The following is a 114,933-nucleotide window of genomic DNA, read 5'->3' on the forward strand; positions in this document are numbered from 1 at the left end:
AAACCGGCAGAGACCCAATGGTCGATGCCTCGTGGTCTGATCGTCATTCTCGGGCTGGCCGCGCTCGTCGTCACCGTGGCGGGGATCCAGGTGGCTGCGTCGATTGTCGGCCCCATCTTCCTCGCTCTCATGCTGACTGTCGCAGTGCACCCGCTGCCCGAATGGCTCTACAGGAAGGGTGTCCCGGGTTGGCTCGCGACAATCGCGGCGATCGTGGTGGTCAACAGCATTCTTCTCGTCCTCGTGCTGTCGTTGGCCTTGTCTGTCGCGCAACTCGCCACGCTCCTACCGGAATACGCGGACGACTTCACCGGCCTGATCGATGACGCCCAGAGTTTCCTGAACAGCAACGGAGTGAACTCCACCGACGCCCAGACGCTGCTCTCCCAGGTGGATTACGGCAAGGTCTTCGGACTGGTCGAGGGAATTCTGCAGGCAATGCTGGGTGTCTTCTCGAACCTGCTGTTCGTCCTCGCACTCCTGCTGTTCATGGCCGTCGACGGCAGCTCCTACGGTTCGCGGATGTCCATCGTCACGCAGATGCGCCCCGACATCGCCACCGCCCTCACCGCCTTCTCGGCCGGTACGCGCAAGTACCTGATCGTGTCCACTGTGTTCGGACTGATCGTCGCGGTCATCGACACCGCGGCTCTGTGGGCGTTGGGAATTCCGCTGCCGATCCTGTGGGGACTGCTGTCGTTCATCACCAACTACGTCCCGAACGTCGGCTTCGTCCTCGGGCTCGTTCCACCGGCTCTGCTCGCGTTGCTCGCGGGCGGGCCGGGACTGATGCTGACGGTCATCGTCGTGTACAGCGTCATCAATGTCATCATCCAGTCGGTGATCCAACCGAAGTTCGTCGGCGACGCGGTCGGCCTGTCCGTAACCTTCACCTTCCTGTCGCTGGTTTTCTGGACGTGGATACTCGGTCCCCTCGGCGCGATTCTCGCGATTCCGCTGACACTGATGGCGAAGGCGCTGCTGATCGATATCGACCCGTCCACGAGGTGGGTGAACACAATTCTCAGCGACGCTCCCCCGCCCCCAGAACCGGCTGCATCCCCGGACCCACCGCGCCACGAGAAGAAATAGGCCCTTCGGGCTCGTGCGCCTCTCTGGTGGCCGGGACAACCAAGAAGGCGCACGGGGCGCGGAGCGCCCTGCCGTTCACCCACACCAACAGCGGTTTCTCGCTAAAATCACGGCACCGGCCCACGGCGTCGGAGATTGGCGTTGGTCGAAGATCGTTTCTCGGTGCAGCGAGAATTGGGGGTCGGCGTGACGGCAGTACATTTCGGCGAGTTTCATTCGAGCATCCGAATACCTTCGGGTGCGGTGGGCCGAACGGTCACCCGCACCAGATTGCACAACCTCCTTACAGATGCCCTGACCAGTGAAGATCACCCCTATCCCGTCGTCCTCGTGTGTGCGCCCGCCGGGTCGGGCAAGACCCGACTGGCCGCCGACTGGGCATCCGAAGTTCTGGCAGGCGCGGATTCACCGATCATCGCGTGGATCACGATCGAAGAACGCTACAACGACATCGGCGTCATCCACCGCGCCATTCTCCGGGCACTGAACGAAACCGGAAATCCTCGGCTGCGTGCGTTGTGTGACCGCCTCGACCCCGATTCCCCCGACCTCGGTGCGCAAATGTCCGCGGATCTGGGTGAACTCGGGGAGAACCTCTGGATGGTGATCGACGACGCTCATCTGCTCCTCCACACCGAAATACTGGCCGACCTCGAGTCGTTCATGCGCTGGCAACCGCCGATGCTCCGGACGATCATCTGCGGACGATTCGAGCCGCCACTCGCGTTGCAGCGACTTCGGCTGGACGGCAAGCTCTTCACCGTCACGGCACGCGATCTCGCCTTCACCGCCGAGGAGGCTGCCGCGATGCTCACCGAGCACGATGTGCGGCTCGATCCCGGCGATCTCGACGCCCTGATGGAGCGCACCGAGGGTTGGGCAGCCGGAATTCGTTTGGCAGGAATGTCTTTGGAAGGCCATACAGATCCCAGTCGGTTGATCGCCGAGTTCTCCGGTAACCGACGAGCGGTCGCCGACTATCTCATCGAGGAAGTTCTCGCCGGCCAGACCGACGAGATGCGCGACTTTCTCCTCCGCACCTCCGTGCCCGCATCGTTCACAACCCACTTCGCGGAGATCCTCACGGGCTGCACCGACGCGCACGACAAGGTGGATTGGCTCGAACACCACAATTTCTTGATCAACCGAGTCGACGGCTCCCCGACGGAGTATCGGTACCACCCGCTGCTGCGTAGCTATCTGCGAGCGGAAATCAGCCGCGTCGGACACGTCGAGGTGGAGCATCTCGAACTCGCCGCCGCGCACTGGCACGCGGAGTTCGGGGATGCGCTGGTGGCGCTCGAACATGCGGTCAACTCGGGCGACCACGATGCGATTGTCGCGCTGCTCTCCCGGACGTCGCTGTCGTTGATCGTCGGGGGTCACGGTGAGGCGGTCGATCGTCTCCTCACGCGGGCGCCGCGCACCACCCAAGAGCATCCGTCGGCGCGGTTGATCCGCGCGGCGGCGGCGCTGGCCGCGGGCAACGTTCCCGTGGCGCGGTCTACGCTCGACGTTCTCGACCGCACACGGCCAGAGGAGGCGATCGACGAAACGGATCCGCGACGGCACATACTGCTTCGGGAGTCGCTCCGCGTGCAGACCGCCGTTCAGACCGGCGATATCGACGACGCGCTGACCCGGCTGCGGTCGGTGGGACCGGAATCGACCGGCGAATCAGAACTGGACGCCTTCGTACTTCTTCAGGAAGGCAGGGCGCTACTCTTCCTCGGCCGAACCGAGGAGTCGGAGCACGTGCTCGGGAAGGCGCTGGCTCATGCCCGCCTCGCCGATGCGTCGCTCACCGTCATGTATTGCCTCGGCTCTCTCGCGGCCCTCGCCATGTCGAGGGGTGAGGTAGTTCGTGCCGCCGCCCTCGTGAGCGAGTCGCTCAGAATCGGAGCGGAGCAGTCCGCCACGGAATCTCCGACGTTCCACCTGGTGCGATTGGTCGATTCATGGTGCCGTTACATCCGTCTCGACGACGACGCCGCGCGAATCGCCGCCGAATCGGCCGCAGTTCTGCACCGTGAGAACGCCGGGACCGCAACGTTCGCGGACGGCGCCGCGGTGCTGTTCGGACTGGACGGGTCGGACCATCGGCACAGTGCGGTGACCACACTCCATGCGCACAGCCCTGTGTCGTCGTCGATCCCCGTGCCGCCGGGTATCCGGGCGGTGTTGCTGCCGGCGATCCAGTACGCGTACCTCACCGCCGGCGAGGTCGGGTGGGCACACGAACTCGCGGCGGACGCGCGGACCCTGATCGGATCGACCGGTGACACGGCAGTCCTCGACGCCATCGTTCACGTCCACTCCCACCGTCTCGATCAGGCCCGCAAAACCCTGCAACCCGTGCTGGACGGCACAGTGGTGTGCGCGGCGGGCACCAATCTGATTGCGGCGTGGCTGGTCGACACGGCGATTGCGCTTGCCCGTAAGCATGATTCGCGGGCGCACAGTGCCCTCACCGAGGCGCTCCGCCTGGCCGAGCCCGATTCGGTGCTGCGTCCGTTCCACGACTGCGGACCGCAGATCCGAGATCTACTGATCCGGAGCACCGGGCGGTTCGGTGTGCTCGAGACTTTCGCGGAGCGGCTACGCGCGTCGTTTCCACGGTCCGGAACCGCAGCGTCCGACATGCTGACTCCCCGCGAATTGGAACTGCTCGTGGAGCTTCCGTCGTGGCGCACGGCGGAGCAGATCGCCACCGACCTGTGCGTGTCTGTGAACACCGTGAAGACGCACCTGCGCGGGATCTACCGCAAATTCGGGGTCACCTCCCGACGCGACGCCATCGCGGCGGCGCAACAGGCCGGCTTGCTCTGAGCGCGATTCACCACTTGCGGGTGAGGCGCGCCGCTGTCTTTCGAGTCACCCTGTATTCACTGGCTGACCGCCTGTCGAAGGACTGCCCATCCGCGAATGAAGGAGCCGCCGTGGAGCAATCGACCTGGCCCGACAATGTCAGGTACGCCTTCCTGATCAGCGGCACCTTGTCCGAGCGGGTCATCGCGGCATTCCCTGAATTGGACGTTTCGGGTGTGACAACCGGTGACACCACGCTGTACGGGCGGGTCGACAGCCCGACGGACCTACGGGGGATGCTGGCCCGTTTCGACGCGCTGGGATTGACCGTCATCGAGATGCGGCGGCTACCGGACTGACCAGGGGTCGGGGTTCAATGGTTGGAGGGACCCGGGAGGCGGTGAAGCCGATGTGAGTGGCGAGTTCGAACCGGGCACGGTGTTTGCCGGCTACGTGATCGAACGGGTTCTGGGACGAGGCGGCATGGGCACCGTGTACCTCGCTCAGCATCCGAACCTGCCACGCAAGGTCGCCCTCAAATTGCTGGACTCGGTGTGGGCGAGCGACGAGTACGTCCGCTCACGCTTCGAGTCGGAGGCCGACCACGCCGCGAAACTCGAGCACCCCAACATCGTGACGATCCATGACCGCGGCCGGGAGCGTGGCCGGTTGTGGATCGCGATGCAGTACGTTCCCGGCGTCGATGCGCGGAAAGCCCTCGCGTCCGGCGGACTGGAAGTCGCGCGGGCGATGCGCATCGTGTCCGAGACCGGGAACGCACTCGACCATGCACACAGGGCCGGAATTTTGCATCGCGATGTGAAGCCCGCCAACATCCTGCTTGCCGAGGGTGATCCCGAACGGGCCCTGCTGGCCGATTTCGGCACCGCGAAGGCGCTGGACGAAACACATCAGCTGACCCGGACGGGGATGCTCGTCGCGACGTTGCATTACGCCGCACCCGAGCAGATCGAGGGTGCGACACTCGATCACCGGGTCGACATCTACGCGCTGGGATGCACGTTCTTCCACCTTCTGACCAACGAACCACCGTATCCGGGCACCACGGCCTCCGCGGTGATGCACGGTCATCTGAACGGTCCGATCCCGAAGCCGAGCAGGGTGCGGCCGGATCTGCCCGCCGGATTCGACGATGTCGTCGCGCGGGCGATGGCCAAGGACCGTGACGACCGGTATTCGAGTTGCCGTGAGTTCAGCGACGCGATCGACGCCGCATCACGCAGCGCACCCGCCCTCGCCCCCGGCCCGTCCCGGCCCGTCGATCCCGCGGCAACCACCCATGTGAGCGGCGGGACGCTCACCGGGACCGTCCCGGCGCCCAGGCGCCGGCCGTGGTGGCGCAAGCCGGTGGCGGTGACCGCGGTCCTGGCCGGCGCCGTGATCCTGGCCGGTGTCGCCTTCTTCGCATGGCCGGACGAACAGCCGACGAGCCCGCAGGTAGTCCTTCCGATCACCGGCCTGGCGAGTCCTGCGGGACTCGCGGTCAGCGACGCCGGGGACCTGTACATCGCGGACAGCTCGGCCCAGCAGGTTGTGCGGGTGCACGCCGGCTCCAGACAGCAAACCGTCCTCCCGTTCACCGGACTCGCGGTGCCGCAGGGCGTCGCCGTCAGTGCTTCCGGTGACGTGTACGTCTCCGATCTGGTGACCAACACGGTGACACTGCTGCACGACGACACCGCATTGCCGCTGCCGTTCACCGGTCTGAACCAGCCGTTCGGCGTCGCGGTGGGGCCGGACGGCACCGTGTATGTCGCCGACACGCTGAACAACCGGGTGGTGTCGCTGCACGACGTCACGGCGAGCCCCGTCGACGTACCGCTGACGGTGATCGGCCCGTTCACCGTGGCCGTCGACAAGCAGGGCGACCTCTATGTGGGCACCCCGAACAAGGTTCTGGCGTGGAACGCGGCCACCCGCGCGCAGAGCTTTCTGCCCCTCACCGACCTGCAGAGTGTGGGCGGGGTGGCCGTCGACGACAACGGGACGGTGTACGCCATCGACCAGAACCACCACCGCGTGCTGCGACTTCGGGCCGGCTCGGACGAACAGGAAATTCTGCCGTTCACCGGACTCAGCGAACCCGAGGGCATCGCCGTGTCGAACCGTGGTGACGTCTATGTCGCGGATACCGACAACGGCCGGGTGCTCATGCTTCCGGCCGGCAACTGAGGCCGAAGAGCGTCAGGCGTGGCGCGCCAGATCGAGGCCGAACGATTCTGCGACGGCGTCGTCCACCCGGCCCTGGTGGTTGGCGAGGAGTTCTTCGCGTTCGTGCGCGGCGAGCCCACCCCAGATTCCATACGGTTCGCCGACCCTGAGTGCATGCTCGCGGCACTCGACCAGCACGGGACAGCCGCGGCAGGTCTGTTTGGCGCGGAAGTCACGCAGTTCGCGTGCCCGGCCGCGTTCGCGGTCGGGATGGAAGAAGTGTGACGATTCGTAGCCGCGGCAGGCGGCGTCTCGTTGCCAGTCCCACACTTCGGCGACCGGAACGGGAAGACTCAGCCGATTGGACATTGCACTCCTCCAGATACTTGTGAGCCGTCATGAGCGAGCCCGAGCAGGTGCTCGCGAGCCAGGTCGGCGGCGCCGACGATGCCGACGTTCGCGCCGAGTTCGGCCAGCCGGACTTCGGCGACAGGCCGGTGTGCGCGTCCGGTGAGGCGGTTCTCGAACGCGGCGGCGGCAGGGGCCCGAAGCAGTTCGCCCGCTTCACACACCCCTCCGCCGATGATGAAGAGGTCGGGATCGAAGAACGCGGCGATGTCCGCCATGCCGTGTCCCAGCCAGGAGCCGATCACCCGAAAACACTCGAGCGCCGCTGCGTCGCCGTGCTGTGCTGCGGCGGTCACGTGGTGTCCGGTGATAGCCTCGGCGCGTCCACCTGCGCGGGCCAGGAGTTCCGCGGCGAATTCGGGTGAGACCACCGCGAGGTCCTGCGCCTCCCGCACGAGCGCGCGTCCACTGGCGTAGCGCTCCCAGCATCCGTTGTTCCCGCAACCGCAGCGGCGGCCGTGCGGTTCGACATTGAGGTGACCGAACTCCGCAGCCACACCGAAGCGTCCGCGGTGCAGAACGCCAGCCACGATGATGCCGCCGCCGATTCCGGTTCCGACCGTGAGCACGACAACGGTGCGACCGGTGCGTCCGGCCCCGAATCGCGCCTCGCCCCAGGCGGCGGCGTTGGCGTCGTTCTCGACGATGGTCGGCAATCCGCAGGAGGCCTGGACGACTTCACCCAGAGGCTCGTTGCGCCAGGCGAGATTCGGGGCGAAGAGCACGGTGCTGAGGTCGGCGGCCACGAAACCGGCCGCGCCGATACCGACCGCCTGCACGGGATACGTGGCCGCCAGTTCACGCACGAGCTCGGCGATGGCGTTTTCGACTTCCCGCGCATCGTGGGACGGGGTGTGCCGACGCTCCATCCGGTGGATGACTCCGTCGCCGTCCACGACTCCGGCCGCGATTTTCGTGCCACCCACGTCGATGCCGATCGTCAGAGCCATGGTTCCTGTCCTCCATACGAGTGAGCGGTGTCACGCTGACAGTAGAGGAACTTACGACCGACATCAATACATACTTCCGCCTTTCTGCGAACAAAGCCGATCTGGCCCGACTTCCGCGGTCTCCTGGGAGGTGGCACCATTCATCCGTGACCTTCGCCCATCGTCTGCGTCCGCGCCTCGTCCAGGAGCGCGAGTCGGTTTCGACGCTCGAGCTGTTCTTCGACCTCGTGTTCGTGTTCGCGATCACCCGCGTCACCGATTTCATGGCGGACGACCCCACCGGGGTCAATCTGCTGCGCGGCTCGCTGGTGATCGCCGTTCTGTGGTGGAGCTGGGTGGGATACGCGTGGATCTGCAACCTCGTGCGTGCCGACGAAGGGGTCGTGCGGGTGGTGATGTTCGGTGCGATGGGTGGCGTCTTCATCACCGCGCTGACCATCCCCGAAGCATTCGACGATCTGGCCGGTGGGCTGGACGGCCCCGTCGTCTTCGCCCTCGGCTACTTCGTGGTGCGGTCCCTACATCTGCTGATGTTCTGGGTGATCAGCCGCGACGATTCCCAGCTCCGCGGACAGGTGCTCCGATTCACGCCGAGCATGCTGATCGGCACCACATGCCTCCTGATCGCCTCGCAGCTCACCGGGACCGCGCAGACAGTGATGTGGTTCCTGGCCCTCGCCGGGGACTACATCGGCACCCTCATCGGGGGAACCGGGTGGCGGCTACGATCGGTCGCCCATTTCGCGGAACGGCACGGACTCATCATCATCGTCGCTCTGGGTGAATCGATCGTGTCCATCGGCATCGGCGTCGCGGACCTCCCGATCTCCTGGGCCATCATCGTGGCGTCGCTGCTCGGCCTCGCGGTGTCGGGGCTGCTGTGGTGGTCGTATTTCGACGTGACGTCCCTGGCCGTGGAGCACGCATTCGAACGGGCGACGGGTGCCCGTCAGATCCGGATCGCCCGCAATTGCTACAGCTTCCTGCATCTTCCGATGGTGATCGGTGTCGTGATGCTGTCGCTGGGGCTGAAGAAGATCCTGTCGTATGTCGGCGACGGTAACGATCACCGGCTGACAGACCCTCTGTACGGCTGGCCGCTGATCGCACTGTTCGGTGGCGCCGCGCTCTACCTGTTCGCGCTGGTGTGGTTCAAGGCGTACGCCACCGGGTCGGTGACGGTGCCCCGGGTGGTCGCGGCGGTCATCCTGCTCGCACTGATCCCGCTCGTCTGGCACGTTCCCGCCCTCGCGACGCTGGGGATTCTCACCGCGGTCCTCCTCGCGCTGATCGGTTTCGAGATGATCCGCTACGACGAGCCCCGGGACCAGATTCGTCACGCCCACCCGTGAGCACTTGTTAACACTCCGCGGTGGATATGTACGCACGGGCTGTCACCAGTTCGTGAAGAACAGGTGATTGACGACCAGTGCGCCGAGTGCCTGTAGCGCAAGCCAGAACCGGTGACTTCGCCGCGGCAACAGCGCGGGGGCGGCGAGGAGCCACACCGCGAACGGCAGCCAGATGCGTTCGGTTTCGGCTTTGCTCAGCGCGCTGAGGTCCGCGATCACCACGGCAAACAGGGCGGCGACCACCAGCACGTTGACCGGGGACAGCTCCTTCAGCCGCGGCCATGTGAACACCCGAGGGAGGGCGGCCGGTACCGCCACTCCGACGGCGCACACGAGGGAGGCGAAGTTCGCCCATGCCCAGTACCGGAATGGCCGATCCGACGCGATGCCCTCGTAGTAGCGTTCCTGCACCAACACATAGCCGTCGAACCACCAGAAGCCGTACGCAGTGAACACTGCCGCCACCGCAAGGGCACCGACCAAGGCGCCGGCAAGCGGCCGCGCCGTGCGGGCGATCACCAGGACGGCCAACGCGGGCAGCGCCATCAGAACCAGCCCGTAACTGAGATAGATCCCGAATCCGAGCAGCACACCGCCACCGACCCCGGCTGTGGCCGGGAACCGGACCGCGCGCCGGGCGGACAGGGCGAGCAAGGCGATCCCCCACGCCACCACTCCCGCGAACAAGGCGTCCGCGGACACCGCCACCCAGATCGCGGTGGGCGCGAGCACGAGGAACGGGGCAGCGCGCCGAGCCATCGACTCGTCGCCCAGCGCCCGGATGGTGACGATCACGGCAGCGGCCGCGCTCGCCCCGACCACGACACACAACGCCGAGGCCCAGGTGCCGCCGCCGAGGCCGATCCGGTCGAGCCAGACGAACGTCAGGAGCGCACCCGGCGGATGCCCCGACACGTGGGTGGTCCACGAGTCGAGTCGGTTGTCCAGAATCCGTTCGGTGAAGCCGTCCAGCGTCGCCGGGATGTCGGTGATCCGGGGAACCTCGTGCAGATATTCGTCCTCGGACGTCAATCTGCGAACGAACCCGCGCTGCCAGCCGTCCACCATCGCCAGCGACATCGCCCATGAGGCGGAGACGAGCCACGCTCCCAGCGTGAGGTGCCGCCACGACAGCCGCGAGGCCAGGCCCGGACCCCACATCGCGACCGCCACCGCGAGCACGATCGCGACCGGGGTCCCCCAGCCGACGTGCACGTCGCGGAACCCGAACAGCGGAGCGGCGTCCGCGAAGTCCCGCACGCTCTCCGCCGACCGGTGAACAATCGCTGTCATCGTCTCGTTGCCCAGGCGCGGGACGACGAACGCCGCGGCGACGAGGATCAGCGCGATCCCGGCAGCCGTCAGATCCCGGTACGCGAAGCGCCGTTCCGCTGCTCGCTGCTCGGGTCCGATGACGTCATCTCCTTCGGCGAAAGTCGCACTCGCGCCCAGCATAACGACGGAGGATGTCACTATGACCGCAATGAGTTCCACCGAACGCCCCCGTGCGGAGGTTGCCGTCATCGGCGGGAGTGGCTTCTATTCCTTTTTCGACGAAGGAGCAGCGGAGGTCGAGCTCGTCACCCCCTATGGCAGCCCGAGCGCCCCCATCACGGTGGGCGAAGTGGACGGCAGGCGGGTTGCCTTCCTGCCGCGGCACGGTCGGCGACACGAGTTCGCTCCCCACACGATCCCGTATCGCGCCAATCTGTGGGCGCTGCGCACGCTGGGTGTGCAGCGGGTGTTCGCACCGTGCGCCGCCGGGAGCCTCGTCACCGACTGGGGCCCCGGAACGCTGGTGATCCCCGACCAGCTGGTCGACCGCACCAGTGGCCGCACCCAGACGTACTTCGATGGCGGCGCCATCCACGTGCAGTTCGCCGATCCGTACTGCGCCGACCTGCGCAAGGCGGCCCTGCGGACCGGCACGGTCGACGGTGGGGCGCTGGTGGTGGTCGAGGGCCCACGCTTCTCGACCCGGGCGGAAAGCCAGTGGTTCGCACGGCAGGGCTGGTCACTGGTGAACATGACCGGACACCCTGAGGCCGTTCTGGCCCGGGAGCTCGAGATGTGTTACGCCACCATCGCTCTGGTTACCGACCTCGATGCCGGGATCGACGCCGGGGACGGTGTGCGCGCCGTGGATGTGTTCGCGGAATTCGAACGCAACCTCGGTTCGTTGACATCACTGGTTCACAAGGCGATCGCCGCTGCGCCGGAAGGTCCGTGCGACGCCTGTCGCGTGCACGAGGGCGCGACCTTGCCGATCGAACTGCCATGACTTCTCGACGGGTACTGCTCACGGGCGCAGCAGGATTCATCGGCAGTCACGTCTCCACGGCTCTGCAGGATGCGGGACACGAGGTGGTGGCGGTGGACGCACTGTTGCCGTCCGCGCACGGCGCCGACGCGGACATTCCGGACGGTGTTCGGCACATCGATGTCCGCGACCAGGCAGCCATGATCCGACTGCTGAACGGCATCGACGTGGTGTGCCACCAGGCCGCGGTCGTGGGGGCAGGAGTGGACGCGCGCGACGCCTCTGCATACGCCAGTCACAACGACTTCGGAACGGCAGTACTCCTGGCCGCGATGTACGAGACCAAGTGCACCCGAATGGTCCTCGCGTCGTCGATGGTGGTGTACGGCGTCGGGCGCTATCGCAACCGGCGCGGCGATGATGTCGAACCGGCACCACGCCGTAGGACCGATCTCGACTCGGGAGTGTTCGACCACGTCGATCCCGACACCGGGGAGCCGCTCGAGTGGGCCCTCGTGGACGAGGATGCGCCGCTGCGTCCGCGTAGCCTCTATGCCGCCGGCAAGGTGGCCCAGGAGAATTACGCACTTGCCTGGTCGCTGGCCACGGGCGGATCCGTCACCGCGCTGCGCTACCACAACGTGTACGGCGACGGGATGCCTCGCAACACGCCGTATTCCGGTGTCGCGGCGATGTTCCGGTCGTCTCTCGACGCCGGCGACCCACCTCGGGTGTTCGAGGACGGACGGCAGACACGAGACTTCGTCCACGTCCGGGATGTCGCGGCGGCGAACATCGCGGCACTCGACGCGGAGTTACCGGAATTTGCGGCGTTCAACGTGTGTTCGGGTCAGCCGATCACGATCGGTGAGGTGGCCACGACACTGGCTCGTTCCTGCGGCGGGCCCGAGCCTGTCGTCACCGGGAAGTATCGCCCCGGGGACGTCCGGCACATCGTTGCCGATCCGCGAAGAGCCGAGCAGGTGCTGGGGTTCCGGGCCCGGATCCGGCCACACGACGGACTCACCGCCTTCGCCCACGCACCGCTGCGCAACGCCCGGTCGGTCGGTTCTCCCCATGTCTGAGGGCGACACCATCTCTCCCGCGGACGTCACCGTCGTGATTCCCTGCATGAACGAGGCGGGATCGTTGCCGGGCGTACTCGCCGCGATCCCACCGGGTTACCGAGTGCTGGTGGTGGACAACACTTCCACCGACGGAACCGCGGACGTCGCCCGGGCGCACGGTGCGTCCGTCGTGGCCGAAACCAGGCCCGGGTACGGCAGCGCCGTCCACGCGGGCGTGGAGGCCGCACGGACACCGGTGGTGTGTGTGCTCGACGGCGACGGTTCGATGGACCCACGCGAACTCCCCACACTCGTCGCGGCCGTGGAATCCGGTGCGGATCTCGCCCTCGGGCGCCGCCGCGCGGTCGAACGTGGCACCTGGCCCTTGCACAGCCGGATCGGCAACGCCGTCGTCGCCGCCCGCCTACGACGCCGCTACGGCATCCCCGTCCGCGACCTCGGTGCGATGAGAGTCGTTCGGCGGCAAGCACTTCTCGACCTCGGTGTCGGCGACCGGCGTTCGGGCTACCCACTGCAGCTCCTCATCCTCGCCGGCCGCGCGCACTGGCGGATCACCGAATGTGACATCACCTACCGACCGCGCACCGCGGGTTCGTCGAAGGTGTCGGGGTCGGTCAAGGGCACGCTGCGCGCCGTCCACGACTTCTGGAGGGTGATGCGGTGAGCATCGGCGTGGCCGTTCTCGTGGTCGCGAAGGCCCCGGTACCGGGGTTCGCGAAGACTCGCCTCGCCCGGGAGATCGGAAACTCCGCGGCCGCAGACCTGGCGGCGGCGTCACTACTGGACACTCTCGACGCGGTCACCTCGACCGAAGTGACCCATCGTGTCGTGGCCCTGACCGGTGATCTCGCACGGGCGACGCGGAGCAGAGAAATCAAGGCAGCACTGAAAGGCGTCACCGTCCTCGAACAGCGCGGCGGCAGTTTCGCGGAACGCCTGGTCAATGCCCACGCCGACACCTTCACGCTGACCAACTCACCGGTTCTGCAGATCGGGATGGACACGCCGCAGGTCACCGCGCATCTGCTCACCGACGCGGCCGCACTACTTGCCGACGAGACACCGACGTGCGTGCTCGGGCCCGCCGAGGACGGCGGCTGGTGGGCTCTGGGCGTACCCGACCCCGGGGTCGCGGAAGTGATCCTCCCGGTGCCGACGTCGAGTTCCGAAACCGGACGGAAGACCTATGAGGCGCTGATCGCCGCGGGCGCGTCGGTGCGCCTGCTACCGACCTTGCGCGACGTCGATCACGCCGCCGATCTCGGACCCGTCGCCGCGCAATGTGCACTGGGAAGCCGCTTCCGCACCTGTGAGTACTTATTAACATTCCGCGGTTAATAAGTACTCACAGGTGGGGACGAGAGGAGCGGCCTGAGGAACGGTGCGATCCGGTTCTCGATGGCCGCGTTGTAGGCGGCAGGTTGCTGGATGGGATTGGCGTGCCCGATCCCGTCGAGCTTCGCGACGAGCAGCGTGCCGTCCACGCCGCCGGACTGCTCCACGAGTATGCGTTGGGTGTAGTCGACGTCGACCACAGGATCGAAACGACCGTCCCGCGGGCGAACGAAAACGACTGCCGGCAGGGGCTTCCCATCCCGCTCCACGGCAAGCGACTTCAGATTGTCGATGGCACCGGAGGCGACGATCACCGTGAACTGGGACTCGATCAAGCCGTTGCTGGCGGCATCATCCGAGAACACCTTGTCGTGCAGGACCTCCTCGACGACGCTGCCGAACGCGGACAGGTCGACACGCGGATACCAGGAGTTGCTGTCGAGGAAGCGGTCCTTGCGGGCGGCTGTTTCGACCAGCACACGAAGGCTCCTGCTCTCCCGCGCGCCCGGCAACCAGCCGATCCACCGCAGCATGTCCTCCCCGGCGTCGCGCGCATCTCCCCGCACCGCGTGCAGGTCGACCGGTGTGCAGTCCAGAACGACCCCTGACAGCACGGTGTCGGTGTCCTCGTAGATGTGCTGAGCCACCTCCAGCGCGACCACCCCACCCATGCTGTGCCCCGACAGGATGATGTTGTCGGTTCCCGTGGCGGCGGCATGGTCGACGATCAGGTCGCTGATCACCTTGGTGTCGATACCGCTGTTGTCATATTCCACTGCCCACACCTGCCCGAGCTCGGTGTAGGCCTCGAGCGACCGTGCCGTATCCGTGGCGTCGACGTTGCCCAGCCCGACCATGTCGACCACGGCTGTTTTCTGATCGGCCGGATTCTTCGCCTCGTAGACGTCGTGGACGGCGGGCACGGTCTGGGCCAGCCGCTCCCTCTCAGGATGCACGTCCTGGACCCAATATTGCCCACCGACGATGAGCACGGGCACCATCGACAGTCCGAGCCACATCAGGATCCGGCGAGTGCGGCCGAAGCGGCGCCACGAGTGTCCCGGGCGGGATCGGCGCAACTGCATTTTCCGTCGGGCATCACTCCAGTCGCCGACGGTGGACGGGGGGCGAGGGACGTACTGTTGCATCTCTTCCGACGGTACGCGTGCCGGTTATCGACAGTGGTCACGCAGCGACGGAGACGTCCGTGCGTTCCCCTGCCCCGCGCAGCCCGGCCCGCCCTTCCCACATCCTGCACAGGACGATGGCGAGTCCGACGCAGGCCCAGCCGGCGAGCACGTCCACCACATAGTGTTCGCCGCCGTAGACGAGCGCGAACGCCATCGCCAGTGGGTACAGCACGAGTGGTATACGCAGCCACCACCTGGAGGCGAGCGGCCACAATGCGATCGCGACCAGGAAAGCGAAACCGGCGTGCAGCGAGGGCATTGCCGCCACCGGATTGCCTTGTGCCTCCAGCCACCGCGTGCTCACGTCCAGCGGAACGATGCCGAATCCGAAACCGGCGACCCGGCCTACGGGTTCATCGATCGCGCCCACCTCGGCCGCAAACCACGGCGGCGCGGCCGGCAGCAGGATGTAGGTGGTCAATCCGAGGTACGAGAGCACCAGCACCCGCCTCATGTATTTCGCCCAGATCGGCCGGGAGTATGCGTAGAAGACCGCCGCCACCAGCCACGGCACCAGGAAATGACTGGTGTAGACGATGCCGGTCAGCAGAGTCCACCACGGTGGCACACCGTGCGGCCCGAGCAGATGGTCCTGCAACCAGACCGTCGGGATCGTGCCGCCGAACAGCCAGCTCTCCGCGGTGACCAGTTCTGTGACGCGGATGGGCATTCCGAGTTCGTCGGCAACCCCCCGGCTGAGGTCGTACACCACCAGCGCGGCAATGAGCGGGAGCCAATCGGTCAGTACCTTCAGGTGTTCACGCCAGCTGCGGTCGATGGTGAAAGCGATCAGCCCGGCGATGATCCAGGCGGCCTGATAGAGACGATCGGTGGGTAGGCCGACGAACCAGACGACCAGCACCAGCGCCGACAGGTACGAGAACCACACCACCTGCCGCAGTCGGATCCTGCGCCGCGACGTTTCCTCGGCCTCGGTCGGTGCGGCCCGGAAGAACTGCTCCTTTACCCAGTCGTTCACGTGCACCCCACCTTCGAGCCCGGTTAATCGATGCTACGCACCTGTCATCGTCACCGGGCTCGGTCAGGAGCGATCCGCCTCGGGCGTGTCGAACGATCCGTGCCGCCCCGCGCCGGCGGCGAACCGCGACGCACCCTCGACTGTTCCGTTCGCCAACGAGGTTGCGCCGTGGCGTAGTTCCGCCAGGAGCGCGATCTCCTCGGAAAGGCCGTGCTGTTCGAGGACCGACAGCCGGTCTTGCCGCATGCAGACCTGCGGGAAGGCGGCGATGTCGGCGGCGAGCTGCTGCGCCGCCGAAAGCGCGTCACCGGCCGGGACCTTCCGGTTGACCAGCCCGATCAGGAGGGCTTCGTCGGCGTCGACGGAACGGCCGGTGAGAATCAGATCCATCGCGCGACTCCCACCGATGAGCCGCGGGAGGCGAACCGTTCCCCCGTCGATCAGTGGGACACCCCAACGACGGCAGTAGACCCCGAAGATCGCATTCTCGTCGGCGACCCGCATGTCGGCCCACAGTGCCAATTCGAGTCCACCGGCCACGGCATGACCCTCGACCGCGGCGACGACGGGCTTGGACAGCCTCATGCGGGACACCCCCATCGGGGCGTCACCGTCCGGGGCGACCCGGTTACCCCGGCCTGCGCTGATCGCCTTCAGGTCTGCCCCTGCGCAGAACGTCCCGCCCTCACCGTGCAGAACTGCGACGGAGGCGTCTTCGTCGCGGTCGAAGTCGCGGAAGGCGTCGGCGAGTGCCTCGGCGGTGGGCCTGTCTACCGCGTTGCGCACTTCGGGCCGGTTGAGACTGATCGTCGTGACCGGGCCGTCCCGTCGGACGAGTACCACGTCGGAAGCCATCGGGTGCGCCTTTCCTCGCTGGTCCGGCCGACGTTAGCACCCTTGACGGAAGAACGGAACGGGTGTTCACTTCTTCGATATGGCCTATCGGCGCACTCCTGCCGTCCAGGAAAGACTGGACGCCCTCCGTACCACCCTGATCGACTCCGCACTCGGGTTGATCGCCCGGCACGGCTACGCAGGGTGCTCCATCTCGGCCGTCGCAGCCGAGGCAGGAGTGGGCACCGGCACCGTCTACCGCCACTTCGCGAACAAGGGCGAATTGTTCGCCGAGGTCTTCCGAATCGTGTGCAGCCGCGAGGTGAGCGCTGCAGTCCAGGCCGGCAACTCCGCGCAATCCACCGAAGGGCGCTATGTCGCAGCCGTGTCGGCCTCTGTGCACACCTTCGCCGAACGCGCCCTGCGCGCACCGACACTCGCCTACGCACTGCTCGTCGAACCCGTCGACCCCCAGGTGGACACGGAGCGACTGCTGTTCCGCGAATCGTTCCGCGATGCGCTGGCGGTCGCCATCGCCGCCGCCGTCGAGGCCGGCGAAATCCCGGATCAGGATGCGTCGGTGACCGCAGCCTGCATCGTCGGGGCCATCGGCGAGGCCCTGATCCTGCCGCTGGCCCGCGGAGCCGGCGACTCCGCCATCATCCCCGCCCTGCTCACCTTCACCCTTCGATCTCTCGGGAGCCCGACATGACCGCCACGCACGAGGTTTTCAATCAGGTGCCACCCCTCACCGACTTCGATGCGGCCTACTACCCGCCGATACTCGAAGCGCTGCAACGGGAGGGCGCACACGACGCGCTCGAGGAACTCCACGACGTCGGGCGGTTGGCGGGCAGCGAGGAAGCGCAGCGGTGGGGCGACCTCGCCGAAGCGCACCCACCCGTGCTGCGCACGCACGATCGTTACGGTCACCGCATCGACGAGGTGGAGTACGACCCCTCGTATCACCGGCTGATGACCACCGCTGTCGAGATGGGGTTACACGGCAGTCCGTGGGCGGATCCGAATCCGCATGCTCACCTGATCAGAGCGGCGAAGATGGCGGTATGGGGACAGGTCGACGCCGGGCACGGCTGCCCGATCTCCATGACCTACGCCGTCGTTCCCGCGTTGCGTCACAACCCCGAACTCGCCGCACGATACGAACCCCTGCTCACCTCCCGCGTCTACGACCCGGCGCTGCGTCCGCCCCTCACCAAGGCCGGGCTGATCGCCGGAATGTCGATGACGGAGAAGCAGGGCGGCTCCGACGTCCGCGCGGGCACCACCCGCGCGGTGCCACAGTCCGACGGCAGCTACCTGCTGACCGGGCACAAGTGGTTCACCTCCGCGCCGATGTCGGACCTGTTCCTGGTCCTCGCTCAGGCCCCGGGCGGCCTGTCGTGTTTCCTGCTTCCCCGCGTCCTCCCGGACGGTGGCCGGAACCGAATGCACCTGCAGCGCCTCAAGGACAAGCTCGGCAACCACTCGAACGCGAGTAGTGAGGTGGAGTACGACGAGGCCGTGGCGTGGCTCGTCGGTGAGGAAGGCCGTGGTGTTCGGACCATCATCGAGATGGTCAACATGACCCGCCTCGACTGCACGATCGGGACTGCCACCGGCATGCGGGTCGGCACCGCGCAGGCAGCGCACCACGCCGTGCACCGCAGCGCGTTCGGCGCCCATCTGGTCGATCAGCCCCTGATGCGAAATGTGCTCGCCGACCTGGCGGTGGAGTCGGAGGCGTCCACCACGGTCGCACTGTGGCTGGCCGCACTCACCGACCACGCGACGGCCGGTGACGAACAGGCGACGATGCTGCGCCGGATTTCCCTGTCGGTGAGCAAATACTTCGTCTGCAAACGCGGGCCGATCCATGCGGCGGAGGCCCTGGAATGCCTCGGCGGCAACGGTTACGTCGAGGAGTCGCGGATGCCGCGGCTCTATCGGGAGGCGCCCTTGTTGTCGGTGTGGGAGGGCTCCGGCAACGTCGCCGCCCTCGACACCCTACGGGCGATGGCGAAACAACCGGAGTCGCTACAGGTGTTCTTCGACGAACTCGACTCCACTGCCGGAGTCGATTCCCGGCTCGATACCGCGGTCGCCGAGCTGAAGTCGAGTTTCGGCGACCTGGACAGCCTCGAGCACCGCGCCCGCCGGGTCGTCGGCGACATGGCACTCGCCCTGCAGGGTTCACTCCTCGTCCGCCACGGACATCCGGCGGTGGCCGACGCCTTCTGCGTCAGCAGGTTGTCGGGAGACTGGGGCACCGTGTTCGGGACACTCCCGACGGGCATCGACACCGCGGCGATCATCGACCGCGCCACCCCCAAGGTCGGGTCGTGACCGACTACGAGAACCACGCCGGCATGCGTCCCGGCGCGTGGCGGGAAGGCTGGGACGAGGGAGCCGATTCGCTGTTCGCGGACCGGGAACAGGCCGAGGACCACACCGAGTACCGCACACTCACCTACGAGGTGACCGGGCGGATTGCGCGGATCACCTTCAACCGGCCGGAGCACGGCAATGCCATCACCGCGGACACCCCGCTCGAGCTCGCCGCCACCGTCGAACGAGCGGACCTCGATCCCCGCGTCCACGTCATTCTGCTGTCGGGACGCGGGAAGGGGTTCTGCGGCGGATACGACCTCGGAGTGTTCGCTGAGAGCGGCGGCAATCCGGGAGACGGACCGGACAGGACCACCGGCACGGTGCTCGATCCGATGGTGCAGGCGCGCAATCACAATCCGTTCGGCCACTGGGATCCGATGGCGGATTACGCGATGATGAGCCGTTTCAATCGTGGGTTCGCGAGTCTGCTGCATTCGAACAAACCGACCGTCGCGAAATTGCACGGCTTCTGCGTGGCGGGCGGCACCGACATCGCCCTGTACTGCGACCAGATCATCGCGGCCGACGACACGAAGATCGGCTACCCCCCGACCAGGGTGTGGGGGGTGCCTGCCGCCGGGATGTGGGCGCACCGTCTCGGCGATCAACGGGCCAAGCGACTACTGCTGACCGGTGATTGCCTGAGCGGAAAGCAGGCAGCCGAGTGGGGGCTGGCGGTGGAGTCTGCGCCCGCCGAGGAATTGGACCAGCGCACCGAGGACCTCATCGGCCGGATCGCTCAGATGCCGATCAATCAGCTGATGATGGTCAAGCTCGCCTTGAACAGCGCTCTCCTCGCCCAGGGGGTGGCCAACTCGGGCATGATCAGCACCGTGTTCGACGGCGTGTCCCGGCACACGCGTGAGGGATACGCGTTTCAGTTGCGTTCGGCCACCGCAGGATTCCGCGAGGCCGTTCGGGAACGGGACGAACCGTTCGGTGACCACAAGCGGCGACAGTTCGATCAGCCGTAGGCGCTGTGCCCGCGCGAACAACGAACGTGAGTGCCGAAGTACGGCACTTCGGCACTCACCTGTCTCACGCGCAGTCGCGGCAGATCAGCTGGCCACCCTCGTCCGAGGCGAGTCGGGAACGATGGTGCACCAGGAAGCAGCTACTACAGGTGAACTCGTCGGCCCGTTTCGGAACGACCCGTACCGTGAGTTCCTCACCGGACAAGTCTGCGCCGGGCAGTTCGAAGGACTCCGCGGTGTCGGCCTCTTCCACGTCGACGACGGAAGATTGCGACTCGTTCCTTCTCGTCTTCAGTTCTTCGAGCGAGTCCTCCGCGAGTTCGTCGTCGACGGTAACCCGTGGTGCGTCGTAGTCGGTTGCCATGACTTCCTCCCTTCGGCTCGGGTCTCCCCTGCCGGACATTCCCGCGCTTGCGGGGCATGGTTGCTAGACAACGCACCGGCTCCCGATTTTGTTCCCCAACCACCGGTCAATGTCATGCCGCTTGTGGTATGCCCGATCGGGGTACTCCTCAATCAACCGACAGGAAAGTGATCGAGGCGATGACGAGCCACCGTGACGAGCCCCTGAACCGCGATCCGGGACCGGTGCCACCGGGGCCTGAACCTCCCGAGCCGGAACCGCAGCCGCCGATACCGCCCACTCCGACGCCGCCTCATCCGTTCCCGCCGGAGCCCGGACCGGAACGTCCGCCCGAACCCGAGCGGCCACCCGAACCCGGACCCGGACCGCAACCACCGGGACCCCAGCCACCCGGACCCCAGCCACCCGACCCGATGCCGCCGTACCCGCCGCAGATGTAAGTCTCACTCGGTCTGATCGCCGAGCCGTGTCAGCGCGACCAGCGTGCGCACACCGTGCATCATCGCGCGTTCGTCGAGCCGGAAACCGGGCTGGTGCAGTTCCTGACGTTCGCCGACGCCGTCCCAGACGCCGAGGCGGGCCATCGCACCGGGAACCTGCTCGAGGTACCACGCGAAGTCCTCCCCGCCGCTCGACTGCTCGGCTTCCGCGAGGTGATCGAACCCGACCACGGACTCGATCGCTTCCCGTAGGTCCGCCGTGCAGTCGGGGTCGTTGACCACGGGTGGCACGCCCTGCAGGTAGGAGAGCTCGTAGCGCACGTGGTAGGGGGCGAGTAGTTCCCCGATCGTGTCGGTGACCAGGGGCTCGAGGTTGGCCCAGGTTTCGTGGGACGCACTGCGGAGGGTCCCGACGAGTTCCCCCGACTCCGGCACGGAATTGCCGACCTGACCGGCGGACACCTTCCCCCAGGTGAGGACCGTCGCCGTACGGGCGTCGATGCGGCGGTCGAGCACAGAGGCCAGCCCGGTGATGAGTACCGCACCGGCGTGGATCAGATCGCCCGTCAGGTGTGGGCGCGCGGTGTGTCCGCCCTGCGACCAGAGGCGCACGGTCACCGATGCGTTCGACGAGGTGATGGGACCGCTCCGGGTGGCGAGCTTCCCGACTTCGAGGTTCGGGTCGCAGTGCAGGGCGTAGATCTTGGAGACCCCCTCCAGTGCGCCGGCGGCGATCGTGTCGACCGAACCGCCTGGCGTGGTTTCTTCCCCGGGCTGGAAGATCAATCGCACTCGGCACGTCGGTGGGTACTTGACGAGGACGGCGGCGGCGCCCATCAGCATTGCGGTGTGCGCGTCGTGGCCGCAGGCGTGCGAAACCCCGGGCACAGTGGATTGGAATTCGAGACCGGTCGCCTCGGTAATCGGCAACGCGTCCAGATCGGCGCGCAGGGCGATGCAGTGTTCCGTCTCGGGTCCGATATCGCACCACAGTCCGGTTCCACCGGGCATGAGGACGGGCTCCACACCGAGACTCGCAAGGTGATCGCGCACGACCCGAGTTGTTCGTCGCTCCTCGAACGACAGCTCGGGATGGGCGTGGAGATCTCTACGCCACGCGAGCAGCTGCTGTTCGTCGAGTTCTCCTGACCCGGTCCAGGTCAGCTCGGATTCGCTGCCCCGCCGGGCGAATCGCGCGGCCCAGTGCCTCCGCGGGCGGGTCGCCACGCTCGAGTGCGAGCGTTCCGCGTGCACGCTCGGCACCAGGGTTTCGCCCTCGGGAAGCGGTGACACCCGGTCGGCAGTCTCGGCGAGAAGCTGGTCGACGACGTCGGTCAACCGATTCCGTCGTTGGAATGCTTGACGCTGACGGGCAGCCGAGCTTCCCGTCGCGAGGGCGGCGGCAGACAGTTCGCGGACGGTGTCCCAGTCACCTGTCTCCTCGAGCTGGGGCCTCAAGGAGCGCACGAAGTCCTCAACGATGTCCGCGGCGGGACGCGAGCGCGGAACCGTGACGTCTACCAAGTCCGCTTCCAGGCCGGAACGCGCAGCCCGCCAGAGCGCCGCCCGGGTCATTGTCGGGACGATCTTCAGACCCCTGTCGCCGGCCCGCAACCCTTGGACCTCCCGTTCGACGAGGGCGCGGAAGAGGGCCGCGACAAGGATGACTGTGTCGAGTCGCGGGCAGCTGTCACACACCCGCAGTTCCAGCGTCGGAAGCTTGGCCGAGGGGCGGATGTCGAAGTACGCCATGCCGGGGTCGCTGATCACGCCGCTCGACACCAGGTCGTCGATAAGGGTGTCGTACTCCGCGGCCGAGGAGACGGGCGCCGCCGGACCGGTACTCGGCCACCGCAACCACAGCAGGGTCCGCGCGCTCGCGTAACCGGTGTCCGAACCGTCGGCCCGGAACGGGGAACTCACACTGAGCGCCAGGAAAACCGGCAGGTACGGAGCGATGCGGTTGGCCACCTGGACGGCCTCGTCCCGGTCGGGCACATCGACATGCACCTGGGTGCCGCAAATCAGTTGTTCGCGGGCGAGCATCTGATAGTCGGCCAGCATGCGCTGGTAGCGCAGCGACCCTGTCACCTGCATCTCCGTCGGAAGGGCGAGTGGCATCGCTCCGGCGGCCGCCACCCCGACACCGAGCCCCTCGGCCGCGTCGACGAGCAAGGAGCGGTGCCAGGCCAGGTCGGACCTCAGATCGGCAAGGTCGGTGAACACACCACTGTTGACCTCCACCACACACCGCTGAAGCTCGTCGACGTAGGCCTCGTCGGGCAGTCGCGCCAGCAGTTCCGGCGCACGGGTCGTCAGGCGCCGAGTCTTCAAGTCGATGAGGTGAAATTCTTCCTCGACGCCCAATTTCCTTGGGCTGCTGGCGAGCACGGTGGGGTCTCTACTGCTTCGATACGCCCTCGGTGTCATCGAAGAACGACCATTCGCCGTCGTGCTCGACTTCCATCCGCCACCCGAGTTCGCTGTTGTCGGCCCGGACATCGACGAACCACGCGTGCGCGTCGTCGGCTGCGTCGATCTCTCGGGTCTCTACCACGTCACCTTTGGGGTCGATTACTCGATAAGTCGCCATGGTGTCGGTATTCCCCGAGCGCACCGATCCGAACCAAGGTCGGAATATCCGGCAGGCTCCCACCGTTACCACACTGATTGATAGTTCAACTATCTAGAAGGAGTGCAGCCATGGAACTCGGGTTGACGACATTCGCCGAGGTCGGCCCCGGTGAGACCGAAACCGTCTCACCACGGCAGCGCCTGAAGAACCTGCTCGAGGAGGTCGTTCTCGCCGAGCAGGTCGGTCTCGACGTCTACGGCGTCGGGGAGCATCACCGAGCCGACTTCGCCGCGTCCGCGCCCGCCGTCGTGCTCGCCGCCGCAGCAGCGAAGACTTCCCACATCGCGTTGACCAGCGCGGTCACCGTGCTCAGCTCCGATGACCCGGTGCGGGTGTTCGAGGAGTTCGCCACCCTCGACCTCATCTCCGACGGTCGCGCCGAGGTGATGGCCGGTCGAGGATCCTTCACCGAATCGTTCCCCTTGTTCGGGTACGACCTCGCCGACTACGACGACCTGTTCGTCGAGAAGCTCGGGCTGCTCCTCGCACTCCGCGACTCCGAATCGGTGTCGTGGTCAGGACGATTCCGTCCGGCCTTGACCGATCAGCCGGTGTACCCGAGGCCCGAGCGTCCCCTGCCCGTGTGGGTCGGAGTCGGCGGCAACCCGGAGTCCGTGGTCCGTGCCGGGCTGCTCGGTCTCCCGATGGCGCTCGCGATCATCGGAGGCCGGCCGGCACGCTTTGCCCCGCTCGCCGACCTCCACAGGCGTGCGGTCTCGGAGGGCGGTCACGAACCGCAGCCGATCGCCGTCCACGCCCACGGTTATGTCGCCGACACGGCCGAGCAAGCCGCCGACGACTTCTATCCGTCCTATGCCGCGGCCATGACCGGACTCGGTCGCGAACGCGGGTGGGCGCCGATGGATCGGCAGTCCTTCGACGCCATGCGGGGCCCCGGCGGCTCACTGGTCCTCGGGAACCCCGAGCAGGTGGCGGAGAAGATCGTCGACATGCGGGAGACCCTCGGCATCGAGCGGTTCATGCTGCACCCCAGCGTCGGGCCGTTGCCGCACGACAAGGTGATGCGCGCCATCGAACTCCTCGGCACCAAGGTCGCGCCACTCGTCGGCCAGGCGTGATGTGCGCTAGCCGGTACCGTCGCCCATCCCGGAACTCCTCACTCCGGGCGAGAAGGAGGTCCGCGTACCGCGCGGCTCGCGAGTCGGGGCCGATCGCGACCGCCGCCCCCTCGACCTCAGCGAACCGGGCTGTGGCCCAATGCGTCGATGGCCTGTGTCACCTCGGGCACGTCGGTAGCCGTGACGTCTTCGAGGCCTGGCACGGACCGGTAGCCGGCGCGCACCACACCGCCGGTGCAGTCGTATTCGACGATGCCGAGTTGATGGAGCGGCCCGGGGAGGGATTCGCCCTCGCCGGCCACGAATCCGGTGGACGGTGCCCAGACCTCGAGTACCCCGTTGCGGACGGTCTGCCGGTAGCAGTGCAGGTGCCCACTGCCGACAGCAGCGAGTGACATCTTTCCCAGAGTCGCGAGCAACCGGGTACGGGATTCCCCGATGTCGACGGCGTGCCCGACCGGCTCGTCCAGGGCACTCCAAATCGGCTTGTGCAGGAATACGATCACCCGCTGCGAGTCGGGGACGTCCGCGGCCACGTCTTCGATCCAGGCCCACTGCCTGGTCTCCCGGTCGAGACCTGAACCGAAGAGCTCGCTGTTCAGTCCGAGCACTGTCCAGTCGTCGATGTCGTGGCGCCAGTGATCGGGACCCCACACCTCCTCGAAGGCGGCGATCCGGTCATCGGTCACGCCGATTCCTTTCCACGGCGAGGAGCCCGGCTCACCGATGTCGTGGTTGCCGGGCACGACAAGCACCGGAGCGGTAAACCGCTGCATAAGTTCGTGGGCGTGGGCGCGGTCGTGGGCATCATCGGGGTGAATGATCACGATGTCGCCGGAGTGCACGATCAGGTCGGGGCGGACCTGATTGTTCACGTAGTCGACGATGCGCTCGAAGTTCTGCTGGGTGCGCCCGCCGCGGGCGGACAGGTGCGTGTCACTGATCTGGACGATCTTCATGTAGCTCCTTCGAATTATGTTGGCCAAGCACTATTTGAGACCCGAGCGAACGAATGCGTCACGCACGTAGCGCTGGAGGAACAGGTAGATCAGGAAAATGGGTAGGCAGGCGAGGCCGGACGCCGCCATCACCGCACCCCAGTTGTTGCCTTCCGCGCCGAGGAAACCGCGAATTCCGATCTGGATAACCGCGTTAGACTGCCGCATGACCAGTGACGGCCACAGGTACTCGTTCCACGCCGAAATGAACAACATGATGCCCAGTGCCGCGAGCGCCGGCCGCATGTTGGGCAGCACTACCTTCCACAGGGTGGCCCACGAGTTCTGGCCATCGATCTGGGAGGCATCGAGCAACTCTCGCGGAAACGCTTCCATGTGCTGGCGCATCAGCAGAACACCGAACGCCGAGCACAGATTCGGGATCACGATCCCGGCAACGGTATTGAGTAGACCCATCTGTGAGATGAGAAGGTAGTTCGGAATCATGGTGACCTGGAACGGCACCAGCCACGATCCCACGAACAGCAGAAACAGCACCTGCTTTCCGAAGAAGGTCCACCGCGCGAACGCGTAGGCGGCCAGGATCGCGACCAGAAGCTGGCTGACGGACATCGCCAACGCCATGGCGAACGTGTTGACGAGCATCGATGCCATCGGAATGGTCTCCCACACGTAGCGGAAGCTGTCCAGACTGAACGGAGAGGGCACGGGGCTGACGGACAGGGAGTCCTCGGGACGACGGAACGCGGTGGCGAACATCCAGTACACCGGGAAGATACTGAACACAGTGACGGCAGCGAGAACCACGTGGCCGGCCGCCACCTGTCTGCGGGAACCGGTGGCGACCGGGGCGTCGCCGGGATCGCGGGCCGGGGCGGCGGCGGTCGATCGGGCCGGCGCATCGACGAGTGCAAATGCCATGGGGGGTCCTAGTTGTCGTAGAAGCTCAGCCGGTCCGACACACGAACGAACACGACGGCGATCAGCCCGAAGCCGAGGAAGAACAGGGTTCCCGCAGCAGCCGACAATCCTGCGTCGAAATTCTGGAATCCGAACTGGTACAGCAGGTAGTAGATGTTGGTGGAGGAACCGCTCGGGCCGCCTTGCGTGACGATGTCGATGATCGGGTACGCCCACTGCGCGCCCAGCAGGATCGTCATGAGGCCGAGGAACACGAGCGTCGGGGACAGCAGCGGCAGGGTGATCTTGCGGGTGATGGTCGCTGGCGACGCGCCGTCGAGGGCCGCGGCCGACGCGTAGTCGGGATTGATTCCGGCCAGTCCGGCGGAGATGACGAGCACACCGAAGCCGAGCATCTGCCACCCGACGATCAGCACGACACCGAGCATCGCGAGTCCGGGTTCACGAAAGACGTTGCCCAAGTCGAACCCCAGGGTCGCGGCCATCCGGGGAATCGTGCCGCCCTCGGGATTGAACAGCCATCGCCAGATCGCGCTGCCTGCCACCGGGGTGATGAGGAATGGGACGAAGATCAGGGCCTGGTAGAGCGTCTTCCATCGTCCGGCGACCCGGTTCGACAGCAGCGCGACGACCATCGGTAGCAGCAACGAGAACACCATGAACGCGAGGACGTACACAATTGTGTTCCGCAGTGCCTGATGGAGTTCGGGCAGCGACAGTACGCGAACGTAGTTGTCCATGCCCACCGGAACCTTTGGGCTGGTGGGCACCATGTTCCATTTGTAGAACGACAGTCCGATGGTCTCCCCGAGCGGCTTGTAGATCCACACGACCAGCAGAACCACGGCGGGCAGGAGATACAGGTACGGCGCGAGACCGCGCCGTACCCGACCGGCCCGAGACGGTACCGACGGTGTCTCGGCGTAGCCGGCGGAGGCTTCGGCGGGAACTTCGACGAACATCAGACGCCAGGCGCCGTGAGCTGCTCGATCGACTGCCGAATCTCCTCCGCAGTCATTTCATACACGGCGGGGGTCCCGTCGAGGGGGACCACCGTGTGCAGCACGCGGTCGCGGTAGACGTGCACCATGTTGAAACCCTGCGCACCGTCCTGACCCCGGATGCTGCCCTCGTCGACGAGTAGATCCTGCGTGTAGCAGGTCGCCGATGCCACCGACACCGGAATGCCCGCGAACGTGCACGTGGTGGAGTAGTGCAGGTGTCCGGCGAGGATTCCGCGGACGTCGGTGCCCGCGAGCACCGTCTCGAGCCGGTGCTGTTCCTTCAGCTCTACCGACTCGATGGCGTCGAGCAGGCCCGGTACCGGCGGATGGTGCAGGGCGAGCAGGGTGCCGTGCGGCGCCGGCTCGGCCAGGACGTCCGTCAGCCAGGTGAGCTGCTCGTCACTGATCAGACCGTGGTGAAAACCCGGAACCGTGCTGTCCAGCACGATGATCCGCAATCCGTTGACATCGACGACCGCGTCGACCGAGTCCTGGGTCGGTTCGGCGTCGAGCAGGCCGCTTCGGAAGGCGGGCCGCGCGTCGTGGTTGCCCATCACCCAGATCACCCTCGCGCCGAGGCGCTCCGCGGCGGGCTCGACGATCCGGCGCAGCCGCACGTACGCCTCGGGCTCGCCCCTGTCGGCGAGGTCACCGGTGAACACGATGGCCTCGGGCCGTCGGCCGGCCTTCTCGAGCCGCTCGAACAGCCGGGAGAGGTTGGCGTCGCTGTCGACGCAATCGTGGAGCAGGGCGCCGTCGGTGACGAAGTGGGTGTCGCTCACATGCAGGATGTAATGATCGGGTTCCCCGTACTGGGACATGAGGTTTCTCCTGTGGAAGTCGGTGTCAGGCGACGAGTGCGCCGCGCAGGTCGTCAAGTTCACGCTCGGTCATGCCGTGGCCGAGGAGGTAGTCGCGGACGCCGCCGTGCGCGGCTGCGATGGAGTCGAGGGTCGTGCGCATCAGCGCGGCCGGGCTGGCGCCGACCAGGTGATCGACGTCCACGTCGTCGGGAAGGCCGCGGGCGCGCATCTTCTCGGCCATGCCGATCGCCCAGTCGCCGGCCAGCAGGGTCTCGGACATCGCGTAGTCGGCGACGATGTCGCGTTGATCGACACCCACCGCCGCGAGGGTGAGAGCGACGACCAGCCCGGTGCGATCCTTCCCTGCGGTGCAGTGCACGACGGTCGGGTCGTCGCCCGAGGCGGCGATGGCGCGGACGGCTCGGGTCAAACGATGTCCGTAGTTCTCGACCATGATGTGGTAGACGACCGCGAGGTCGAAGTTCGTGCCGTCGAGGTCGATCTCGCCCTCGTACACCGGCAGGTGTTCCACCCGGTGGCCGACGCCGTCGAGTGCGCTCGGGCTATCGTCGAGCTCCTGCTGTTCGCGGAGGTCGATGACCAGCGCAAGTCTCCGTTTCCGGAGCAGGTTGCGGGCCGGCTGGTCGAGCTGGTGTAGCGCGTCCGACCGGAACAGCTTGTTCCACTTGGTGGTCCCCGTATCAGTCGGGAATCCGCCGAGGTCGCGGAAGTTGTAGGTGCCGGTCAGGTTCAGGCGTCGATGATTCGTCGACGCAGGCAGAGTGCTGGTCATGGTGTCGGTGTTTCGTCCTCTTCGGAAGTGGTTACTGGATGAGTTCCTGCACGCGCTGCTGCGCCGCCTGCATGGTGGCGGCCGGGTCCTTGCCGTAGTAGACCGCGTCCTCCACCGCCTGCCCGAGGATGTCGTCGGCCTGCACATAGCTATTGCCGGGGTAGGATTTCCAGGCCTCGAGCTTGTCGAGCTGGCCGAGATTGGGTGCCAGAAGGGGGTTGTTGTCGGCCCATCCCTTCAGCGATGCCGGCTCCTGGATGAGGGATGGGCGCAGCGGAAGATAGCCGATCTTGCTGGAGATCTGGGTGTACGCATGGTCGCTCGTCATGAATTTGATGAACTCCCACGACGCGCGCTGCTTCGCCGGATCCTGGGAGAACGTGAACAGAGCGGATCCCGAGTTGGTCGGCACGGCGGCGTGACCCTCGAAGGCGGGCATCGGTGCGGCGCGCAGGTCCCAGCCGCCGGTCGCCGCCGACTTCATGAACATCCCCTGCAGAGCCGATGTCTGTAGCTGAATCGCCACGTCCCCCTTCGCGAAACTCTCGTACTGGGTGGTCGAGTCGAGGTTGGCGAGGACGCCGTCGTCGTACATCTGCCGCAACGCGGTCACCGCCGAGACCGCGCCGGGCTCACCGAATTCGACGGTCTTGCGGTCCTGCGACAGCACATCGCCGCCTGCCGAGCGGAACAGCGCCTGCATGCACCAATTGCCGCCCTTGACCGAACACGACACGGACAGCGCCGGCTTTCCGGTCGCCGCGGTCACGGCCTTGGCGGCAGCCGCCACCTTCGGCCACGTCGACAGGTCGGCGTCGGCGGGCAGCCCGGCCTTCGTGAGCGCGGTCGCGTTGTAGAAGAGGGTCGGTGTGGAGAACACGTACGGGATGCCGTACGTTTCGCCGTCCCAGTCGCCAAGGGTCGCGGCCCGCGGATGGAACGGGTGTTCCCCGCCGAACGTCGCGTCCACGGCCTCGGTGCCGAACAGTCCGTCGAGAGACTGGGCGCCGAGTTCGTTGACGGCGAAATCAAGAGTGTCGAACGTCAATTGGGCCACATCGGGCGGAGATCCGGCAAGCAACTGCGTCTGTACGCTACTCGCGGTTCCCGCACCGGCCGTGCCACTGCCCTGCGGCGGCTGGGCCTTCACGTCGATGTTCGGGTGCTGCGCCTCGAAGTCGGCGACGAGGCCGTTGATCGTGTCCGACCAGAGCCCGGCCTGTTGAAGGTTGTACGACTCGAAGACGATGTCGACCTGCTGGTCGGGGCCCAGTTCCGGAACCGGTGCGCCGGTGCCCGAGGCGTCCGGCGCGGCCCCGCCGGTGGCACAGCCGGTCAGAGCGGCGGCCACAGCCGCCACTACGACGGCAGAGAATGTCGGTCTACGCATCACGTTGCTCCTGTTGCGGAAAGTACTTCGGAAGATTGGTCCACAGCCGTGGGGGCCGCGGAGTCGAAGTCGGTGAGTTCGGGGACGTCGACCCATTCGAGGCGGCGTCCGGTCGCGCGGTCGAAGAGGTGCACGTGGGTGAGATCCGCGGTGAGGACGGCGGATCGATCGGCGCGCAGTGCAATCGGTCGCGGTGCTCGCACGCAGACCGTGGCGCCGCCGACCTCGCAGTACGCAACCTGCTCGCTGCCGAGATTCTCGACGGATGTGACGCCGACCGACAGCCGCACCCCTGGATGATCCGCAGGCTCGACGACGCGGAGATGCTCCGGCCGGATACCCAGGACGACGTCGCGGCCGTCGGCCTGTCCACGCCACAGTCGTGCGGTCACGCCCTCGCCGGACGCGACAACAGTGCCGTCCACGGTGTGGACGCGTGCGTCGAGCAGATTCATCGCAGGACTGCCGAGAAAACCGGCGACGAACACGGACGCCGGCCGGTCGTAGACGTCCTCCGGTGTTCCGACCTGTTCGAGGGCGCCGTTGTTCAGCAGGGCGATCCGCGTCGCCATCGTCATCGCCTCGACCTGATCGTGGGTGACGTACACGAACGTGGCCCCGAGCCGGCGATGGAGTTCGGTGAGCTCGCGCCTCGTCGCGGTCCTGAGCTTCGCGTCGAGGTTGGACAGCGGCTCGTCCATCAGGAACGCTTTCGGATTGCGCACGATCGCGCGCCCGACCGCGACACGTTGCCGCTGGCCACCGGACAGTTCCTTCGGCTTGCGGCCGAGCAGATGCGCGATGTCGAGTTGCTGCGCGACGGCCTCGATGCGCTCGGCGGCCTCCGACTTGCGCATCTTCTTCACGCGCAATGGAAACGCGAGGTTCTTCGCGACGCTGAGGTGCGGGTACAGAGCGTAGCTCTGGAAGACCATCGCGACGTCCCGGCGCCGGGCGGGCGCCGTGGTGATGTCGTCATCGTCGAGCAGGATCCGTCCGCTGGTCGGCTCGAGCAGGCCCGCGAGCATCCTCAGCAGCGTGGTCTTTCCGCACCCGCTGGGCCCGAGAAGGACCAGGAAATCGCCGTCCCGGATGTCGAGGTCGATGTTGTCGACCGCGGTGAAATCTGCGAACTTCCGACTCAGATTCTCGATCCGAATCCTGCCCATTGGCCTCTCCCGATGAAATGACGTTACCCAACCTCGGTGAGATCGGGAATTTCGTTACATCGGTAGTTAGCCAGGGTCAGGTTAATGGTGGGCGAATGGCCGTCCAATCATCGGTGATGCTTCGCGCAACGGCTGGAGCAGAATGTCATCATGGATGGATCAGCGGCACAATCTGTTTGAACGTCTCGGCTGCGGCCTCGGCCGAGCCGCCCCGCGCCCGGCAGACAGCGATCTGCAGACTGATGAGGAACGCGAGCTGCACCACCGTCGCCGATGCGCCCAGTCCGCCCCATGGTCCGCTCCCGCCGCCGATGACCAGCCCGATGTCAGATTTCTCCACGAGAGTCGAACGGGCGTAGCTGGTGACGCCGATGACCGTGGCCCCGGCCGTCCGGGCGGCCTCGACCGGCCGCAGGGTGACCGAGTTCAACCCGCTGTCGCTCACCGCGAGGCACACGTCCCGGGAGGTCAGGTGTCCGGCGGTCAATTGTTGGATCACGGCGTCGGTCGGCGCTTCGGCGTGGCGGCCGTTGAGGATGAACCGCACAGCGACGGCCGCCGCCGACGGTCCCGAGGCGCCGTTGCCGACCACGAGCACCCGCTCCGCCTTTGCGAGCGCCGTCACCGCCCGCTCGAACGAGTCTTCGTCGAGCGGTGCCAGGGCGCCGGCGAGATCCGTCGCCACTTCGGCGAACACCGCCCGCACCAATCCGGTGCCGTTCTCTTCGGCGGCGGGTGTTCCCCCCGACTCGGGATCGGCCGACCCCAGATCCCTCAGCAGCAACATCCGCAAGTGCTGGAACCCCTTGAAACCCAGGTTCTGGCACGCACGGATGACGGTGGCAGTCGACGTCCCTGCGTGTTCCGCGACGTCGGCCGCCGACCACCAGGCAACATCCTGCGGGCGCTCCACGCAGACATCCGCCACCCGACGCTCACTCGGCGCCAGCTTGGGTGCAACGGCTCGGATGGCTGAGAGGGTGGCCCCCACAGGCGGATCGATCGGTGACGCTGTCATGGACCTTGAATAACACACAGTGGTGAACGAAGGACCTACGGCGGCAGCCTCGGTTGAGTGGGACACTCCAGATGATCGGGATCTGATCGGTGAGCACGTTCTCGACCCTGCGCTCCTGCCGCTGTCCGCGCTGCGGCTCGCGGGTCCGATCGTCGTTGCCCGTGGATGTCGCGGCCGGTGTCAGGGGCGGCCACTGCGGAGACCGGGTGTTCCACGGCCAGGGCAACGACGCCCGCGACGCCCTCGGTCGGCTACGTCCGTCCTGGAGCTCTGGCCATCTTCATTTGCTCCATGATCTACGGTCGATGCATAGCGACCGCACATACCGATAGCGTGCCACCGAGTCTCCGGCGGCGGTGTCACCTCCGCACAGCGGGCTTCCGATGGAGTTGTGCGATTGGGGACCGGAGACACGGGGTAGTCACGGTATACGCCTCGCGCGCACCGACGCGCCATAGTTCCACATGCTCTCGACGCCCGACGCAGTGCGTGGCGACAACACACAGCAAGTGGGAACGATCATGAAAATCATGAAAACCAAAACAAAAGTTGAGGTTGCCGCAGCGGTCGGCGCCGGCTACCTACTGGGGCGCACACACCAGTTGAAGATGGCAATGAAGATCGCTGGAGCGGGCGGACAATCCCCGATGGCGCCTGAGGATCTGCTCGCACAGGGATCCGAGTTCCTCGCCTCGTCTCCGGCGATCGCCGGACTCGGCGACTCGGTTCGCGGCGACCTACTCGACACGACGGCCGCCACGGCCGAGGCCACCAGCGAGCACGCCGATTCGTTCCGTGACCGCCTCCGGTCGCGCGGCTCGCACGTCGTGGCCGGCGGCGGGCACCTGGTCACCGGGGTGAAGAGAATCGGCCGTCGCGGGCACGCCAACCCGCGGGACGCCGAGAACTCCACCGTCGACGAGAAACCGGACCACGGAGAAGACGAGGACGCACAATTCGACGCCCCGACGAGCGCCGAACCCGTCACGCCTGCGCGGCGGGCGACCCGGGGACGCTCGAGCACGGGAACAACTTCGTCTCACTCGGTCCAAGAAGAACAACAGCCGAAGCCACGCAGACGGCGCAAACCACGGATCACGACACCCAACGACTCGGCGGAAGAGTCCCGGGACGAATCCGCACCGAAAGCACGACCAGACACAACCGCACGTAGGAAGGGAACGGCCAAGGCGCACAAGCCTCCGACGGACGTACGAGACGAGGGGAAACCGCACAACGCGACCACGGGCGAGGACGAAAACCAACCACAGCCGTCCAGGGGCTGGGCGCATCTGCGGCGGATGACACACATCCGCTCGACGATTCGTGAGCAGTCGCCGTCGACCGCAACAACGCCGAAAGGTGATCGGTAGCGGAAACGGTTTTGGCGTAGCTGCGGAAATCAACCTCATAGGGCGGCCCGTCAACGCTCACCTCCGCCCGTCGTCTGCGACGGTCGAGCTGCGCTGCGTGCCTCGGCGAGTTCGTGCGAGCGGTAGCGAGATCCGCCACCCTCCGACCGATCCGACCGATTCGTGAGGGTCAGGGTCGGACCACGGCCTGTCCGAGGAAGTGGTCGAGCAGGGGAATCATCCGGTCACTGCCACCCCACACCAGCGGCGCTGGAAGAGTGTCGAACCTCGAGAAATGTTGCTTGGCGCTGACCGTCTGCCCACGCAGTCCGACGACCGACGGGTCGATGCAAGGAACGCTGCTCTCGAAGACCTGTCCGACACGGTCCCGAGGATCGCCTCTGATCTCGTAGTGGTTGGTACAGCTCTACTATCACTGGACCGCAACCTTCCTCGTCGAACGGTACTGCGCAGCCGGATGCCATTCGGGAAGGCGGGGGCCGCTGCCGAAGAATTTCTCGCGCAAAGTCCCAGGCGCATATTCGCGCACCTCACCGCCGGCGCCGACCACGTTGCCATTCAAGTCCTCGGCGAGGCTGACCCGGTCGGCCCGTTGGCCGAAATCGTCAAGGCCGCCTTATGGCGTCGGCTCAGGCGAAGGAATCACACTGCACCGCAGTGAGTCTACTCGGGCTCAATCGCTGTGGCCGCCACCGAAGTATAGCGTGCAACATCTGAGCAGCGGATCGCTGCAAAGTAATCCACTCGAGGACTTGGCGCTCGGAGAAAACTACGTCCGGGGCGTCGGGAGGCGGTGCGTGGTTCGCGGCGCCCGCGCCTGCTGCGGGAGACCCTCGGCATCGAGCGGTTCATGCTCCACCCCAGCGTCGGGCCGTTGCCGCACGACAAGGTGATGCGCGCCATCGAACTCCTCGGCACCGAGGTCGCGCCACTCGTCGCACAGGCGTGATGTGCGCTAGCCGGTACCGTCACCCATCACTGCACCCTCGCGTCGGGGATCGGCGCCGCCGACCCACCCGGAGTCGACGCGTTGCAGTGCACTGAGCCCGCTCGACTGCGGAGCCACCGAGACCTGGTGGCCCATCGCCCGCAACTGGGCGATCATCGGGTCATCGGCGCCGTCCCGGGCAGCGTTGATGTTCGGATGTTCACCGCCCACCCCGGTCACCGGGGTGTTGGCGGCGCCGAAGTCGACTCCCGAGACGGCCTGCTGCGGGTTCATGCCCCAATCGAGCATGCCCACCAATGTTTTCACGACGAACTGGATGATGACCGAGCCACCGGGTGAGCCCGTCACGAATTCGAGGTCACCTCGCGCGCCGTCGTCACCGAGACCGAAGACCAGTGTCGGGGCCATCGAACTGCGGGGCCGCTTCCCCGGCTCGACCCGGTTGGCCAGCGGCACACCGTCCGGTCCGACGGGTTGCGCCGAGAAATCGGTGAGCTGATTGTTGAGTACGAAACCTTCGGTCATGTGGAAAGACCCGAACGCCGACTCCACCGTGGTGGTCATCGACGCGACGTTGCCGTACTTGTCCGCGATCGAAATATGACTGGTTCCGTGCTCCTTGTCCTGCGGCTGCACCCCGAGCGGCACCGGACCGAAGTCACCCGGCTTCGCGGTGCCCATGCTCTTGCCGGGATCGATGAGGTCGGCACGTTGCTTCAGGTAGTCGTCGTTCAGCAGGGTGTCCACCGAATTACCGGGCAGCGGAACGAAATCCGAGTCGGCCACGTACTTGTCCCGGTCCGCATACGCCAACCGCTCCGCCTCGGCGATGAGATGCACGGCCTCCGCGGTCGGTTTTCCACCATTGGCGTCGAGGTTCGTCGGCCCTACGGCGGACAGATCGAAGTTCTCCAGAATGCCGAGGGTCGCCGCCACCGCCGTCCCTCCGGACGACGGGTTCGGCATACCGCAGACCTCGTGGTCACGATACGGCGTACACAGGGCCGTGCGCTTCTTCGCCTGGTAGTTCGCGAGGTCGTCGAGCGTGATCTGCCCCGGGGTCCGTCCTCCCGAGGTCGTCGCCGTGGAGTCGACGATGCTCTGGGCGATCGCACCGGTGTAGAAGGCATCGGCACCGCCCGAAGCGATGGCCCCGAGCGTTTTGGCCATCGCAGGATTCGTCAGCTTGGTGCCCGCCGCTTTGGGGCTGCCGTCCGGGTTCAGGAAGTACGCCTTCGACGCGTCGTCGATTGCCAGGTCGGGAGCCGACGCGGCGATCTGTCCGGCCATGCGGGGGCTGATCTCGAAACCCTGATCCGCCAGGAAGACTGCGGGATCGAACAGTTCCCGCCACTCATTCCTGCCATGTTCACGATGTGCCAGCTCGAGCATCCGGACGACGCCGGGCACTCCGATCGACCGCCCACTCGCACGCGCGTCGGGCTTCGGTTCGGTGCGGTCCGTGTCGCTGATCCAGCGGAGATAATTCTCCGTCGCCGCCATCGGTGCGACCTCGCGTCCGTCGTACGCCTCGACACTGTTCTTCTCCGCGTCGTAGTAGAGGAGGAACGCACCACCACCGATTCCCGACGACTGCGGTTCGACGATGCCGAGCACCGTTTGCGCGACGACCAACGCGTCGGCCGCGGTGCCCCCTTCGCGCAGAACGTCGCACGCCGCCTGTGTCGAAATCGGGTTGGCGGTCGACACCGCATACGACGCGGTGTCGACGGGCACCATCCCGGAGCGGTAGACCGTCGCGATCTCCGGATTGGTCGCGAGGTTCTGAGTGGTCGGCGGCGTGCCTGCCGGCGGCGGGGCTTGCCCGGCTGGCGGCGCTGCGGCCGTCGTGCCGTTGGGAACATCGGCACAGGTGGCTGCGGGGTCGCTCGGTGGCGCCTCGTCCGACGAACACGCCGCCACCATGCCGGCGCAGAGTGCTGCCGCCAGCGTTGCCCGGATTCCGATGCCGACTCCTGTGCCACGACCCATCTCGAGACCCTAACGAAAACTCCGGCCTCGGGAGAGCAGAACGCAGCTGCGCCCCGCGAGGTCGGTCCAGCATTGTGCTGGAGCGCTCACGACCGCGTTCCGACGACAACGGTGGCACCGAGCTCGGCGGAGGACTCGACTCGCGCGCTCAACCCCGCGTCGGTGAAGGCCTGGACGGTCCGCGTTGCCTGGCTCTCACTTGTTTCGATCAGAAGGTGACCGCCGGGGGCGAGCCAGTGCTGCGCCCCGGACGCCACTCGCCGCTGAATGTGCAGGCCGTCGGCACCACCGTCGAGTGACACGCGCGGCTCGTGCAGTCGCGCCTCGGGGGGCATCAACCGAATCTCCTCAGTCGGCACATACGGGGCGTTGGCCACCAGAACTTGGACCTGTCCGCGCAACGAAGCAGGCAACGGGTCGTAAAGGTCGCCCTCGAACACGCGCTCCGCGGGCATGTTACGACGAGCGCAGCGGACCGCGGCAGGGTCGATATCGACCGCATACAACTCGGGGGAGTCGATGAGGGCGGCGAGCGCAGCCCCGACCGCTCCCGACCCACAGCACAGGTCGACCACGACAGCGCTTTCACGAATCGAAGCCGCCGCCCGGTCGACGAGGAATTCGGTACGCCGGCGAGGCACGAAAACCTCGGCGTCGACCGCTATTCGCAGCCCGCAGAACTCTGCCCAGCCGAGCACGTGTTCCAGTGGCACACCGGAAACGCGCCGCTGGACCATCGACACGAGGTTCGTCCGATCACTCGCGGCCGCGAGGATCAACCGTGCTTCATCTTCGGCGAAAACACAGCCGGCAGAGCGCAATTCATGAACGAGAGCATCTTCGATGGAAACTGACATGAGAGTGCCTTTCGGATTGCCGATGGGCGCTCTCTCGGCCACCTTAGGTCGGCACCACCGCGCGGTCGCGGGGTGAGAGCACCCGGACTGAACTGACGAACACGGGTCTCACCTCCTCGAACCACTCCAACTGGAGAGGGCAACACTACCTGCCGGGCACCCGGGCGAAAAGGCGAACGCCGCGAACACACACCGCGTGCTCTCGCCGCACGGGCGATACGATCGTCGCCGCACCAGCCTCGAAAGGACTCCGTCACCACATGCGCCGCACTCTTGCTCTAACCGCCCTCACCCTCTGTTCCGCGACATTCCTGGCCGCCTGCGGTGGGGACAGCGCCGATTCCGCGGCACCGGAGTCGAGCACGACCTCCGCCGCTGCCAGGACCACCGCCGCCTCCGCACCGGGGAAGCGCATCTTCGCAGTCGCCGACGACCCCGCCACCGCCGCCGATTACCTGACCTACCTGAGGTCGATGAACCAGAACGTCACCAACGACGAGACCGCGGTGCACCAGGCCGGCGAAATCTGCACCGCCCTCGACGCCGGCAAACCCCTCGACCGGGTGCGCGAGGAGTGGACGCCCATGCTCACCGCCGACGGCGTCTACTACTACATCATCGGCGCCATCACGCGGTACTGCCCCGACCACGAGGGCGTCCTCAACTGAGGGCGCTTCGCGCCCCGTGAGTGGTTAACGAGTCTCTGCACTCGTCAACCACTCACGGGCGGCGGAGCCGCCACTGTGGGAATACCTGCACACCGCCGGTGTTACACCTCGTAAGGTAGTTGAAGAATCAATTACACGAGTACGAGGAGACACCCGATGCCTGCCGTGACTGTCGACAACATCCTTGCCCTGCCGCGTATCGACGCCCCTGCTCCAAGCGCCGTCGACCGGCCGGTCCGCTCCCTGACCACGGCTCCGGTCGGGTACGAGGGCGAGGGCTTCCCCGTTCGCCGCGCCTTCGCCGGCATCGATCTGGCTGCGCTGGACCCCTTCATCCACATGGACCAGATGGGTGAGGTGAACTACGCGCCCGGCGAGCCCAAGGGAACCCCGTGGCACCCGCATCGTGGGTTCGAGACTGTGACCTACATGATCGACGGAATCATGGAGCACCAGGACTCCAACGGGGGCGGCGGCACCATCGGCGGCGGCGACACGCAATGGATGACGGCCGGTGGTGGCATCCTCCACATCGAGACCCCGCCCGAGCACCTGGTCATGAGTGGTGGGCTATTCCACGGCGTCCAATTGTGGGTGAACCTGCCCCGCGACAACAAGATGGCCGCACCCCGCTATCAGGACATCACCGGGCAGAAGGTGGCCCTGCTGTCCTCCGCCGACGGCGGCGCCCTGGTGCGGGTCATCGCGGGCGAGGTGGACGGACACTCCGGCCCCGGCTCGACATACACCCCGATCAGCCTGGTCCACGCGACCGTTGCCCCCGGAGCGAGCCTGACGCTGCCGTGGAATCCGGAATTCAACGCCCTTGCGTACGTCCTCGCCGGTGATGGTCTGGTCGGTTCGGAGCGCAGGCCGTTCCGGATGGGGCAGACCGCCGTCTTCGGACGCGGCGACATCCTCACCATCGCCGCGGCAGACACCCAGGACTCGCGCACCTCCTCGCTGGAGGTTTTCATCCTCGGCGGCAAGCCGATCCGCGAGCCGGTGGCCATGGCCGGACCGTTCGTGATGAACACGAAGGCCGAGGTAATGCAGGCGTTCGAGGACTTCCAGGCCGGTCGCCTGGGATCCATTCCCGCGGCGCACGAGACGCTGGGCTAGGTCCGGCCCGTCGCGGCGATCCAGGCAGGTGAACGCCGGGCTGCGGTGTTCACCACGTCTTCAGGGACGCCGGATCCTCGCGTCGATGCGGCGGATTCGGAGATCGTTCTGCGGTATGCGGAAGGTCTCGATCACCCGCACGGTCACGAGGGTTCGGCCGAACAGTCCGGCGTCCAGGAGATAATCGGCTGTGACCTCGTCCCCGGCCACCGACCACGCCACCTCACGAACGGCGCGGATCAGACGGAACTGCGGACCTCGGGACAGACTGCGGCGCAGATGGTTTCCGGAGAACGCCGTCTTGATTCCCGCCTCGTAGCGGACTGCCCGGGGATCGAGGGGCACCGCGTTCCCATCGTGACCGACCAACGCATCCAGGTACGCCTGGGCCACCTCGACCTGAGTGTTCATGTCAGTAGTCGAACATTTCGGCCGCGGCGAGCACCAGCATTTGCGCGTCTTCGCAGTCACGCGCCGTTGCCGCCACCGAGGCGGTCAGTCTGTTGCCGCGTCGGACAATTTCGCTCATCGGGCTGTGTGGAACGTTGGTGTCGACAACGTCCCCGGGATAGAAGTAGTAATGGCATTCGAGCGCGTCCTCGAAGAAGGCGAACGACTCTCCGTCGATCTCGACCACCTCCGGTCCCCCGGTCCGCGGCGGTGGGGTGGACAGGGCGAACCGCACGGACGCCTCGTCACCGCGTCCGAGGGTCAGGCGGCACTCGTACGGCCGACTGCCCGGGGCGAACGTCGCGATCTCGGGTTCGGTCACGTTTTCGACCACCCGGCACGGGTCTTGCTGCGCCAGTGGAATATTCGTGGTACCCCGCGGAGCCGCATGCAGCCTGGCCGTCACCGCCGCGAGGACGGCGCTCGCCTCCGCGCAGTCGTCACCGGCAGCCGGCCTCACCACACCGGCAGCTCCGTCGAGATAGGAGACGTGACCCCAGCGCGCCGGCGCGGCGACTCCCGGAACCGGCGGCAGCGAGAAGTAGAGCGTGCACGTACCGGGCAGCGGCGACAGCGCCGGGCGCACCTCGATGCCACTGGCGGCGGGGCCGCGGCCGACTCCCTCGGACGGTTCACGCTCCCCCACCACGACTTCGATCCAGGACGGATCGACCGGTGTACCGCCGGGCGGGATCACCTCGGCATGGCACGTCGACAGGTCGCCTGCCGGACCGTATGCGGTGATGACGCCCAACGACGCCACCCCGGCCGCGTCGAGCAATCCGCACGGTTCGACGGCTCTGGCCGCCGCAGCCACCGCGAGCTCTGCGCGGACGAAGTCGCTGACAGGCCGGCCGTAGACCGGTGCACCCACCCCGACGACACGCGGCGAGCCGTCCACGTTCACCCCGCAGGACAGGGCACACGCTGCGAAAACGATGACGAGAACCACCGGAGTGACCCGCGAGATGTGACGCACTGCACCTCCCTCGCTCGACGTGTCGAACGGCGACACATCCGGAAACGTGCCGAACCCCTACACACGGAGAATAGGCTCAGGAGTAGAGTGCTCGTTATGCATCGCGCACTTCTCCTTGGTTGCCGCGACGGGGTCTGATCCAGACTGGCTTCCCGTCGCGGGGTTCTCGTGCGCCGGTCGACACAGCCGTTGGACTCACAAAGTCCGCAACGAATCTGGAGATCAATCCCATGTCCCCCGCTGACGCTTTCACCACCGGAACGCGCACCATCACGCCGCCTTCCAAGCCTGCTCCCGCCGACCAGCCGGCGTGGAACACCCAGAAGAACTCGTCGATGCCGACGTTCCGGTATCGCTCGTTCGCCGAAGAAGTGGAACCGGTGTCGCTGCCGGACCGCACCTGGCCCGACAAGACCATCGACCGCGCCCCGCAATGGTGTGCGGTCGATCTCCGCGACGGCAACCAGGCCCTGATCGATCCCATGAGCCCCGCCCGCAAGCGGCGCATGTTCGAACTGCTCGTGCGGATGGGGTACAAGGAGATCGAGGTCGGATTCCCATCGGCCAGCCAGACGGACTTCGACTTCGTCCGCGAGATCATCGAAGACGGCGCCATCCCGGCTGACGTCACCATCCAGGTGCTCACGCAGTCGCGCCCCGAGCTGATCAAGCGCACGTTCGAGGCGTGCGAGGGCGCCGAGAAGGTGATCGTGCACTTCTACAACTCCACCTCCATCCTGCAGCGCCGAGTGGTATTCAAGGCCGAGCGCGACGTCATCAAGAAGATCGCCACCGATGCGGCCGCTCTGGCCCTGGAAGAGGCGAAGAAGTACCCCGACACGCAGTGGCGCTGGGAGTACTCGCCCGAGTCGTACACCGGTACGGAACTCGAGTACGCCAAGGAGGTGTGCGACGCCGTCACCGAGGTCTTGCAGCCCACCCCCGAGAACCCGGTCATCCTGAACCTGCCGGCCACCGTCGAGATGGCCACGCCCAACGTGTACGCCGACTCGATCGAGTGGATGCACCGCAACCTGGCCCGCCGCGACTCCGTCATCCTCTCGCTCCACCCCCACAACGACCGCGGCACGGGTGTCGCGGCCGCGGAGCTGGGCTATCAGGCGGGCGCCGACCGCATCGAGGGATGCCTGTTCGGCAACGGTGAGCGCACCGGCAACGTCTGCCTGGTCACGCTCGGCCTGAACCTGTTCACTCGCGGCGTCGACCCGCAGATCGATTTCTCGAACATCGACGAGATCCGCCGCACGGTGGAGTACTGCAACCAGCTGCCCGTCCACGAGCGCCACCCGTACGGCGGCGACCTCGTGTACACCGCCTTCTCCGGCAGCCACCAGGACGCCATCAACAAGGGCCTCGACGCCATGAAGATCGACGCCGACTCCCAGGACGCCGACGTCGACGACATCCAGTGGGCGGTTCCCTACCTGCCGATCGATCCCAAGGATGTGGGCCGCACCTACGAGGCAGTCATCCGCGTCAACTCGCAGTCGGGCAAGGGTGGCGTCGCGTACATCATGAAGGCCGACCACGGGCTGGTGCTGCCGCGCCGGCTGCAGATCGAGTTCTCCCAGGCGGTCCAGCGGATCACCGACGGCGAGGGCGGCGAGGTGTCCCCGAAGGAAATGTGGGACGTCTTCCACGAGGAGTACCTCGCTCCGATCATCCCACTGGAGCGGATGAAGCAGAAGGTCACCGCGTCCGAAGAGGACGGCGGCACCGACTCCATCACCGCAACGGTCAAGGTGAACGGCAAGGAACAGGAGATCTCGGGTTCGGGCAACGGCCCGCTCGCCGCGTTCGTCGACGCGCTCGCCACCATCGACTTCGATGTCCGGGTGCTCGACTACTCCGAGCACGCGATGTCGGCAGGTGACGACGCCCAGGCCGCTGCGTACGTCGAGTGCGCCGTTACCGCGCCCGACGGCCGGAGCACGGTGGTGTGGGGTGTCGGTATCGCCACGTCGATCACCACGGCGTCGTTGCGCGCCGTCGTCTCGGCGGTCAATCGCGCTCACTGACCGATTCGTCCGTATCGCCGCGAGTGCGCCCCGAGCGCGCTCGCGGCGTTCGCGTTTTCCGGGCCTCTGCGCCGGCGGACCGAACCGCTCGGTAACTTGACGTGAAAGTGCGCTGCCGCGTGACGTTTTCGTCGTTCGCCCCGAAACTCACGACGTGACAATGCGTTACAGGTAACTTCTTGAACACTTGACAAACCGAACGTGACCCGCGCTGAAGTTACGCGCGGGTACAAAAAATCGACGTTATGCTCCAGTTCCCGGGCATCGGGTCCTGCAGAGTGGCAGGACCCGATGATCGCATTCGGGGCACCTCTGGAGGGGACAAGTGGGTTGTGCAGGGGTGCGTGTGTCCGCGAAGGCGGCACCCAGTCCACGGCGGATATGGCCTTGGCCATCGAAACACTCTGCGGATCAATGAGTTTTACGGAAACGGAGCGCTAACTGATGTTCAAGCGAATAGCGATTGTCAATCGCGGCGAGGCTGCGGTCCGCCTGATTCGAGCCGTGCGTGAACTGAATGCCGAGCACAACTACGGCATCACGACAGTTGCACTGCACACCGAGGCGGAGCGCCGCGCGATGTTCGTGCGCCAGGCCGATGAAGGTGTGTGCTTGCGCACAGTCAAGAGCGGAACGGCCTACCTCGACCACGCCGAGCTGGCCCGCGCCCTGCGCGAGAGCAAGGCCGACGCCGTGTGGGTGGGCTGGGGCTTCGTGGCCGAGGATCCCGCTTTCGTCGAGGTGTGCGAACAGCTGGGTATCACCTTCATCGGTCCGCCCGCTGAAGCGATGCGTCTGCTCGGTGACAAGGTGGAGGCCAAGCTCCTCGCGGAGAAGGTGGAGGTCCCGGTCGCACCGTGGAGTGGTGGACCCGTCGCCACCCGCGCCGACGCACGTCGCCACGCGCAGGCGATCGGTTACCCGCTCATCATCAAGGCCCGCAGTGGTGGCGGTGGCCGCGGCATCCGCAAGGTGTGGTCCGAGGACGAACTCGAACTCGCGCTCGAGCGCACGCAGGGTGAGGCCCAGCGGTCGTTCGGCGACCCCGTCGTCTTCATCGAACGGCTGGTCACCGATGCGCGCCACGTCGAGGTACAGGTCATTGCCGACAACTTCGGCAACGTCTGGGCTCCGGGTGTGCGTGACTGCTCCATCCAGCGCAAGAACCAGAAGGTCATCGAGGAGTCCAGCTCGCCGCTCCTCACCGCAGAGCAGTCGAATCACCTCCGCACCGTGTCGAGCGAACTCGTGCGTGCAGCCGGATACCGCGGCGCGGGCACTGTGGAGTACCTCTACCAGCCGGAGCAGAAGACCTTCACCTTCCTCGAGGTGAATACCCGGTTGCAGGTGGAGCACCCCATCACCGAGGCCACCACGGGAATCGATCTGGTGAAGTTGCAGATCCTCGTGGCCAGCGGCGAACCCCTCGTGGGTGACTGCCCGCCCGAGTTCGGCCACGCCGTCGAAGCCCGGCTCAACGCCGAAGACGCCGCCAACGGATTCGCACCCGCCCCCGGCGCGGTGCAACTGCTCAAGTTCCCGCTCGGCAGCGGCCTGCGCGTCGACACCGGCATCGCGCAGGGCGACGTCATCCCGCCCGACTACGACTCCATGGTCGCCAAGGTCATCGCCTGGGGACGCGACCGCTCAGAGGCACTGGCCCGGCTGCGCACGGCGCTGCGAGAGACCACGGTCGTGCTGCGCGGCGGCACCACCACCAAGTCCTTCCTGCTCGACCTGCTCGACCGCGAAGAGGTCATCACGGCGTCCGCCGACACCGGCTGGCTGGACCGCACCGACGCGGGCACGTCCAACGTGCCGTCCCGCACCGCTGATGTCGCGTTGATCGCCGCCGCTATCGACGTCTACGACGCCGAGGAGAAGCTCGAGCGTCAGGCATTCCTCTCGTCTGCCCGCGGTGGGCGACCCCGCGCCGGCCACGCCATCGGCCGCAAGGTCGAGCTCAGCTACCAGGGTCAGGCGTACGGACTCACGGTCACCCAGGTCGGCGCCCACCGTTATCGCGTCGACGGGGACGCCCCCGAGACCGAGGTCGAGGTGGACCGGCTCAGCGAGTTCGAGAGCCGCCTGGTGATCGGCGACCGCCGCCACCACGTCGTCTCCGTCGCGGGACGCGCCCAGTACCTCGTCGAGGTCGACGGCATCAGTCACCAGATCAGCCAGGACGAGGCCGGCGTCGTACGCGCCCCCGCCCCGGCCGTCGTGGTCGCGGTGCCGGTGTCCGTCGGTGACGAGGTCGAGGTCGGCGCCACCTTGGTCGTCCTCGAGAGCATGAAGATGGAAACCGCGGTCCGTGCGCCCGTCGCCGGCCGGGTCCGGGAAGTGCTGGCCATGGTCAACTCGCAGGTTGACGCCGGAACGGCGCTGCTGCGGGTGGAGGAAAGCTCCGACGAGTCCACGGCGCAGCAGTCGCCCCGCGTCGAATTCGATCTCGGCGCCCCCGCACCCCACGGTGACCCGCGCCTCGATGCCCTTGCGCAGATCGATGCGCTCGGCGCGCTGCTCACCGGGTACGACGTCAGCGCGAAGCGGGCCGGCGTGCTGCTCGCCCAGTACGAGAAGCTGCGGGCGCAGATCGCCGGCGATCCCGACCTCGTGCAGGCCGAGCTGGCGCTGCTCACCACGTTCGCCGACATCTGCGAGATCGGCCGTAACCGTCCGACAGTGGCCGAAGAAGACGGCGACGAGCGGGTGCACAGCCCGCGCGAGCATTTCCACACCTATCTCCACACCCTGGACGTCGAGCTCGAGGGGCTTCCGGAGTCCTTCCAGACCCGGTTGTCGCGCGCTCTGCGCCACTACGACGTCACCGATCTCGAGCGCACCGCCGAGCTCGAAGAAGCGGTCTACCGCCTCTTCCTCGCGCAGCAGCGGATGGACAATCAGGTTCCCGTCATCGCCGCACTGCTCGACCGCTGGCTCAACGACGGCAACGCACCCGGCCGCGCCCCGAGCGGACTCGGTGAGGTGCTGGACCGGTTGATCGTCGCCACCCAGGTCCGCTACCCGGTGATCGGCAACGTCGCCCGCAACGTCCGCTTCCGCTTCTTCGACGAGCCGCAGATCCGCAAGGCCCGCGAACAGGTGTACGACGGTGTCCGCGGCAGCCTCGAGTACCTCGCCGAGCATCCCGGCGCCGACGACTACCAGGAACGTCTCGAAGCGCTGGTCGCCACCCCGCAGTCGCTGACCGAGCTGCTCGGACAGCGCATCGCCCGCAAGAGCGCCACCGTGGGCCCGCTGCTCGAGGTGGTCACCCGCCGCTACTACGACATCCGCACGCTAGAAGACGTCGCAGCGTTCGATCGTGGCGGACGGCACTTCGTCACCGGCAACTTCGACCTGCTCGGGGAGCGTCTGCACCTCGTGTCGGCCGTCGCCGACTACGCCGAACTGCCCGGTGCGCTCACCGAAATCGGTGACGTCGCCTCGGAGACCCCCGACAATCTCGTCCTCGACCTGTACCTGTCGTGGTCCGAGCCGCCGGCCGATCCCGACACGATGTCCGAGGACCTGCGCAAGACGCTGGCGACGCTGCCCCTGATCGCCTCCTGCCGCCGAGTCACGGTGTCCGTCTTCGGTGGCGTCGGCATCGACGTCCGCAAGTTCACCTACCGGCCGGACGCGGGTGTGCTCGCGGAAGAGGCACTGATCCGGGACATGCACCCGCTCACCGGTCAGCGCTTCGATCTGTGGCGCCTGAAGAACTTCGAAGGCACCCGCCTGCCCGCGGCGGCGGACACGTTCCTGTTCCACCTGGTGTCGCCCGAGAACCCCACCGACGAGCGCCTCATCGCACTCGCCGAAATCCGCGACATCACCCCCGTCCGCAACGAGGACGGCCAGGTGATCGGCGTTCCCGCTGCCGAGCGCGTGCTCCAGTCCTGCCTGGACGGCATCCGGCGAGCTCAGGCGGCCCGTGGCAGCAAGCGCAAGCTCGACGCCAACCGCGTCGTGCTGTACGTGTGGCCGAAGATCGACGCTCCGGTGGAAGATCTGCAGGAATTCGCGCGCGTCGCGGCCCCGCTCACCGCGGGCGCCGGACTCGAGGAGATCACCGTGATCGCCCGGCTCCAGGGCCCGGCCGGAACGGAGTCGCAGGAGAAGGCACTGCGATTCTCCTACCGCACCGGCAGCGGCGTCGTCGTCAAGGTCACCGACCCGCCGACCGAGCCGCTGCAGCCGCTCGACGCGTACACCCAGAAGGTCCGCAATTCCCGCGCCCGCGGCACCGTCTACCCGTACGAGTTGATTCCCCTGCTCACAGGTCGCGACGGAACCTTCGTCGAGCACGACCTGGACGAGTCGGGCCGACTGGTTCCGGTGGACCGTCCGCACGGACAGAACCGCGCCGGCCTCATCGTCGGTCTGGTCACCGCCCGCACCGAACGGCACCCCGAGGGCATGACCCGGGTCGCGCTCTTCGGCGATCCGACCAAGGCGCTGGGCACCGTCGCCGAAGCCGAGTGCGCGCGTCTCGTGGCGGGCGTCGACCTGGCCGAGGAGCTGGGTGTGCCGGTCGAGTGGTTCGCGTTGTCGTCCGGGGCGACGATCTCCATGGACAGCGGCACCGAGAACATGGACTGGGTGTCCCGCGGCTTGCGTCGCATCATCACGTTCACGCAGAACGGTGGCGAGGTCAACGTGATCGTGGCCGGCATCAACGTCGGCGCGCAGCCCTACTGGAACGCCGAAGCCACGATGCTGATGCACACCAAGGGCATCCTCGTGATGACGCCCGACAGCGCCATGGTGCTCACCGGTAAGAACTCGCTCGACTACTCGGGTGGTGTCTCGGCCGAGGACAACTTCGGTATCGGTGGCTACGACCGCGTCATGGGACCCAACGGCGAGGCGCAGTACTGGGCTCCCAACCTGCCCGCGGCCTGCCAGATCCTGTTCGCCCACTATGACCATGCGTATGTGGTTGCCGGGGAACGATTCCCGCGTCGGGCACACACGGCCGACCCCATCGGCCGCGACGTGCGCACCTTCCCGCACGTCCACCCGTCGAGCGACTTCACCACGGTCGGTGACATCTTCTCGGCAGAGACGAACCCGGAACGCAAGAAGCCGTTCGACATTCGCACCGTGATGCGGGCGCTCGTCGACCAGGACCACCAGGTGCTGGAGCGGTGGGCCGACATGGCGGACGCGGACACGTCCGTCGTCATGGACGCGCACCTGGGCGGTTACCCGGTGAGTGTCATCGGCATCGAGTCGCGGGCCATCGCCCGTAAGGGATGGTCGCCGGCCAACGGCCCCGACCAGTGGACCGCCGGAACATTGTTCCCGCAGTCGTCGAAGAAGACGGCGCGGGCAATCAACGCCGCCAGCGGAAGCCGTCCCCTCGTCGTGCTGGCCAACCTGTCCGGGTTCGACGGGTCCCCCGACTCGCTGCGGCACATCCAGCTCGAGTACGGCGCCGAAATCGGCCGCGCCATCGTCAATTTCGACGGCCCGATCGTGTTCTGCGTCATCTCCCGCTACCACGGCGGCGCGTTCGTCGTGTTCTCCGGGGCGCTCAACGACAACATGGAAGTCCTCGCCGTCGAGGGTTCCTTCGCGTCGGTGCTCGGTGGCGCGCCCGCCGCGGCCGTGGTGTTCACCCGCGAGGTCAACTCGCGGGTGGCCGCCGACCCGACGATCCGGGAACTCGAGGCCAACCTGGCCGGCGCCCAGACCGACGCCCAGCAGGCTCACCTGCGCGTCGAGCTGGCCGCCCAGCAGGCTGCGGTCCGCAACGAGAAACTCGGTGAAGTCGCCGCCGAGTTCGAGGCCGTGCACAACATCCAGCGCGCGCAGCAGGTCGGCTCCGTCGACGCGGTCATCCCCGCCGTCGAACTCCGCCCCTACATCATCGGTGCCGTCGAGCGCGGTATGCGACGAGCGGTGGAATCAGCGAGCTAGAACGACGCGACACGGCCGCGGCACCTACGGGTGTCGCGGCCGTTTCGTGTACTGAGCCATACCCATTTCACCTGTTTCGGATGACGCGGGCGGTGCCGGAAGCTGCGATAGTCGGCGCAGACTTCCTTCGACTGTGTGAAATGGAGCGCTGCAATGGACTCGTTCTGGGACTTCCTGTGGGTAATCATCACCACGTTCGCCTTCGTGGCTTACCTGATCCTGCTGTTCTCCATCATCACCGACCTGTTCCGCGACCATAAATCGTCGGGCTGGGCCAAGGCCATCTGGATCATCTTCCTGTTCATCGTCCCGTTCCTGACCGCGCTGGTGTACCTGATCGTCAAGAGCGACGGTATGGCGCAGCGGTCGATGGCCGCGGCTCAACAGGTCAAACAGGCGCAGGACAGCTACATTCGCGAGGTCGCGGGCAAGTCGTCGGCGGAGCAGATCGCGGACGCGAAAGCTTTGCTCGATGCCGGAACCATCAATCAACAGGAGTACGAGACGTTGAAGGCGAAGGCGTTGGGCTGACCACTGGCCCACTTCCCGAGGGGGACCCGCTTTCGAGCGGGTCCCTTTGTCGTGTCAGTCTGTGACCTCCGCCGCGACGTCCCGGAACGCCTGAAGCACCGTTGCGACGGCAGGAATGGCATTGGCCGCCGGGCGACGAGCCAGTTCGTAGATGCGGGCCGCCCGGACACCGGCGAGGGGCAACCGAACCACCGACGGGTGGGTCACGGCATGGCGGGCCAGCAGCGCGACGCCGTGCCCGCCGGCCACCAGTTCCTCGATGACCCGGAAGTCGTTGATACGCATCACCACCCGCGGCTGTACTCCAGTTGCCGCGGCCACCGACATCAGGACGTCGTCGACGGGGAATCCGCCGCGCACGCTGATCCAGCTCTCGTCGGCCAACTGTTCCGGTCGCACCGAGTTCTGCCCCGCGAAACGATGACCGGGCGGCAGGATCAGATCGATCGGCTCACGCATGAGCGGCTCGGCAGTCACCCGCGGCGACGACGTGTCGACGGCACGCTCGTCCCGGTGTGTGAGAACCACGTCGTAGTCGGCGAGCAGCGTCGGCACTGCCGACGACGGCAAATCCTCGTCGCGCGGCTGCACGTCCACGCCGCTTCCGGCGAGGACGTCGAGCAGCCGGGGCAGCAGCAACGCGGCGCCGGACGGAAACAGCGCCACCCGGACGCGGCCTCGCGGCGACCCTCGGTAGGCGTCCATCTCCGCTGCTGCCCGGTCCAGGGCGGCCAGGACGTCGTCGGCCCGCACCACGAGGGCCTGTCCGGCGTCGGTGAGCCGCAGGCGCCGGCCGTCGGGTTCGAGCAGGGTCACGCCTGCTTCCCGCCCCAGGATCTTCAATTGCTGCGATACGGCGGACGGGGTCATCGACAATGCCGCGGCAGTGGCGGCCACCGTCCCTCGGTCCGCCAGCTCACGCAGAACTCGCAAGCGGGTGGCATCCATAAAGTAAAACTACATGGACAATGCACTATAAAGTGCTTGTTCTGATGGTTCGGCAGGCTCACGATAGAGCACATGACCACCCGCGATCGGCTCCTCGGACTTACCGTCGTCGTGTTGTGGGGTCTCAACTTTCTTGCCATTCGCGCCGGTCTCGATCACTTCCCGCCGTTCTTCTTCGCGGCAGTACGCTTTCTCCTCATCGCGATCCCGGTGATCTTGTTCGTTCCGCGGCCGCAGGTCCCCACCAAATGGCTGCTGCTCTACGGCACCGGCTTCGGAGTCGGGCAATTCACGTTCCTGTTCTGGGCCATGCACGTCGGGATGCCCACCGGGCTGGCGTCACTGGTCCTGCAGTCGTCGGCGCCGTTCACCGTCGTACTGGGTGCAATCCTGCTCCGCGAGCGACTGCGGCCGGTGCAGGTGGGCGGGCTCCTCGTCGCGATGTCGGGGATGGCGCTCATCGGCTGGGACCGGTCCCAGCACGCCGCCCTCCTCCCCGTGGTTCTGACGTTGCTCGCCGGCCTGTCGTGGGCGCTGGGCAACCTCGGAAACCGGAAGGCGGCCTCCGACCAGCCGATGCGGCTGATGCTGTGGATGTGCGTCATTCCCCCGCTGCCCATGCTCGCACTCTCGTTCGCGGTCGAAGGACCCTCGTCCGGCTGGGACGCGCTGACGTCTTCGCTTCACGGCAACGGACCGCTGGCGCTCGCCGGACTCGCCTACATCGTGATCCTCGGCACCATCGCCGGCTCCGGCCTCTGGACGGCTCTGCTCAGCCGCTATCCGGCGGGCACCGTCGCGCCGTTGTCCCTCCTCGTTCCCGTTGTCGGCATCGGGGCAGCGTGGCTGGTGCTGCACGAGGAACCGAGCGTCGTGTCGCTGATCGGTGGAGCGGTGGTCATCGCCGGTGCGGCAGCCACCCAGGTGAGCGGCAAGGCACGCCAGGACCCATCTCCGCACGTCCGTCCACCGGCGCGAGTCGGCGTCTGACCGGACCCTGTGCAAAACTCGCGGAGTGAGTACTGGAACTGGGATCACGACACGCGGCAAGGTCGCCCTCCGGGCAGCAGCGGCCGCCTCCTGGGCGTCGCAGAAGGCGGGACGCGGCAAGGGCTCGATGATCGGCGGATTGATCGCCCTGAAGATCGACCCCACGCTGATGGAACAGCTCGGCCGTAGCCGCCGCACCGCGGTGATCACCGGCACCAACGGCAAGTCGACCACAACCCGGATGACGGCCGCCGCGCTCTCGACCCTCGGCGAGGTGGCCAGCCAGGCCGACGGCGCCAACATGGACGCCGGGATCGTCGCGGCCCTGAGCAACCGGGTGCACGCACCCCTCGCCGCACTCGAGGTCGACGAACTGCACGTCCCCCATGTCAGTGACGCGGTCGATCCCGAGGTCCTGGTGTTCCTCAATCTGAGCCGCGACCAGCTCGACCGCGTCGGCGAGATCAACATGATCGAGCGGAAACTCCGCGCCTGCGTCGCCGCGCATCCCGAGGCCACCGTCATCGCCAACTGCGACGACGTTCTCGTCACGTCGGTGGCCTACGACGCGAAGAACGTCGTCTGGGTGGCAGCGGGCGGCGGCTGGGCCAGCGACGCCGCCAGCTGTCCGCGCACCGGTGAACCGATCGTCTGGGAAGGACCGCACTGGCGCAGTACCGGTTCCGACTTCGCGCGCCCCACCCCCGACTGGTGGCTGGACGAGGAGAACCTCTACGGGCCGGAGGGCCTGAAGATTCCCATGACGCTGGCATTACCCGGCCGCGCGAATCGAGGCAACGCTGCCCAGGCAGTGGCCGCCGCAGTCGCGATGGGCGCGAAAGCGGAGGACGCGGTCGCCGCCGCAGCCACCGTGCAAGAAGTGGCCGGCCGCTACAGCACCGTCGAAGTCGGGCCCCATTCGGTCCACATGCTGCTCGCCAAGAACCCGGCCGGCTGGCAAGAGGCGCTGTCGATGATCGACCCCACCGTCGACGGACTGGTGATCGCCGTCAACGGTCAGGTACCCGACGGTGAAGACCTCTCGTGGTTGTGGGACGTGCGTTTCGAGCACTTCGAAGGCGTCAAGGTGGTGGCCGCCGGCGAACGCGGTACCGACCTCGCCGTGCGCCTCACCTACGCGGGCGTCGACCACACCCTCGAACCGAATCCTCTGCGCGCCATCGCTTCCTGCCCGCCGGGACGTGTCGAGGTGCTCGCCAACTACACCGCATTCCGCGACCTGAACAACGCCATCGCGAAGGAGGCGCGCAATGTCTGACTCCACGGTGCGCATCGGACTGGTACTCCCCGACGTCATGGGCACCTACGGCGACGGCGGCAATGCGCTCATCCTGCGGCAGCGACTGCGCATGCGCGGATACGACGCCGAGATCGTCGAAATCACGCTGAACGACCCGGTCCCCGAATCGCTCGACGCCTACACCCTCGGCGGCGCCGAGGACTCGGCCCAGCGGCTCGCGACCCGCCACCTCACCAAATATCCCGGACTCCAGAAGGCCGCCGAACGCGGTGCCCCCGTGCTCGCGATCTGCGCCGCCATCCAGGTACTGGGCAACTGGTACGAGACATCGAGCGGTGAACGCGTCGACGGTGTGTCGATGCTCGACGTCACCACCTCTCCGCAGGCCACCCGGTCCATCGGCGAGGTGATCACCAAGCCCCACCTCGACGGCCTGACTCTGCCGCTCACGGGTTTCGAAAATCACCGCGGCGGAACGACTCTCGGCCCCGGCGCGCGCGGCCTCGCCCGCGTGTCCCACGGCGTCGGTAACGGGGTCGGAGATGGACAAGAGGGCGTCGTCCAGGGTTCCGTGATCGGCACGTACATGCACGGACCGGCGCTGGCCCGCAATCCCGAACTCGCCGACCTCATCTTGAAGCGAGCCCTCGGAGTCGACGAACTCCCCACCCTCGACCTCCCCGAAGTCGAGCAGCTGCGCCGGGAACGCCTGCGCGTGTAATCCAGCGGGAGTAGTCCCACGCTATGCCGATCGAACCCTCTGACCCGGGACGGGTCCGAGGGCGGTTTCCTGTGCCGACAATGCCGTCCATTCGTCGTTCTGCACTGCGACGATCCCGGATCTCTCGGGCACGCTCGGGCGGCAGAAATCACACACAGCCTCTCCACAAGCTGTGGATAACCGTCAGTGATGCCACTTGATGCAACCTCAGGGTTGCAGAAGTCGAATGTGCGTGCAACCATTGAGTTGCAGAAGCCGCGCGAAGGAAGGTAATCGACATGGATTCGACGAGCATCACCCGAAGCGTTGTGATCAGCGCCCCGCGATCGACAGTCTGGGCTGCCATAACCGACGCCGACAAGGTCGCCCAGTGGTTCGGACAGCAGGCCGAGATCAACCTCGCCGTGGGCGGCAGAGCAGAGTTCACCTGGGACGGGCACGGAACGTCCCGTGCGATCGTGACCGAGGTCGACGAGCCGAACTGCTTCGGTTTCCGCTGGGCGGCCGACAGAGACACCGATCCCGTGGAAGGCAATTCGACACTGGTCCGGTTCACCCTCACCGAGCACGAGTCGGGAACCGAGCTGACGGTGACCGAGACTGGATTCGAGACCCTCGACCGCGACGCGGACGCACGGAACCAGCAGCGCGAAGGCAACATCCAGGGCTGGCACGCCGAACTCGACGAACTGGTCGCCTACCTGCATGGCGTGAAGGCATGACCGTGGGCACCTATACCGAACTCGCTTCGGTGTTCGCGGCCCTGTCCGACGAAACCCGCTGGGAGATCCTGACCGAGCTCGGACGGGCAGATCATTCCGCGTCGTCCCTCGCCACCCGACTGCCGGTGTCGAGGCAGGCGATCGCCAAGCATCTCACCGCCCTGCAGGCCTGTGGGTTGGTCGAATCGGTGAAGGTGGGTCGGGAGGTCCGCTATCGGGCGCTCGGCGCCGAACTCGGCAAGACAGCCCGGGCGCTGGAGCGAATCGGTGCCGAGTGGGACCGACGGCTGGCAGCCATCAAGAACATCGCAGAATCGATGTAAAGACCCCAGACAGGGGTTCGGCCGGGAATGCTTCTGCATTCTCGGCCGGATCTCTGCTTCACGAGTTTTCTCTGCTCACAGGTACATTTCCTCGATCCGCACCACTTACGATACCCCCGAGTGATCTACGTCACAAGAGGTTGCATCGCATTTTCTTTGCGACCTGTCATGACCTGGCAACGCGAGCGAGACGGCGAACACCAAGACGGCCAACACCGCACACACGCCGTACGCCAGCGAGAATGACCCCGAAGTGGCGGACCCGCCCACCACGCCGGCCGCGAGAACCGACGCGACCACTGCGCTGCACATGGTGGTGCCCATCGTCCGCAGCAGGACGTTCACACCATTGGCCGCGGCCATCTGCGTCGCGGGCGCGGCGCGCACGATCAGCATCGGCAGCGTGCTGTAGACCAGTGCCGTGCCGATGGCCGCGACACCCAACGCCGTGATCACCAACCACAACTCCTTACCCGGCACAGCATGTAGCGAGTAACCGGCAACGAGACACACGGCTCCGGCGAGGATCGTCACCTTCGACCCGAACCGCGCGGTCACACTCGCCCCGACCTGGGCGAAAACGATCATCGACAGACTGGTGGGCAGCTGGCACACCGCAGCCTGCAGGATCGTCAGCCCGTATCCGGCTCCACTCCGCGGCGCCTGTAGCAGCTGTGTCGTGATGAGCGCGTTGCCATAGAAGGCGAACCCGACGAGAAGTGCGGTTCCGTGCGGCAGGAGAACCGACCGACGCGCAGAGACTCGCAGGTCTATCAGCGGATTCCGGTTACGCAACTGCTGGTAGCCCCACAAGGCGAACAGAAACACCGAAGACGCGAACATGCCCAGCACCGCCGGACTCGACCAGCCCCACGAACTGCCCTGTGTGATCGATACCAGCAAGCTGACCAGTGCGGCCGTCAGCCCGACCGCGCCAACCCCGTCGAAGCGTCCGCCGGAGCGCACCGCCGATTCGCGGATGAACAACGCCGCCGACGTGGTGACCGCCAACCCGATCGCAGCGATCACCCAGAAGAGAACGTGCCAATGGGAGTACTCGGCGATGGCAGCCGCGAACGGCAGGCCCAAGGCCGTGCCGATGCCGAGGGTGGAACTCATCATCGCGATTGCGCGGTGCACCTTCTCCGGCGGCAGTTCGTCGCGGAGGATCGAAATACCGATCGGGATAACCGCGCCGCCGACACCCTGCAGTCCGCGCGCGAATATCAGCAGTCCGATGTCGGAGGTCACCGCGCACAGCACTGCGCCCAGCGTCATGATGACGAACGCCACCATCAGCATTCGCTTTTTCCCATACATGTCCGCGAGGCGCCCGAAAATGGGAGTGACCACCGCGCCGACGAGCAGAGTCGCCGTGATCAGCCAGGACACCGACGTCGTCCCGGCGCCGGTGAACGCCGGCATGCTCGGGAGCAGCGGCACCATGACCGTCTGCAGTACAGCTTGGAACACTCCGGCGAAGGCGAGAATGGGCAGAACGAATCGGGATCCAACTGGGAGGGACTGCGGCTCAGCCGCCGCTCGTGCCGACGACGCCCGCGGCATCGAAGACAACGGCCGTGGCAACGAAACCGTCACGCGTCACCCCCGCACAGTTGGTAAATGGCTGTTCACCACTTTAGGTGAACAGTCATTTACCACGCAAGCCGAACTATCAGGGGTCGAGCAGCTGCTGCACCAGGGGGGCGTAGTGCGCCACCACCTCCTCCGGCGAACCGGAGGCATACTCCTGCATCATTTTGCGGCGCATAACCGCGAGACCGGTCAGCATCGACATCACCAGTTCCGCGCGCAGCCGCGCATCCGGACCGGTCAAGCGTGTCGCCAGCGCATCGATCATCTGCGAGGAGTAGTTGGCGCGCAGCTTGCGGCCCCGCTCCTCGCTGGCCCCGCTCATGAACAGAATGTTCAACGACAGCGGTTTGTACGATTCCATCGGGCGCGCAAACATCGACACCATCCGCTCGCCCAGCCCGTCCAGTGGGCCATTGAATATCATGTCGGCGGCCCCCCGGAAATCGACGAGGGTGTCGAACAACTGCTCTTTGGACCCGAAGTATTTGATGATGAGCGGGGCGCTGACCCCCGCATCGTCGGCAATGTCCTTGAGAGTGATCTCCCGATAGGGTCTGGTGGCGAATGCCCGCCCCGCCGCATCGACGATGAGCGACCTCGACTGCTCGGCTGTGCGTTTCGCAGGTGCGGTCGCGGTGCGTTCGGGCATCGCGGTCGGCTCGGACGTCACAGTGTGCGTCTTCCGGACAACGCTCGGCCCAGGGTCAGTTCGTCGGCGAACTCCAGGTCGCCGCCCATCGGCAGCCCCGATGCGAGCCGGCTGACCGTCAGCCCCGGAAAGTCCCGAAGCATGCGCACCAGATACGTGGCGGTGGCCTCGCCCTCGGTGTTGGGATCGGTGGCGATGATGACCTCGGAGACGTCGACCCCGTCCTCCTGATTCGCGATGCGCCCCAGCAACTCTCGAATGCGAAGCTGGTCGGGGCCGATACCCGACAGCGGGTCGAGGGCACCCCCGAGCACGTGATAGCGACCCTTGAACTCACGGGTCCGCTCCACCGCCTGCACGTCCTTCGGTTCCTCCACCACACAGATCACCGTGCGGTCCCGGCGAGGGTCGGCGCAAATCCGGCAGTACTCCTTGTCGGATACGGTGCCGCACACCACGCAGAACTGAACGCCGTCACGGACCCGCTCCAAGGCGTTCTCGAGCCGCTGAATCTCGGAAGGTTCGACGCTGAGCAGGTGAAACGCGATGCGTTGGGCACTCTTCGGCCCGACACCGGGCAGCTTGCCGAGTTCGTCGATCAGGTCCTGGACCGGGCCCTCGTACACGCCGGACCTCTAGAAGCCGGGAAGACCGGGCAGGCCTCCACCCAATCCGCCCGCCAGCGGACCGAGCTTCTCCGCCGCGATCTGCTGCGCCTTGTTCGACGCGTCCTCGATGGCGCCGATCACCAGGTCCTGCAACGTTTCGACGTCGTCGGGGTCGACGACCTTGGGGTCGATCTTCAGACCGACTACTTCACCTGTGCCTTTGACAGTCGCAGTGACGAGTCCACCACCGGCCTGCCCGGTGACCTCGGCTTCGGCCATCTCCTGTTGCGCGGCCATCAGCTGCTGCTGCATCTGCTGTGCCTGCGCCAGAAGCTGCGACATGTCGGGCTGTCCACCTGGTTGCACTGACGTGGTCCTTTCTGCGGTTACCCTGCCAGCGTAGACGGTCGCCGTCGGGGTGGCCCCACGCCGACGAACCAGGCAGCACGCACCACCTCACGGGCAGTCGTGAGCGACCTCATCCCCCTGCCCGGCAGGCGCCGGGCAGGAAGGGACGGTCAGGCGAGTTCACGCTCCAGGTTGGCGAGCACCGTTGCCTGGATCTTCTTCAGGCCCAGCGGGGCGAAGGTCTTCTCGAAGAAGCCGCCGATTCCGCCCGCGCCCTTCCATTGCGTGGTGGTCGTGACGGTCGAGCCGGACCCGCTCGGTGCGACCACCCAGGTGGTGACGAGCGAAGAATTGGCATCCGTCTCCGTGATCGTGTCGCCGGCCACGGTGACGGTCGCCTTGATGTCACGCGACCGCTTCTCGGTGGCCTTCAACGTCCACTGCGCCACGGTGCCGGTGCCCTGCCCGCCTTCGAGAACGCGGTAGTCCCGGTACTGCTCCGACAGGATGCGTGGACGCACCGTCTCGTAGTCCGACAAGGCCGCGAGCACCTTCTCCGGCGTGGCTGCGACGGTAATCGAACTGCTCGCGCTGACCTGGCCCACTGTTCTGACTCCTCTAGTACGGTTCGTACGGCATCTTCCCTCACCATCCTGCCTCTCAAATGCGGACATCGGTGACGGCGCAGCAATCGATTGTGAGCTAGGTCACCGGATCGCTGTCACGACCCGCGCGTTGGTGAGACATTTGTGTGAATCTTCGGCCCGCCGCGGCGATATGCGTGGCTTCAATCCGCGGAGAGGGATAGCGTCAGGGTGTGGCTGCCTCTTCGGTTGAACTACTGAAAAGCATGCGGGAGGGTGGACGCCCCTCCCGTGCGCATCGCACATCGCCCCTGACCGGGATCGATGCTCACCGCGCCGGTGTCGAACGGTTACTCGCGTCGTATCGCGCGATCCCTTCGGACGCCGACGTACGACTCGCCAAGAAGACGTCCAATCTGTTTCGGGCTCGCGCACACACCACCGCCCCAGGACTCGACGTCTCCGGCCTCGGCGGGGTCATCTCCGTCGATCCGCAGGCGCAGACAGCAGATGTCGCCGGGATGTGCACGTACGAGGACCTCGTGGACGCCACCCTGCCGTACGGGCTGGCACCGCTGGTGGTTCCGCAGCTCAAGACAATCACACTGGGGGGCGCGGTAACCGGCCTCGGGATCGAGTCGACGTCGTTCCGCAACGGTCTGCCCCACGAGTCCGTGCTCGAGATCGATGTTCTGACCGGCAGCGGCGACATCATCACCGCCACGCCGGAGGGCCGGCACTCCGATCTGTTCTGGGGTTTCCCCAATTCGTACGGCACACTGGGATATTCGACCCGCCTGCGGATCCAGCTCGAGCCCGTCAAACGGTATGTGGCACTGCGACACCTGCGTTTCGACTCACTCGACGAGCTGCAGTCGACGATGGACCGGATCGTCGGCGACCGGACCTACGACGGAATTCCCGTCGACTACGTGGACGGCGTGGTGTTCACCGCCTCCGAAAGCTATCTGACGCTGGGCAACCAGACCGACGAGGGCGGTGCGGTCAGCGACTACACCGGTCGCAACATCTTCTACCGGTCCATTCAGCACGCTTCGGTGAACCACCCCAAAACGGACAAATTGACCACCCGAGATTACTTGTGGCGGTGGGACACCGACTGGTTCTGGTGCTCGCGTGCGTTCGGCGCGCAGAACCCGACGATCCGCAGGTTGTGGCCGAAAAAGCTTCTCCGTAGCAGCTTCTACTGGAAGCTCATCGCGCTCGACCACAAGTACGACATCGGTGACCGTCTCGAGAAGCGGAAGGGCAATCCCCCACGTGAGCGGGTCGTGCAGGACGTGGAAGTACCCATCGAGCGCACCGCCGACTTCGTTCGATGGTTTCTCGACGAGATCCCCATCGAACCGTTGTGGTTGTGCCCGTTGCGCTTGCGTGAACCTGCGCCCGCCGGAGCGTCGTCGCAGCGACCGTGGCCTCTCTATCCTCTCGAACCGAAACGCACCTATGTGAACATCGGCTTCTGGTCGTCGGTGCCCATCCGGCCCGGAGAGCCCGAGGGGGCGGCCAACCGGCTCATCGAGGACAAGGTCAGCGACTTCGACGGACACAAGTCCCTCTACTCTGATTCCTATTACTCACGAGCGGATTTCGAGCGCCTCTACTACGGCGGCGATCGATACACCGAACTGAAAAAGCACTACGATCCCGATTCCCGGTTACTGGACCTCTTCTCCAAGGCGGTGCAACGTCGATGACAACTCTGAAAGCTCCCCGCACACAAGACCGGAAGCTGACCATCGCGGAGATTCTCGAGACTCTCTCCGACGGCATGCTCCCGTTGCGGTTCACCGCATACGACGGCAGTGCCGCCGGACCCGAGGATGCGCCCTACGGCCTGCACCTCAAGTCCACCCGCGGAACCACCTACCTGGCAACCGCCCCCGGCGATCTCGGGATGGCCCGGGCCTACGTGTCCGGCGACCTCGAAGCACGCGGCGTCCACCCCGGCGACCCGTACGAAATTCTCCGGGTAATGGGTGACGAACTGCATTTCCGTCGTCCGTCGGCGCTGACGCTCGCGGCCATCACCCGTTCGCTCGGGTGGGACCTCCTACGGCCCATCGCCCCTCCCCCGCAGGAGCATCTCCCGCGGTGGCGTCGCGTCGCCGAAGGCCTGCGGCACTCCAAGGCGCGCGACGCCGAAGTGATCCACCACCACTACGACGTCTCGAACACCTTTTACGAGTACGTCCTCGGTCCCTCCATGACGTACACATGCGCGTGCTACGAGAACACCGAGCAGACCCTGGAAGAAGCGCAGGAAAACAAGTACCGGCTGGTGTTCGAGAAGCTCGGCCTCCAGCCGGGTGACCGGCTGCTCGACATCGGGTGCGGCTGGGGTTCGATGGTTCGATACGCGGCCCGGCGCGGCGTCAAGGTCATCGGCGCCACCCTGTCGCGCGAGCAAGCCGAGTGGGCGCAGAAGGCCATCGCCGAAGAGGGCCTGTCCGACCTCGCCGAAGTCCGGTTCTCCGACTACCGCGACGTGCCCGAAACCGGCTTCGACGCCATCTCGTCGATCGGTCTCACCGAGCACATCGGCGTCGGCAACTACCCCGCCTACTTCACCCTGCTGAAAGACAAACTGCGGGAAGGCGGGCGACTGCTGAACCACTGCATCACCCGCCCCGACAATCGCAGTCAGGCGCGCGCCGGTGGCTTCATCGACCGGTACGTCTTTCCCGACGGCGAACTCACGGGCTCCGGACGCATCATCTCCGAGATCCAGAACGTGGGCCTCGAAGTCCGGCACGAGGAGAACCTGCGCGAACACTACGCACTCACCCTCGCCGGGTGGTGCCAGAACCTCGTCGACAACTGGGACGCCTGCGTCGCCGACGTGGGTGAAGGAACCGCACGCGTGTGGGGCCTCTACATGGCCGGGTCGCGTCTCGGGTTCGAACGCAACGTCGTGCAGCTGCACCAGGTCCTCGCCGTCAAGCTCGGGCCGAAGGGTGAAGCGCATGTCCCGCTCCGCCCGTGGTGGTCCTAGGCGGCTCCGCCGCCCGTGAGTGGTTAAGGAGTCTCTGCACTCCTTAACCACTCACAAGCCCGGCAGGGCCTCTCACCGGACCTCACCCACCCCTCCCGCACCAGGACGGTCTCCACTTCGCGGGCCACAACGCACGCACTCTTCGTCACCTCGTCGAACCCGTAGACAAGCCGCGGCCTTCCCTGTAGTTCTGCTGCATTGTCGCGTCGACGATCCCGGAAGGCGACCTCCGCCATGGCGTGCGCACGGCGACCGTCGAGTCGGACGATGAGCGGCACACCGTGATCGGAGTAGTCGCAGTCCTCGAACAGGGTGCGTCCGTCCACGACCACCGGCGACTGCCGTCGGGCGCGCGGCAAACCGTGCGCATCCTCGACGTCGGTGGCGTAGCGGTACTCGAGGATCGACTGGACGCCGTCGGCCAGGAGTCGCACCGCGTCCGCGAGTGCCTTGCGGTATCGGCGTGGCCGTCGCTCCTCCATGCGTCGTCGGATGTCGCGCAGCGGGATCCGGCCATTGGTCACGAGAGCGATGAGCCGGGTGTAGGCGTCCCGGGCCGTGGGTTCGGCGATCGCAACATCCAGAGCCGTGTCCGCCCTTGCCGTCCGGGGTTGGTCAGTGTCGATGGCGATGTAATCGTGCGCCCTCGACCGGTGCACGACGACTCCCGAATGGACGACGGTTCCTTCGCGGTGGCACAAACTGACCGACGCGAGGCCCGCGCCGACAACGGTCGGCGGCTGGGAAATAGCCGATCTCTTATAGGGAACGGTGATGTGCACGGGGCGCGCGGGCTCGACACGAATCATGTGCCATTCCTCGGCGGCGGTGTGGTGGCTGAGGACTGCGCCTTTGCCTCCGAAGAGCAGCGCGGCTTCCAGCGACATCTCACGAGTGATCGGTCCGTTGCTCACCGAGTAGACACCGTGGAGTACTGCTTGCCATCGACCGGATTCGACGCGGTGCCGGACTCTGCTGCGGGGAAACCCGAGGGCGTGGAGCTGCGTGTGGGTGATCAGGCCGAACTGCTTCTCGGCGACGCCTTTCAGGGCGGCGAATTTCGTAGCGGTCATACGGGGCACGATCACCGAGACTTCCGACGGGTCTCGGTGTCGCACCTGTGGAAATAAATCTCCCTGTGGATAACCCACAGGTTGGGGATAACTCAGCCCCGTGAGTGGTTAACGAGTCCAGAGACTCCTTAACCACTCACGGGCGGCGGAGCCGCCTACTTCAGCGACGCCGGCGGGGTGAACCGCTCACCGTACTTGGCGGCAAGTTCTTCAGCGCGCTTGACGAAGCCGGCCTGGCCGCCTGTGTAGCCCTGGATGTACTGCGACACACCGCCGGTCCAGGCGGGGAAGCCGATACCCATGATGGAGCCGATGTTGGCGTCGGCGGTGGTCATGAGAACACCCTCGTCGAAGCACTTCTGGGTTTCGATGGCCTCGATGAACAGCATGCGTTCGATGAGGTCCTGGAACGGGACGTCGAGTTCCTTGGAACCGAAGTTCTCCCGCAGGCCGGGCCACAGGCCTGTGCGCTTGCCGTCGGTGTAGTCGTAGAAGCCGGCGCCGCCGAGCTTGCCCTTGCGGTCGAATTTGTCGACCATCGTGTTGATGACGTCGCCTGCCGGATCGGCGGGCAGTTCCTTGCCTTCGGCCTTTGCAGCTTCCGCGGTTTCCTTACGGATCTTCTGCATCAGCGTGAGGTTCAGCTCGTCCGACAGCTGGAGCGGCGCGGCGGGGTAGCCGGCCTGCAGACCTGCCTGCTCGATCGTGGCCGGTTCGATGCCCTCGGCGAGCATGGCGATGGCCTCGTTGATGAACGTGCCGATGACGCGTGAGGTGAAGAAGCCCCGCGAGTCGTTGACGACGATCGGTGTCTTGCGGATGGCCTGCACATAGTCGAAGACTCGGGCGAGGGCCTCGTCGGACGTCTTCTCGCCGCGGATGATCTCCACGAGCGGCATCTTGTCGACGGGTGAGAAGAAGTGGATGCCGATGAAGTCTTCCTGCCGCTTCACACCCGTGGCCAGGCCGGTGATCGGCAGGGTCGAAGTGTTGGAACCGAGCAGCGCCTTCGGGTCGACGATGTCTTCGATCTCCTGGAACACCTTGTGCTTGAGTTCCTGGCTCTCGAACACGGCCTCGACGACGAAGTCGACACCGGCGAAGTCGGCCGGGTCGGCGGTCGGCTTGATCCGGTCGAGCAACGCCTTCGACTTCTCCTCGGTGGTTTTGCCACGCGCCAGCGCCTTGGCCTCGATGCCCTCGGAGTACGCCTTGCCCTTGTTCGCGGCCTCGATGGTGACGTCCTTGAGGACGACGTCGAAGCCGGCCTTCGCGGACACGTAGGCGATGCCAGCGCCCATCATTCCGGCGCCGAGCACACCGACCTTGGTGATCGGGGTCTTCTCGATGCCTTCGGGGCGGGAGGCCCCGGAGTTGATGGCCTGCAGGTCGAAGAAGAAGGCCTGGATCATGTTCTTCGCGACCTGGCCGGTGACCAGCGACGTGAAGTACCGCGCCTCGATGAGCAGCGCGTTGTCGACGTCGACCTGCGAGCCCTCGACAGCGGCCGCCATGATCGCGCGCGGCGCGGGCATGGGGGCGCCCTTGAGCTGCTTGCGCAGGTTCGCGGGGAAGGCAGGCAGGTTGGCGGCGAACGCGGGGGTGGACGGGGTTCCGCCCGGAATCCGGTAGCCCTTCTTGTCCCACGGCTGCACGCCGCCCTCTGGGTTGGCCTTGATCCACGCCTTCGCAGCGGGTACCAGTTCCTCGACGGAGGACACGACCTCGTCGATCAGTCCGACCTCCTTGGCCTGGACCGGTCCACGCTGCTGACCCTGCAGCAGTACCTGCATGAGCGCGTTCTGCAGACCGAGCATCCGGACCGTGCGCACGACTCCGCCACCACCGGGCAGCAGGCCGAGGGTCACCTCGGGGAGGCCGATCTTGACACCCTTCACGTCCGCGGCGATGCGGTGGTGGGTGGCGAGGGCGATTTCGAGTCCGCCGCCGAGTGCGGCACCGTTGATTGCGGCGACGACGGGCTTCCCGAGGGTTTCGAGGCGACGCAGATCCGACTTGAGCGCGACGCTGTGGTCGTAGACTTCCTGGGCGTTCTCGGGCCCGACCTTGATCATGTTCTTCAGGTCGCCGCCGGCGAAGAAGGTCTTCTTGCCGGACGTGATGACGACGCCCGTGATGGAATCCTTCTCGTCGACGAGGCGGTCGACGGTCGCCTTCATCGAGGAGATGTAGGCGTCGTTCATGGTGTTCGCGCCCTGGTTGGGATCGTCGATGGTGAGCACGACGATGCCGTCGGCGTCCTGCTCCCAGTTGATGATGTTCTGCTCGCTCACTGCTTCAAGTCTCCTGTTGATCCGGGCGTCAGACGCGCTCGATGATGGTGGCGACACCCATACCGCCGCCGATGCACAAGGTGATGAGGGCGTACCGGGCGTTCCGCCGCTCGAGTTCGTCGAGCATGGTGCCGGTGATCATGGCCCCCGTAGCGCCCAGCGGGTGACCCATCGCGATGGCACCACCGTTGACGTTGAGCTTCTCGTCGGGAATCTTCAGGTCCTTCTGGAACTTGAGCACCACCGATGCGAACGCCTCGTTGATCTCGAACAGGTCGATGTCGTCGACGGTCAGTCCGGCTGCGGCGAGGACCTTCTTCGACGCCGGGGTCGGACCGGTGAGCATGATCGTGGAGTCGGCGCCGGAGGTGGCGGTGGCGACGACGCGGGCACGCGGCCGCAGGCCCATGTCCTTGCCGGCCTGCTCCGTCCCGACGAGCACCAGTGCGGCGCCGTCGACGATGCCGGAGCTGTTACCACCGTGGTGGACGTGGTTGATCTTCTCGACCCAGTGGTACTTCTGCAGCGACACCGCGTCGAAGCCGCCCATTTCACCGACACCGGCGAACGACGGGTTGAGGCCTGCGAGATTCTCCACGGTGGTGCCGGGACGCATGTGCTCGTCGTGGTCGAGGACGGTGATGCCGTTGATGTCCTTCACCGGGACGACGGACTTGGTGAAGTACCCGCCCGCCCACGCCTTCGCGGCGAGATCCTGCGAGCGGACGGCGTACGCGTCGACGTCTTCGCGGGAGAAGCCTTCGATGGTGGCGATCAGGTCGGCGCCCACACCCTGCGGCACGAAGTAGTTGTCGTAGTTGGTGGCCGGGTCGAGTGCCCACGGTCCGCCGTCGGAGCCCATCGGCACGCGGGACATCGATTCGACGCCACCGGCAATCACCAGTTCGTCCCAGCCCGACCGCACCTTCTGGGCGGCGGTGTTGACGGCCTCGAGGCCCGACGCGCAGAACCGGTTGAGCTGGACACCACCTACGGTGTCGGGCAGCCCGGCGTCGTTGACGGCGATGCGTGCAATGTCCATGCCCTGGTCGCCCACCGGGGTGACGACACCGAGGATCAGATCCGAGATGCGGTCCTCGTCGAGGTCGGGGAAGCGGACGCGGAGCTCGTCGATCAGGCCGGTGACCAGCGAGATCGGCTTGACCGAATGGAGCGAACCGGTCTTCTTTCCGCGGCCACGCGGGGTGCGGATGGCTTCATAAATGAATGCCTCTGTGGTCACTTCGGGTGTTCCTTCCTTATCTGCGTCGACGCCGACAGTGCACACGGCGCTCTGCGCGGGGCATACCCCCTCACCTTTACCTTAGAACCTGTTGCAAAACCGGTGGAAGGACCGAAGCGATCCTGGATCGTGACCCAGGCGATCACGGCTCCCCTTCTCTCATCGCGCCGAGGCAGCATTTTCGTGCTCTAATGACGCGCGCCCGCACTCCCGCGACAAGAGAAGAGACCCCTCGTGCCGAACCCGCTGTCCCGGCGACGTCTCCTCGGGGCGGCGGCAGTGGGTGCCGTGACCGCAGCCGGATTCGGTGGCCGAACCGCCTCGGCCCGTCGGCGTCTTCCGCCGCCGACGTCCGTCACGGAGACCGACCCCGCTCTGTTGAGTGCGATCGAGGCTGCGACTCTTTTGCAGTCGCGTGCCCTGCACCCACGGGATCTGCTCGACGCGTGCCTCGCTCGCAGCGCGGAACACGACGGCTCGGTCGAGGCGTGGATCCGGATCTACTCGGAGCAGGCATACGCCGCGGCTGACCTGGCAGCGCAGCGACTGGCTACCGGATCGGCACCACTTGTCTGCGGATTGCCGATCGCCCTGAAAGATGTCTTCGCCGTGGCCGGGTTGCCCCTGACGGCGTCGAGCGGCGCCCTTGCCGGCAACATCGCCGCGGGCGATTCGGGCGTGTGGCGGCGGCTCCGCGATGCGGGCATGGTCCTCATGGGACACCTGCACACGCACGAGTTCGCTATCGGGACCGCCACACCCCAGGTCGGCAATCCCTGGGGCACCGAGTACTCGCCGGGCGGTTCGTCGGGCGGCAGTGCCGCCGCACTCGCCGCCCGGTTCACTCCGTGCGCTGTCGGGACGGACACCGGCGGATCACTGCGCATCCCCGCGAGCGCGTGCGGGATCACCGCCATCAAGCCGACGTTCGGCCGATGCAGCACCAGCGGCGTGATCCCGCTGACGTGGACGCGTGATCACACCGGACCGATGGGGCGCAGTGTCGCCGACGCGTCCCTGCTGCTCAGCTACATGGCGGGCGTCGACGTCGACGACCCCAGCACGTCGGTAGGACCCGACGTACCCGCAAACGGGTACCCGCTCTCCGCCGTGGGCGGCCCACAGCCGTTGTCCGGCATACGCTTCGGCCTGCCGAGCACGGCAACCGAGGACCTGCCCGAATCTGTGGGGGTGTTGTTCTCGGCATTTCTCGACCTGATCCGCCGTCTCGGCGGGGTGATCGTCGACGTCCGAATGCCGACGGTTCCCACCGGACTTCTCACCGGCGACCTGGCCGAATTCGGTTTGTATCACCAGCAGTTCGTCGATCGCCTCCCGTCGTACAGGCCGGAATCGGCTGTTGCCGCGACTGCGGCTGTCGCGAGTCTCGGCGTGCCGGTGGCAGACTACTTTTCGCTCGAACGCGAACGACGGCGTTACCAGCACGAGTACAACCGCATGTTCGCCGAGCACGCCTTGGACGTGGTTCTGCGACCCGGGGCCCTGACGGACGGAATCCGCCGCGACTCACTGGCTGATACGAGCGTGTTCGCCGGCGCCAGGGAAAACTATTTCTGGGCCAATTACACCGGGGCACCCGTGATCTGCGTTCCCGCCGGCCGGTCCACCGCCACCGGTATCCCGTTCGGCGTGCAACTCGGTGGTCTCCCGTGGGCCGAGGAGGCGCTGATCTCGACGGCACTCGAACTGCAGGAAGCGGATCCGGTGTGGCGCGACACCCCGCCACTCGCCTCGTCTCCCCGCCGGATTCCCGACGTCCGCGCCACCCGCCCCGGGCCGGGCCCGAGCCCCACGAACACGGACGACTCCGGCCCCGGGTTCAGATTCGTGCCGACGACGTCCACCGCGGCCGTCTAGCTGCCACACTCACGGATCGAGTCCGAGCCCGGCGTCCCGCGCGCGCACGATGGCGGCGGAACGGTCGGGCACACCGAGCTTGGCCAGCACGTTGGACACATGGTTGCGCACGGTCTTCGGACTCAGTACCAGTCGCCGGGAGATGCTCGCGTTGTCGTGTCCGCGAGCCACGAGGTCCAAAATCTCACGTTCCCGGTCGGTCAACTCGGGAAACACCGTCGAGCGCACCCGGTGTGAGGCCGCCATGAAGGTCATCGCCCGGGCGGCGACCGCGGCGCCCAGGATCATTTCGCCGTTCGCGACGGCTCGCACAGCACGTTCCACTTCGGCGGGATCGGCGCCCTTGACGAGATAACCCCTCGCCCCGGCACGCACCGAAGCGACGAGCGACTCGTCGTCCTCGTGCATCGTGACCACGAGCACCCGCAGCGCCGGATATGTCTGGACCAATTGGCGGGTGGCGTCCACGCCCGACCCGTCACCGAGTTCGAGGTCCATGAGCACCACATCGACTTCGGCGTCGACGACGTCGAGCGCTTCGGCGACGGAGCTGGCCTGAGCAGCCACCTCCATGCCGTCGAGTGTCGAGAGCAGCGCCACCATTCCGAGCCGGAACACCGGATGATCGTCGACGACGACCACCCGGATGGGCGAGGGTGAAGGACTGGCAATACTCGCGCTCATAGTGATGACAACGGTAGCCGGGCGGTGACCACTGTGCCTGTCGGACTCCCCGATTCGATATCGAGGGTGCCGCCGAGTTCGCGGGCGCGCTCACGCATCGACCGGGTCCCCACCCCGGCACCTCCCGTGGGATCGTACCCACAGCCGTCGTCCCGGATCATCACTTCGAGGAAATCGCCTGCTCCCGGATCCTGACCGAGTGTGGCGTCGACACGACAACCGTCGGCGCCGCTGTGCCGTCGTGCGTTGGTCACGGCCTCGACGATGATCCCGTACGCAGCGGCGCTGATCTGCGTACCGAGGCCGGCTGGCGGGTCTGCTCGTATCTGCAGCGTGAAACCACTGCGGGAGTGTGTTTCCGCCAATTCTTGCAGGGCGGGGAGAAGGCCGAGTTCGTCGAGCACCGGCGGAAACATGCTGCGGGACAGCTGCCGGACACCCTCGACCTGGTGGTCGAGTTCCGCCTGCAGCGAATCGATGAGCGCCGCTGCCGAATCGGGATCGCTGGTGAGCAGGTTCCGTGCCCCTTGCAGGCCGAGTCGGATGCCTGCCAGCGACGGCCCCAGGCCGTCGTGCAGTTCGCGGCGGATCATCTGGCGCTCCTCGAGGCGAACCGACGCCAGCTGCCGCCGCGCCTCCCGCAGATCGTCGGCCGACTGCATCACCACGAGGCCCGCCGTGACCACTGCAGACAGCTCGGTGAGCGATCTGCGCGTCCGCGAACCGAGCGTCTCCCCGGGAGGTGCAGTGACGATCATCGTGCCGAAGACCGCTCCACGATGTACCAACTCCACCGACTCTGCGGGTCCCGTCGCGTGACCCCACACTGCGGCAACACCGCTGCCACGGCGAATGGATACCGATTCGAGGCGCAACGTGACGCCCACACCGGCGGCGAGTTCCGCGAGTAGTTCCTCTGGTGACTCGGCACTGCCGAATCGCCGCCCCAGTGCGCGGACCGCTCGGGCCGGATCTGCGCCCTCGCCGTACACCAGGTGGTGCACTCGCCGCTGGAGCCACAACCGCGCGGGCTGCACAGCGACAGCGACGACTCCCGCCGCCACCACCTGCGCACCCACCGATTCACCCGCGGGGAGCAGCGCCGACACGAGCGTCGCCACCACGACGTACAACACCAGCAGCAGGACGGTGAGCGTCCCGGCCACAGTCGCACGGCTGACCGCCAGGTTCAGCCCCCACATGCGCTGCCGCAGAACGCACACCAGGATCGCGACCGGGTAGAACGCCTGCACGGCGAGGTGCACCAGTGGATTGAGCACCCACAGCCCGGGAAGCGACGCCGGCAGCGCGAGAGGAATGTACGCGGCCGTCATCAGACCGGTGCCCAGACACATCCATCCCAGACCCACCCGCTCGGCCTGCGGACCGTGCCGCCACCGCCAACCACAATCCGCCGACGCAAGCGCCCCGACGACGAGGACGGGCAGAAGCACCCAGATCGGTGGAATGTCGGTGAAGGTCCGCGACCAGAAGTACCACGCGGTCGCGCCGATACCCGCCGCGACTCCTGCCTTCGCGATCGGCCCCAGCGGATGGTCGCGGATCAGCCACGGGACGATGAGGAAGAGGCTGAGTGTGCCCGGAATCCACGCCGTGTTCTGCAGCGGTTCCAGCACACCGACTCCCGGAAGCCCGGGACGGACCAGCGCGAGCTGCGAGTAGCTGTAGCTCAGCGCGGCGACACCCACTCCGATCGCGGTGAGGCCGAGGAGGATCGGTACCGGGTGCACACGCCGAGCGAGAACGACCCCGCCCACGGTCCCGTACACCGCGGCACCGACGACATCTACCAAGAAGAACAGCTGGTTGGAATCGATACCCGGGTCTGCGCCGACGAACGCCACAACGGACAGAACCACCAGCACCCACGACGACACCGCCATGACTGCGGCGGGTACCGGCGCACCGCCGGTACCCGCCGACCCCTCGATCATTCGACATGCCCTCGTCTCGCTCATTGTTGCGAACGAGTATCACTCACGCAGGGAGGGTGCGAATGCGAATCCCACCGCACTGACCAACACCCACAGCGGTCCGGTGAACCCGGCCATGTACTGCAGGGGTGACACGCCGATGAGGGCCGTCACCAGACCGAGGACCAGGCTGACCCAGCCGATCCACCGGGGCCCGGCGTGTCCGCGTAGCAACGCGGCAGCCACCGCCAGCGCGCTGACGCCCGCCCCCGCCCACAACCACGGGATCGTCCCCATCCAGTGGGCTCCGATCACCGCGAACTCCGGCACCAGCTGATCCGTCTCACCGAGGCCGAACACCAGCTCCGTCGTCAGACCGGTCCCCAGCAGGCACGCCGCCGACGTCAGGACCAGACCGAACGCCGCAACCGACGGAAGGATGCTGTCCGTCGGTAGCGCCGCCCGCAGCCGTTGTGCCAACCCGGCTGCGAAGACGAGCAGGAGCAGCGCCGTGGCCATGATGGACACGTGCATCACGAGGATGCTGGTTCGCTGTCCGGCGAGGTGGTTCATGATCGCTACCGCGTCACCTGCCGACGACTCCGCATAGACCGCGTCGATCGACATGCTCGCCTGGATGCCGAGAATGCCGGCCGCCCCGGCCAGAATCCCGACATACGCCCACCACCGGCCACGTCGTGCCGCCGCCGGGACCTCGTTCTGCACGCCTTCAGGAACATTCACTGTGCTCATGGAACGAGAATCGGCTACCCGGCGTCCCGGGCACCAGGGGCCTGTGTCCCGAACCGGCGGGACGATCAGCCCTCGAGTTTCTTCGCCCCGAGCATGTCCTTGAGCAATTCGAACGCCACGACCTCCGGGTCACGACGTGTGGACGGATCAGCGGGTTCCGCCGCCTCGGCGAACATCTCCTCTTCGTCTTCCGGGGTGGTGACAGGAGGGGTCGCGGATTCGTAGTCGACCGGGGGTGCAGGATCGTCGGGATAGTCGGGTGCCTCCGGCGGCGGGATGTCGTCGTCCGGTTCGGACGACGAACGAGGCTGCGGCCGTGCGGTTTCTGCGCCTGCAGCTCGCGGCTCCGACGATGGTGGAGTTGCACGCTGCGCGGTCTTGTCCTGGCTGGGCCGCGAGAATCGCGGTGTGCCGGCCGGCCGGGTAGGTGCCGAGGCGACCTTCGTGACCGGCGGCGGCGGGGGCGCCGGAGCGCCCGCCTGATACTCCACTTCCCAGTCGCCGCCGAACATCTCGGCGAGCACCTCCGCGATGACCTGGGCGTTGTGGGGTGAGGCGATGCGTGCGCCCAGATTGGGAACGGGATGCGCGAGGATCAAGCGATTGCCCTGCACGTCGTGCACCGTCGCCGCCGACAGCATCGCCGGAAGAATCTTGTTTCGCTGGCTCACCTTCTCGCGCAGGCTGTTCCATGCCTCTCGCAACGCAGCGGCGTCCGGACCGCCGGGCGCGTCCGGTTGCGCCGCGACCTCGGGAGCCGGGGTCGCATCAGGTTCGGTTACCGGTTCCGGCTCCGGCTCCGGAACGGGAGCGGGCTCGGGCGCCGGAACCGGGGCGGGCTCCGGCTCCGGCTCCGGAACGGGAGCGGGCTCGGGCGCCGGAACCGGGGCGGGCTCCGGCGTCGGCTCCGGAACAGGAGCGGGCTCGGGCTCCGGAACAGGGGCAGGCTCCGGCGTCGGCTCCGGAACAGGGGCAGGCTCCGGCGTCGGCTCCGGAACGGGGGCAGGCTCGGGTGTCGGCTCGGGCTTCGGAACGGGGTGTGGCGCCGGTTCGGGTTCGGGTGGCGCAGGCACTGTCTCGGCCGCCCTCATCGAGGGCCGCTGGAACTTGAGTTCGGGCTGCGGGGACGAATTGGCCTGCGCCGCAGGATCTGCCGTGGAAATGTTCTGCGCCGCGGGCGCCGGGGCCGGACGTCCGGCCGCCGCAGTCGCCGGCGCCGTACCGGCCGGGGGCAGTCCCCGTTCGACTCGCTCGAGTCGCTGCAATACCGCGGACTCCGCGTCGGACGCCGACGGCAGAAGCATGCGGGCGCACATCACTTCGAGCAACAGACGCGGGGCAGTGGCGCCGCGCATCTCGCCGAGTCCGGCGTGGATCACCTCCGCGTATCGGGTGAGCGTTGCCGGTCCGATCCGCTTCACCTGTGCGCGCATGTGCTCGAGCACGTCGCCGGGTGCGTCGACCAGGCCGCGCTCGGCGGCGTCCGGCACCGCCTGCATGAGGATCAGATCACGCAGACGCTCGAGCAGATCGACGGCGAAACGCCGCGGATCGTGGCCTGCGTCGATGACACGATCCACGGTTCCGAACAGCGCAGCGCCGTCACCGGTGGCCAGTGCGTCGACTGCGTCGTCGATGAGTGCCACGTCGGTGACACCGAGGAGCGCAAGCGCACGCGGGTAGGTCACCCCGTCATCGCCCGCACCGGCCAGCAACTGGTCGAGGATGCTCAGCGAGTCTCGCGGCGAACCGCCGCCCGCACGGATGACCAGCGGATATACGGGATCCGCCACCGGAACGTTCTCCTGCAGGCAGATCTTCTCGAGCAGTCCACGCATGGTCGACGGCGCCAGCAGCCGGAACGGGTAGTGGTGGGTACGCGAACGAATGGTCGGCAGCACCTTGTCCGGCTCGGTGGTGGCGAAGATGAAGATGAGGTGCTCCGGCGGTTCCTCGACGATCTTGAGGAGGGCATTGAATCCGGCCGTCGTGACCATGTGGGCCTCGTCCACGATGAACACTCGGTATCGCGACTCCGCGGGTGCGTAGAACGCGCGGTCGCGCAGCTCACGCGTGTCGTCGACACCACCGTGGCTGGCGGCGTCGAGTTCGGTGACGTCGAGGTTGCCGGAACCGCCCGGTCCCAGAGCCACGCAGGAGGGGCACTGACCACATGGGGTGGACGTCGGGCCTTCGACGCAGTTGAGCGAGCGCGCGAGGATGCGGGCAGAGGACGTCTTGCCGCAGCCACGAGGACCGGAGAACAGATAGGCGTGGTTGATCCGTCCGGCATCGAGTGCGGTGCTCAGTGGTTCGGTGACGTGCTCCTGCCCCACCACCTCGGCGAAGGATGCGGGTCGGTACTTCCGGTACAGGGCCACGCGGAAAGACTACCGGCGGACCCCGACAGGCCAGGTGCGGGTGGTCGGGTCCACAGCCACGCACGATCGGTCGTCGTCACACCCGTCACTTCACACCCGGCACTCGTCGAATGAGTGAATTGCGTAACACGTTCGCAACGCGTCGGCAGCACACCTGAAACGGGTCACGGTCATCGTGACTTTCCGCGCACGGTTCCGTCCGAGCGTGTGAGGAGAATGTCGTGCCTGCAATCGACGCCGGAGCAACCGCCTGGCTGCTGATCAGTACCGCGCTGGTCCTGTTGATGACCCCGGGTCTCGCCCTGTTCTACGGCGGGATGGTGAGATCCACCGGTGTCCTGAACATGATCATGATGAGTTTCGTGTCGATCGCCCTGGTCACCGTGGCATGGCTGGTGGCGGGGTACTCCCTGATCTTCGGTGACGACATCGGCGGCGGCCTGATCGGCGGCTTCGAGCATCTGGGGATGGTGGGCATCGACCCCACCACGGTTCACGGGCAGGTTCCCGAGATCCTGTTCGCGACGTTCCAGCTGACGTTCGCCATCATCACCGCCGCGCTGATCAGCGGAGCGATCGCCGACCGCGCCAAGTTCTCGGCATGGATGGTTTTCGTCCCGATCTGGGCCCTTCTCGTGTACGCGCCCGTCGCCCACTGGGTGTGGAACCCGGAGGGCTGGATCGCGCAGTTCGGCGCCCTCGACTACGCCGGCGGGCTGGTCGTCGAGATCGTCTCCGGTGCGTCCGGCCTCGCGTTGGCCCTTGTTCTGGGCCCGCGCCTCGGCTTCCGTTTGGAGTCGATGCGCCCGCACAACCTGCCCCTGGTGCTGCTGGGTGTCGGGCTGCTGTGGTTCGGCTGGTTCGGCTTCAACGCAGGCTCCGCCCTCGCCGCCGACGGCACCGCGGCCGCAATCTTCCTCAACACCCTCGTCGCCGGCTGCACCGGCCTGCTCGGCTGGCTCCTCGTGGAACAGAAGCGAGACGGACACCCCACCACATTCGGCGCCGCGTCCGGTGTCGTCGCCGGCCTGGTCGCGATCACGCCCTCGTGCGGAACGGTGAGCATGCTCGGCGCGTCCGTCATCGGGGCGGTCGCCGGTGTGGTCTGTTCATTCGCCGTCGGATGGAAGTTCCGCCTCGGCTACGACGACTCGCTCGACGTGGTGGGCGTCCACTTGGTCGGCGGTATCGTCGGCACGATCCTGATTGGCCTGCTCGCCACCGAAGTGATGACGGGCGGCGCGGAGGGCCTCTTGTACGGCGGCGGGTTCGCGCAACTCGGCAAGCAGGTAGTAGCCGTGGTCGTCGTCGCCCTCTACGCCTTCGGTGTCACCTACGTGCTGGGCAAGCTCATCGACCGCGCCTTCGGGTTCCGGGTGAGCGCGGAGGACGAATCCTCGGGAATCGACCTGGCCCTGCACGCCGAATCGGCGTACGAGCACGGCGTCCTCGGCCACGGGCCTGGAGGCGGCGGCCTCGGCCACGGACCTGTAGGCGGCGGTCAGGGCAACAGCGTGTTCCCGTGGATGCACGAGAGCGAACGCCGCCACCACCTCGACGAGGAACGGAAGGACTCCGAGTAGCGGCGGCTACTTCTTCTTCGCTGCGGCTTCCTTCTTCGCCTCGGCCTTGGCGGCCTTCTTGAACTCGCGGACCTCGTGCAGGCTCTTCTCGTCGACGACGTCTGCGATCGACCGGCGGGAACCGTCCGTACCGTAGTCGCCGGCGGCTTCCCGCCAGCCCTGAGGCTCCACCCCGATCTGCTTGCCGAGCAGTGCCAGGAAGATCCGCGCCTTCTGGTCGCCGTAGCCGGGCAGCGCCTTCAACCGTTTCAGAACCTCTTTGCCGTCGGGATCGCCGTCGGTCCACAGCGCTTCGACGCTGCCGTCGTAGTTCTCGACGAGAAACGCGCACAGCGACTGGATGCGCGTGGCCATGGAACCGGGGAACCGATGCACCGCGGGAGTCTGTGCACAGACGGCGGCGAATTCTTCCGGATCCATCTCCGCGATGCGATGCACCTCGAGCCCGCCCAGACGATCCGCGAGCTTCTTCGGGCCCGCGAACGCCGTCTCCATCGGAACCTGCTGATCGAGCAGCATTCCGATCAGCAGGGCAAGGGGGTCACTCGCCAGAAGAGCGTCCGCCTCCGGATCACCGACGAGATTCAACGTGCGTGCCATGAGGTCGATCCTGCCACCACGCCCATCCGGCCGGGAGTCAACAGGTTCGATACATGAGTTGTCCACAGAGTTGTCCACAGCACTGCATTACTCGCGCGTAAGGTTCGATACCGGTCCCGTCACAGCGCCCGTCCGGCCCTGCCTTCTACGAAGGGTCGTGGTCACGGTGGCGGGGATGTGTATACGAAAGCAGCCCTTATCGTTCGTCGGTCATGCGGAAATGTGCATATGATCCGAGGTATCCGCCGAGCGAGAGGGTGAGAGCAATGCCCGACAACACGAGCGAGAAGAAACCGGCGCCCGCAAACGTCGCTGTGGGTGTGCGGGTGCTGGTACGCCGGCTGTCCGAGGAGGCACAGACCGGTCATGTCATCGAGGACTACGCCGCGTTGACCGACGCCGAACGTGGGCACGAGTGGGCTCCCGCGCATCGATGGGCCATCGCCCTCGACGACGGACGCCTGGTTTTCGCCGACACCGACGACCTCACCATCGATCCCGGCGCTCCCCAATCCGGGACGCAGCCTCCGCGCCGCTGACCACACCGCGTGTCGGCGCGGCCGTAGCCGGGTACCTCTAGGTTCCAGGGACTGCGGTCCATTCGCGCGACCCGAAGGACACCCGATGGCCCCGAACGAAGCCAACCGAGCCAGCGGATTCAGTGGAGCCGTGGATCGTGCGACAGACAGCACCACCTTCGAACGGGTTGCCCGCGCCGGCCACGTGATGAGCGGATTCGTCCATCTCCTGGTTGCATACATCATCATTCAGCTTGCGTTCGGAAGCGGTGGCGACGCCGACCAGTCCGGGGCACTGGGCACGCTCGCTTCCAAACCGGGTGGCCGTTTCGTCCTGTGGGTAGCCGCGGTGGCGTTCGTCGCAATGGCTCTGTGGCGGCTGGCCGAGACCGTGCTCGGACCGCATGTCACCGAGGGATCGCAGGGTGATCCGGAAGGTCCGTCGCTGATGGACCGCGCGAAGGCGTTCGGCCTGGCCTTGGTCTACTTCGCTTTCGCCTTCTCTGCGGTCCAGTTCGCCCGCGGCGCCGGGAAGTCGAGCGGTCAGCAGAATGCGGGACTGAGCGCTCGGCTCATGGAGTCCGGGGCAGGCAAGGCCCTTCTCATCGTGGTGGCTCTCGTGGCCATCGCGATCGGCGGGTATCACATCTACAAGGGAGCGTCGAAGAATTTCTGCGACGATCTGAAAGGTCAGCCCTCGAAGCTCGTGGAGCCGCTCGGCGTCATCGGATACGTCGCGAAGGGGCTGGTGATCGCCGGTGCGGGCGTCCTCGTGATCGTGGCCGTGCTGAAGTCCGACCCTTCCAAGGCCACGGGGCTCGACGGCGCAGTTAAAACACTCGGATCGGCGCCGTACGGTCAGGTGCTTCTGGTCCTCGCCGGACTGGGCATCGCCGCCTACGGTGTGTACAGCTTCGTGATGGCGCGCAACGCCCGGATGTAGCCGAGCGCACTCCTAGCACTGCGACGACTAGGAGTGCGATCCGTCCAGGCGCGCCTCGGTGGCCGCGAGGAGAACGCAGGTCGCGACGCCGTTCATCGCCTTGCCCAACTCCTCGGTGGACGGGAAGCTCGGCGCGAGCCGAATGTTCTTGTCCTCGGGGTCGATGCCGTACGGAAACGCGGATCCGGCAGCGGTGAGCGCGATACCCGCTTCCTTCGCCAAGGCGATCACCCGCTTGGCCGTGCCCTCCACGACGTCGAGGCTCACGAAGTAACCACCCTTCGGCTCCGTCCACGACGCCACCTTCGACGCCCCGAGACGGTCCTCGAGGATCTTCAGCACCAACGCGAACTTCGGTGCCAGGAGCTCACGGTGCTTCTCCATGTGCGCCCGGACACCGTCCGCGTTGCCGAAGAATCGCAGGTGACGAAGCTGGTTGAGCTTGTCGGGACCGATACTCTTCTTGCCGAAGTACTTCTGATACCACGCCAGGTTCTCGGTAGAGGCACCGAAGAAGCTGACACCGGCGCCCGCGAACGTGATCTTCGACGTCGACGCGAACACCAGCGGACGGTTCGGGTGGCCGGCCTCGGCGGCCATGCCCAGGATGTCCAGCGACGGCGCCGTCTCCCCGAACAACGGATGCACCGCATAGGCGTTGTCCCAGAACAACCGGAAATCCGGGGCCGCGGTGGGCATCGTGGCCAACGTCCGCGCCACTTCCTCCGAGTACACGACACCCGTCGGGTTGGAATAGTTGGGGACCGCCCACAAGCCCTTGATCTGCGGGTCTCCTGCCACAAGCTTGGCGACGAGGTCCGCATCGGGGCCGTCCGGTCGCATCGGCACCGGAATCATCTCGATGCCGTAGGACTCGGTGATCGCAAAGTGGCGATCGTATCCGGGCGCAGGGCAGAGGAACCGGACCTTGGGCTCCTGCGACCACGGGCGCGGGGAATCGGGATTTCCGTGCAGCAGCGAGAACACCACGGCGTCGTGCATGATCTCGAGGCTCGCGTTGTTTCCGGCGAGGAGATTTTCGACGGGAATGCCGAGCAACTCGCCGAAGATGGCCCGCAGTTCGGGCAGCCCGGTGAGGCCGCCGTAGTTGCGGCAGTCGGTGCCGTTGCCGTCCCGGAAGTCGCCGTCACCCGGCAGCGTCAGAAGCTCCGCCGACAGGTCCAGCTGTTCGGGAGAGGGTTTGCCACGGGTGAGATCGAGCGTGAGCTTCTCGGTCTTCAACTGCGCATAATTCGCAGTTTGACGCTCGTGCTCGGAAAGTAGTTCCTCATGGCTCATCAACCCGATCTGGGTCTGGTTGGGCATCAGGAGCGGCCTTTCACCGACGTGATGAGTCGGGTATGCGAAAGATAGGGGACCCCGCGCACCCGGCAGAGCCCGTTGACCCTTGCTGCCTTCCGGCCCTGGGGGAGTTCACAGGATGCGCGCCGCGCGGGATCCACCACAGAGTGTAGACGGCCCCGAACCGCCGCAGGGATCCACCCCGGAACCGGGGCCCGGTGCTACGGTCGCCACCGCATTCGGCCACCTCGGGCCGAAAGACCGATGGGATTTGAGGGATGTATCGGAGAAGGGCCGCGCGGGCGGTGGCACTCGGCAGCGTCGTGGCGGCGCTGTCGGCGTGCGGAGGGGGCGACGACGAGCCGACCTCGGACGACGCAGTGCGCTGGGATGCGGTGGACCCGTGCACGTTGGCCGACGAGGCAACGCTGGACCCGTTGCTGACGGCCGACGTCGGCAACGGCACGCCGGTCGAGGCCGACGAGCGTCGCAGCTGCACGTGGGGCCGGCCCGAGACGCTGAACACCGTGACCGTCACCACCACAGATTCCGCCGCCCCCGACAAGCCCCTGCGCATCATCGAGGTGCTCGGAAACGAAGGTCGCGCCCTCGCCGAGAGCAAGTACCAGTGCATCCTCGAGTTCACCACCGACTCTGGCACCCTACTGATCGACACGACTTTCGGCCTGGACGCTGTCGCGGACCCGGACACCTCGTGCAACCGGTCGGTGCCGCTGGCCGAACACTCGCTGACCCTGCTGCATTGGGCGTAGAACCGCGCTTTCACCTGGCCGTTTAACACCGAGGCGGGGTCGTTGGGTATGCTCCTCCACGGAGGATTCGCCTAGTGGCCTATGGCGCTCGCCTGGAACGCGGGTTGGGTTAACGCCCTCAGGGGTTCAAATCCCCTATCCTCCGCCACAGGAACCCCTGTGAACTGCTGAAAAGCGGTTCACAGGGGTTCTTTTCGCTTCACATCCAGGCCTTCTTGAATACGCAGAGTAGTTATCTTCCTGTTATCGTTCGTGGCGCAGTGTGTGTCGGTACGAGATAAAGGGACAATTCCATGGCGATTCGTCGCACCCGCGCGTTGATCGTGGGCCTCGTCGCAGTGTTGGCGTCGGGCCTCGTATCCGCTCTGACCGGAGCCGGCATCGCCCATGCCGACTCGGCCCTGATCTCGGTGTATTCACCCTCTATGGACAAGCACATTCCCGTGAAGGTGCTGAAGGCCGCGGGCGGTGGTCCTGCCCCTACCCTGTACCTGCTCGACGGGCTGCGGGCACCGGACGACAACAACGGCTGGCTGATCGAGACCGACGTGGAGAGCTTCTTCGCCGGCAAGCACGTCAACGTGGTCATTCCGTTCGGCGGCGGCGGCACCTTCTACTCGGATTGGCAGCGCGACGATCCCAAGCTCGGCCGCGTCAAGTGGGAGACCTTCCTCACCAACGAGCTGCCCCCGGTGATGGCGTCGCAGTTCGGCAGCGACGGGGTGAACAACGCCGTGGCCGGTCTGTCGATGAGCGGCACCTCCGCGCTGAACCTCGCCATCCATCGTCCTGACTTCTACAAAGCGGTCGCCTCCTACAGTGGATACCCGACGGCCAGCTCCCCCGGCTTCGCCCAGGGCATTCAGGTTTCCGTCGCCCAGATGGGCGGCAACGCATCGAACATGTGGGGCTTCTGGCCGTCACCGGCGTGGATTCGCAACGACCCGCTGCTCAACGTCGGCGCCCTCCGCGGCAAGTCCGTCTACATCTCCTCCGGTGCAGGCGCGGCGAGCGATCCCACCGTCGACCCGGACAGCGATCACTTCGACCCGGTGAAGTTCTCGCAGACCGTTCCCCTCGAGACCGCCGCCGGCCTGAGCAGCAGGACCTTCGTCCCCGCCGCGCAGCGCGCCGGCGCCAAGGTGCAGACGCGCATCACCGATGAAGGCCTCCATACCTGGAACTACTGGCAGGACCGGCTGCACGAGTCCTGGGCCGGCACGATCGCGCCCGCCCTCGGCACCTCCTGAGCCGAGCGTTCCACTCGCCTGACCTTCCACCACAGTGGCCCCCGATCTCGGATCGGGGGCCACTGTGTTTTTCAGGTCACGGTGTTTCTCCGCCACGGTGTTTCTGCACGGTGTTGGATAGTGCTGTGCCGATCGACGACAGCAGGCGGATGCTCACCCTCGCCGTCGTTCTGTCCGTCCTGGCCGGATACGTCGACGCTCTCGGATTCATCACCCTCGGTGGGTTCTTCGTCGCGTTCATGAGCGGCAATCTCACCCGCTTCAGCGTCGGATTCGCCGAAGGAACCTGGGCGCATGCGATGACGGCCGCAGCCGTCATCGGCGTGTTCGTCCTGGGGACCGTGCTGGGTGCAACGATCGTCCACCTCGCCGACCGGCGGAACCTGCCGGTGAAGAGCACCGTGCTCGCGGCGGTGTCGGGCCTGCTCCTCGCAGGGTCTCTCGCCGCGAGCCTCGATGCGAGCACGGTGGCTGTCGGCGCCATGCTGCTCGCGATGGGGGCCGAGAACTCCTTCTTCCAGCGCGACGGCGAGGTGACCGTCGGACTCACGTACATGACCGGTGCCCTCGTGAAGATGGGGCACCGACTCGCGGCCGCCATGTTCGGCGGCTCCCGCTCGGCGTGGCTACGTCACTTCGCGCTGTGGATCGGGCTGGTGGTGGGCGCGGTGACGGGCACCCTCGCCCACCGCTGGGTCGGATTGGACGCCCTGTGGTTCGCGGCGGTGCCGGCCACTGCGCTGACCGTCCTCGTCCACCGGACGGTGGACCGCGCTACTCGCCGCCGGCAGTCGTCGTGACGGGGTTACCCGAGGAATCGAGGGTCCACCAGACACTGCCCACGGCTTGTCCGAACGCGTCTCCGGGCTCGTTGTCGTCCTTGTAGCGGTACACCGGCCGCCCGTTGACGGTCAACTGGTGGGTACCGTCCGCCGCCGGGATGGTGTCGACGACGACTTCCTGCAAACCCTGGACGACGGGATTCTCGGTGACGCTGGTGACCGGCGGCCACGATTCGAGGCAGGGGCCACGGCAGGAACTCGCACCGGACCCGACCTCGTCGTTGTCGTACACATAGACCGTCATCCCGCCGGAATCGACGACCACTTCACCGATGGTCGTCGGGCCCATCTGGAGCACGGGTTCACCGGGGGACGCAGGTGGCGACGTCGGAGTCGGTGACACGGGTGCGTTTCCGCCCGTATCGCCGGAGTCGGTGCTGTCGTACGCGCAACTCGAGAAAGCCAGGCTGACGGCGGCGATTGCGGCCAGCGCCCATGTTCGTCTCATGGAGTCCTCGTTCTCTGTGACGGCGGTATGGCGGGCCTCCGGGGAACCTCGACGGACCCGTGCCTACAGTTCACCTCGAGTTGTCCGCCGGTGCGGGCAGTTTCGCGTGATGCCGCGACAGCGGCAGATGTCGGTGCGCGTGACTACGCTCCCTGTCATGGGCTGGTACACGCCGACCTCACCGTCGTCCGATCTCACCGACACCCTGGTGTGCGGTTGGTCGGCGCGCACCGAGGGCGAGCACCTGCTGGTGCCGGACGGTTGCATGGACATTCTGTGGATTCGCGGGATCGGCATCCGGCTCTGCGGTCCAGAAACATCGGCCTGGTCGTTCACCCTGCCGCCGGGCACCGAATCGGTGGGCGTGCGTTTCCGGCCGGGCGCCGCTTCGCCACTGTTTCGAATCCCGGCGTCCGAAGTACGCAACATCCGCGTCGGGCTGGGCGACGTCCTCGGCTCGAGCTGGGAACGAACACTCACCGACCGGCTGGACAACGCGGCGGGAAGCGACGAGCGAATCACGTTGTTCGAGAACGCCGTGCGGTCCTTGCGTGGCAATCGACGCGAAGCGGATCCCCTGATCGGCCACGTGCGCCGGGCGCTGGCTCGTCACTCCTGGAACGTGGGCGCGCTCGCCGACGCCACGTCTGTCACCGAACGGCAACTACAGCGGCGGTGCAATGACGCCTTCGGATACGGCCCGGCGACCCTGCGCGGAATCCTGCGGCTTCAGCGGTTCATGGCGCTGGCCCAGTCCGGAAAGCGAGGGAGCCTGGCCGAACTCGCCGCCACCTCGGGTTACAGCGATCAGGCACATCTGTCCCGCGAGTGCCGCCGGATCTCCTCAATGACCCCGTCCGACCTGCTCGCGAGCGAGGCACCCGGCTGGCACGGCAGCGCCTCCGTCGTCGATGTCGGGAATGTTCAAGCCCTCGACCGATTCGGAGGGGAAGAATCGGCAGCATGACTTCGACAACGGACACCCCCGCCGCCCATTACCGAGATCTGGCCGAGAAGTTCACCGCTCGCGTCGAATCCGTGCCCGCCGACCGCTGGAACAATGTGTCGCCGTGCGAGGGCTGGACCGCCCGAGACCTCCTGCGCCACGTAATCGACACCCAGCGGTACATCGTCACCGTGGTCGACCTCGAGCTGCCCGCCGGACCTTCCGTCGACGAGGATCCGGCCGCCGCGTGGGCGGCCACCCGCGACGGCATGCAGGAAATCCTCGACGACCCCGAGCGCGGAAGCCGCGAATACGAAGGACACTTCGGCCGCACAACCCTCGCCGACACGGTCGGCAGCTTCTACTGCTTCGACCTGGTGGTCCACGGATGGGACCTCGCGCGGGCCACCGGGCTCGACGAGACGATCCCCGCCGATGACCTCGCGTGGGTACGCACCGTCGCCGAGCAACTGGGCGACAACATTCGCATGGCAGGCGTGTGCGGGCCGGCTGTCGAAGTGCCCGCGGACGCGGACGAGCAGACCCGACTTCTGGGCTTCCTCGGTCGCAAGGCCTGACGATCGGCGCCGTCCCGGCCACACTTGTAACCTCAGGTCATGAGTGTGCCGGGCAGGTTAGCCACGTTGATGGCCGTGTCGCTGGTTGCCGGCGTGCTCAGCGGCGACGGGTTTGCCGGCGCAGAACCGGAGCCCCGCGGCGCCAAGGGCCTGGCGTCGCGCGGGCTGCTCAGTTCGACTCCACTGCACTCCGCGGTCATGTTCGCCGGCATCACCGACGATCTCACGCCGTCCGGTCGTGTGCCCGGTGACGAATCGGACCGCACATCGGCCACCACCCACCGCTTCGACGAGTACCCGTACATGCGATACGAGGTCACGTTCGCACCGGGCACTCTTGCCAACGAGGTGGTCTGGGAGGGCCGTTCGGTCAATCTCGACGACGTGGCACTGCACGTCTGGGATGAGCAGGCGGACAGCTGGGGTGAGCCGGTGGCCACCGCGCGACCCGACGTTCCGGGCGGTCCGGTGAGGCTGAGCACCCGCATCGAGGGTGCCGGTTCGGCCCAGATCCTCGTGATCGACAGTCCACGCCGAGACCGTTCCTTCCGCGATGCCAACTCCGAGGCCGACCAGCAATTCGCAGATCCGGCGTCCTACGACTTCGCAATTCAGCACATCACCGACACCCAGTATGTGTCCCGAGACAATCCCGCGGTATTCGACAGCATGACCCGCTGGACGGCTGACAATGCCGCGGACCGGAAGATCGCGTACTCGATGCACACCGGCGACCTGGTCCAGAGCTGGATTCGGCCGGGTTCACCTGACACTCGCGCCCGCCCCGAATTCGAAGTGGCGGACAAGGCGATGTCGACTCTGGAAGACGCCGGCATCCCGCACGGCGTCCTGCCCGGCAATCACGACAATCTGTGGAATGTCGGCGGCCGCCTGATCCCGGGCGAGCATGAGAAGAACCACGCCCTCTACAACGAGTTCTTCGGCCCGTGGCGATACCGGGACAGGCCGTATTGGGGCGGGTCGGTGACGGACACCGACAATTCGGCCCATTACGACCTGCTCGACCTCGCAGGTGCGAAGTTCTTGATGCTGTACATCGGCTACAACCCGCCCGAGCGGATACTGCAGTGGGCGGAGGACGTTCTCGCCGCGCACCCGGATCGCAATGTGATGATCGGCAGCCACTACTACCTCGACGAGGACGGCTCCCTACGGATGAGCGGCTTCGGTGACATCGGCGGAAGCGCCGGACAGCAGATCTGGAACCGGCTCGTCGTGCCGTTCGACACGGTGTTCCTCGTCCTCGCCGGACATGTCGACGGGCAGACGACGGTCACCGACAGAAAGGTCGGGGACACCGACCGCACCGTGGTGGAATTGCTCGCCGACTACCAGAACTTCCGAGTCGACAACCGCCGGGAGACCGGCTTCCAGCGGCTGCTTCAATTCGACCTCGACGGCGGCACCCTCGCGGTGACCACGCACTCCCCCGCGTTGAACAGTTTCCGCGTGGAAGATTTCGACCCGCAGCGACGCTACGAGCCCGGTGACGGTGATTTCGTCACCGATGTGGAGTTGCGGGCCGACATGCCCCGCGCCGTCATTCCAGCCACCTGACGTGCACGTCTGACTCGAGGCGCACATCGATCATCGGCGTCCCTCTCCTACCCCATTGCGCGCAAGCTAACCGGCAGCAAGGGGTCTGTTCGTAGTCCGGGCCCCGGCGGCAGTTCCAGTTCGGTGCCGGAAACGGTCTCGCCGCACTGCTCGCACACCAGCTCGGCATGCAGCTGACCGCCGCACTCACTCTGGTCACACGCGACACTTTGCGACACAGGGGCACCTGACACGTGTATTGATTCAATACGCAAGTAATGTTCTATCCATGCGCGAACGCCGATACTCCTCGACCAGTCCAGAGCACCTGGCGGCAGCCCTGTTCGATGTCGCGGCCCAGGCAGGCCTCGAGGGTGCCAGCGTTCGGGAGGTGGCCAAGCGGGCGGGCGTGTCCATCGGCGCCGTGCAACATCACTTCTCCACCAAGGACGAGATGTTTGCCTTCGCCCTGCGGACTCTCGTCGACAAATTGCTCACCCGTTTGGCGGACGTGGATCAGGGCGGCGACCCCGCCCGCGGCCTGTTCTCGGCCTTGTCGCAACTACTTCCGCTCGACGAGGCCAGGTCCCGCGAGGCCCACGTCATGGCCGGGTTCGCCGTCCGGGCGGCCACGTCGGCCTCGCTCGCCGAGATTCGCCGCACGACCCTGTTCACCATCCGTACCAAGCTGTCCGCGGTATTGATCGGCATGGGCGTCCACGAGGCCGAAACACGCGCGGCGTTGCTGCTCGCCGCCGTCGACGGCCTCGCGCTCCATGCGCTCGGCAGCCCCGGCCTGTATCCGCCGGAGTACCTCGAGCACGCCCTCGACATCCAGATTGCCATGGTTCTGCAAGGCGCCGAGGTCGTGCCGACGACGTCGTCGATCGAACTGGCCAGCTGACCCCACCGCCTCGCCGATGTCCCAGTCGCCGCACCCGATAACGCCGCCCTCCCAGGCGGAGCCGAACAACGCCACCGTCGGTGCGGGCCGATTCGCGCCCAGCCCGTCGGGAGACCTGCACCTAGGGAACCTCCGCACTGCCCTGTTGGCGTGGCTGTTCGCGCGGTCGACCGGCCGTCGTTTCCTGATGCGTGTCGAAGACCTCGACCGCGTCCGCCCGGGCGCCCGCGAGCAGCAACTGGCGGATCTCCGCGAACTCGGCCTCGATTGGGACGAGGACATCATGGTGCAGTCGGACCGGCTCGAGCACTACCGGGACGCGGTCACCCGCCTCGAGTCGGCCGGCCTCACCTACGAGTGCTTCTGCACGAGAAGGGAAATACTGAAGGCCCCGTCCGCACCCCACGCACCGCACGGTGCGTATCCCGGCATCTGCCGAAACCTGACACCGGAGGAACACGACGCCCGGCGGGCCGGTGGCCGTCCCCCCGCCCTGCGCCTGCGCGCCGAGATCGGGTCGTTCACGATCGACGATCTGCTGCACGGCAGCTATTCCGGGATGGTCGACGACCTCGTGCTGCGGCGCGGTGACGGCACACCCGCGTACAACCTCGCGGTGGTGGTCGACGACGCAGCCCAGGGAGTCGACCAGGTGGTGCGCGGCGACGATCTGCTGTCGTCGGCGCCCCGTCAGGCCTATCTGGCCGGGCTGCTCGGACTGACGGCGCCCCAGTACGCCCACGTCCCCCTGGCCCTCGACCAGGAAGGCCGGAGGCTGGCCAAGCGCGCCGGTGCCGTCACGCTCGGCGACCAAAAGGCTCTGGGGCGCACACCTCGTCAGGTACTCGCCATGCTGGCCACCTCGTTGCGACTCACCGCGCCGGACGAGGAAGTCGACCTGGCCGGACTGCTCGACCGCTTCGAACCGGCTCGGTTGCCACGCGAGCCGTGGGTGATCACACTCCCGACGACGCCGCCGCAATCACCATGACGAGGAAGAACAGAATCCACCCGAGGATGTACGCCGCGCCGAGGGCGATGCCGGCGATCGCGAGTCCCCGGCCCTGTTCCCCCGACCGCTTGATCTGACCGAGTGCAACGACCCCGAGAATGATGCCGACGATGGCGCCGACACCGTAGACGCAGCCGCCGACGATCGAGACGACCAGTGCGGCGATCGCCAGCCCGTTGGTTCCAGGATGCTGCGCGTACGGCGCGCCATACGCATTCGGGGGCCCGTACCCCGGAGTCGGGGCACCGTACTGGTTCGGGGCGGCATACTGATTCTGCCCGCCGTACTGGGCCTGGCCGCCGTACTGGTTCGGTGCCGCGTACGGGTTGGGCGTCCCGTACGGCTGAGGCGAACCGCCGTACTGATCGGTGCCACCGTACTGGTTCGGCGTGACAGGGGGATTGCGGCTTCCGTACTGCCCCTGGCTCTCCGGCGCCGGCGACGTTCCGTAGGCGCCCGGCTGCTGATAGTCGGGATACTTCTCGGTGGGCGCCGAATACGTGGGGTTGCCGGAGGCGTCGACCCCGTATCCGTCCCGCGGCAAACCCGGTACCTCGCCGTAGCCGGGCGGGTATTGGCCGCCGTCCGGATTCGAGTTGTCCGATCCCCCAGAATTAGTCACGTTTACCAGCGTAAGGCATGAAATCGCCTCGAGAAGAAGCGGTCCAAAGGTGGGCAAGTAAAGGTTCGTCCACGTAGTGTCTATTCGCACTGTCATACGCAAGCACTCAATTCTTGCTGAGGGGAACACATGACGACTGGTGGATACGACCCGAACGACAAACCAGAGGGCGGTGATCAGGGCGGATACCCCCCGCAGGGCAATCCCCCACCACCTCCCGGCGGATATCCGCCGCCCCCCGGGAATTACCCACCGCCGCCGCAGGGACCACCTCCCGGCGGATATCCGCCGCCCCCCGGCGGAAACTACCCGCCGCCTCCCGGGAATTACCCGCCTCCGCAGCAGGGCGGGAATTATCCACCCCAACAGGGCGGTAATTACCCGCCGCAGGGTAATTACCCACCGCCGCCGCAGGGTCCGCCGCCGGGTGGATATCCGCCGCCTCCGCCCGTAACGGGTTACGGCGCCCCCGGCCAGACACCGGGACAGCTGTCGGTGGGCAACGCGATCAGCTACGGCTGGAACAAGTTCAAGGACAACGCGCTCATCTGGATCGGGATCATGCTGGTCGCGGCGGTCATCCAGGTCGTCTTGAACCTGATCTTCGGCGGTTTCAGCACGTCCTCCGACTTCTCCGACACCTTCACGGTGTGGCGAATCATCGGAACGCTCGTCACCACGGTGGTCGGTTATCTGATCAATGCCGCCCTTGTGCGGGGAGCGCTCCACGAGGTGGACGGCAACAAGCCTGCCTTCGGATCGTTCTTCCAGTTCACGAATGTCGGTGCGATCATCATCGCGAGCTTGATCGTCGGTGTGCTGTCCACCATCGGTTTCATCCTGCTCGTCATTCCGGGTCTGATCGTCGTCTTCCTGACATGGTGGACGCTGCAGTTCGTGATCGACCAGAATCAGGACGCCGTCACCGGTATCAAGTCCAGCTTCGGAATCATTTCCCAGAACGTGGGACCGCTTCTCCTGCTGGCTCTCGCTTTGGTCGGTATCAATATTCTCGGCGCGATTCCGTGTGGGCTCGGTCTGTTCGTCACGATTCCCCTCACGATCATCGCCTCGACGTACGCATACCGCGTGCTCACCGGTCGTTACGTTTCAGCCTGACGGCCTGAACTCACCGCGGGTGAGCGTGCTTCCCGTCCACACGGACGGCAAGCACGCTCACCCGTTTCGCTATCCGTCACATGAACCCCACTCTCCCCACGCGTAATGTGCTCGGCGTCATCCGAGACACACAGACTCGAGATTCGAGGGGGAAATATGACTACTGGCGGATTCGATCCGAACCAAGGGCACCAACCGTTCGGCGCCCAGCCGCAGGGGGAACACCGGTACGGGCAGCAATCCAGTGGGCAACAGTTCGATTCGGGGCAGGCTTTCGGTACTGCACCGTTCGCCCAGCCCGATTTCGGGTTCGACACGTCCCGCCCGGGCGAGCTGCTTCCACGCCTGGGTGCGCGCGTAATCGACGGCCTGATCGTGGGGATTCCCACCGCCATCGTCACGACGATCATCTCGCTGGCACTCGGTTCGGTTCTCGGTAGCGTCGTCGGTGCCCTTCTCACCGCGGCTGCAGTGGTCGGGTACTTCGTGCTGCTGGAGACCACGCGCGGGCAGACCCCGGGTAAGCAGCTGTTCGGCCTTCGGGTGGTAGGACCGAACGGTGTACTGCCCACACAGCAGCAGTCGCTGATCCGGAACAGCTTCTACGTCCTTTCGGCGCTCGGCGGGCTGCCGCTGATCGGGCTCGTGTTCGGGCTCCTCGGCACGGTCGCGGCGATCGTCATCGGTGTGACGATCAACAGCAGCCCCACGAAACAGGGCAAGCACGACGAGCTCGCCGGCGGTACGCGCGTCGTTCAGGGCTGACCGCTGCCACTGGCGCTGCACCTACGGGTGAACGTACCTTTCGTCGCTTCAGATCGGACAAAAGGTACGTTCACCCGTTCCTGATTCGCGCCACTCCACCCGCAAGTGCTTGGATTGCGGCGTGACAGCCTCAGATCAGCACGTAGAGCAAGCCGACCATGCCACGTTCGCGCACGTCAGTCGCGGGTACTACCCCACGTTCGTCGCATTGTTCACCGCGACGCTGCTGATCTCGAATATCTGCGCGACCAAGGGGGTCGCATTCTTCAGTGATTCTTCGCTGACCCTCGGGCCGCTGCAGATCCTGCCCGTCATCACCGACGGCGGCTTCTTCCTCTTCCCGCTCGCCTACATCGTCGGCGACGTCCTCAGCGAGGTGTACGGGTTCAAGTCGACGCGTCGGGCCATCTATCTGGGATTCGGCGCCCTGATTCTCGCCGCGTTCTGCTTCTGGCTCCTCATCGCACTCCCCTCCGCCGATTTCTACGAAAACCAGGACGCCCTCAGCGCCGTCGTCGGTGTCTATCCCCGACTGTTGCTCGCCGGACTGGCCGGTTATCTGGTGGGCCAGATGCTGAACTCGGCGACGCTGGTCCTCATCAAGGAGCGCACCAAGGAAAAGCATCTGTGGGCGCGGCTGATCGGCTCCACCGTCATCGGGGAATTCGCCGACACGCTGATCTTCTGCTCCATCGCCGCCGGCGCCATCGGTATCTCGACGTGGACCGATTTCGTCAACTACGTGATCGTCGGTTTCCTGTGGAAGACGCTGGTGGAGGTGCTGGTCATGCCCATCACTTATCGGGTCATCGCCTACGTGAAGAAGCGCGAACCGACCTACGTTCTCGCGGCGTAGAAGCGGCCCAGGGTGTCGACCTTGAACTCGTCGAAGTAGCCGCCCTCGATGCTTCCCCGGATCTGGTCGACCAGCCGCACGGTGAACCGTTCGTTGTGGATGGTGCAGAGGGTCGACGCCAGCATCTCCTTGGCCTTGAACAGGTGATGGAGGTACGCCCGCGTGTAGTTGGCGCAGGTGTAGCAGTCGCAGTTCTCGTCGATCGGCGTGAAGTCCCGACGGTTCTTGCTGGTGTTGATATTGAAGCGGCCGTCCGGGTGATAGATCGCCGCGTTGCGCGCCACGCGTGACGGGTTGACGCAGTCGAAGGTGTCGGCGCCGTTCTCGATGGCCACGAAGAAATCGTCCGGCTCGCTGATGCCGAGCATGTGCCGGGGCTTGTGCTCGGGCAGCTCCTCGTTGCACCAGCGGACGATGGTGCCGAGGTTCTGCTTCTCCAAAGCGCCGCCGATGCCGTACCCGTCGAATCCGCGTCCGCTCTCCCCGCGAATCGACTCGAGTCCGCGGCAGGCCTGCCTGCGTAGATCCTCATACTGAGCGCCCTGAACCACACCGAAGAGGGCCTGATAGGGACGGTGCGCCCGCTCGGCCGTGAGCTTCTCGTGTTCGGCGATGCACCGCACCGCCCACGCCTGGGTCCGCTCCACGGACCTCTCCTGATAGCCGCGGGTGTTCAGCAGGGTGGTGAGCTCGTCGAACGCGAACATGATGTCGGCGCCGAGCTGATGCTGGATCTGCATCGACACCTCGGGCGTGAACCGATGCCGCGACCCGTCCAGGTGCGATTTGAAGGTGACGCCGTCGTCGTCGACTGTGGCCAGACGTTCCTTGCCCTTCGCGATCACGTCGTCGGATCGCACGCCGACGGCCTCCATGGCGAGGACTTTCTTGAAACCCACCCCCAGCGACATCACCTGGAAGCCACCGCTGTCGGTGAAGGTGGGGCCGTCCCAGTTCATGAACTTGCCCAAGCCCCCGGCCTCGTCGACGATGTCCGGCCCGGGCTGCAGGTACAGGTGATAGGCATTGGCGAGCACGGACTGCGCGCCGAGGTCCTTCATGCTCTCGGGCAGCACCGCCTTCACCGTGGCCTTGGTGCCGACGGCCACGAACGAGGGTGTCGCGAAGTCCCCGTGCGGCGTGTGAATGGTCCCGGTCCGGCCCAGCCGGCCCTCGAGTCGCGTGCCTACGGTGAAGAACGGATCGGGCGGGGTGGGGACTACAGCATTCACTGGTGTATCCAATCACGGCCGGCCGTGCGCACTTCCTCACCTCCGGTATGCGCGGGTGAGTCAGCCGGGAAAGTTTGGGTATCCCCCCGGCAGAGTCGGCGCGAGGAGTCCTCCGGATCGCCCGGGAGGCGGCCGGCCCGAGGAGACAAGGGGTCAGGTATGTCGCACACAGCGTTGAAACCCTTCTATCGGCAGGTGCAGTCGCACTACGACCTTTCGGACGACTTTTTCGCACTGTTCCTCGACCCGACCATGACGTACAGCTGCGCGTACTTCGAACGCGAGGACATGACCCTGGAGGAGGCTCAGCGCGCGAAGATCGATCTGTCACTGGGCAAGTGCGATCTGCACCCCGGAATGACCCTTCTCGACATCGGGTGCGGCTGGGGCGCGGCGATGTTGCGGGCGATGGAGAAGTACGACGTCAACGTCGAAGGCCTCACGCTCAGCCGTAATCAGTACGACCACGTGAGCAGGCTGCTGGCGGACCATCCCGGTCCCCGGACGGGCCGAGTCCATCTCCGGGGATGGGAGGAATACCACGACAAGGTGGACCGGATCGTCAGCATCGGCGCCTTCGAACACTTCCGGCGCGAACGGTACGACACCTTCTTCGCCAACTGCTACGACATGCTGCCGGACGACGGCCGGATGCTCCTGCACACGATCATCGGCCACCCCCTGTCGGCCCTGAAGGAGATGGGCATCCCGGTGACTCGCGAGAACGCCCTCTTCCACATCTTCATCAAGCGGCAAATCTTCCCGGGTGGCCAACTGCCCCAACCGCAGTGGATCGAAGAAGCCGTCGACAAGGCGAACTTCCGGATCGAGCGGATTCAATCATTGCAGCAGCACTACGTGCGGACGCTCGAGCACTGGGCCGACGCTCTGACGGCACGCCGCGCCGAGGCGATCGAGCTGTCCTCATCGGAAATGTATGAACGGTTCATGAAGTATCTTCTCGGTTGCGCCGCCCATTTCCGGTCCGGGCACATCGACGTCATGCAGTTCACCCTCGTCAAATAGGGAGACCGGTCAGACGTCGGCACCCACGAACTGGCTGTTGTACAGCCGGTAGTACGCACCGCGGGCGATCAGCAGATCTTCATGGCTGCCTTGCTCGACGATCCGCCCGTCCTCCATCACGACGATCAGATCGGCGTCGCGAATCGTCGACAGCCGGTGTGCGATCACGAAGCTGGTGCGGTCGCTGCGCAGGACCGCCGTGGCGTGCTGCACCAGCAGTTCGGTACGGGTGTCCACCGAACTCGTCGCCTCGTCGAGGATCAGGATCGACGGCTGCGAGATGAAGGCGCGCGCAATCGTGATCAGCTGCTTCTCACCGGCGCTGATGTTGCTGCCTTCCTCGTCGATGACGGTGTCGTAGCCGTCGGGCAGCGAGTGGACGAACCGGTCGACGTAGGTGATCCGTGCCGCCGCGAGAATCTCCTCCTCCGTGGCGTCGGGCCGGCCGTAGGCGATGTTGTCGCGGATGGTGCCCCCGAACAACCAGGCGTCCTGCAACACCATGCCGATCCGGGACCGCAGGTCGTCCCGAGACATCTCGGCGATGTCGACACCGTCGAGGAGGATCCTGCCGCCGTCGAGGTCGTAGAACCGCAGGATGAGGTTGACCAGCGTGGTCTTTCCCGCGCCGGTCGGCCCCACGATCGCGACCATCTGTCCCGGCTCGGCCACCAGTGACAGGTTTTCGATCAGCGGCTTCTCCGGCGAGTAACTGAAGGAGACGTTCGAGAACTCGACGTGTCCCTTCGCCAGCTCGGGGGTCCGGGCGTCGAGCAGATCCGGCTCTTCCTCGTCCTCGTCGAGGATCGCGAACACCCGCTCCGCGGAGGCCACACCCGACTGCATGAGGTTGACCATGGCGCCGATCTGGGTGAGCGGTTGCGTGAACTGGCGGGAGTACTGGATGAACGCCTGCACGTCACCGAGACTCATCGTGCCGGACGCCACCCGCATGCCGCCGAGGACGGCGATGGCCACGAAGTTGAGGTTTCCGAGGAACATGATCGCGGGCATGATGAGGCCCGAGATGAACTGCGCCCGGTAACTCGCTTGGTACAGGTTTTCGTTCTGTTCCTCGAACCGGGCCTCCACCTCACGGCTGCGGCCGAACACGGTGACCAGTTCATGGCCGGTGAAGGCCTCTTCCACCTCGGCGTTGAGCGCCCCGGTCGATTTCCACTGCGCAACGAAATGCGTCTTGGAGCGTTTCGCGATCTGCGCTGTCACCAGCACCGACAGCGGGACGGTGAGTACGGCGATGAGTGCGAGCAACGGCGAGATCACGATCATCATCACCAGGATGCCGATCACGGTCATGGCCGACACGATCAGCTGGCTCATCGTCTGCTGCAACGACTGCGACACGTTGTCGATGTCGTTGGTGACGCGACTGAGTAGGTCACCGCGGGAATGGGAATCGAAGTAGCGCAGCGGAAGCCGGTGGATCTTCCGTTCCACCTCGGCGCGCAGGTTCTTCACCACTCCCTGCACGACGATGTTGAGGAGGTACCCGGACAGCCACATGAATACCGACGACCCGACGTACAACGCGAGGACGATCGCGAGAACACGACCGAGTGCCCCGAAGTCGATACCGACTCCGGGTATCACGGCCATGCCGGACACCATGTCCGCGAACGTGCCCTGTCCGTCGGCCCGCAGAGCGGCGACGGCCTGGTCCTTCGACATTCCCGCCGGCAACTGCTTGCCGACGATGCCGTCGAAAATGATGTTGGTGCCCTGACCGAGAAGGCGCGGCGCGATGGAGGTGAGCACCACCGCCACCCCGGCGACCAGAATGACGGTGCTCACGGCGATGCGATGTGGCCGCATCCGCCCCAGCAACCTCTTGGTGGACGGCCACAGAGCGTGCGGCTTGGAGCCGGGCGCTCCGGGCGCGACCGGCCCCGGGATACGGGGGCCCGCCGGCTTCTCGGCGGTGGCGGTGCTCGTGCGATCGCTCATAGGGCTTCCTGAATCGATCGTTGGGATTCGACGATTTCGACGTAACAGGGGCAGGTGTCGAGCAGGTGGTCGTGGGTACCGATTCCGACGATGGCGCCGTCCTCGAGCACCACGATCTGGTCGGCCTCCACGATGGTCGACACCCGTTGCGCCACAAGGATCACGCAGGCGTCCGCCGTTTCCGGTTCGAGCGCGGCGCGCAGTCGCGCGTCGGTGGTGAGGTCGAGAGCAGAGAACGAATCGTCGAAGAGGTAGATCGACGGGCGGCGCACCAGAGCCCGTGCGATGGCCAGGCGCTGTCGCTGCCCACCCGACACGGTCGTGCCCCCCTGCGCGATGGGGGTGTCCAGGCCCTCCGGCATCGCCCGGACGAAATCGGCGGCCTGCGCGATCTCCAGCGCGTGCCACAACTCCTCTTCGCTCGCGTCGGGCTTGCCGTACCGCAGATTGGTGGCGACGGTGCCCGAGAACAGATACGGCCGTTGCGGAACCAAACCGATCCCCGACCGCAGAACGTCGAGGTCGAGGCGCCGTACGTCGACATCGGAGACGGTGACGGTGCCGGCCGTGGCGTCTATGAGGCGGGGGATCAGCGAGAGCAGCGTGGTCTTACCGGATCCGGTGCCACCGATGATGGCGGTGGTTTTGCCCGGTTCTGCCCGGAAGCTGATGTCGCGGAGCACCGGTTCGTCGGCGCCGGGGAACTTGAATTGCGCGTCACGCAGTTCCACCACCCCCGGATGCTCGATCCGGGTGACAGGTTCGGCCGGCGGGACCACGGTCGACTCGGTGGCCAGAACCTCACCGATGCGTTCTGCACATACCGTCGCCCGCGGTGCCATCATCGCGATGAACGAGGCCATCATCACCGACATCAGGATCTGCATGATGTAACTGAGCATCGCCGTCAGCGAACCGATCTGCATACTGCCGCTGTCGATTTCGTGCCCGCCGAACCAGATGACGGCCACGCTGGTGATATTGGCGATCACCATGACCAGGGGAAACATGATCGCGGTGAGGCGGCCGACGCGCAGGGCGGTCTGGGTGAGTTGTTCGTTGGCCGTCTCGAAACGCTCGATCTCGGAGCGTTCACGGACGAACGCCCGGACCACGCGGATGCCGGTGATCTGCTCGCGCAGGACGCGGTTGACACCGTCGATCCGGGTCTGCATCTCGCGGAAGGCGGGCACCATCCGCGAGATCACGAACCCCATGGACAATCCGAGGACCGGCACGGTGACGGCGAGGATCCAGGCGAGCCCGACATCCTCGCGTATCGACATCGCGATGCCGCCGATGCACATGATCGGCGCCATCACCAGAATGGTGCAGCTCATCACGACGAGCATCTGCACCTGCTGCACGTCGTTGGTGTTACGGGTGATCAGCGACGGTGCACCGAACCGGCCGAATTCGCGGGACGAGAAGCTACCGACCTGATGCATCACCGCCCGGCGCACGTCACGCCCAAAGCCCATGGCCGCGCGCGCGCCGAAGTACACGGAACCGATGGAACACACAATCTGGACGAGGGTGACGAGCAACATCACGCCACCCGTCCACAGGATGTAACCGGTGTCGCCCTTCGTGACCCCGTTGTCGATGAGGTCGGCATTGAGGCTGGGGAGGTAGAGCGCGGCCGCCGTCGCGACCAGTTGGAACAGGACCACCAGCATCAATTCCCGCTTGTACGGGCGAAGGTAGGTGGAGAGCAAGCGGTTCAGCATGGGCTGCGGTCCTGACGCGTCATCATGATCTTCGAAGGTTACCGGGCCTGCGGCCCGTGAGTGGTTGAGGAGTCCAGAGACTCCTCAACCACTCACGGGCGCGGAGCGCCTACTAGCGCGTCGTCCGACTCGGGGAGCGCCTGGCGTAGCTTCTCGCCCTCGATGTCGACGTTGGGCAGGATCTTGTCGAGCCACTTGGGCAGCCACCAGGCCTTGTCGCCGAGCAGCGCCATGACCGACGGGATGATCACCATCCTGACCACGAAGGCGTCGAAGAACACGGCCACCGCCAGAGCAAAGCCGATCGACTTGATGAACGAGTTGGGTTCGGCGATGAAGGCGGCGAACACCGACATCATGATGACGGCCGCTGCGCTGACGACGCGGGCGCCGTGGTTGAAGCCGACGGTGACTGCCTGCTTCGCGGTCGCACCGTGGACGTACTCCTCACGCATCCGCGTCACCAGGAACACCTGGTAGTCCATCGCGAGCCCGAACACCACTCCGATCAGGAAGATCGGCATGAAGCTCACGATCGGCTGCGGGTTGGCGATGAGGCCTCCCCAGCCTTCCTGGAACACGGCGACCGTGGCACCGAAGGTTGCGGCGACGCTGAGCAGGAAGCCGAGCGTTGCCGTCAGCGGCACCAGTATCGAGCGGAACACCAGCAGCAGGAGGAGGAAGGCGAGACCCACGACCACGGCGAGGTACGGAATCAGCGCATCCTGCAGCGTCTCGGACACGTCACCTTCGAGCGCGGTCTGCCCGGTGACGCCGTAGTTGACGCCGATCGAGTCGTGCAACTCCGCCTCCGCACCGCGGATGTTGTTCACCAGATCCATCGTCGCCGGATCGCTGGGGGCACTGGACGGCGTCACCAGGATTTGCGCGGTGTCACCCGCCCGGTTCACGCCCACGATCTGAGCGTTCGACACGTCGTCCTGCGCCGAGATGGTGTTCACCACTTCGTCGAACGCGGCAGCCGGTGTGCCGGAGGTGAGGTCCTTGGCGTCGACGACGACGAGCAGTGGACCGTTCTTGCCGGGACCGAATCCTTCGCCCACCAGGTCGTAGGCCTGCCGCGAGCTGGTGGCGGGGTCGCCTGTGCCCTCACTCGGAAGAGCGAGGCTGAGTCCCGTCGCGGGAATGGCGAGTGCGCCCAGCAGCACGACACCGGCGATCAACGGAATGGCGGGTCTGCGCACCACTGCGCTGATGTAGCGCAGCGCGAAGCTCGGCTTGCCCTCGTCGTCTTCGAGGTCACGACCCTGCAGAAAAGGGATCTTTCCGGCAAATGCCTTGCGCCCGAACAACCCGAGGATGGCCGGCAGCAGTGTGAGCGCGATCATGACGGCGATGAGCACCGTGAACGCGGCGGCCGCACCCATGTCCGTGAGGAACGGGATTCCGACGACGCGCAGCGCGATCAGCGCGATGATGACCGTGAGACCGGCGAACACCACGGCGGAACCGGCGGTGCCGACGGCACGTCCCGCCGCTTCCGAGCGGTCCGACGTGAGGGAGAGTTCGTGTCGGAAACGCGACACGATGAACAGTGAGTAGTCGATGGCGACTGCGAGGCCGATCATGATGGCCAGGGTGGGCGTCATCGAACTCAGGTCGGTGAACCCGGTGGCCACGGTGATTCCCAGGCTGCCGATCATGATTCCGATGATCGCGGTGATCAAGGGGAGGCCGGCTGCGACGAGCGAGCCGAAGGTCAAGGCCAGAACCACGGCCGCCACACCGATTCCGACGAGCTCGGTGGCGCCGCCCGGCGGTTCGGCATCGTTGGCGGCCGATCCACTGATCTCGACGGTCAGGCCGGCGTTGCGGCCGGCGTCGGCTGCCGACGAGATCTGTTCGCGCAGAGCCTTGTCCACGTCGCCCATGTCGCCCTTGAAGGGCACCTCGACGTAGCCGACGGTCTTGTCCGCGTTCAGCGGTGACAACGCCTGTGCGTTCGCGACGGCCGTCTCTTCGCTGATCCCCTTGTCCGCGGCGGAGGACTTCGCCATGTCGAGGAGCTGCGTGTTCGCCTCGACCGGGTTGACCAGTGCCAGCGCGGCGTCGGCTCCCGAAGCAACCGCGGGATCGACCTTGGCCGCATCCTGGACCTGTTCGATTCCCCGCACCTTGGCGAGCACGGCGTCCATCGCCTGCCGGCTCTGTTCACTCTCCAGGGTCTGCCCCTCGGGTGCGGCGAAGACGAACCTGGCGCTCACCGCTTCCATGGGGTTGTTGCCGGCCGCTTCGGGGAAGCGCTCGGCCATCAAGTCCTGCGCCTGCTGCGCTGGGGTGCCGGGAATGGAAAACGAGTCCTTGGTGGGACCCGACAGGGTCGCCGCCCCGACACCCATGAGGACGAGGATCACCAACCAGACGCTGATGACCGCACCTTTTCGCCGGTAGGCGAATCTGCCGATCCGATAGAGATAGGTGGCCACTGGAGGCTCCTTCTGAGTCGGTGGAACGAGGGGTCGGGCGCAACCGGTTACGGCTGCGGGATTCCCTGACGGAGTTGACGCATGGCGTCGCGGACCAGTTCTTCGGGTCCGCTCGCACCCGATTTGCCGCTCATCCACAGATCGAGCGACACCTTGCATGCCGAGCCGACTGCCATGTGCAGCAGGTTGGGGTAGAGGTCGGTGTCGATATTCGTGCCCGTTCGTTCGGCGATCACCTCACCGACCAGGCGGGTCACCCGAAGGTGCACCTCGAGCTTCTTCGCGAGCAGCGCGGGACTGGTCTCGACGAGCTCCATCATCACGACGGTCTCTTCGAGGGGTTTCGCGGGATCGGTGACGATCTGGACCACCACGTGTTCGAGGGAATCCCAGATCGGCTCGTCTTCCGGACGAGCGCGGAGCAGGTTCACCCAGTCGTGAACGGACTCCTCGAAATGCGCCAGAACCGCCTCTTCCTTGCTGGAGAAGTAGTTGTGGAACGTCCGAGTCGACACACCCGCCTCGGACGCGATGGCGTCGGCGGTGACGCATTCGATGCCCAGCGCCCGGGCCAGGCGCGCGGCGGCACCGCTGAGAGCCGCGCGAGTGGCGGCTTTCTTACGGTCCCGCAGTCCCATTTCCGAAATCACTCCATCCACCGTACAGAACTTGCAGAACTCTGCAATTTTGCAGAGGAGTGCAATTTCTATGACGTTGACCACTCGACCGTTCGGCTGTGCTCGCCGTCACCGCTGAACTACCGTGGATTCATGGCAGATTCGGCCGTGCCGCTGTCGTTTCGGTCCGACGAGATAGACCGAGACGCCCTCGAACAACTCGCCTCCGTCCTCGACATCCAGGCCGAGCGGCCGGGAATCCGACGTCTGCGCGCCTGGTCCCACGACGCCCTCCACCTCGAACCGGGCGAACACACGCTCGACATCGGCTCGGGAACCGGATCGGAGACCCGGACAATGGCTCGTGCCGTCGGCGCGGCGGGGCGAGCGATCGGGCTGGACCCGAATCCCGGAATGGTGCTCCTCGCGCGCGAACGGACGGAGGCCGCGCGGTCGACGGCGCAGTTCGTCGTCGGCACCGCCTACTCCCTACCCTTCGCGACGGGCAGTCTGGACGCCGTGCGCTGCGAGCGGGTCTTCCAGCATTTGACCGAGCCGGAACGAGCGGCAGCGGAAGTGGCGCGCGTCGTGAAACCGGGCGGAAGAGCCGTGATCCTCGACAGCGACTGGGGAACGGCGATACTGCACCCGGGCGATCCCGACGTTCTCGCGCGCATCACCGGCGTGATGCTGACGAACACCGCCAATCCGTATTCGGGCCGGCTTCTGCCGGGTCAGTTGACGCGGGCCGGACTCGTCGTCGAGGACACAGGTTCGCAGGCACTGATGCAGGAACCCGGCGACGCCACGGGTCCGCTGGTCACAATGATGATGGATGCGGCGGTGGCCGAAGGCGCGATCTCCCCCGCCGAACGGAGAGCCATTCTCGAGCAGCTGGAGTCGGGCGCCCACACCGGCGACTTTCACATGTCCGTGACGATGTTCGGATACCTCGCGCGCAAGCCCTGAGCGGCGGCCCGCACGATCAGCCGCGCTGTGCGTCCTCGGCCGCCGGTGCAGCCGCACGGGGGCGGCGCTCCCACGCACCGGGATCCGCGGTGAGTGCGGTGAGGAAGTCTGGGAGCCGCTGCTCCGCGATGTCGGCCACACTCACGTTCTCGAGTACCGCACGCAGGTTCACTCGCACGGCGATCCACACGTCTTGCAGCTTGGCCGCCGGCCCGCCGTATTCCACGTCCTCGGGCCTCTCGCCGCGCACCGAGGCCAGCGGCCCCTCGACGGTACGAATCACGTCGGCGATGGAGATGTCCGACGCCGGACGGGCAAGCCAGTATCCGCCGTCGGGGCCGCGCCTGCTGTTCACCAGTCCCCCACGACGGAGGTCGGCGAGCACGGCTTCGAGGAATTTGTGCGGAATGGTCTGCGCATGCGCGAGGAACTCGGCTTTGGACGGTGACGGCCCGGCAGCGGCCAATTCGATGAGCGTCCGCACGGCGTAGTCCACCTTGGCGGTGATGTGCACACCAAATTCCTATCACCTGAGTATGAAAAGGAGCAAACGTGCGCCGAGGGTCCGTGAGTGATCGCCATCACGTACCGTGAACTGGACGATCGTATTGTGCGGAGGACGCATGTGGGACACCGTGATGTCGGCGTGGACTTCGGCCCTGTTCGAGCCACTTCACGAACCTGTGACGCTCGCCGTTCCCGCGTTCGTGGTGTTCCTCGCCATCGAGTGGCTGGCGGCCCGCCACCTCGAGGACGCGGCGATCGGGCCCGACGGCAGGTCCCGTCCGGCACCCGGTGGATACGAGCGCCGCGACGCCCGTGCAAGCGTGTCGATGGGCGCGGTCTCCATCGCGACGACGGCGGCATGGAAGCTGCTGGCACTCGTCGGTTACTCCGCGATCTGGGTGTATCTCGCACCGTGGCATTTACCGGCGGACGCCTGGTACACCTGGGTGATCCTGCTGGTCGGAGTGGACCTCCTCTTCTACGCCTACCATCGGATGGCCCATCGCATCCGGCTGATCTGGGCCACCCATCAGGCGCATCACTCCAGTGAGTACTTCAACTTCGCCACCGCGTTGCGGCAGAAGTGGAACAACAGCGGCGAGATCGTGATGTGGATTCCACTGCCGCTCATCGGTATTCCACCGTGGATGGTCTTCATCGGCTTCTCCGTGAACCTCGTCTACCAGTTCTTCGTGCATACCGAGCGAGTCGACAAGCTTCCCCGGCCGATCGAATTCGTGTTCAACACTCCCTCTCATCACCGGGTTCACCACGGCTGCGATTCCGAGTATCTCGACCGCAATTACGCCGGAATCCTCATCGTGTGGGACAGAATGTTCGGGACCTTCCGGGCCGAAACCCACCGCCCCACTTATGGGCTCACCAAACCGGTCGGGACGTACAACATCTGGAAGCTGCAGACCCATGAGTACGCCGCGATCGGGCGGGACTGGCGCGACGCGCGGTCGTGGCGAGACAAACTCGGCTACGTGTTCGGACCGCCCGGATGGGCGCCGTCAGGAGCGCGCCAGGCTGATCAGGAAGTCCACGGTGCCGCGGCCGTCCACGGTCACGAAGCCCAGTGACGGTGGCTGCACTCCGAAGTCGGTCCAGGTGACCGGGATGCTGCCCGAGGCGATCAGGTCGTCGCCGGAACGCAGAACCTCGATGTCCACCGTGACCGGACGCGACTGCCCCTCGAGCGTCAGGGTGCCCTGGGCGGTCACCGTCCCCACCGAACCGTCGTCGGGAAGACCGGACAGGTCGACCGGCTCGTCGACGGTGAATGTGGCTGTCGGATGGGTGTCGGTGTCCATCACGTTGCCGCGGAACTGAGCGTCTCGACGCGGCTGATCGGTGGTGATGCCGGCGACCTGCACGCTCACCTCGCCGGCGGTCAGCTTCTCGCCCTCGACGGTGGCCGAACCGGCGACTTCACCTGTGGAACCGACCACTGTCACGCTCGCGCCGTTGAGGATTTCGTGGACGGTGTATCCCGCGGCGGTCTGGTTCGGCGCCTCGCCGGGTACGACCGTCCACTGCCCGTCGACCGACCCGGAAGCCGCCTCGGCGCCCTCGGTCGACACCGACGCCGCCGGGGCATCGTCCTCGGCGATGAACTGACCGTATGCCCACGGGCCGACCAGGACCGCGAGCACGAGAACGGCAACGACTCCGCCGATGGCCCACCACAGCTTCTTCATGCAGACAGGGTAGTTGCAGCTTCAATGGCTGTCACTCGGTTCGCGCGGTGGGGTCGTCGCTGGTGCATCGTCGAACCCACCGAGACATACGTGTGCCCCGCTCGGGTGGGAATCCGAACGGGGCGTCGGTATTCCGGGTCAGCGTTGCTGTTCTCGGACCGTGTCCTTCGCATCGGCCGCACGGCCCTGCACGTCCTGAGCGGCGGACGTTCCCTCCGCCTTCACGGTGTCCGCGGCCTCGGTCACCGTCTCTTTGACCGCCTGGGTGGCGTTCTGGGCGGGCTCCTTCAGGTTCTGGGCCGCGTCCTTCGCGACATCGGTCAGTTCCTGCGTGAGGGGCTCGGCCTTCTCCTTCACCGCGAGAGCGGCCTCCTGTTCGCGCTCACTCGCGGGAAGCATCGACGCCACCAGCAACCCGGCACCGAAGGCGATCAGTCCGGCCGCCAACGGGTTGCCCTGCGTGTGCCGGCGCACCGCGCGCGGAGCTGACTGCGCGGCGTCGGCGGCGGAACTCTGCGCGTCGGCGAGGCTGGAGCCGGCGTCCTGCGCGGACCCCATCACGCGGTCGCGCACGCCGCCGACCGCGCTGGTCATCCTGCCCACCTTTCTCTTCGCAATGGTGGTGGGGTTCGCTTCCCGAGCGAGGGTGTCCACGTCGGCGCTGAGATTACGGCGGGTGCGTTCGATGTCGGCGCGGATACGGTCGGGGTCCTGGCTGGTGGTCATGGCGACTCCTGGGGGTGAGGGGTGAGCGCGTCGGGAATTTTCTTGGCGGTGTCGGTGGTCTGCGGGAGGCCACGCGCCTTCTTCAGTGCCGCCCGGCCGAGTACGGCCAGAACGGCGGCGATGATCGCCCACACGAGCATGACGACCAGCGCGGACCAGCCGCGTCCGATCGCATTGCCGAGGCTCCACCATGCGGCAACGGACAGGAAGAGCACCGCAAAGTGCGCGGCTACCGCGGCGCCGGCCAGCATGCCCGCGCCCTTACCGACGCGATTGGCGGTCTGCGTCGCTTCGGCTTTCGCGAGCGCCACTTCTTGACGCATCAGGACGGTGAGATCTTCGCTGACGTTCGACAGCAACTCGCCGATGGAAGGCGGCTCTGTGCCGTTTCCTTCGGTGTGAGGTCCGTAGGGTGCGCTCATCGCGTCACGTCCGGGCCGGCCGGCGGGTACCCGGTCTCGGGGTAGCCGGATTCCTGCGTGTACCCGGGTTGCTGCGAGTACCCCGGCTGCTGGGTGTAGCCGGGCTGCCCGGTGTATCCGGGTTGCCCGGTGTATCCGGGTTGGGCGTACCCCGGTTCCGTGTATCCGGGCTGCTGCGAGTACCCAGGCTGGGTGTAGCCGGGCTGTGGCGAAGGTGGATATTGGGAGGGCGGGTACTGCGGCGGCGCGTCGTACAGCCGCTCCGGCTCCGGAGGGAGTGCTCCCGCATCCGGAACCTCCGGCGGCCACTGTTCACCCTGACCTGCGCGGGCACGGTTCGGCGCGGCGGCACCGCTGTCGTCGTTCGCCGCCATCAACGAGCGGCCGAGTCGACCGGCGAGCAACCCGGCGCCGGCGGCCAGAGCGAGGAAGGTGCCTGGTTTGCGCCGCGCGAATCGCGTCACTTCATCGAGAACGTGCCCGGGTTCGCGGTCGTCCAGCCACGAGGCGATGGCGTGTGTTTTTTCGGCGACCTGCTTCGTGAGATCGGTCGCCATTCCGGGCTGCTCGGAGTTTCTCGCCATCGATCCGAACTCGTCACCGAGGGCCCGAAGGCCCGACGCCACTCGCTTCTGTTGCGTAGCTGCCTGATCAGTCAATTCGCTCCGTGTTTGCTGCAGAAGGTCTTTAGCCTGCTGCGTCGCCTCGCCGGCGACATTCTGTGCTTGTTCACCTGCGACACCGGCGACGTGCTTGCCTGCCCCGGCCGCATCACTCGCGACCTCTGTCGCCTGCTGCTTCGCGACGTCCGTCGTCGACTCGTCCTGTGTGCGCGTTGTGGGCGTGTGCGTTGTGGGATCGGCCCACGCACCCGCTTGGTCTTGTGTGGGGTTACCACCGGGAATAGTCATGTGTTGGCCCTGCCTCCTGCGTGAACGTGTGTACGCGTCGGTCCGTACGAAGCGGACGTGTTGTTGCAGTTACCCCACGCCCTCGACCCGAAACAGGCAGCGGCACATCGATCCAGGATCTCGGGAAATATGTCGGCGTACAAAGAATTCACCGGCGGAAGGTGAGATCATGCGGCGCCGAACTCGGCAACGCGCACTAAGAAGTAGCCAGCTCTGCTACTGCAGGAACTGAGAGCCGCCGCGGGCAGTGCTGTCGGCAGCACGTCGAGTCGGTGCGGCGGGCTGCTGCGGGGCGATCGCAGGCCCCATCCAGCGTCGGAGATATCGACGCATCTCATCGTCGCTCCTCGGCGGGTTTCCCGGGGAAACGAAGAACGACTGCATGGTTCGAAGGACGTACTCGACGAGATCCGCGAGAGCGGGGTCGTCGTACCCGCAGCCCTCCCAGTCGACGTCGAAGCGCTTGATCATCGTCATCCCGAAGGTGCGCGCCTCGTGCGAGGTGATGCCCTCGGGATCGACGTTCGAGTACGAGCTCGACAGCAGTATGCCGAGGTGGGGGGTCCGACGCACCTCGGCCAATGTGTACACCACTGCCTCGATCATCGCGTCGACCGGATCCTCGATGCCCTTCACCTGCCGGGTCAGTCGATCGAGAAATCCGTCGACGGACGCGATGGCGGCCGCCCTCATCAGTGCGTCGGCGCTGGGAAAGTATCGGTAGACCGTCTGGCGGATAACGCCGAGCGACTCCGCCACATCGGCGATGCTGATCGCCGAACCCGTTTGTCCGATCAATTCGACTGCGGCGGCAACGATTCGGCGAGACGCTTCGTCATCGTCGCCGGGTGGACTACCCCCCCAGCCGCGCCTTCGTGCCACTGCCGCTTCCTCGGATCGAGTTTTGTCCGTCGGGCGCGCGGAACCACGGCGGGAGCGCGCCCATCCAGATGAACGGCGACGCTACCACAGAGCCCCCCGCCGACATTTCGAACCTGAGCCTCGAAAGTAATCATACAGATATGCCGCCGTATGTATGATCGTTGCCACTGAGGCTTCCACCCAGCCCGTTTCGAAAGACGAGGTATCGCACAGTGACCGATCTACAAGTCCGAAAGATGCGCTTCGCGTTCGCGGATTACGACGTGCCGTTCGTGTGGAACGAGGAGAATCCGGCCTTCTCGAGCATGGCCAACGCGGTCTCGTTCCTGGCGATCGGCTTCGAGAAGATGATCGTGAAAATGATTCTCCAAACCAAGCCGCTCATCACCGATCCTGCAGTTGCCGAGGAGGCGGACGCCTTCATGCGGCAGGAAGGGCAGCACTCGACGGCTCACCGCCAGCACGTCAAGGCACTGATCGATCGATACCCGGGACTTCAGGAGACCCTGGACGAGGTGATCGGAGAATTCGACCGGCTCACCGCCCAGACCTCGCTCAACTATCGACTGGCGTACACCGCCGATTTGGAAGCGACCTTCACTCCGGTGTTCAAGCTGATGCTCGACAACGATTCCACTCTGTTCCGGCCCGGAGACGACCGGGTCGCGTCCTTGTTCATCTGGCACTTCGTCGAGGAAGTAGAACACCGAAGTTCTGCGCTCATCATCTTCGATTCCGTTGTCGGGAGTGACATGTACCGGATGCGGATGGCCCCGTCGATCTTCCGGCACGTGCTGAAAGTGATCCGGATCGCCTGCGAAGGCTTCAATCGGCACGTCCCGCTCGAGGATCGCAAGGTCGATGCGCTGTCGATGTTCGCCTCGTACCGGCGTCAGCAGAACCTGCGCAAGCGGTTGCCCCTGCTGCGCGTCGAGGACAACGGCCCGATGATGCGCGCGTTCGACGATCTCCCGCTCGGCAAGCAACTCACCGCGTTGGTGGGCATCATCCGCAGCCAGCTGCCGCGGCACAACCCGGATCACGAGAAGCTGCCCGCACTCGCCGACGTGTGGTTCGAGCGTTACGAGGCCGGCTACGATGTCACGCACTGGTATTCCGCCGACACAGTTGCGTCTTCGGAGGCGCGCTGATGGCCGATCATTGCTCACCCACATTCGACCAACTCGCGTCGGCGCTCGGGTTCTCGTGCCAGGAAGCCGGAGGGCTCGTCGAGGTCCGCAACCCACTGGCGTTGGAAAACTGGACACTGCCTGTCCTCGAGCTCACCATCGTTCTCGGCTCTGTGCTCGCGCTCGTGGTCGCGATCGTGCGCATGCGACGGATGGGCGATCCCACCAACCTGGTGCTCTGGTTCGGCGCAACCGCGTACCTGTTCATCATCGAGCCGCCGCTGTACTTTCCCGCCGCCTTCGGCATCGAGGACCACGTGGACACGATGTTCGCGCACAACGTGTTCACCGTGGAGTTCCTCTGGGGCCGACTCCCGCTGTACATCATCTCGATCTACCCGCTGATGGCCACGATGGCCTTCGAGATCGTCAGAATGCTCGGTGTCTTCCGCAGGTACGGAGTGCTCGCCGGCGCGGTCTGCGTGGGCTTCGTCCACCACGCCTTCTACGAGATCTTCGACCATCTCGGACCGCAACTGCGGTGGTGGGAGTGGTCGACCGAGAATCCGATCAATCAACCGCTGTTCGATTCCGTGCCACTGCCGAGTGTCGTCGTGTTCGCTGTGCTGTGGCCGATGTCGCTGGCGTTCTGCGTGCAATTCTTCGTCGGCCGTCACGTCGACGAGGGCCGGCGCTTCTCCGGTCCCGAACTGGTGTGGCGCACAGTCGTCATCGGTGTCCTGGCGTCGCTGGGCACGTTCATCCTGCCGCTCCCGGCGACGGTATTCGGAATGGGCAGCACCACCGCCCGCGCCGTTCTCTACGCAGCGGAACTTCTCGTCGTCACCGTCGTCGCGATCTGGATTCTCGTCCGCCAGTGGATGCGGCTGCGCGGGGAGAAGGATGGACCCACGTACACCAACCACTTCGTCCAGCGCTACGGCGTGGTGTACCTGAGCGTGATGGCGCTGCTCTGGGCCACGGCGTTGCCCGACTACTTCGGGGCGGTCGACGGCGTCACGGACAACGGCGACCCGGTGGGCAACCTCTGGTACACACTCGCCTGCTTCGCGGTCGCGGTCCTGTGCGTCGTCGCCACCTTCACCGTGCCGCGGAGAAACACCGCAGGCAGCGACATTGCTTCCGCCGAAGCACCCGCAACAACAGGCCCGTAAACGCGAGAAAACCCCTGACCCGGTCTCGAGGACCGGATCAGGGGTTTTACCCTTGGCGGTGGCGGAGGGATTTGAACCCTCGGACGGGGGTTACCCGTCACACGCTTTCGAGGCGTGCTCCTTAGGCCGCTCGGACACGCCACCGCCGGTGACTTTACCGGATGTGACGCCCGAGCCTGAAATCGCCAGGTGGAGCCGCTTTACGTGAGCTTGTCCTTGAGGTTCGACGCGGCGTCCTTGACCTTCTCGCCGGCGTCCTTGACCGCGGACGATGCCTGATCGGCCTTGCCCTCGTCGCGAAGGTCCTTGTCGTTGGTGGCCTTGCCTGTGGTTTCCTTCGCCTGACCCTTGAGGTCTTCGGCCTTGTTCGATGCTTTGTCTGCGATTCCCATGAGATACCTCCGTGAATCCGTTTCGGACCCGGTGCCGGGCCCGGCGGCGCCTCGTTCGGTGCCTGTCTCCAGAGAAGCACGGATCGTGCCGACCCGGCTACACACTGTCGAGTACCCCACGAAAACGTTTGAAACCGGTCAGCGCCGTTCTCGGAAGAAATCCTCGAGGATCCCAGCACACTCGTCTTCGAGAACACCCCCGCGGACCTGCGGCCGATGGGTGAGTCGGCGGTCGCGGACGACGTCCCAGAGGGAGCCGACTGCTCCCGTTTTCGGTTCCCACGCGCCGAAGACGACACGCGACACCCGCGCGAGCACCAGCGCTCCTGCGCACATCGTGCACGGCTCGAGGGTCACAGCCAGCGTCGTGCCCTCGAGGCGCCACCCGTCGCCGTAGACCCTGGCCGCCTCCCGGAGCGCCATGATCTCCGCATGTGCTGTCGGGTCCGACATCGCCTCGCGTGAGTTGACCGCACGCGACACCTCGACCCCGTCGGCGTCGAACACCACGGCACCCACTGGTACATCGGCGTCGGTGGCGGCGCGCGCAGCCTCGATCGCCACGCGGATCATCCGCTCGTCGTCCTGAAGTGTCACCGGACGAGAACTATCGCGGAAGTTTGTCGAGAACCCCCGACAGCTCCGTGGTGAAGCCGAGGCGCTGAGCGATCATGCCCAGCTGCTCGTCCGGGTACAGGTCTGTTTCGGCGGTGATCACAGCCAGCACCGGTTCGGGGAGCCCCAGGTCGGCGAGGAGCGAGAGATCACCCTCCTCCCACGGCTCGACGTCGTCGAGGTCGTCCGGGTCGATGTCCGGCACCTCGATGTTCAGCGCCTCCAGGACATCCGCTGCGATGTCGTAATCGATGGCCGCGGTGGCGTCGGACAGCAGCAGTCGCGTGCCCGACGGCGCCGGCCGCAGAATGATGAAGAATTCGTCATCCACGTCCAGCAGACCGAAGAACGCGCCCGCGCTGCGGAGGGACCGTAATTCCTCCTCCGCGGCGCTCAAACTGGTCAGAGCGGCCGAGCTGAGGGCCTTGACCTTCCATCGGCCGTCCTCGTGTACTACCGCGACACCGAAGCCCTCCAGATCCTCAGCCCGATCCGACGAGGCGCTGTTGTTTCCCGCGCGCTGTGCACCCATGAGCGCAACGGTAGCCCGCGGGGTGCCGGTAAATGAAGTCCGTACACGAATGTGCCAACCTGAGCAGGTGTCAGATACCGCTTCCGCACCTCCGGTGTGCGTCCTGGGCCTCGGTTTGATCGGCGGATCCCTCCTCCGTGCCGCAGTACGGGCGGGCCGCGACGCGTGGGGCCACAATCGCTCCGCGCAGTCCGTCGAGGCCGCGCGGGCGGACGGATTCGACGCGGACACCGATCTGGTCGCGGTGCTTCAGAGGGCGTCGGCGGAATCGGCGCTCATCGTGATCGCCGTACCGGTCCCCGCCGTGGCAGCCACCCTGACCGCGATCGCCCTCTACGCCCCGAACTGCCCGATCACCGATGTGGTCAGTGTCAAAGCGGAAGTCGCGGCCGCGGCGGCCCGTCAAGGACTCGCAGACCGGTACGTGGGCGGGCACCCGATGGCCGGAACGTCGGCGTCGGGGTGGAGCGTCGGCAGCGCCGACCTGTTCCGGGAGGCGGTGTGGGTGGTCGGCACCGACGACGGCGTCGACCCCGGAATCTGGATGCAGGTGGCGCAGCTCGCCTTGGACTGCGGTTCCGTCGTCGTGCCCGCCGAATCCGCCGAACACGATCGGGCGGTGGCCCGGATTTCGCACCTCCCGCACCTGCTCGCCGAAACCCTGGCCGTGACCGGTGAGGCGGGTGGGCCGCTGGCGCTGGGGCTGGCGGCGGGGTCGTTCCGGGACGGCACTCGCGTCGCCGGAAGCGCACCCGGTCTGGTCCGGGCCATGTGCGAGGGAAACCGGAGTGCGCTGCTCATCGCCCTCGACGAGGCGCTTGAACTGCTGCAGAGCGCTCGGACCGAACTGGCCGAGGAGTCGTCCACGGCAACGCTCGTCGACGCCGGACATGCCGCCCGCACCCGATACGACAACCAGGAAACCTGGGACATCACCGGCATCGTGCCGGGCGACGACGGCTGGATCGAGGCGATGCGCGACGCGGGCCGCCGCGGTGGGCGGCTCCGCCGCCTGTGAGTGCTCGACGAGTGCAGAGACTCGTTAACCGCTCACGGGCGCGGAGCGCCTAAATCCGTTCCGCCAGCCCCGGGTAGTTGAGGATGAACCCTTCGGCGTCGACGGTGACCGACGAGCTGGACACCGGAGAAAGGACGTGAATCCCGTCCGGACCGCTGCTGTAGGTGAGGATGGCGCCCTCGACCCGGAGGTCGAGGAGGTTGACGTAGACGACGGGCACCTGAATGTCCTCGGAGCCGAGATGCATCCCGTACCGCCGGATCGGCAGAGTGTTGAAGAAGGGGCTGAGCACCATGTCCACGTCGAGGGCACCGTCGAATGTGGAGCGCTGATGGTGGGCACCGTGCTGCACCATCCACGTACCTTCCTCGTCGCGGCTGATCGACATCTGCCGCTCACCTGCGGCGACAGAGGTGCGCAGCGACAGCCGGCGGGTGACGCCGCTTTCGTCGGTGACGAGGTCGTAGGAGGCGCTGAACGCGGGGTGCTCGGGACATGTGCCGCCGATGATGCGGCCGGCAGCCTTGATGCGGTCACCGCTGAGCTGGACACGCACAGATTCCATACGGGGTGCGTTTTCCGCCCGCCACGTCAGTACTGCAGGCCAGGACGGGGCACCGGAGTCTTGGATGCTCACCTGTCTACGGTAATCGACGACGGCTCGCGGGGTGGCAATGGGCCGAGTTTCGTTGCAGCAGAGTTGCCGAGATCGGCTGCCCGGGCCCGATCCATCGCCGCGATGCGCGCGGAGAACACGATCAGGGCGCCCAGGCCGACGGCCACGTTGAGCAGCGCGCCGAATTCCTGGGCCACGAAATCGAAGACCTCTGTAAGCAGCACGGTGACGAGCGCCGCGGACCGCAGGAACTGCAACGGCCACATCTTGCCATTGCGCAGCCGCACCGTCGCGCTCCAGCACAGCACGAATGCGATGGCCGAACCGACGAGCTGACCGATGGTGGTGATGTCCGCTCCTGCGCCGCGCAGGTCGTCGTCGAGGGTGATGACCGCGCTGATCAGACCGAGCGTGGAGAAAACGGTCAGACCGACGGCAGCCGTCCACAGCATTCCAGGGCCCTTCGCGAACTCGGGTGTCGCACGTCGCGCGAGTTCGCGCACCGACGGCACCACCCGGCCTTGCCGATCGGGACAGCGGTCGAGCAGATCGGCAACGCACGCGACGGTCGACGCATCCGCCCCCGCCTCGCCCGCGCGACGGAGCTGAGCGAGGGCCTGCTCTCGCCGCACCCGGTCCAGCCCGCGGTCGAGGCCGCCCAGGGCAATGGCGGCCGCGTTGGCGACGTCCTCGGTGACGGTGGGCGGGCGCACGTCGTGCAGCCACCGATTGAGCAGCAGCAACACCACGATCACCACGTACATGATGGCGACGGACGGGCGGTAGAAGTAGTCGTTGGTCTTGGTGACGAACTTGCCGATCTCGTCGAGGAACAAGCCGAACCCGATGCCGCCCACGACGACGGCAACGATGCGCGGTTTCCGGCCGAGGAACGAGAACACCGTCACCAGAGCCACGATCATGCCGAGCCCGCCCCAGAGCACATGCGCGATGTGCAGAGAGGACCCGCCGACCTGGGGATAGCCCGTCAGGTGCAGGTAGGCGCGGGTGAGCAGGATCGTGAGGATGCCGATGATGACGAACGCCTCGACGAGACCGCTGCCCTGGGCGTCGCGCAAAAACAGCGACCTCTCGCGAAACCCGGGAATCATCGCGCCTCCCTGCGTACCCACCCACCCGAAGTCTAGGTCGCTCAGCCACCCGTGAGTGCTTGTTAACGCCCCGCTGTTAACAAGTACTCACGGGTCGTTGGTCAAAGTCGGTGCAGATCTCGAGTAACGTTCTCGGGTGACTGGTTCGTGAGGAAGGGTGCCGTGACGTCAACCGGGAGCATGGTGGGCCTGTTCGCCGGTATCGGCGGGCTCGAGTTGGGTCTCCGAGAGCACGGCTGGAACACCGAACTGCTCTGTGAGATCGATCCGGGCGCCCAGGCGGTTCTGCGTACCCGATTCCAGGACGTGCCGGTGCATTCCGACGTCACGAAGCTGCGGTCACTCCCCCAGGACATCGAGTTGGTCGCCGCCGGTTTCCCCTGCCAGGACCTGTCCCAGGCGGGGCGGACGGCCGGGATTACCGGCTCGCGATCGAGTCTGGTGGACGAGGTGTTCCGACTGGTCAAACGCCGCAAGGGTCCCCGCTGGCTGCTCATCGAGAACGTGCCGTTCATGTTGCAGCTCGGCCGGGGCGCCGCTATGAGGCATATCACCGACGCCCTCGAGGACCTCGGGTACATGTGGGCGTACCGGGTGGTCGATGCCCGAGCCTTCGGACTTCCGCAGCGACGTCAGCGGGTCTTGATGCTCGCTTCGCGTACCGACGACCCTCGTCCGGTGCTGTTCGGTGAGGATGCCGGGGAGCGCCCGGTGGGTGATCCGGCCGACTATCCCTGCGGCTTCTACTGGACCGAGGGCACCCGTGGACTCGGCTGGGCGGTCAATGCGGTCCCGACGCTCAAAGGTGGCTCTTCCGTCGGGATCGCCAGTCCACCGGCCGTGCGGTTACCGTCGGGCGAAATCGTCACTCCAGGGCTGATCGACGCCGAACGGCTCCAGGGATTCGATCCCGACTGGACCGCTCCGGCCGCGCTCGTCCCGGGCCTGCGCAATAGCCATAGGTGGAAACTCGTCGGCAACGCCGTGAGCGTGCGGATGGCGTCGTGGGTGGGTGGACGTCTGGTGGCGCCGGACGCCTACGAGCGCAGCGTCGAGACTCCCCTGAATCCCGGCGACGCGTGGCCCGCTGCGGCGTGGGGGATGAACCGGCAGGCATTTCGGGTGCACATGTCGACGTGGCCGGTCCAAGAACCCTACGAGGATCTCAGCGGGTTTCTCGAGGACACCCGGCTGTTGTCCGCCCGCGCGACTGCAGGTTTCCTCAAACGGGCGCGGATGGGCAACCTGCGTTTCATTCCGGGCTTCATCGACGACGTCGAAAGTCATCTCGACCGTATGGGCGGGTTTCCGCAGGCTGCGGCCTGACGGACACCAAGCGTTCGCGATGCCCTCCACCGATCCCGCCACCAGCGCCCGGATGCGGGCGCAGCGGCGGCGAGATACCGCTCCCGAATTGGGGTTGCGGCGGGAGCTGCACCGCCGCGGGGTCCGATACTTCGTGGACCGGGCCCCGATGAAGGGCATCAGGCGACGCGCCGATCTGGTGTTTCCACGCCGCAAGGTGGCGGTGTACGTGGACGGCTGCTTCTGGCACAGCTGCCCGAAGCACGCCACTTTCCCGAAGAACAACGCCCAGTGGTGGGCCGACAAACTCGCGGGGAACGTCACCCGCGACCGAGATACCGACGCTCGACTCATCGAGTCCGGCTGGACGGTGGTGCGCATCTGGGAGCACGAGGACCCCATCGAGGCCGCCGACCGCGTGCAAGAGGCTTTGGGCACCGTCGAACTGCCCTGAACCGCTCGATGCGAATTTTGCACCCTTGGGGGTATGGCTGCCCGGGAAAGTTCGGTGCAGGATGGGGTCATCGGAAAAATCCCACGCCTTACTCCCGGAGGAGCATCATGATCCGCCAGTTCTTCGCGGCGGCCTCCATTGCGCTCGCAGCGGCTGCCGTACCTCTGTTCGGTGTCGGTCCGTTCGCGGCGGCCGCACCGGGCGACACCTACATCAGCAATCCCGTGACCGACCCGGCGGATCAGGCTTTCTGTGACGATCAGGCAGCACTCGCCAACAATCTGTCGGCCAAGGGCGACTACGCGCGGGCCGACGGGGTCGCCTCTTCGGCGAACATGAGCGGTTGCCGAATCTTCACGTTCCAAGCCTCGTAGTCGCCGCACATTGCCGGTTCGGCAACAGAACTTTCATCTGGCGCCGGGTGCCCCGCACAGTGGAGCCATGACGCACGTACATGAGCACGACCCCAGCGATTTCTACAGCCAAGAGTTCTGGGACGAGCGGTACAGCTCGACCGGCGCGGTGTGGAGCGGGAACCCCAACCAGCGCCTGGTGGAACAGACAGCGACGCTGACCCCGGGCCGCGCTCTGGACGTCGGCTGCGGCGAGGGGGCGGACGTCATCTGGCTGGCCTCGAACGGCTGGGACGCCACCGGAGTCGACGTGTCGACGGTGGCGCTCGAGCGCGCCGCCGCACAGGCAGCAGAGGCCGGCGCTGCGATCGCGGACCACACCACTTGGCAGCAGGTCGACATTCGATCGTGGGAGCCGCCAACCGGACAGTTCGATCTGGTATCCGCGCAATTCATGCAACTGCCGGAGCCGGCCCGCGGCGAGCTGCACCGTCGCCTGGCCGCGGCCGTGCGGCCAGGCGGACACCTGCTGATCGTGGGTCATCACCCCACCGATATGCACGCCTCGGTGGGCAGGCCCGATGTGCCGGACATCATGTTCACCGCCGAACAGGTGGCGGCCGTGCTGGACCCCGAGAACTGGGAGATTCTCGCGTGCGCGGCCCCGGCGCGAGAGATCACCGACCCGGACGGAAACCTGGTCACTATCAAGGATGCGGTTCTGCACGCGGTCCGGAGTCACTGACCGCCGTCCCTCTACTGTGGCGTGATACGTAGCTCCCTTGCCCCGGAACGAGGAACGATGGCCGAGCTGTTCGTCAATGCGCTCCGACTGCACCCGTTCGTCTACGAGCGCAGCGGCGGATGGCTCGGCCATCGCCTGCTGGTGTGCCGACTCTGTTGTTGCACACGGTAGGTCGCAAGTCGGGTGCACCCCGAACGTCTGCATTGACCTACGGCCGCGACGGTGACGACCATCTGCCCGGCGATCCCGACTACGACCGCATGTGGGCCACCATGAAAGACATAATTCGGGCCGCGACAGCGACTATCAGAAGAAGACGACGCGCCCATACCCGTTGTGACTCTTACCCCCTCGCGCTGATCCGGTTACGGGACAACCGATCGGGATCCCGGATATTTATCCGCCGAACTCGTGGACGTGCTCCGC

At 66.2% G+C, this 114,933-nt stretch carries 108 protein-coding genes, 2 tRNA genes, 1 other RNA gene and 1 pseudogene (3 of these 112 cut by a window edge); 54 read left to right on the top strand and 58 right to left on the bottom strand.

Annotated features, from left to right (window positions below; all coding sequences use genetic code 11):
• The 4 genes from R4P95_RS21050 to R4P95_RS21065 form a co-directional block, all read left to right on the top strand.
• On the top strand, positions 1-1,092 hold the 3' portion of the coding sequence (locus R4P95_RS21050; protein WP_317745179.1) for an AI-2E family transporter. Its footprint begins 27 nt before the window's first position; the window shows 1,092 of its 1,119 coding nt (coding positions 28-1,119); the start codon falls outside the window, past its left edge; the stop codon is at positions 1,090-1,092.
• 162 nt (positions 1,093-1,254) lie between these two features.
• Positions 1,255-3,921: a LuxR C-terminal-related transcriptional regulator gene (locus R4P95_RS21055; RefSeq protein ID WP_317745180.1), complete on the top strand. Its 2,667-nt coding sequence runs from the start codon at positions 1,255-1,257 to the stop codon at positions 3,919-3,921.
• Between the two features lie 110 nt (positions 3,922-4,031).
• Positions 4,032-4,259 carry a hypothetical protein gene (locus R4P95_RS21060; protein ID WP_109326312.1) on the top strand — a complete coding sequence of 76 codons (228 nt, stop codon included), beginning with the start codon at positions 4,032-4,034 and terminating at the stop codon, positions 4,257-4,259.
• Between the two features lie 52 nt (positions 4,260-4,311).
• Positions 4,312-6,093, top strand: a complete 1,782-nt coding sequence (locus R4P95_RS21065) for a protein kinase domain-containing protein (RefSeq protein ID WP_317745181.1) — start codon at positions 4,312-4,314, stop codon at positions 6,091-6,093.
• A gap of 12 nt (positions 6,094-6,105) precedes the next feature.
• Here the strand turns inward: R4P95_RS21065 and R4P95_RS21070 are convergent, their stop codons facing one another.
• Positions 6,106-6,441: a WhiB family transcriptional regulator gene (locus R4P95_RS21070; RefSeq protein ID WP_109326306.1), complete on the bottom strand. Its 336-nt coding sequence runs from the start codon at positions 6,439-6,441 to the stop codon at positions 6,106-6,108.
• Positions 6,426-7,430, bottom strand: a complete 1,005-nt coding sequence (locus tag R4P95_RS21075; protein WP_317745182.1) for an ROK family glucokinase — start codon at positions 7,428-7,430, stop codon at positions 6,426-6,428. The genes R4P95_RS21070 and R4P95_RS21075 overlap by 16 nt, the downstream gene beginning before the upstream one ends.
• A 146-nt stretch (positions 7,431-7,576) precedes the next feature.
• Here R4P95_RS21075 and R4P95_RS21080 point away from each other — a divergent pair, with 146 nt between their 5' ends.
• Positions 7,577-8,782, top strand: a complete 1,206-nt coding sequence (locus tag R4P95_RS21080) for a low temperature requirement protein A (protein WP_213574462.1) — start codon at positions 7,577-7,579, stop codon at positions 8,780-8,782.
• Between the two features lie 42 nt (positions 8,783-8,824).
• Here the strand turns inward: R4P95_RS21080 and R4P95_RS21085 are convergent, their stop codons facing one another.
• Positions 8,825-10,237 (bottom strand): hypothetical protein, encoded by a 1,413-nt coding sequence (locus R4P95_RS21085; RefSeq protein ID WP_317745183.1) that lies wholly within the window; start codon positions 10,235-10,237, stop codon positions 8,825-8,827.
• A 19-nt stretch (positions 10,238-10,256) separates the two neighbouring features.
• Between R4P95_RS21085 and R4P95_RS21090 the strand changes: the two genes are divergently transcribed.
• From R4P95_RS21090 to R4P95_RS21105, 4 genes are read left to right on the top strand one after another with little or no spacing between them, the layout of a single operon-like run.
• On the top strand, positions 10,257-11,063 hold the full coding sequence (locus R4P95_RS21090; RefSeq protein WP_213574466.1) for an S-methyl-5'-thioadenosine phosphorylase: 807 nt from the start codon (positions 10,257-10,259) through the stop codon (positions 11,061-11,063).
• Positions 11,060-12,127: an NAD-dependent epimerase/dehydratase family protein gene (locus R4P95_RS21095; RefSeq protein WP_317745184.1), complete on the top strand. Its 1,068-nt coding sequence runs from the start codon at positions 11,060-11,062 to the stop codon at positions 12,125-12,127. Before R4P95_RS21090 ends, R4P95_RS21095 begins: the two co-directional genes overlap by 4 nt.
• Complete coding sequence (locus R4P95_RS21100) at positions 12,120-12,794, top strand: glycosyltransferase family 2 protein (RefSeq protein WP_317745185.1); 675 nt, start codon at positions 12,120-12,122, stop codon at positions 12,792-12,794. The genes R4P95_RS21095 and R4P95_RS21100 overlap by 8 nt, the downstream gene beginning before the upstream one ends.
• Entirely contained in the window at positions 12,791-13,468 is a 678-nt protein-coding gene (locus R4P95_RS21105) for a DUF2064 domain-containing protein (RefSeq protein WP_317745186.1), read from the top strand. The genes R4P95_RS21100 and R4P95_RS21105 overlap by 4 nt, the downstream gene beginning before the upstream one ends.
• Here R4P95_RS21105 and R4P95_RS21110 read toward each other — a convergent pair.
• From R4P95_RS21110 to R4P95_RS21120, 3 genes are all read right to left on the bottom strand, one after another.
• A complete protein-coding gene (locus R4P95_RS21110) occupies positions 13,465-14,613 on the bottom strand; it encodes an alpha/beta hydrolase (RefSeq protein WP_317745187.1) in 1,149 nt (382 codons plus the stop codon). The two genes, R4P95_RS21105 and R4P95_RS21110, sit on opposite strands and share 4 nt — an antisense overlap.
• Before the next feature lie 37 nt (positions 14,614-14,650).
• Positions 14,651-15,544 carry a phosphatase PAP2 family protein gene (locus R4P95_RS21115; protein WP_317745711.1) on the bottom strand — a complete coding sequence of 298 codons (894 nt, stop codon included), beginning with the start codon at positions 15,542-15,544 and terminating at the stop codon, positions 14,651-14,653.
• Between the two features lie 153 nt (positions 15,545-15,697).
• Complete coding sequence (locus R4P95_RS21120; protein WP_317745188.1) at positions 15,698-16,489, bottom strand: crotonase/enoyl-CoA hydratase family protein; 792 nt, start codon at positions 16,487-16,489, stop codon at positions 15,698-15,700.
• 79 nt (positions 16,490-16,568) lie between these two features.
• Between R4P95_RS21120 and R4P95_RS21125 the strand changes: the two genes are divergently transcribed.
• Genes R4P95_RS21125 through R4P95_RS21135 form a run of 3 tightly spaced genes read left to right on the top strand, consistent with a single transcriptional unit; the run spans position 16,569 to position 19,833 of the window.
• Positions 16,569-17,180: a TetR/AcrR family transcriptional regulator gene (locus R4P95_RS21125; RefSeq protein WP_159918938.1), complete on the top strand. Its 612-nt coding sequence runs from the start codon at positions 16,569-16,571 to the stop codon at positions 17,178-17,180.
• A complete protein-coding gene (locus tag R4P95_RS21130; protein ID WP_317745189.1) occupies positions 17,177-18,814 on the top strand; it encodes an acyl-CoA dehydrogenase family protein in 1,638 nt (545 codons plus the stop codon). Before R4P95_RS21125 ends, R4P95_RS21130 begins: the two co-directional genes overlap by 4 nt.
• A gap of 23 nt (positions 18,815-18,837) precedes the next feature.
• A complete protein-coding gene (locus tag R4P95_RS21135) occupies positions 18,838-19,833 on the top strand; it encodes a crotonase/enoyl-CoA hydratase family protein (protein ID WP_284707379.1) in 996 nt (331 codons plus the stop codon).
• 64 nt (positions 19,834-19,897) lie between these two features.
• Here R4P95_RS21135 and R4P95_RS21140 read toward each other — a convergent pair whose 3' ends face one another.
• The 3 genes from R4P95_RS21140 to R4P95_RS21150 all read right to left on the bottom strand — a co-directional run bounded on the left by R4P95_RS21140 (position 19,898) and on the right by R4P95_RS21150 (position 23,230).
• Positions 19,898-20,197, bottom strand: coding sequence for a DUF4193 domain-containing protein (locus R4P95_RS21140; RefSeq protein WP_109326292.1), 300 nt, complete (start codon positions 20,195-20,197; stop codon positions 19,898-19,900).
• A 443-nt stretch (positions 20,198-20,640) separates the two neighbouring features.
• Positions 20,641-23,028 (bottom strand): glutamate--cysteine ligase, encoded by a 2,388-nt coding sequence (locus tag R4P95_RS21145; protein WP_317745190.1) that lies wholly within the window; start codon positions 23,026-23,028, stop codon positions 20,641-20,643.
• 10 nt (positions 23,029-23,038) lie between these two features.
• On the bottom strand, positions 23,039-23,230 hold the full coding sequence (locus R4P95_RS21150) for a hypothetical protein (protein WP_109326290.1): 192 nt from the start codon (positions 23,228-23,230) through the stop codon (positions 23,039-23,041).
• Positions 23,231-23,340: 110 nt separating this feature from the next.
• Here R4P95_RS21150 and R4P95_RS21155 point away from each other — a divergent pair, with 110 nt between their 5' ends.
• Positions 23,341-24,351 carry an LLM class flavin-dependent oxidoreductase gene (locus R4P95_RS21155; protein ID WP_213574486.1) on the top strand — a complete coding sequence of 337 codons (1,011 nt, stop codon included), beginning with the start codon at positions 23,341-23,343 and terminating at the stop codon, positions 24,349-24,351.
• Between the two features lie 116 nt (positions 24,352-24,467).
• Here R4P95_RS21155 and R4P95_RS21160 read toward each other — a convergent pair whose 3' ends face one another.
• The 8 genes from R4P95_RS21160 to R4P95_RS21195 form a co-directional block, all read right to left on the bottom strand.
• Positions 24,468-25,310 (bottom strand): metallophosphoesterase family protein, encoded by an 843-nt coding sequence (locus tag R4P95_RS21160; protein ID WP_213574488.1) that lies wholly within the window; start codon positions 25,308-25,310, stop codon positions 24,468-24,470.
• 30 nt (positions 25,311-25,340) lie between these two features.
• Positions 25,341-26,231 (bottom strand): carbohydrate ABC transporter permease, encoded by an 891-nt coding sequence (locus tag R4P95_RS21165; RefSeq protein WP_213574490.1) that lies wholly within the window; start codon positions 26,229-26,231, stop codon positions 25,341-25,343.
• Between the two features lie 8 nt (positions 26,232-26,239).
• Entirely contained in the window at positions 26,240-27,193 is a 954-nt protein-coding gene (locus R4P95_RS21170) for a carbohydrate ABC transporter permease (RefSeq protein ID WP_213574491.1), read from the bottom strand.
• Complete coding sequence (locus R4P95_RS21175; RefSeq protein ID WP_213574492.1) at positions 27,193-28,056, bottom strand: phosphodiesterase; 864 nt, start codon at positions 28,054-28,056, stop codon at positions 27,193-27,195. The genes R4P95_RS21170 and R4P95_RS21175 overlap by 1 nt, the downstream gene beginning before the upstream one ends.
• Before the next feature lie 25 nt (positions 28,057-28,081).
• On the bottom strand, positions 28,082-28,831 hold the full coding sequence (locus tag R4P95_RS21180) for a tyrosine-protein phosphatase (RefSeq protein ID WP_213574493.1): 750 nt from the start codon (positions 28,829-28,831) through the stop codon (positions 28,082-28,084).
• Between the two features lie 31 nt (positions 28,832-28,862).
• A complete protein-coding gene (locus tag R4P95_RS21185) occupies positions 28,863-30,221 on the bottom strand; it encodes an extracellular solute-binding protein (RefSeq protein WP_213574495.1) in 1,359 nt (452 codons plus the stop codon).
• Entirely contained in the window at positions 30,221-31,390 is a 1,170-nt protein-coding gene (locus R4P95_RS21190) for an ABC transporter ATP-binding protein (protein ID WP_317745191.1), read from the bottom strand. The genes R4P95_RS21185 and R4P95_RS21190 overlap by 1 nt, the downstream gene beginning before the upstream one ends.
• Before the next feature lie 148 nt (positions 31,391-31,538).
• On the bottom strand, positions 31,539-32,408 hold the full coding sequence (locus R4P95_RS21195; RefSeq protein WP_213574499.1) for a MurR/RpiR family transcriptional regulator: 870 nt from the start codon (positions 32,406-32,408) through the stop codon (positions 31,539-31,541).
• A gap of 530 nt (positions 32,409-32,938) precedes the next feature.
• Here R4P95_RS21195 and R4P95_RS21200 point away from each other — a divergent pair.
• The gene (locus tag R4P95_RS21200) at positions 32,939-33,781 is read left to right on the top strand and encodes a hypothetical protein (RefSeq protein ID WP_317745192.1); all 843 of its coding nucleotides are present in this window, start codon (positions 32,939-32,941) and stop codon (positions 33,779-33,781) included.
• A 211-nt stretch (positions 33,782-33,992) separates the two neighbouring features.
• Here the strand turns inward: R4P95_RS21200 and R4P95_RS21205 are convergent.
• Positions 33,993-34,192 (bottom strand): annotated as a pseudogene (locus tag R4P95_RS21205) (hydrolase); the annotation flags it as partial.
• Positions 34,193-34,574: 382 nt separating this feature from the next.
• Here R4P95_RS21205 and R4P95_RS21210 point away from each other — a divergent pair.
• Positions 34,575-34,730, top strand: coding sequence for a hypothetical protein (locus R4P95_RS21210; RefSeq protein ID WP_397517707.1), 156 nt, complete (start codon positions 34,575-34,577; stop codon positions 34,728-34,730).
• Positions 34,731-34,736: 6 nt separating this feature from the next.
• On the opposite strand, the gene ggt is transcribed toward R4P95_RS21210, so the two are convergent.
• Together ggt and R4P95_RS21220 are read right to left on the bottom strand one after the other, a co-directional pair.
• Complete coding sequence (gene ggt / locus R4P95_RS21215; protein WP_317745193.1) at positions 34,737-36,722, bottom strand: gamma-glutamyltransferase; 1,986 nt, start codon at positions 36,720-36,722, stop codon at positions 34,737-34,739.
• A gap of 86 nt (positions 36,723-36,808) precedes the next feature.
• Positions 36,809-37,579 carry a putative protein N(5)-glutamine methyltransferase gene (locus R4P95_RS21220; RefSeq protein WP_317745194.1) on the bottom strand — a complete coding sequence of 257 codons (771 nt, stop codon included), beginning with the start codon at positions 37,577-37,579 and terminating at the stop codon, positions 36,809-36,811.
• A gap of 260 nt (positions 37,580-37,839) precedes the next feature.
• Here R4P95_RS21220 and R4P95_RS21225 point away from each other — a divergent pair, with 260 nt between their 5' ends.
• Together R4P95_RS21225 and R4P95_RS21230 are read left to right on the top strand one after the other, a co-directional pair.
• Positions 37,840-38,247, top strand: a complete 408-nt coding sequence (locus R4P95_RS21225; RefSeq protein ID WP_317745195.1) for a DUF732 domain-containing protein — start codon at positions 37,840-37,842, stop codon at positions 38,245-38,247.
• 156 nt (positions 38,248-38,403) lie between these two features.
• A complete protein-coding gene (locus tag R4P95_RS21230; RefSeq protein WP_317745196.1) occupies positions 38,404-39,369 on the top strand; it encodes a pirin family protein in 966 nt (321 codons plus the stop codon).
• A 60-nt stretch (positions 39,370-39,429) separates the two neighbouring features.
• Here R4P95_RS21230 and R4P95_RS21235 read toward each other — a convergent pair whose 3' ends face one another.
• Positions 39,430-39,780, bottom strand: a complete 351-nt coding sequence (locus tag R4P95_RS21235) for a hypothetical protein (protein WP_213574513.1) — start codon at positions 39,778-39,780, stop codon at positions 39,430-39,432.
• Position 39,781: 1 nt separating this feature from the next.
• Positions 39,782-40,798 carry a hypothetical protein gene (locus R4P95_RS21240; protein ID WP_317745197.1) on the bottom strand — a complete coding sequence of 339 codons (1,017 nt, stop codon included), beginning with the start codon at positions 40,796-40,798 and terminating at the stop codon, positions 39,782-39,784.
• Between the two features lie 230 nt (positions 40,799-41,028).
• Here R4P95_RS21240 and leuA point away from each other — a divergent pair, with 230 nt between their 5' ends.
• The 3 genes from leuA (at position 41,029) to R4P95_RS21255 (ending at position 49,299) form a co-directional block, all read left to right on the top strand.
• Entirely contained in the window at positions 41,029-42,837 is a 1,809-nt protein-coding gene (gene leuA / locus R4P95_RS21245; RefSeq protein WP_317745198.1) for a 2-isopropylmalate synthase, read from the top strand.
• Between the two features lie 444 nt (positions 42,838-43,281).
• Positions 43,282-48,768, top strand: coding sequence for a biotin carboxylase N-terminal domain-containing protein (locus R4P95_RS21250; RefSeq protein WP_317745199.1), 5,487 nt, complete (start codon positions 43,282-43,284; stop codon positions 48,766-48,768).
• 153 nt (positions 48,769-48,921) lie between these two features.
• A complete protein-coding gene (locus R4P95_RS21255; RefSeq protein ID WP_109326276.1) occupies positions 48,922-49,299 on the top strand; it encodes an SHOCT domain-containing protein in 378 nt (125 codons plus the stop codon).
• 54 nt (positions 49,300-49,353) lie between these two features.
• Here the strand turns inward: R4P95_RS21255 and R4P95_RS21260 are convergent, their stop codons facing one another.
• Entirely contained in the window at positions 49,354-50,247 is an 894-nt protein-coding gene (locus R4P95_RS21260; RefSeq protein WP_317745200.1) for a LysR family transcriptional regulator, read from the bottom strand.
• A 72-nt stretch (positions 50,248-50,319) separates the two neighbouring features.
• On the opposite strand from R4P95_RS21260, the gene R4P95_RS21265 reads away from it, so the two are divergent.
• The 5 genes from R4P95_RS21265 to R4P95_RS21285 all read left to right on the top strand — a co-directional run bounded on the left by R4P95_RS21265 (position 50,320) and on the right by R4P95_RS21285 (position 54,264).
• Positions 50,320-51,237 (top strand): EamA family transporter, encoded by a 918-nt coding sequence (locus R4P95_RS21265; RefSeq protein WP_317745201.1) that lies wholly within the window; start codon positions 50,320-50,322, stop codon positions 51,235-51,237.
• Between the two features lie 25 nt (positions 51,238-51,262).
• Positions 51,263-52,516: a Mur ligase family protein gene (locus R4P95_RS21270; RefSeq protein WP_109326273.1), complete on the top strand. Its 1,254-nt coding sequence runs from the start codon at positions 51,263-51,265 to the stop codon at positions 52,514-52,516.
• Positions 52,509-53,219: a glutamine amidotransferase gene (locus tag R4P95_RS21275; RefSeq protein ID WP_317745202.1), complete on the top strand. Its 711-nt coding sequence runs from the start codon at positions 52,509-52,511 to the stop codon at positions 53,217-53,219. Before R4P95_RS21270 ends, R4P95_RS21275 begins: the two co-directional genes overlap by 8 nt.
• Positions 53,220-53,497: 278 nt before the next feature.
• Complete coding sequence (locus R4P95_RS21280; protein ID WP_317745203.1) at positions 53,498-53,941, top strand: SRPBCC family protein; 444 nt, start codon at positions 53,498-53,500, stop codon at positions 53,939-53,941.
• Positions 53,938-54,264 (top strand): metalloregulator ArsR/SmtB family transcription factor, encoded by a 327-nt coding sequence (locus R4P95_RS21285; RefSeq protein ID WP_317745204.1) that lies wholly within the window; start codon positions 53,938-53,940, stop codon positions 54,262-54,264. Before R4P95_RS21280 ends, R4P95_RS21285 begins: the two co-directional genes overlap by 4 nt.
• Before the next feature lie 105 nt (positions 54,265-54,369).
• Here R4P95_RS21285 and R4P95_RS21290 read toward each other — a convergent pair whose 3' ends face one another.
• The 5 genes from R4P95_RS21290 to R4P95_RS21310 all read right to left on the bottom strand — a co-directional run bounded on the left by R4P95_RS21290 (position 54,370) and on the right by R4P95_RS21310 (position 58,070).
• Entirely contained in the window at positions 54,370-55,830 is a 1,461-nt protein-coding gene (locus R4P95_RS21290) for an MFS transporter (protein WP_317745712.1), read from the bottom strand.
• A 109-nt stretch (positions 55,831-55,939) separates the two neighbouring features.
• Complete coding sequence (locus R4P95_RS21295) at positions 55,940-56,509, bottom strand: TetR family transcriptional regulator (RefSeq protein WP_109334819.1); 570 nt, start codon at positions 56,507-56,509, stop codon at positions 55,940-55,942.
• Between the two features lie 17 nt (positions 56,510-56,526).
• The gene (gene recR / locus R4P95_RS21300; RefSeq protein ID WP_109326261.1) at positions 56,527-57,135 is read right to left on the bottom strand and encodes a recombination mediator RecR; all 609 of its coding nucleotides are present in this window, start codon (positions 57,133-57,135) and stop codon (positions 56,527-56,529) included.
• Between the two features lie 9 nt (positions 57,136-57,144).
• The gene (locus tag R4P95_RS21305; protein ID WP_109326260.1) at positions 57,145-57,483 is read right to left on the bottom strand and encodes a YbaB/EbfC family nucleoid-associated protein; all 339 of its coding nucleotides are present in this window, start codon (positions 57,481-57,483) and stop codon (positions 57,145-57,147) included.
• A gap of 152 nt (positions 57,484-57,635) precedes the next feature.
• The gene (locus R4P95_RS21310) at positions 57,636-58,070 is read right to left on the bottom strand and encodes an SRPBCC family protein (RefSeq protein ID WP_213574530.1); all 435 of its coding nucleotides are present in this window, start codon (positions 58,068-58,070) and stop codon (positions 57,636-57,638) included.
• Positions 58,071-58,315: 245 nt separating this feature from the next.
• On the opposite strand from R4P95_RS21310, the gene R4P95_RS21315 reads away from it, so the two are divergent.
• Positions 58,316-59,767 carry an FAD-binding oxidoreductase gene (locus tag R4P95_RS21315; protein WP_159926819.1) on the top strand — a complete coding sequence of 484 codons (1,452 nt, stop codon included), beginning with the start codon at positions 58,316-58,318 and terminating at the stop codon, positions 59,765-59,767.
• Positions 59,764-61,065, top strand: coding sequence for a class I SAM-dependent methyltransferase (locus R4P95_RS21320; RefSeq protein WP_317745205.1), 1,302 nt, complete (start codon positions 59,764-59,766; stop codon positions 61,063-61,065). Before R4P95_RS21315 ends, R4P95_RS21320 begins: the two co-directional genes overlap by 4 nt.
• A gap of 23 nt (positions 61,066-61,088) precedes the next feature.
• Here the strand turns inward: R4P95_RS21320 and R4P95_RS21325 are convergent, their stop codons facing one another.
• The 3 genes from R4P95_RS21325 to R4P95_RS21335 form a co-directional block, all read right to left on the bottom strand.
• Positions 61,089-62,138, bottom strand: a complete 1,050-nt coding sequence (locus tag R4P95_RS21325) for a type IV toxin-antitoxin system AbiEi family antitoxin domain-containing protein (protein WP_317745206.1) — start codon at positions 62,136-62,138, stop codon at positions 61,089-61,091.
• Between the two features lie 155 nt (positions 62,139-62,293).
• Positions 62,294-64,432, bottom strand: coding sequence for a 3-hydroxyacyl-CoA dehydrogenase NAD-binding domain-containing protein (locus R4P95_RS21330; protein ID WP_213574532.1), 2,139 nt, complete (start codon positions 64,430-64,432; stop codon positions 62,294-62,296).
• A gap of 28 nt (positions 64,433-64,460) precedes the next feature.
• Entirely contained in the window at positions 64,461-65,675 is a 1,215-nt protein-coding gene (locus R4P95_RS21335) for an acetyl-CoA C-acetyltransferase (protein WP_213574534.1), read from the bottom strand.
• A gap of 234 nt (positions 65,676-65,909) precedes the next feature.
• Here R4P95_RS21335 and R4P95_RS21340 point away from each other — a divergent pair, with 234 nt between their 5' ends.
• The gene (locus R4P95_RS21340) at positions 65,910-67,553 is read left to right on the top strand and encodes an amidase (RefSeq protein WP_317745207.1); all 1,644 of its coding nucleotides are present in this window, start codon (positions 65,910-65,912) and stop codon (positions 67,551-67,553) included.
• A 9-nt stretch (positions 67,554-67,562) separates the two neighbouring features.
• On the opposite strand, the gene R4P95_RS21345 is transcribed toward R4P95_RS21340, so the two are convergent.
• The 4 genes from R4P95_RS21345 to R4P95_RS21360 all read right to left on the bottom strand — a co-directional run bounded on the left by R4P95_RS21345 (position 67,563) and on the right by R4P95_RS21360 (position 73,305).
• A complete protein-coding gene (locus R4P95_RS21345) occupies positions 67,563-68,237 on the bottom strand; it encodes a response regulator (RefSeq protein WP_213574538.1) in 675 nt (224 codons plus the stop codon).
• On the bottom strand, positions 68,234-70,192 hold the full coding sequence (locus R4P95_RS21350; protein WP_317745208.1) for a sensor histidine kinase: 1,959 nt from the start codon (positions 70,190-70,192) through the stop codon (positions 68,234-68,236). Before R4P95_RS21350 ends, R4P95_RS21345 begins: the two co-directional genes overlap by 4 nt.
• 39 nt (positions 70,193-70,231) lie before the next feature.
• Positions 70,232-70,924 (bottom strand): hypothetical protein, encoded by a 693-nt coding sequence (locus R4P95_RS21355; RefSeq protein ID WP_317745209.1) that lies wholly within the window; start codon positions 70,922-70,924, stop codon positions 70,232-70,234.
• Positions 70,925-70,989: 65 nt separating this feature from the next.
• Positions 70,990-73,305 carry a DNA polymerase III subunit gamma and tau gene (locus tag R4P95_RS21360; protein ID WP_317745210.1) on the bottom strand — a complete coding sequence of 772 codons (2,316 nt, stop codon included), beginning with the start codon at positions 73,303-73,305 and terminating at the stop codon, positions 70,990-70,992.
• A 221-nt stretch (positions 73,306-73,526) separates the two neighbouring features.
• Between R4P95_RS21360 and R4P95_RS21365 the strand changes: the two genes are divergently transcribed.
• Positions 73,527-74,888, top strand: a complete 1,362-nt coding sequence (locus R4P95_RS21365; RefSeq protein ID WP_317745211.1) for an ammonium transporter — start codon at positions 73,527-73,529, stop codon at positions 74,886-74,888.
• 6 nt (positions 74,889-74,894) lie between these two features.
• Here R4P95_RS21365 and R4P95_RS21370 read toward each other — a convergent pair whose 3' ends face one another.
• The gene (locus tag R4P95_RS21370) at positions 74,895-75,488 is read right to left on the bottom strand and encodes an HhH-GPD-type base excision DNA repair protein (RefSeq protein WP_159918909.1); all 594 of its coding nucleotides are present in this window, start codon (positions 75,486-75,488) and stop codon (positions 74,895-74,897) included.
• Between the two features lie 266 nt (positions 75,489-75,754).
• Here R4P95_RS21370 and R4P95_RS21375 point away from each other — a divergent pair, with 266 nt between their 5' ends.
• Both R4P95_RS21375 and R4P95_RS21380 read left to right on the top strand, forming a co-directional pair.
• The gene (locus tag R4P95_RS21375) at positions 75,755-76,027 is read left to right on the top strand and encodes a hypothetical protein (RefSeq protein WP_317745212.1); all 273 of its coding nucleotides are present in this window, start codon (positions 75,755-75,757) and stop codon (positions 76,025-76,027) included.
• A gap of 85 nt (positions 76,028-76,112) precedes the next feature.
• Entirely contained in the window at positions 76,113-76,949 is an 837-nt protein-coding gene (locus R4P95_RS21380; RefSeq protein WP_317745213.1) for a DUF1206 domain-containing protein, read from the top strand.
• Between the two features lie 27 nt (positions 76,950-76,976).
• On the opposite strand, the gene R4P95_RS21385 is transcribed toward R4P95_RS21380, so the two are convergent.
• Together R4P95_RS21385 and ffs are read right to left on the bottom strand one after the other, a co-directional pair.
• Entirely contained in the window at positions 76,977-78,275 is a 1,299-nt protein-coding gene (locus R4P95_RS21385) for an aminotransferase class I/II-fold pyridoxal phosphate-dependent enzyme (protein ID WP_213574552.1), read from the bottom strand.
• 43 nt (positions 78,276-78,318) lie between these two features.
• An RNA gene (ffs, locus tag R4P95_RS21390) (signal recognition particle sRNA small type) lies at positions 78,319-78,413 on the bottom strand.
• A 116-nt stretch (positions 78,414-78,529) separates the two neighbouring features.
• Between ffs and R4P95_RS21395 the strand changes: the two genes are divergently transcribed.
• The 4 genes from R4P95_RS21395 to R4P95_RS21410 all read left to right on the top strand — a co-directional run bounded on the left by R4P95_RS21395 (position 78,530) and on the right by R4P95_RS21410 (position 81,074).
• Positions 78,530-79,024, top strand: a complete 495-nt coding sequence (locus R4P95_RS21395) for a hypothetical protein (RefSeq protein ID WP_213574554.1) — start codon at positions 78,530-78,532, stop codon at positions 79,022-79,024.
• Between the two features lie 60 nt (positions 79,025-79,084).
• A tRNA-Ser gene (locus R4P95_RS21400) sits at positions 79,085-79,172 on the top strand.
• A gap of 145 nt (positions 79,173-79,317) precedes the next feature.
• The gene (locus tag R4P95_RS21405) at positions 79,318-80,274 is read left to right on the top strand and encodes an alpha/beta hydrolase family protein (RefSeq protein ID WP_317745214.1); all 957 of its coding nucleotides are present in this window, start codon (positions 79,318-79,320) and stop codon (positions 80,272-80,274) included.
• 149 nt (positions 80,275-80,423) lie between these two features.
• Positions 80,424-81,074 carry a YoaK family protein gene (locus R4P95_RS21410; protein WP_317745713.1) on the top strand — a complete coding sequence of 217 codons (651 nt, stop codon included), beginning with the start codon at positions 80,424-80,426 and terminating at the stop codon, positions 81,072-81,074.
• On the opposite strand, the gene R4P95_RS21415 is transcribed toward R4P95_RS21410, so the two are convergent.
• Positions 81,049-81,564 (bottom strand): hypothetical protein, encoded by a 516-nt coding sequence (locus R4P95_RS21415; protein ID WP_317745215.1) that lies wholly within the window; start codon positions 81,562-81,564, stop codon positions 81,049-81,051. The two genes, R4P95_RS21410 and R4P95_RS21415, sit on opposite strands and share 26 nt — an antisense overlap.
• Before the next feature lie 157 nt (positions 81,565-81,721).
• On the opposite strand from R4P95_RS21415, the gene R4P95_RS21420 reads away from it, so the two are divergent.
• The 5 genes from R4P95_RS21420 (at position 81,722) to gluQRS (ending at position 86,540) form a co-directional block, all read left to right on the top strand.
• Positions 81,722-82,531, top strand: a complete 810-nt coding sequence (locus tag R4P95_RS21420; protein ID WP_317745216.1) for a helix-turn-helix domain-containing protein — start codon at positions 81,722-81,724, stop codon at positions 82,529-82,531.
• The gene (locus R4P95_RS21425; RefSeq protein WP_159918897.1) at positions 82,528-83,088 is read left to right on the top strand and encodes a TIGR03086 family metal-binding protein; all 561 of its coding nucleotides are present in this window, start codon (positions 82,528-82,530) and stop codon (positions 83,086-83,088) included. Before R4P95_RS21420 ends, R4P95_RS21425 begins: the two co-directional genes overlap by 4 nt.
• Positions 83,089-83,127: 39 nt before the next feature.
• Positions 83,128-84,666 carry a metallophosphoesterase gene (locus R4P95_RS21430; RefSeq protein WP_317745217.1) on the top strand — a complete coding sequence of 513 codons (1,539 nt, stop codon included), beginning with the start codon at positions 83,128-83,130 and terminating at the stop codon, positions 84,664-84,666.
• 268 nt (positions 84,667-84,934) lie between these two features.
• The gene (locus R4P95_RS21435) at positions 84,935-85,549 is read left to right on the top strand and encodes a TetR/AcrR family transcriptional regulator (protein ID WP_213574566.1); all 615 of its coding nucleotides are present in this window, start codon (positions 84,935-84,937) and stop codon (positions 85,547-85,549) included.
• A gap of 16 nt (positions 85,550-85,565) precedes the next feature.
• Positions 85,566-86,540: a tRNA glutamyl-Q(34) synthetase GluQRS gene (gene gluQRS / locus R4P95_RS21440; protein ID WP_397517706.1), complete on the top strand. Its 975-nt coding sequence runs from the start codon at positions 85,566-85,568 to the stop codon at positions 86,538-86,540.
• Here the strand turns inward: gluQRS and R4P95_RS21445 are convergent.
• Positions 86,506-87,105, bottom strand: a complete 600-nt coding sequence (locus R4P95_RS21445; RefSeq protein ID WP_317745715.1) for a DUF4190 domain-containing protein — start codon at positions 87,103-87,105, stop codon at positions 86,506-86,508. The two genes, gluQRS and R4P95_RS21445, sit on opposite strands and share 35 nt — an antisense overlap.
• Before the next feature lie 207 nt (positions 87,106-87,312).
• On the opposite strand from R4P95_RS21445, the gene R4P95_RS21450 reads away from it, so the two are divergent.
• The 3 genes from R4P95_RS21450 to R4P95_RS21460 all read left to right on the top strand — a co-directional run bounded on the left by R4P95_RS21450 (position 87,313) and on the right by R4P95_RS21460 (position 89,923).
• Positions 87,313-88,302, top strand: a complete 990-nt coding sequence (locus R4P95_RS21450; protein ID WP_317745218.1) for a hypothetical protein — start codon at positions 87,313-87,315, stop codon at positions 88,300-88,302.
• A 156-nt stretch (positions 88,303-88,458) separates the two neighbouring features.
• Positions 88,459-89,067 (top strand): RDD family protein, encoded by a 609-nt coding sequence (locus R4P95_RS21455; RefSeq protein WP_317745219.1) that lies wholly within the window; start codon positions 88,459-88,461, stop codon positions 89,065-89,067.
• A gap of 121 nt (positions 89,068-89,188) precedes the next feature.
• Positions 89,189-89,923 (top strand): queuosine precursor transporter, encoded by a 735-nt coding sequence (locus R4P95_RS21460; protein ID WP_317745220.1) that lies wholly within the window; start codon positions 89,189-89,191, stop codon positions 89,921-89,923.
• Here the strand turns inward: R4P95_RS21460 and tgt are convergent.
• Positions 89,905-91,155 carry a tRNA guanosine(34) transglycosylase Tgt gene (gene tgt, locus R4P95_RS21465; RefSeq protein WP_317745221.1) on the bottom strand — a complete coding sequence of 417 codons (1,251 nt, stop codon included), beginning with the start codon at positions 91,153-91,155 and terminating at the stop codon, positions 89,905-89,907. The genes R4P95_RS21460 and tgt overlap by 19 nt on opposite strands.
• Before the next feature lie 159 nt (positions 91,156-91,314).
• Between tgt and R4P95_RS21470 the strand changes: the two genes are divergently transcribed.
• Positions 91,315-92,181, top strand: coding sequence for a cyclopropane mycolic acid synthase family methyltransferase (locus R4P95_RS21470; RefSeq protein ID WP_317745222.1), 867 nt, complete (start codon positions 91,315-91,317; stop codon positions 92,179-92,181).
• Between the two features lie 9 nt (positions 92,182-92,190).
• On the opposite strand, the gene R4P95_RS21475 is transcribed toward R4P95_RS21470, so the two are convergent.
• From R4P95_RS21475 to R4P95_RS21490, 4 genes are all read right to left on the bottom strand, one after another.
• Entirely contained in the window at positions 92,191-94,146 is a 1,956-nt protein-coding gene (locus tag R4P95_RS21475; RefSeq protein WP_250765396.1) for an ABC transporter ATP-binding protein, read from the bottom strand.
• Complete coding sequence (locus R4P95_RS21480; RefSeq protein WP_317745223.1) at positions 94,143-95,876, bottom strand: ABC transporter ATP-binding protein; 1,734 nt, start codon at positions 95,874-95,876, stop codon at positions 94,143-94,145. The genes R4P95_RS21475 and R4P95_RS21480 overlap by 4 nt, the downstream gene beginning before the upstream one ends.
• A gap of 92 nt (positions 95,877-95,968) precedes the next feature.
• A complete protein-coding gene (locus R4P95_RS21485; protein WP_317745224.1) occupies positions 95,969-98,323 on the bottom strand; it encodes an MMPL family transporter in 2,355 nt (784 codons plus the stop codon).
• Positions 98,324-98,370: 47 nt separating this feature from the next.
• Complete coding sequence (locus R4P95_RS21490) at positions 98,371-98,973, bottom strand: TetR/AcrR family transcriptional regulator (RefSeq protein WP_109326193.1); 603 nt, start codon at positions 98,971-98,973, stop codon at positions 98,371-98,373.
• A 120-nt stretch (positions 98,974-99,093) separates the two neighbouring features.
• Here R4P95_RS21490 and R4P95_RS21495 point away from each other — a divergent pair, with 120 nt between their 5' ends.
• Positions 99,094-99,909 (top strand): methyltransferase domain-containing protein, encoded by an 816-nt coding sequence (locus R4P95_RS21495; RefSeq protein ID WP_317745225.1) that lies wholly within the window; start codon positions 99,094-99,096, stop codon positions 99,907-99,909.
• 16 nt (positions 99,910-99,925) lie between these two features.
• Here the strand turns inward: R4P95_RS21495 and R4P95_RS21500 are convergent, their stop codons facing one another.
• Positions 99,926-100,423: an RrF2 family transcriptional regulator gene (locus tag R4P95_RS21500; RefSeq protein ID WP_213574584.1), complete on the bottom strand. Its 498-nt coding sequence runs from the start codon at positions 100,421-100,423 to the stop codon at positions 99,926-99,928.
• A gap of 109 nt (positions 100,424-100,532) precedes the next feature.
• On the opposite strand from R4P95_RS21500, the gene R4P95_RS21505 reads away from it, so the two are divergent.
• On the top strand, positions 100,533-101,501 hold the full coding sequence (locus tag R4P95_RS21505; RefSeq protein WP_317745226.1) for a sterol desaturase family protein: 969 nt from the start codon (positions 100,533-100,535) through the stop codon (positions 101,499-101,501).
• Here the strand turns inward: R4P95_RS21505 and R4P95_RS21510 are convergent.
• From R4P95_RS21510 to R4P95_RS21530, 5 genes are all read right to left on the bottom strand, one after another.
• A complete protein-coding gene (locus R4P95_RS21510; RefSeq protein WP_317745227.1) occupies positions 101,433-102,119 on the bottom strand; it encodes a YceI family protein in 687 nt (228 codons plus the stop codon). The genes R4P95_RS21505 and R4P95_RS21510 overlap by 69 nt on opposite strands.
• 138 nt (positions 102,120-102,257) lie before the next feature.
• Positions 102,258-102,845: a DUF3618 domain-containing protein gene (locus tag R4P95_RS21515; protein ID WP_317745228.1), complete on the bottom strand. Its 588-nt coding sequence runs from the start codon at positions 102,843-102,845 to the stop codon at positions 102,258-102,260.
• Entirely contained in the window at positions 102,842-103,267 is a 426-nt protein-coding gene (locus R4P95_RS21520; RefSeq protein WP_213574588.1) for a phage holin family protein, read from the bottom strand. Before R4P95_RS21520 ends, R4P95_RS21515 begins: the two co-directional genes overlap by 4 nt.
• Positions 103,264-104,178, bottom strand: a complete 915-nt coding sequence (locus R4P95_RS21525; protein WP_317745229.1) for a hypothetical protein — start codon at positions 104,176-104,178, stop codon at positions 103,264-103,266. The genes R4P95_RS21520 and R4P95_RS21525 overlap by 4 nt, the downstream gene beginning before the upstream one ends.
• A gap of 216 nt (positions 104,179-104,394) precedes the next feature.
• Positions 104,395-105,060, bottom strand: a complete 666-nt coding sequence (locus tag R4P95_RS21530) for a helix-turn-helix domain-containing protein (protein ID WP_317745230.1) — start codon at positions 105,058-105,060, stop codon at positions 104,395-104,397.
• 212 nt (positions 105,061-105,272) lie between these two features.
• On the opposite strand from R4P95_RS21530, the gene R4P95_RS21535 reads away from it, so the two are divergent.
• Together R4P95_RS21535 and R4P95_RS21540 are read left to right on the top strand one after the other, a co-directional pair.
• Entirely contained in the window at positions 105,273-106,211 is a 939-nt protein-coding gene (locus R4P95_RS21535) for a metal-dependent hydrolase (protein ID WP_213574592.1), read from the top strand.
• Positions 106,211-107,365, top strand: a complete 1,155-nt coding sequence (locus tag R4P95_RS21540) for a hypothetical protein (RefSeq protein ID WP_317745231.1) — start codon at positions 106,211-106,213, stop codon at positions 107,363-107,365. The genes R4P95_RS21535 and R4P95_RS21540 overlap by 1 nt, the downstream gene beginning before the upstream one ends.
• Before the next feature lie 53 nt (positions 107,366-107,418).
• Here R4P95_RS21540 and R4P95_RS21545 read toward each other — a convergent pair.
• From R4P95_RS21545 to R4P95_RS21560, 4 genes are all read right to left on the bottom strand, one after another.
• A tRNA-Ser gene (locus tag R4P95_RS21545) sits at positions 107,419-107,509 on the bottom strand.
• Positions 107,510-107,565: 56 nt separating this feature from the next.
• Positions 107,566-107,757 (bottom strand): CsbD family protein, encoded by a 192-nt coding sequence (locus R4P95_RS21550; protein WP_159918878.1) that lies wholly within the window; start codon positions 107,755-107,757, stop codon positions 107,566-107,568.
• Between the two features lie 138 nt (positions 107,758-107,895).
• Entirely contained in the window at positions 107,896-108,354 is a 459-nt protein-coding gene (locus R4P95_RS21555; protein ID WP_109326169.1) for a nucleoside deaminase, read from the bottom strand.
• 10 nt (positions 108,355-108,364) lie between these two features.
• Positions 108,365-108,904 (bottom strand): tRNA adenosine deaminase-associated protein, encoded by a 540-nt coding sequence (locus tag R4P95_RS21560; RefSeq protein WP_317745232.1) that lies wholly within the window; start codon positions 108,902-108,904, stop codon positions 108,365-108,367.
• Between the two features lie 49 nt (positions 108,905-108,953).
• On the opposite strand from R4P95_RS21560, the gene R4P95_RS21565 reads away from it, so the two are divergent.
• Positions 108,954-109,922, top strand: a complete 969-nt coding sequence (locus tag R4P95_RS21565; RefSeq protein ID WP_317745716.1) for a prephenate dehydrogenase — start codon at positions 108,954-108,956, stop codon at positions 109,920-109,922.
• 49 nt (positions 109,923-109,971) lie between these two features.
• Here the strand turns inward: R4P95_RS21565 and R4P95_RS21570 are convergent, their stop codons facing one another.
• Complete coding sequence (locus R4P95_RS21570; protein ID WP_159918876.1) at positions 109,972-110,559, bottom strand: putative glycolipid-binding domain-containing protein; 588 nt, start codon at positions 110,557-110,559, stop codon at positions 109,972-109,974.
• Positions 110,556-111,650: a hypothetical protein gene (locus tag R4P95_RS21575; protein WP_213577396.1), complete on the bottom strand. Its 1,095-nt coding sequence runs from the start codon at positions 111,648-111,650 to the stop codon at positions 110,556-110,558. Before R4P95_RS21575 ends, R4P95_RS21570 begins: the two co-directional genes overlap by 4 nt.
• 180 nt (positions 111,651-111,830) lie before the next feature.
• Here R4P95_RS21575 and R4P95_RS21580 point away from each other — a divergent pair, with 180 nt between their 5' ends.
• The 5 genes from R4P95_RS21580 to R4P95_RS33635 form a co-directional block, all read left to right on the top strand.
• A complete protein-coding gene (locus R4P95_RS21580) occupies positions 111,831-112,976 on the top strand; it encodes a DNA cytosine methyltransferase (protein WP_213577398.1) in 1,146 nt (381 codons plus the stop codon).
• A gap of 19 nt (positions 112,977-112,995) precedes the next feature.
• The gene (locus R4P95_RS21585; protein ID WP_208962884.1) at positions 112,996-113,409 is read left to right on the top strand and encodes a very short patch repair endonuclease; all 414 of its coding nucleotides are present in this window, start codon (positions 112,996-112,998) and stop codon (positions 113,407-113,409) included.
• A gap of 107 nt (positions 113,410-113,516) precedes the next feature.
• Positions 113,517-113,783 (top strand): hypothetical protein, encoded by a 267-nt coding sequence (locus R4P95_RS21590; RefSeq protein WP_230990067.1) that lies wholly within the window; start codon positions 113,517-113,519, stop codon positions 113,781-113,783.
• A gap of 67 nt (positions 113,784-113,850) precedes the next feature.
• A complete protein-coding gene (locus R4P95_RS21595) occupies positions 113,851-114,507 on the top strand; it encodes a class I SAM-dependent methyltransferase (protein ID WP_317745233.1) in 657 nt (218 codons plus the stop codon).
• A 119-nt stretch (positions 114,508-114,626) separates the two neighbouring features.
• Positions 114,627-114,933: the 5' portion of a nitroreductase/quinone reductase family protein gene (locus R4P95_RS33635; RefSeq protein ID WP_397517705.1), read on the top strand. 14 nt of this gene lie beyond the right edge of the window; the window shows 307 of its 321 coding nt (coding positions 1-307); its start codon is at positions 114,627-114,629; the stop codon falls past the right edge of the window.
• Positions 114,904-114,933: the 3' end of an SDR family oxidoreductase gene (locus R4P95_RS21605; protein ID WP_317745234.1), read on the bottom strand. 777 nt of this gene lie beyond the right edge of the window; only the last 30 of its 807 coding nucleotides appear in the window; its start codon lies off the right edge, out of view; its stop codon occupies positions 114,904-114,906. The two genes, R4P95_RS33635 and R4P95_RS21605, sit on opposite strands and share 44 nt — an antisense overlap.

The organism is Rhodococcus sp. IEGM 27, assembly GCF_033142305.1.
GTDB lineage: Bacteria > Actinomycetota > Actinomycetes > Mycobacteriales > Mycobacteriaceae > Rhodococcus_F > Rhodococcus_F oxybenzonivorans.

Coding starts and splice junctions, on each gene's coding strand:
- R4P95_RS21070 (WP_109326306.1), bottom strand. CDS start 6,441: ATGTCCAATCGGCTGAGTCTTCCCGTTCCGGTCGCCGAAGTGTGGGAC.
- R4P95_RS21075 (WP_317745182.1), bottom strand. CDS start 7,430: ATGGCTCTGACGATCGGCATCGACGTGGGTGGCACGAAAATCGCGGCC.
- R4P95_RS21085 (WP_317745183.1), bottom strand. CDS start 10,237: ATGCTGGGCGCGAGTGCGACTTTCGCCGAAGGAGATGACGTCATCGGA.
- R4P95_RS21090 (WP_213574466.1), top strand. CDS start 10,257: ATGACCGCAATGAGTTCCACCGAACGCCCCCGTGCGGAGGTTGCCGTC.
- R4P95_RS21095 (WP_317745184.1), top strand. CDS start 11,060: ATGACTTCTCGACGGGTACTGCTCACGGGCGCAGCAGGATTCATCGGC.
- R4P95_RS21100 (WP_317745185.1), top strand. CDS start 12,120: ATGTCTGAGGGCGACACCATCTCTCCCGCGGACGTCACCGTCGTGATT.
- R4P95_RS21110 (WP_317745187.1), bottom strand. CDS start 14,613: ATGCAACAGTACGTCCCTCGCCCCCCGTCCACCGTCGGCGACTGGAGT.
- R4P95_RS21120 (WP_317745188.1), bottom strand. CDS start 16,489: ATGGCTTCCGACGTGGTACTCGTCCGACGGGACGGCCCGGTCACGACG.
- R4P95_RS21125 (WP_159918938.1), top strand. CDS start 16,569: ATGGCCTATCGGCGCACTCCTGCCGTCCAGGAAAGACTGGACGCCCTC.
- R4P95_RS21130 (WP_317745189.1), top strand. CDS start 17,177: ATGACCGCCACGCACGAGGTTTTCAATCAGGTGCCACCCCTCACCGAC.
- R4P95_RS21135 (WP_284707379.1), top strand. CDS start 18,838: ATGCGTCCCGGCGCGTGGCGGGAAGGCTGGGACGAGGGAGCCGATTCG.
- R4P95_RS21140 (WP_109326292.1), bottom strand. CDS start 20,197: ATGGCAACCGACTACGACGCACCACGGGTTACCGTCGACGACGAACTC.
- R4P95_RS21150 (WP_109326290.1), bottom strand. CDS start 23,230: ATGGCGACTTATCGAGTAATCGACCCCAAAGGTGACGTGGTAGAGACC.
- R4P95_RS21155 (WP_213574486.1), top strand. CDS start 23,341: ATGGAACTCGGGTTGACGACATTCGCCGAGGTCGGCCCCGGTGAGACC.
- R4P95_RS21160 (WP_213574488.1), bottom strand. CDS start 25,310: ATGAAGATCGTCCAGATCAGTGACACGCACCTGTCCGCCCGCGGCGGG.
- R4P95_RS21165 (WP_213574490.1), bottom strand. CDS start 26,231: ATGGCATTTGCACTCGTCGATGCGCCGGCCCGATCGACCGCCGCCGCC.
- R4P95_RS21170 (WP_213574491.1), bottom strand. CDS start 27,193: ATGTTCGTCGAAGTTCCCGCCGAAGCCTCCGCCGGCTACGCCGAGACA.
- R4P95_RS21175 (WP_213574492.1), bottom strand. CDS start 28,056: ATGTCCCAGTACGGGGAACCCGATCATTACATCCTGCATGTGAGCGAC.
- R4P95_RS21180 (WP_213574493.1), bottom strand. CDS start 28,831: ATGACCAGCACTCTGCCTGCGTCGACGAATCATCGACGCCTGAACCTG.
- R4P95_RS21185 (WP_213574495.1), bottom strand. CDS start 30,221: ATGCGTAGACCGACATTCTCTGCCGTCGTAGTGGCGGCTGTGGCCGCC.
- R4P95_RS21190 (WP_317745191.1), bottom strand. CDS start 31,390: ATGGGCAGGATTCGGATCGAGAATCTGAGTCGGAAGTTCGCAGATTTC.
- R4P95_RS21195 (WP_213574499.1), bottom strand. CDS start 32,408: ATGACAGCGTCACCGATCGATCCGCCTGTGGGGGCCACCCTCTCAGCC.
- R4P95_RS21200 (WP_317745192.1), top strand. CDS start 32,939: ATGAAAACCAAAACAAAAGTTGAGGTTGCCGCAGCGGTCGGCGCCGGC.
- ggt (WP_317745193.1), bottom strand. CDS start 36,722: ATGGGTCGTGGCACAGGAGTCGGCATCGGAATCCGGGCAACGCTGGCG.
- R4P95_RS21220 (WP_317745194.1), bottom strand. CDS start 37,579: ATGTCAGTTTCCATCGAAGATGCTCTCGTTCATGAATTGCGCTCTGCC.
- R4P95_RS21225 (WP_317745195.1), top strand. CDS start 37,840: ATGCGCCGCACTCTTGCTCTAACCGCCCTCACCCTCTGTTCCGCGACA.
- R4P95_RS21230 (WP_317745196.1), top strand. CDS start 38,404: ATGCCTGCCGTGACTGTCGACAACATCCTTGCCCTGCCGCGTATCGAC.
- R4P95_RS21235 (WP_213574513.1), bottom strand. CDS start 39,780: ATGAACACTCAGGTCGAGGTGGCCCAGGCGTACCTGGATGCGTTGGTC.
- leuA (WP_317745198.1), top strand. CDS start 41,029: ATGTCCCCCGCTGACGCTTTCACCACCGGAACGCGCACCATCACGCCG.
- R4P95_RS21250 (WP_317745199.1), top strand. CDS start 43,282: ATGTTCAAGCGAATAGCGATTGTCAATCGCGGCGAGGCTGCGGTCCGC.
- R4P95_RS21255 (WP_109326276.1), top strand. CDS start 48,922: ATGGACTCGTTCTGGGACTTCCTGTGGGTAATCATCACCACGTTCGCC.
- R4P95_RS21260 (WP_317745200.1), bottom strand. CDS start 50,247: ATGGATGCCACCCGCTTGCGAGTTCTGCGTGAGCTGGCGGACCGAGGG.
- R4P95_RS21265 (WP_317745201.1), top strand. CDS start 50,320: ATGACCACCCGCGATCGGCTCCTCGGACTTACCGTCGTCGTGTTGTGG.
- R4P95_RS21275 (WP_317745202.1), top strand. CDS start 52,509: ATGTCTGACTCCACGGTGCGCATCGGACTGGTACTCCCCGACGTCATG.
- R4P95_RS21280 (WP_317745203.1), top strand. CDS start 53,498: ATGGATTCGACGAGCATCACCCGAAGCGTTGTGATCAGCGCCCCGCGA.
- R4P95_RS21285 (WP_317745204.1), top strand. CDS start 53,938: ATGACCGTGGGCACCTATACCGAACTCGCTTCGGTGTTCGCGGCCCTG.
- R4P95_RS21290 (WP_317745712.1), bottom strand. CDS start 55,830: ATGCCGCGGGCGTCGTCGGCACGAGCGGCGGCTGAGCCGCAGTCCCTC.
- R4P95_RS21295 (WP_109334819.1), bottom strand. CDS start 56,509: ATGCCCGAACGCACCGCGACCGCACCTGCGAAACGCACAGCCGAGCAG.
- R4P95_RS21315 (WP_159926819.1), top strand. CDS start 58,316: ATGCGGGAGGGTGGACGCCCCTCCCGTGCGCATCGCACATCGCCCCTG.
- R4P95_RS21320 (WP_317745205.1), top strand. CDS start 59,764: ATGACAACTCTGAAAGCTCCCCGCACACAAGACCGGAAGCTGACCATC.
- R4P95_RS21325 (WP_317745206.1), bottom strand. CDS start 62,138: ATGACCGCTACGAAATTCGCCGCCCTGAAAGGCGTCGCCGAGAAGCAG.
- R4P95_RS21345 (WP_213574538.1), bottom strand. CDS start 68,237: ATGAGCGCGAGTATTGCCAGTCCTTCACCCTCGCCCATCCGGGTGGTC.
- R4P95_RS21350 (WP_317745208.1), bottom strand. CDS start 70,192: ATGATCGAGGGGTCGGCGGGTACCGGCGGTGCGCCGGTACCCGCCGCA.
- R4P95_RS21355 (WP_317745209.1), bottom strand. CDS start 70,924: ATGAGCACAGTGAATGTTCCTGAAGGCGTGCAGAACGAGGTCCCGGCG.
- R4P95_RS21370 (WP_159918909.1), bottom strand. CDS start 75,488: ATGGCACGCACGTTGAATCTCGTCGGTGATCCGGAGGCGGACGCTCTT.
- R4P95_RS21375 (WP_317745212.1), top strand. CDS start 75,755: ATGCCCGACAACACGAGCGAGAAGAAACCGGCGCCCGCAAACGTCGCT.
- R4P95_RS21380 (WP_317745213.1), top strand. CDS start 76,113: ATGGCCCCGAACGAAGCCAACCGAGCCAGCGGATTCAGTGGAGCCGTG.
- R4P95_RS21385 (WP_213574552.1), bottom strand. CDS start 78,275: ATGCCCAACCAGACCCAGATCGGGTTGATGAGCCATGAGGAACTACTT.
- R4P95_RS21395 (WP_213574554.1), top strand. CDS start 78,530: ATGTATCGGAGAAGGGCCGCGCGGGCGGTGGCACTCGGCAGCGTCGTG.
- R4P95_RS21405 (WP_317745214.1), top strand. CDS start 79,318: ATGGCGATTCGTCGCACCCGCGCGTTGATCGTGGGCCTCGTCGCAGTG.
- R4P95_RS21410 (WP_317745713.1), top strand. CDS start 80,424: ATGCTCACCCTCGCCGTCGTTCTGTCCGTCCTGGCCGGATACGTCGAC.
- R4P95_RS21415 (WP_317745215.1), bottom strand. CDS start 81,564: ATGAGACGAACATGGGCGCTGGCCGCAATCGCCGCCGTCAGCCTGGCT.
- R4P95_RS21420 (WP_317745216.1), top strand. CDS start 81,722: ATGGGCTGGTACACGCCGACCTCACCGTCGTCCGATCTCACCGACACC.
- R4P95_RS21425 (WP_159918897.1), top strand. CDS start 82,528: ATGACTTCGACAACGGACACCCCCGCCGCCCATTACCGAGATCTGGCC.
- R4P95_RS21430 (WP_317745217.1), top strand. CDS start 83,128: ATGAGTGTGCCGGGCAGGTTAGCCACGTTGATGGCCGTGTCGCTGGTT.
- R4P95_RS21435 (WP_213574566.1), top strand. CDS start 84,935: ATGCGCGAACGCCGATACTCCTCGACCAGTCCAGAGCACCTGGCGGCA.
- gluQRS (WP_397517706.1), top strand. CDS start 85,566: ATGTCCCAGTCGCCGCACCCGATAACGCCGCCCTCCCAGGCGGAGCCG.
- R4P95_RS21450 (WP_317745218.1), top strand. CDS start 87,313: ATGACGACTGGTGGATACGACCCGAACGACAAACCAGAGGGCGGTGAT.
- R4P95_RS21455 (WP_317745219.1), top strand. CDS start 88,459: ATGACTACTGGCGGATTCGATCCGAACCAAGGGCACCAACCGTTCGGC.
- R4P95_RS21470 (WP_317745222.1), top strand. CDS start 91,315: ATGTCGCACACAGCGTTGAAACCCTTCTATCGGCAGGTGCAGTCGCAC.
- R4P95_RS21475 (WP_250765396.1), bottom strand. CDS start 94,146: ATGAGCGATCGCACGAGCACCGCCACCGCCGAGAAGCCGGCGGGCCCC.
- R4P95_RS21480 (WP_317745223.1), bottom strand. CDS start 95,876: ATGCTGAACCGCTTGCTCTCCACCTACCTTCGCCCGTACAAGCGGGAA.
- R4P95_RS21495 (WP_317745225.1), top strand. CDS start 99,094: ATGGCAGATTCGGCCGTGCCGCTGTCGTTTCGGTCCGACGAGATAGAC.
- R4P95_RS21505 (WP_317745226.1), top strand. CDS start 100,533: ATGTGGGACACCGTGATGTCGGCGTGGACTTCGGCCCTGTTCGAGCCA.
- R4P95_RS21510 (WP_317745227.1), bottom strand. CDS start 102,119: ATGAAGAAGCTGTGGTGGGCCATCGGCGGAGTCGTTGCCGTTCTCGTG.
- R4P95_RS21515 (WP_317745228.1), bottom strand. CDS start 102,845: ATGACCACCAGCCAGGACCCCGACCGTATCCGCGCCGACATCGAACGC.
- R4P95_RS21520 (WP_213574588.1), bottom strand. CDS start 103,267: ATGAGCGCACCCTACGGACCTCACACCGAAGGAAACGGCACAGAGCCG.
- R4P95_RS21525 (WP_317745229.1), bottom strand. CDS start 104,178: ATGACTATTCCCGGTGGTAACCCCACACAAGACCAAGCGGGTGCGTGG.
- R4P95_RS21540 (WP_317745231.1), top strand. CDS start 106,211: ATGGCCGATCATTGCTCACCCACATTCGACCAACTCGCGTCGGCGCTC.
- R4P95_RS21550 (WP_159918878.1), bottom strand. CDS start 107,757: ATGGGAATCGCAGACAAAGCATCGAACAAGGCCGAAGACCTCAAGGGT.
- R4P95_RS21560 (WP_317745232.1), bottom strand. CDS start 108,904: ATGGGTGCACAGCGCGCGGGAAACAACAGCGCCTCGTCGGATCGGGCT.
- R4P95_RS21565 (WP_317745716.1), top strand. CDS start 108,954: ATGTGCCAACCTGAGCAGGTGTCAGATACCGCTTCCGCACCTCCGGTG.
- R4P95_RS21575 (WP_213577396.1), bottom strand. CDS start 111,650: ATGATTCCCGGGTTTCGCGAGAGGTCGCTGTTTTTGCGCGACGCCCAG.
- R4P95_RS21580 (WP_213577398.1), top strand. CDS start 111,831: ATGGTGGGCCTGTTCGCCGGTATCGGCGGGCTCGAGTTGGGTCTCCGA.
- R4P95_RS21585 (WP_208962884.1), top strand. CDS start 112,996: ATGCCCTCCACCGATCCCGCCACCAGCGCCCGGATGCGGGCGCAGCGG.
- R4P95_RS21590 (WP_230990067.1), top strand. CDS start 113,517: ATGATCCGCCAGTTCTTCGCGGCGGCCTCCATTGCGCTCGCAGCGGCT.
- R4P95_RS21595 (WP_317745233.1), top strand. CDS start 113,851: ATGACGCACGTACATGAGCACGACCCCAGCGATTTCTACAGCCAAGAG.